Genomic DNA, 115,343 nt, shown 5'->3' with positions numbered 1-115,343 from the left:
ACTTCCAGTACTTCTGGCGGTGTTTTAGTACGCAGTTTTAAAGGCACGGAGTAAATCGTTTTAATATTCGAAGTAATGTCTTCACCAGACAAGCCATCGCCACGGGTCACGCCTCGCACCAAATGGCCATCCTCATAACGCAGGCTAATCGCTAAGCCATCTAATTTCGGTTCACAGCAATAGGTCACATGATCCGTATTAAGTAATTTGCGAATGCGCTGATCGAAATCAGACAAGGACTCATTATCAAAGGCATTGTCTAAAGAGAGCATGGGAACAGTATGGGCAACGTTAGCAAAGCCACTGTCTGGTTTTTCTCCAACGCGCTGGGTTGGGGAATCTGCTTGAATCCAATCTGGGTGTTCGGCTTCTATAGATTGAAGCTGGCGATAATCTCGGTCGTACACTGCATCAGGGACGACTGGCTCGTCTTTTACATGATAAGCATAGCTGTAATCGTTAAGTTGCTGAATCAGGTTCAACATTTGCTGATGCGTCACGTGTGTGTCTTGGCTCATAGATAAATAAACTCGAATGTAGTTCTTATGGCAGCTCTAAAGCAACCAAGGCCCCTTAGGGCCTTGGTTCATATTACTGTTTGTTGCGCATTAACCGGCGGCGCTCAAAATCACGTATTCGCTGACGACAATGGGCAATAGTTTGATCACTCATTGGTGAGCGACGTTCATCTCGAAGTTCTCCACCTAAATTACGCACCAATGCCTGAGCGGTTTCAAGCATAAAATCAAACGCTTTCATGCTGTTTTTTGGACCTGGCAAGCCCATAAAAAAGCTTACTCCTGGACAGTCCGTTTCTCCCATGGTATCTAGATCGAAGGTACCCGGCTCAATGGCATTTGCCATACTAAACTGCACTCGACCACGGTCGAAACCATCTTCATGACGATGAAAAATATCCATTTCACCATAGCGCATACCACAGTTCAAAATAAGCTGGAGCAACTCCATACCAGAAAAGTTTTTTTCTTCAGGAGCAAAAATATTAATAACAATAACTTCTTCAATTTCTGCGACGCTGTTATCTTCAAATTCATCTTCGTCAAGATCATCAACTATTCCGTTAGGCGTAACTTGATCGATATCTATTTCTGAATAATTTCGCTCATAATCTTCATCTGTATGGCTTTCGCTGGCATGACTCTCATAGCCATTCTCCGTGTCTATGCCGAAATCTAAATCAAGCTCATCTTGCTCATAAAAGCCATCGTCAGAATAATTTTGCTCAGATATGGCAGAGTCTCCAAAATCTCGCTCCGGCACTAAAGATGCCAATTCATCAAGGTGCATTTCTTCGCCTCGATCCAACTCTGGGCCAGAATCCACTTTATGTGGAACATCCGTCAAAGGCGCTTTCGCTGTTTTTCTAGCGTTCTCGAAGGCGTTTACAATAGGATCTTGTGATGATTTGACTCGCTCATTTGACGAGTGATTACCATATCCGGAGGCTGAGCCTTGACGGATTGGTACCTCATCACCTAACTCATCTAGATCAGTGAAGTCATTATCTGCTTGGACATATTCCTGCCCTTTTTTATACCGACGAAATCCATCTATGAGGATAACGACAATAATGACGACCCCAATCAAGATTAGCCACTCACGCAAGCTAAATTCCATTACTTATTCCGAATTGCATCAATTAATGTTATCTGTATTATCAAACGAAGCGGCTTAGGATTCAATTACAAGGCCACCTTGATTTCGAAAATCTCTTTACGATTTGTAAGTAAACCATGCTTTATACCGATAATTCGACCTTTTGTAAGATCATTGTCATTAATCTTCGCCAACTTAATGACTAAATCAACTTTATCGGTTTCTGCTAAGGTCACTGTTGGCATTAAAGAATCAAGGTTAGTTAACAAAATAGGCTGCGCCAAGTCATCAGGAAACACCCTTTGAATGGCAATTGGCATTTTTTCCCCCTTCATCAGCGCATAAACCAATAACACATCGTCTTTTTGCCATGTTAGTTCACTAGCATCCCATTCAACCTTAACGGCCAGCTGATCGGTAATAATCGGCGCCACTTGCTGATAATCAATTCCCCCTAATTCTCGGGCTCTACTTATCGCAGACAACAAGGCTAAACGTTCAGTTGAATGTCCACTGTAACGGATGGCTTCCTGCCACGCCAATACAGCACCTAAATAATCTTGCTGTGCAAAGTTTGCTACGCCTTTTAAATCTAGCGCAGTGGCTTGAGTTGGTGCAACTTGCAAAATAGCGTCCACAACGTTTAACATTTTCTCTGAGCTTTGACCGCCATTGGCATAAAAAATTGCCTGCGCGTACTCAACCAACAGGTTTACTCGATTCTCTGCGTTTCGCGGCAATTTTTCTAAGGCCCTTTCAAACGCTAAAACGGCCTCTTTATACTTTTCAGTGCTGACATAGTCTGTCGCTAAATAATACCAATCCTCAACTCTGTCATAACGCGCACTGCGATATTTTAAAAAATCGCTCACTTTCTGCGAAGTAAGCTGCTGCGTTTGCAAATCTTTTGTAAAAGCCACTTCTTTTGAATAGCCAATCTGTTGATAAAGACTCACACTTCCTAAAACAGAAACCATCACTACCGCGAGCATGACCCAGCGAGCAAAATCAATATCGTTATTAAAAAAACGTTTCTGCCGACCATCAATAGACTTCATTTCAAAATCAATATCACATAACAACTGTGAAGATTCACTCGCAGTTAGTCGCCCTGCTTCCTCTTCCAGACTAATTTCCTTTCGTCGCACCATAGCAAACGTCTGCGCATATTCATCATTCAAACCGTGATCAATGCGGTGACTTATGGAACCAAAAAGATACATCAGGCTCAACACTATTATGGTAGCCATTATCAAATACGCGACCATCATGAATCTCGCCCTCGTCGTTTACGGTTCGCCATTATCACAGCAACAAAAGCCAGTCCCCCTATCCCAAGCAAAATAAATGGCCCATACCAAAGTAAAAAAGTAGCGGTTGAATGCTGCGGGCGATACAAGACAAAAGATCCATATCGCGCCACCATATAATCAACAACTTCCTGATCCGTTTTGCCATCCTCTATCATCTGATGAACAAGCTCGCGAAGGTCAACAGCGATACCAGAACCTGAGTCTGCTAGGTTTTGATTCTGACATTTCGGGCAACGTAACTCTTCGACCAGACTTTGATAACGTGTTTTATTCAACTCTGAACTGAAGGCCATTTGCTCTTGAGCTGAAGCCGACGCGTAAAAAAACACCATCAGGGATAACAAAATACTTTTAATAAATATCATTTCATATAGCCCTTTATTTCAGGCCAATTTTCGGCATTAATCACTCCCTGATGTCTATACACAATCATACCAGAACCATCAACAACAAAGGTTTCAGGCGCGCCTGTCACTCCCATATCAACACCGAAGCTGCCCATTTCGTCCATCAATATGACTTGATAAGGGTTGCCTTTTTGCTCTAGCCATTGCTCCGCCAACGCTTTCTCGTCTTTGTAATCGATACCAATAATAGGCACACCTGCATTTGCTAGCTCTATTAAAAAAGGATGTTCAATATGACATGCCGGACACCAAGTTCCCCAAAAATTAATCAAATAGGGCGTATTCGGTAAATCATCGTGCATATAAACGAAGTCATCTTGCAATGACACCAGGGTAAAATCAGGTACTTTTTTTCCCACCAAGGCAGAAGGCATATACTGAGCATCTTTGCCGATCTGTAAATAAAACACTACAGCAAGTATCAAAAAAGCGGCCAACGGCAAAAAAAACAACAACTTCCGCATGGCTACACTCCGGCTCGTTTTCGATAGCGTTTATCTAGCGCTGCCAACAAACCACCCGCCATCATCATCAAACCGCCAAGCCAAATCCAGCGCACAAAAGACTTCACGTAAATTCGTATGCTCCAGGCAGAATCATCCAACCTTTCGCCCATGGAAACGTAAAGGTCACGAGTAAACCCTGCATCTAATGCAGCTTCCGTCATAACTTGCTGACGAGTTGAAAAGAAACGCTTTTCGGGATGAAGAACGGCAACGGCTTTGCCCGCTTTATAAGCCGTGAATTGACCTTTGCTTGATACATAATTTGGCCCTTTCACTTGCTCCATCTGATCAAAACGAAACTCATAGCCTGCGATAGTCACTTTATCCCCTGGCGATAATCGCAACATAGATTCATCACTGTTTACGCTAACCAATACAATCCCCACCAAGGTCACCACCATACCAAGGTGCGCCAATAACATACCATAGTAATTTCTTGGCAATTGTCGTGCGCGGGGGATAATACCTTTTGTGCCAGCAGAAACTTTTTCAAACCAATCAGAAAAGGATAAGAAAACCACCCAAAATGCCACCGCCAAACTCAGTCCAGCAATAAAGCCAAACTCATAAAAATAAGCCACCAAGCCTGCCAACAGAGTAGCGCCAAGCGCTGCAACAGAACATACCTTAAAAAGCACACTGAATTTCGTATGATGCCATTTGGATAAAGGGCCAACCGCCATAAACACCATCAGCAAAAGAGCAATTGGCGTAAATACGCTATTGAAATACGGCGCACCAACGGAAATTTTTCCCAGCCCTAACGCATCGAATACCAAAGGATATAAAGTGCCTAATAAAACAGTGAACGTTAAAACTGTTAGTAAAATGTTATTTAGCAGCAACCAAGCTTCTCGACCCGTTACGCCAAATGACACAGTAGACCGCACTTCTACCGCTCGAATGGCATACAAAAGCAAACTGCCGCCAACGAGCACTAAAAGCAAAATAAGAATAAAAATACCGCGAGTAGGGTCTGCGGCAAAAGAATGCACTGACGTTAGAACACCAGAGCGAACCAAAAATGCTCCGAGTAAAGAAAGACTAAATGTAAAAATCGCCAGCAAGACGGTCCAGCTTTTAAACACCCCGCGTTTTTCGGTGACGGCAAGGGAATGCAACAAAGCGGTTCCTGCTAGCCAAGGCATGAAGGAGGCATTTTCCACTGGATCCCAAAACCACCAACCTCCCCAACCTAATTCGTAATATGCCCACCAACTTCCCAGCGTGATGCCTAACGTCAGAAACGCCCACGACGCTGCTGTCCAAGGTCTTGCCCAACGCGCCCAAGATGCGTTTAAGTTGCCGGTAATTAACGCAGAAACCGCAAAAGCAAACGCCACAGAGAAGCCGACATAGCCCATATACAATACAGGTGGATGCACAATCAAACCAAAATCCTGCAGCAAAGGATTCAAATCACCGCCATCCAAGGGGACATCTGGTAATAAACGGGCAAAAGGAGAAGAAGTAAAAAGCAAAAAAGATAAAAAGCCGACACTAACCACACCCAATACAGATAAAACAACCGGGCCGACCGCTTCTGGCAAGGTTTTTATTTTTAAGGCTACGGCAGAACACCAACCAGAAAGAATCAACACCCAAAGTAATAAGGACCCTTCATGCCCACCCCACAAGGCGCTAAATTTATACCAAATAGGTAACTGGCTATTAGAATTCTGGGCAACATATAACACAGAAAAATCATCACTTAAAAAAGACAAGCTCAAAATCACAAAGCTGAGCAATACCAGAGCCGACATAATAAAAGTTAACGGACGAGCTGCCTCCAGCAACAATTTGTTGCTTTTCCAATAACCAATCAAAGGCACCAAAGCCAGAGACAAAGCAAAAAACAGCGACAATATTAGTGAGAATTGACCAATTTCAGGAAACATAAATAGCCTAGATTAATAAGTAGATTGTACAGACTCTGCACTCTCGTCGGTCGAATTTTGTGCACTTTTCAATGCTTCTGCGATTTCCGGTGGCATGTATTTTTCATCATGTTTAGCCAACACTTCAGTCGCTTCAAAAACGCCATCATCTTTTAGCTTACCCTGAGCAACAATACCCTGCCCCTCTCGAAACAAATCAGGCAAAATCCCACGGTACTCAATGGTGACTTTGTGCTGAAAATCGGTTACATCAAATGCCACAGCCAAGGTATCAGAATTACGTTTCACGCTGCCTTTTACCACCATGCCACCCGCTCGAATATTAACGTTACGCGGCGCTTCGCCCATAGCAACCTGAGATGGAGAAAAGAATAAATTAATATTTTGTTGTAGGGCATACATAACTAAACCAACCGCAGCACTCAAAATAAGTGCAATGGTTAAGATTACTAGTAGGCGTTTTTTTCTAACCGGGTGCATTAGCGGTTTTGATTCCTCAACAAGCGTTTACGTAATGAATTTCGTGTTTTTCGGCGCGTCGCTAACGTATTCCAAACCAACCAAGCTAAAGCAAAAGCACTAAAACCATAAGCTGACCAAACATAAATGCCGTGTGCCCCCATGATCAAAAACTCTGAAAAATTATTAAAGGCCATGTTCCATTACCTCTTGCTTCACCCAGTTTGATCTATGTTCGCGCTTTAATATCTCGGTTTGCATTCGCCACAACACCAAACCAGCCACGAAACAATACAAACCAATCACAGAAAACAGCAGTGGCAACCACATTTCAGGGGGCATCTCAGGCTTTTTGGTGAGCGTAAATGTTGGTCCTTGATGTAAGGTTTCTAGCAACACCACCGAATACTTAATAATAGGTAAGTTAATCAACCCCAGAACACTAATTACTGCGGCCGCCTTATTAACCAAAACCAAATCATCTAGGGAGTTTTGCAAAGCAATAATGCCCATATAGAGCAAAAACAACACCAACACAGACGTTAGTCTTGCATCCCAAACCCACCAAGTCCCCCAAGTAGGTTTTCCCCAAATAGCACCTGAAACCAAGGCAATTAATGCCATAACAGCACCAACCGGCGCCATTGACTTGATAAAAACAGGGGCCATTTTCATCTGCCAGACAAGAAAGACAAAACCAGCCACGCCCAATGCTAAGTAACAAGACTGCGCCAACATCGCCACTGGCACATGAATATAAATAATGCGAAAGCTGTTCCCTTGTTGGTAGTCAGCAGGGGCAAAAGCCAGCCCCCACACCAAACCAACAAAAAGACACACGCAGCCCACACAAAACAAAGGCAAAGCCCAAGATTTAGACCAAGAGAAAAACCACTTAGGAGAACCTAATTTATGAAACCATGCCCAACTCATCAATTCACACTCGCTTTGACTGCAATCGCCGTCATAAGAGGCGATATCACTAAAGACAATAAAGACATCGCCAGCAGCATCGCCAACAACCCAGAGTAGGGCAAACCAGCTTCTGCAGCCTTGACAGCTAACGTTGAAAAAATAATCACTGGCAAATAAAACGGCAATATCAGCAACATCACCAACACGGCACCTTGTTTTATCGACATCGTTAAAGCTGCACCAACCGCACCAATAAAGAACAAGCTAGGCGACCCCAACAGCAATGTCATAATCAACACCCAAAAGCTTAAACTTGGTAGGTACAGCATTTCACTAAACAATGGCATCATGACAAGCAAAGGAGCCACTACCACCAGCCATTGAACAATAACCTTTAGCAGAATCAACAAAGGCAAAGAGAGCCCACTAACAATCCATTGCTCTAGTGAACCGTCCCAATAATCTTCTTTAAACATGCCTTCTACTGCCATCAAAATGGCTAACATCACCGCACACCAGACAATACCTGCCGCTGCCGGAGCCAAAAACTCAGCAGAAGAATTAATACCTATCGGAAATAAAGCAACCACAATAATAAAAAATAACAACGCATTGAAAATATCTTGTTTACGACGCCACAACACCAAAAATTCAGACCTTATAAACGAAGAGTAGGTCATGGCAGTAACACCACGTCACGAGAAGAAAGAGTCAACAAGTCATGATGCGTAGTTAGTACTACCAAACCTCCTGATAACACATGCTGTTGAATGCGCTGTTCCAACAAGGTTACTCCTCTGACATCTAAAGAGGCAAAGGGTTCGTCTAACAGCCAAAGTGTTTTATTACTCAACCATAAACGCGCCAACGCGACTCGACGAGCTTGGCCTGCCGATAAATTCTTTACGAGTACATCAACGTGATTGGTGATTTCCAACAGCTCTAACACCTCATGCAAAACACCTAAAGAAACATCAGGACAATACCAACGCAGATTTTCAACTACAGTGAGGAGGCTTTTAACACCAACAGAGTGGCCAAGGTATATGGCATCTTTTTGTAAAAGGCTTCTATCAAAAGTAACGTCTTCGCCCACATACGATATTTTCCCCTCTAAAGGCGAAAATACACCTGCGATGGTCTTTAACAAAGAGCTCTTACCTGCCCCGTTATCTCCTAAAATACGTACAATTTCGCCAGACTGAACACTAAAAGACAGCCCCTGACATAGGTCTCTCTCCCCACGCTCGATCCAAAGATTTGAAATTGTTAAAGAAGCAGTAGATTGCAAAAGATTTATCCAATTCGGCCGATATAAAAGCTAAGGTTAACATTGTTTGGCTACACTATTTTTTAACAATACAACTTAACCACACAAAAGAGCGCAAACATTATATGAGAAGCGCTTCTAAAAGCACAAAACAATCAGCCATTTAATCAACGGGCAGGCTTCATGATCTCTGACATCCAATCTATGCTTAATGCATCATCAGGCAAGCAGAGCAATGCGACTAATAGCAGCAATAATATATTAAGCAACACCGGAACGATTGCGAAATTAAGCAGTGAAATCAAACTCATAGAAAACCTCAGTTTGATTAAATTTCAGGGTAGTGAATCACTTAATTTTCAAGGGAAGCCAGTACAACTATTACATGCAACCAGCGCGCAACAGCCTTTTACTCTTATAAATACTGGCGCCTCCATTAACATTAGTGATATCCAAAATGCCCAATTAAATAAAACCAACTCTCTACAAGCATCCCTAACGACTCCAGTAGAGAATCTATCCAGCAAAACGAGCATTAATCAAAATACACCTCAAGTTAAGCAAGCGGATAGTCTTATGATGGCATCTCGTGTCGTAAACTTAACGGTTACTTCAGTAACACCTGCGACAAACAATACTGGAAATGCTCCACTCTCTACAACAGCCAACGCTCAACCAACAACAGCCTCCCAAAGCTCTAGCGTTCAAACTCCCAGAGCGCAAATCTCTAGTGCTCAAACAGTAACTCCTCAACTTACCACAACAAACGCTCAAACTCAGGCAACCAATCAAACGTTGACAGTAAATACATCTCAGCCGACTACGAGCATTCAAATCGCCGCAGCAACAATCACTCCATCAAACCCTCAACTAGCAAGGGTTTCTGATGGTAAAACAGAGTTCCCTATACTTAGTCAGACACCATTGAAAAAAGGCGATATCATTCGCGTCATGGTCGACGCCAATAACAATATGCAAGTGCTGCCTGCAAAAAACCACACTCCCTCCCCTTCAGTTCAAGTAGAGGCGCTTAAACAAAGCTTACCAAAGCAGTTATCCCTTGGAGATATGTCCCAACTCGTCAAACAACTACACACCCTAAGTGAGACATCATCTGTGAGCTTGCCGCCACAAACACAACAAGCACTTAAACAGCTGATACAACATCTACCCACATTAGGAGCTTTAACAACCTCACCAGAAGCTATGAAACAGGCGATTCAAAGCAGTGGGCTATTTTCAGAATCCTTACTGGCTAATGACAGCAAGACTCAAATCCCTGCCGACTTAAAGCTAAACCTCACACGGCTAAAAGAGGTTCAAGAAAATACAGGGCCTTTACGTATTGGCAGTATTCCAACAGAACAGATTGCCAATGCAATCGAGCGTCTTACCACTAGCCAACTACGCCATTTTTCAGATCCAAACCAGATCAACACTCCTACTTACCCCTTACATATAGAGCTACCAATAAAACACGGTCAGAGCCCAAGTATTGTTCAAATAGAAATAGATAAAGATGCAAGCACAGAAGAGCAACAAAAACAGGACAGGCGCTGGCTTGTAAAGTTGAAATTTGATTTCGAAGAAACGGGAAGGTTTGATGCGAGAGCCAGTATTCAAGCGAATAAGGTTGGAATACTCTTTGCTGCAGAAGACTCGGAAACAGTGCAAAAACTACAAAAAAACCTGTCTACCTTGAAACAACAATTAAAAGACAAAGATATTGAAGTCGAAAGATTGGACGCGTTTCAGGCAAAACTCGATAAAGAAAAAGCCAATATAATTAAAACTCAATCCTTAATAGATGTGAGGACCTAATGCAAAAAGCAATGCCAAAAGCAGTCGCTTTAAAATATGACTTTAATGCAGCGCCAACAGTGGTCGCCAAAGGAAGCGGTTTACTTGCAGATAAAATTCTGGCGGTTGCCAAGGAGAATGATGTTCTACTTCACCAAAGCCCTGAACTTGTTGAAATGCTCAGCACTTTGGAATTAGGAGAAGAAATACCGGAATCCTTGTATCTGGCCGTTGCAGAGGTTATCGCCTTTGCACATAAGATCAAAGATCATCAGTGGTAATCAGAATTTCTACGTGACTCTTGCTTCAATAAGCTAATCAATTCGGCTTCAGCTCGTATAAGGCCGCATTTAGAAACGAGATCATCAATGGTTGCCCCCATCTCTAAAAGCTCCATAGCACGGTTATATGAGACTCCACCCTCTTTCGACAAAATCTCAGACTGCTTTTCCACTGCAAGGTTTAATTTTTTCTCAATAGCTACTAAACGACGCCCCATCCCTATTGATCCTGAGGCCAGCACTTGAACCTGCTTTTTTTGATTCAATTCTGCTTCTGTATAATATTGCTTCATTTGCTTCAAGCGTTTTGACAACCGAAAGGCCCAGACAACAACAGCAATAAGAATCACAAATTGAAGCATCAAAAGAAGGTTAAATAACCATTGAGATTCCATTTAGTACAACTACCTTAATTACTTACTTCAGACCATTCATCTTCTGATAATAATTTATCAAGGTCTACAAGAATCAATAAAATATCATTTTTGTGACAAACACCTTGGATAAACTTAGATGACTCATCATTACCAACATTTGGCGATGGTTCAATTTCAGATTGGCGAAGGTAGACCACTTCAGACACAGCATCTACAAGAATACCAATAACATGACCTTCCACTTCCAAAATCATGATACGCGTAGAGTCCGTCAGCTCGCCTGACGGTAAACCAAATCTCTGACATGTATCAATAACGGTAACCACTGTACCACGTAAGTGAATAATACCCAGAACATAGCTAGGTGCTCCAGGGACTGGGGCGATTTCAGAGTAACGCAGAACTTCCTTTACCTGCATAACATTTACACCATAGATTTCGTTTTCTAAGCGAAATGTTACCCATTGCAACATTGGATCATCGGACTGGCTTGCACTTTTCAACGCAACACTACTACCCATATTCTTCTCCTAAAACCACTATATGATTCTAACCATTATTTGAGCGAGCTTTTGAATCCATTTTGTGGATCATCTAATAATTCGACAAAACCCTGTACATCTAGTATGGCACACATATGCTCAATTACCGTACCAGCTAACCAAGGCCGCTTACTTCTATCACTGCGCCATTTCACCTGAGATGGCTCTAAAGTAATTGCTTCGGCGACACGCTCACAAGCGACACACCAATCAGTTCGATCAAGCTGGATTACGAATTTAAAATTATCTTTCATTTCACCTTCGTAATGATTAGGCATAATCCAACGAGCTGTGTCCACTGTACGAAGGTTAATTTCACCGACATTTGCAACCCCCATAAACCAATCAGGCTGACCAAAGATAGAGGTTAATTTATCAGCTCCACTTTGATAGATACCACCCAATTCAACTAGAGGTACCGCCAGCTTCAATCCTCCAACATAAAACAGTAAGCACTCAAACCTACCCGTTGCCCATGGTAAAGGGTCTGTTTTCGCAGTTTTTTTAATTAGCTCTGGCTCTGGCTCTGGCTCTGGCTCTGGCTCTGGCTCTGGCTCTGGCTCTGGCTCTGGCTCTGGCTCTGGCTCTGGCTCTGGCTCTGGCTCTGGCTGAATAATATTGTGTTCTTCAGAATCTGCTGACAAGCCATCAACTTGAGCAGAAATTGCTTCTTCAAAATCGTGAAATGAAGCATCTAATGACGAAAGCTCTTCTTCAGTAAGTCCATCGTCTAAATCAGCAGTTTCAGGTTCAGTAAAATCAGATCCTTCATCAACAACAGGCTCAGTTTCATCAACCTCGTTTACAGACGGTTCAGAAGTCGCTTCTTGTAATAAGTCATCAAGATAACGTTGAACAGCTATCTGCGGCCCTATTAACGTCTGCTCTTTACTCTTTGTATCTTTCATAAACTATTACTATCCCGCTGGGTTCAGCAAAGAATCCATCAGACTTGCGTAAGCCTTAATTCCTCGAGCATTCGGATCCAACGCTGAAGGAGCAATACCTGCAGTACTCGCATCCCTTAACTTTGTATCAACAGGAATTACTGAATGCCACACCAACTCTTCGTAAGTATCCTTTAAACTGCGTAAGCTCTTATTAGAGGCCTGAGTACGGCGATCAAAAAGGGTTGGTACTATTAAAAATGGTACAGGACGTTTTCTTGCCCTGTTTATCATAGTCAATGTACGAACCATTCTTTCTAACCCTTTTATCGCTAGAAACTCAGTTTGTACAGGTATAACAAGTTGCTGACAGGCGGCCAACGCATTAATCATCAGTACACCAAGCACAGGAGGACTGTCAATCAATACATAATCGTAATCGTCCCACAAAATTGCTAGCGTTTTAGAAATAACCAATCCCATACCACCCTGTGCTTGAGCATGACGCTCCAAGGTAGCTAACGCTGTTGACGCAGGCATTAAGGACAAATTAGGGTGCCCTGTTTCTAAGATTAGTGAAGCAGGCAAATCCTCTGGTATTTTCCCTGTCGTTTGAAAAAGGCTATAGGCACTTTTTTCTATAGAATCTGGGTCAAAGCGAAAGTAACTGGTCAGTGAACCATGCGGATCAAGATCAATCATTAATACTCGATGACCCGCATCGGCTAACAACCCTGCTAAAGAAACTACTGTGGTCGTTTTACCAACGCCGCCTTTTTGATTCGCCACTGCCCAAATGTGCACTCTGACTCCCCTGATACCCTATGCTGTTATTTTGCTTACGAATTCCTTGCAATCATATACAGTAACACGCTATTGAAACAAGTAATCATAGAGATTATCGGCCTTACGCTTACTAATTCGTAAAATTACACGACGATTTTGCTGGCGAGCATAGTCATTGGTGTTTCTTACTTTAGGATGTTCGCTGGAAAAGCCAATTGGCGCGATCATTTTTGGATCAACACCTCTATAAACCAATTCGTCCACGACAGAAGAAGAACGTAAACTGGACAAATGCCAGTTCGAAATCAAGCGTTGTGAATTAACAGGCAAGTCATCCGTATTACCCTCAACCAATATAACGGAAGGATGCTCTTTGAGAATATTCGCAACTAAAATTAATAACGCGACCGCCTCATTTGTTAAATCGTACTCGCCTTGACCAAATAATAAACCGGACTTTAACTCTAAACTCACCCAGTCTGCTGACTCAGTAACAGATATTTGCCCTGAAGCATGCAGGCCTGAAAATTGATTTTCCACAACTTGACTTAATAACGCATAGACAGCAGAGGAATTACTTTCCTCTATGGTCGGAGGTGCTGCCGGAATGGGTTTTGCCTCAACAACCTCAACATCCTTTGGCTCACCAACAATAGGCTCTCCAATATTGATCGGCTTAATAGACTTCTGGACTGCACTAAAAACCCCATGTAGCGTCTCTTTTAAACGCTGCTCGTCTCCTGAGTTTTTTAGTGAAAGGGAATACAGCGCGACAAAAAAGGCAAATAACAGAGTAATAAAGTCAGCATAAGAAAGAATCCAACGGTCTCGTCCTTGCGCATTAGTTTTTGGCGACCTAGTCGCCGTTCGACGACGCTTTGAAACCCTAGGAGGCGTGTCACTCATAGGTATTAAGCTCTAACTCTAGTCGATACGGATGCTTTCCTATGGCTATACCACAAATACCATCAATCAATAACTGATGATAAAGAAGCTCTTTATCGACATAGCCCGTTAATTTTCTAACGATAGGGAACACAACAAGATTAGCAAAACCTTGACCATACAGAGTAGAAACGAAAGCAACAGCAATACCATGTCCTAATGCTTCAGGGCTATCTAAGTTAGCCATCGCCTGAATTAAGCCAAGTACAGATCCCATAATACCTAAAGTCGGTGCATACCCCCCAATAGACTCTATAAATGAAACACTTTTCATGCGTTTATCATAAATACGAACAGCGTCATCATGAAGTCGATCAGCTAATAAATCAGGATCAGTTCCGTCAATAGCCATTTGCAATGCTCGGCTCGAAAAGCGGTTACCTAATGCTTCGATATCAGACTCCAATGCAAGCAATGAAAGTCGTCTAGCTTTATGAGCAAGATTATTGATTAAAATACGAGCAGAGTTGAAATCGTAAACTGGAGGAAAAAGACTCCACTTAATCAATACAAGAGCGCGGGCTGCTTCTTGAATGCTACTTTGAATAAGTGTTGCGCCAATACTACCAACAATAACAATGATAGCTGATGGTAAATTTAGGAGGAGAACAATCTCTCCTCCCCCTAACCAATTAGCGAAAAATACTGAACTGAAAGCAATTAGAAGGCCGGCTAACGTAACAAAATCCACTAGCTTGCCTCACGTGCAATTCGCTCACCGATATGGTCTAAATCAATAATTTCATCGGCTAAGTTCGCTTTTTCCACAGCCATTGGCATACCGTAGATTACGCACGATTCTTCACTTTGGATCCAAACTCTTGAGCCAGAATTCTTTAACATACGAGCACCTTCACGACCATCAACCCCCATTCCTGTCATCACAACAGACAGAACTTTTCCGGGATAGCATTTTGATGCCGAACCGAACGTAACATCCACAGAAGGTTTGTAATTTAGCCGCTCATCACCATCAAGAATACGGACACAACCACCATTTCTAGGGTCAATCATCATTTGCTTTCCGCCAGGAGCCAACAATGCAATACCAGCTTCTAGACGATCGCCATCTTTGGCTTCTTTTACCGTAATTTGGCAAATATTATTTAATCGCTCAGCGAAAGCTCCTGTAAATGCTGCCGGCATATGCTGAACCAACACAAGAGGTGCTGCAAAATTTTTAGGCAGTTTACTTAATACTGCCTGCAAAGCCATAGGCCCGCCTGTAGACGTCCCAATAGCAACAAGACTCACGCGTTTTCTCATACGCGGAATAATAACACCACGATCTGTTACTATTGGCTTGGGAGCCTCACGTGGAGCAAGTGCTGCAACAGGCTTTCTATCACCTGAAAATCTGGTTCTAGCAACTGCTAATACACGATCAACTAATGCACGTTTAACGACAGCCGAATCTCGAGAAATATCCTCAAAATTCTTAGGCATGAAATCAACAGCGCCTGCCTCTAATGCATCTAAAGTAACTTTTGCACCTTCATGAGTTAATGAAGAAAACATCAGTACAGGCGTTGGCTTAAGCTTCATAATGTTTACTACAGCAGCGATACCATCTAAAACAGGCATCTCGTAATCCATAGTAACCACATCAGGAGACAAGGATTGAACCTTATCTATTGCCTCTCTTCCATTATTTGCAGTACCTACAACGGTCAGTCTAGGATCGGCTTCAAAAATTTCGACTAAACGACGACGAAAGAAACCAGAGTCATCAACAACCAGCACCTTAACAGGCATATCACATCCCCTAAATGAAAAATATATTACCTAGATGCGTAACACTTAAGCATACTAGGCACATCCAGAATCAATGCAATACGACCATCGCCTGTAATTGTTGCTCCTGCCATACCAGCAGTACCTTGCAACATTTTACCTAATGGTTTTATAACCACTTCTTCTTGACCGACAAGCTGATCAACGACAAAACCAACTTCACTCATTCCAACCTGAACAACGACAACATGTGCCTCTTCAGGTAAGTTATCTCGGCTATTTCCTTTGATCAACCAGCTTTTCAGATGAAATATTGGTAACGTCTTACCTCGAATAACAACCACTTGTTGACCATCAACTATATTGGTCTTTTTCAAATTCAAGTGGAAAATTTCGTTAACACTTACCAATGGAAAAGCGAAGGCCTGATCAGATAGCGTCACCATCAAGGTGGGCATAATTGCAAGCGTTAAGGGCACTTTGATAATAAATCGAGAGCCTTGACCAAGGACGGATTTAATTTGCAAGGTACCATTTAACTGTGAAATTTTCGTTTTAACAACGTCCATTCCAACACCACGACCTGATACATCAGTAATCTCAACTTTAGTTGAAAAGCCTGGAGCAAAAATCAGGTTGAAAGCTTCTTCGTCAGATAAACGCTCTGCAGCATCTGCATCCATCAAGCCTTTTTCAACCGCTTTTTTACGCAGCACATCAGAATCCATACCTGCACCATCATCATCGATGGAAAGCAAAATATGATCACCTTCTTGCTCAGCCGACAGAACGACATGACCAACTCTTGGCTTACCTTTCGCTTCTCGAACATCTGGCGCTTCAACGCCATGATCAACTGAGTTTCGTACCAAGTGGACTAGTGGATCAGCAAGCGCCTCTACTAGATTTTTATCTAAATCAGTATCCTCGCCACGAAGCTCCAAGTTCACTTCTTTTTTCAGGTTACGAGCCAAATCTCGGACCACTCGAGGGAATTTGCCAAACACTTTTTTGATTGGCTGCATTCGAGTCTTCATCACGGCATTTTGAAGATCTCCCGTGACAACATCTAGATTTGAAACCGCTTTTCCCATCGACTCATCATCACTTTGGAGACCTAACCGAACAAGGCGATTTCGAACTAATACAAGCTCACCAACCATGTTCATTATATCATCCAAGCGCTTTGTATCGACTCGCACTGTTGCTTCTTGAGTAACAGGAGCGTGGCTTGCTTTTTCTTTTACTTCAGGTTCTGGCGCCTTAGGTGTTGGCTTGGGAGCTGGTTTCGGTGCCGCTTTTGGCTTAGCCGAAGCTGCTTTAGGCTCAACTTTAGGCTCAGCCTTCGCGGCAGAAACCTCAGGTTTATCTGTACCACCTTTAGCTTGTAAACTATCTAGTAGAGATTCAAATTCATCTTCAGTAATTAGATCTGATTCAGCACCAGCACTAGGCTCTGCCGTTTTGTCATTCTCTTTAGCTGTGTCTTCTTTTTTAGCTGTATCTTCTTTCTTATTCGCGGCCGAGGTTTCACCATGAAGTTTATCTAGAAGTTCTTCAAATTCATCCTCAGTAATTTCATCTGAAGAGGCATCATTTGAGCTAACACTCTCAGCTGAATCGACATTAACTCCAGGCGCCCCACTACCGTGAAGTTGATTTAGTAACGCGTCAAATTCATCTTCTGTAATTTCGTCGTCTGTTTTTGGCGCTTCTGAACTACTTACTCCAGCGTCACTGTCACTTGAAGTATCACCCAAGGCATCTAATAAAGATTCAAATTCATCATCAGAAATATCAACTGATTCATCTGCTACAGAAACAACTTCTTCAGTTTCTTCAACATCAGAGTCAGCTTGCTCTTCGGCAATTTCTTCAACTTCATCCAACTCTTCATCATCTGCACCAGCAAGCTCTTCTGCAGTTGGTGGTTTTGCATATACTGCAAGCGCTGCGATCAGCTCTGGTGAAGCAGGCTCAGGCTCACCACCAGCACGAACAACCTCGAACATTTCGTTTACAGCATCAAGTGCCTGTAAAACAATGTCCATCAAATCCGAATCTATTTTACGCTGACCGTTCCTTAAAATATCAAAAACGTTCTCAGCATAATGACAACAACCAACCAAGGCATTTAATTGTAAAAATCCTGCACCACCTTTTACCGTATGGAAGCCACGGAAAATAGCGTTTAGCAGCTGCTTATCATCTGGATTTTGCTCTAAATCTACTAATTGTTCGGAAAGCTGCTCAAGAATTTCACCAGCTTCTACCAAAAAATCTTGTAAAATCTCTTCATCGACCTCGAAACTCATCCTCAGCTCCTTCTAGAAACCAAGACTTGATAGCAAGTCGTCTACTTCGTCTTGACTACTCAGTACTTCAGGGTTGTTTTGTTTATCAATAGCTGGGCCATGTCCACGAGTGTCATCGTGTTCAGACTCTTTCTCTTGGTGTTCAATCCCCGAGATACTATCAACGCGTCCAGCAACAGCAACGAGATGCACAAGTTTTTCTTCTACATCTCGAATTAAATCATTCACTCTAGCGATCACTTGACCCGTTAGGTCTTGATAACCTTGCTCTAGAAGAATTGTGTTGAGGTTTGAATGCAAGGTTGTGGCACTGTCATCAGCATAAGATAAGAAAATATCAATACGCTTATACAAGTCTCGGAATTCTTGAGGTGTTAAATCTCGCTGAATTAGCCGACTCCAGTCTTTTCGCAGTTCCCTTGCTTGACTCTGTAACTCACTGGCCACAGGAACACTGCTGTCCACCATGTCCATCGTTTTATTGGCAGCCGCACTAGTCGTTTCAATAACATAGTTCAGTCGATCAGAAGCGTCAGTAATTTTTGTAGCGGCGTCTTTTCCACCCTCACCAACGACTAAATCCATTGAATCGACTTGAAAATCACGAATAGCATCATGCAGACTTCGAGTTAAAAAACCCACTTCGTTATAAAAACTTTTATGACGAGCTTCGCTTAACTCTTGGATTACTTTAATAGCCCCACTGAAATCGCCGACTTCAATGTGGTTTAAAAGATCCACAGCACCATCTTTTACTAGGTTTTCAAAATCCACTAGTCCAGATCCCAATACATTTGACATCTAAATTCCCTATTTGGCAGCGTCTATTCGTTCGAATATTTTCTCAATTTTTTCCTTGAGAGCCACTGCGGTAAAAGGCTTAACTACATAACCGTTCACCCCAGCCTGAGCTGCAGCAATAATTTGGTCACGTTTAGCTTCAGCCGTCACCATAAGAACAGGAATACTTTTTAATTTATCATCCGCACGAACAGCGCGAAGCAATTCGATACCTGTCATTCCAGGCATATTCCAATCGGTCACAAGAAAATCAATTGTTCCAGCTTGAAGTATAGGTAATGCAGTTGTTCCATCATCAGCTTCAACTGTATTGGTAAACCCTAAATCCCGTAATAAGTTTTTAATGATACGTCTCATTGTCGAGAAATCATCAACAATCAGGATCTTCATGTTTTTATCCAATGCAACCTCCACACCCCAACGGTATTATTCCATAACTCATAATTAATCTCGCCAATCACTTAATCGAGCTCGCAATCGCATAGCCGCTTGACTATGAATTTGACTGACTCTAGATTCACTAACGCCTAACACAGCACCAATTTCTTTCAAGTTAAGCTCTTCATTATAATAAAGAGACAAAACCAGCTTTTCTCTTTCCGGTAATCCATCAATTTCTTTCGCTAATTGATTTTGAAAACCACTATCTTCTACTAAAGAGTACGGTGAGCTTTCTACCTCAGATGCGACACTATCTAAATTATTTGTATCAGAGTCTAGCATTTCTTCATAGCTAAACAACTGTGTCGACATGGATGAATGAATCATGTCATGATATTCATCCATACTTATGTTCATATGAGCAGCCACTTCCATATCAGACGCTTCGCGCCCGAACTTAGCTTCTAACTCTTTTATCGCATTAGCTACCGCCCGCCCATTACGTCGAACTGAGCGAGGTGCCCAATCTGTTTTACGCACCTCATCCATAATGGAGCCGCGGATACGAATACCAGCGTAAGTTTCAAAGCTAGCACCTTTGGTCGACTCGAAGCGTTTGTATGCCTCAATAAGCCCCATCATGCCTGCTTGAATTAAATCATCTACATCTACACTATCAGGCAAACGCGCCAATAGGTGGTAAGCAATTTTTTTTACTAAATACCCATATTGTTCAACAATCGCATCAATCGAAAGCGTTGCTTTTTTAGAGTATGTGTTATATCCATTTTTGGTCTGCATAAAATAGTCTAAGCAACCTTTACCATTTAAGTTAGTTGCGCCAACTAACTGTACTACATAGTTTCGCGCAACGCTTTCAGTAATAACAAAATTTTACTAACTACCATACTTTAGTGACCCATAAAGCTGACTGTAATGCTCTGCGGTATACACAGCCCTACTAATCAAATTATGCGCACGAGCAGGTTCTATATCGTCCGGAATTCGTTGGCCATCTGCTATATACACAACAGGTAAACCTTCTTCAATAACTACACTAATCGCTTCACCAAGAGAAGCAGATTCATCAAGCTTGCTTAAAACACAGCCGTCTAATTGAACTTGTGAATAAACATCAACTACTGTTTTTAATACTTGCCTTTGACTTGTGCAAGGTAATACTAATAATTTTTTAAGACTTGCTCTCGCACGCTTCATCATTAATAGCTGCCGCTCAAGATTTGAATCCCTTGGATTCATGCCCGCAGTATCAACAAGTACTAAAGAATAATTAGCATACTTAGCCAATACTTCGTTTAAATCCGAGTATTCATTAACCACTTCAACGGGAACATTTAATATACGTCCAAAAGTTCGTAGTTGCTCATGTGCGGCAATACGATAAGTATCAGTAGTAATTAATACCACACCTTCAGAACCGTGTTTTAAAACATGTTGGGCAGCAATTTTACCAATGGTCGTTGTCTTCCCAACACCAGTAGGCCCCATAAAGGCAATACAACCTTTCAATTCTGACGAACTAGAACGAACAGGAATATAATCAGCCAGATGAGCAAGCAAACGATTCCAGTCGTCTTCACGCCCCTTTAAATCAATATCATCAATCAATCTAGACACAACAAAGCCGGACAACCCCAAACCTTTTAGCTTCTCACGCGCCCGCAATTCCACCGTATTTTCTTTAGTTTCCGTTCGACCTTCAGCGTGCTGGCGCTGCTCAAGCATTGCTCGAACACTTTTCAGCTCAAGTTCCATGTCTCGCAACTGCTTAGCACTTTCGCTATTGCGGATAGATAACGCCTCTTCAACCACAGGGTCCTCTTTATCATCTGATAAAGGAGGCATTTCGAACTGAGTTTCAGGGGCTTTTTCAGAGTAAGGTTGAGGTTGTGGCGGAGTCTGTTGCTTGGCTCTCTCTATACGCTCCAAATAATCCACACTTGGATCTGCATATTGCTCAGAACGAGGTGTAGAAGACCGCTTTGAAGTCATACTGGAAGGCAAGGATCCATCGTAATCTAGAGCAGCAACTATCTCTATCTCACCAGTAGGCAGACGCTGATTTGACAAAATGACCGCATCAGGGCCTACAGCATCACGAACCTTCCGTATCGCTTGCCGCATGTCAGGTGCTCGAAACCGCCTAATTTGCATGTATAACTTAATCCTTCCAGTTTATTTTTCTTACAAATCCATAGCTTACCCGAAAGATTACAATAAATATAGACACAATCTATCACGTTAATAAGTTGACCTTACTGCCCAATAACACCGACTACAGTAATACGCTTATGATCAGGCACCTCTTGGTATGAAAGCACCGACATATTCACCATACCATAACGCATAAAACGCGCCAACATTGGACGTATTGGTGCAGACACAATCAATATAGGGGTATTCCCCATTGCTTCCTGCTGCTCTGCCGACTGTCGTAAAGATGACTGCAATTGCTCTGCCATTTGCGGCTCTAAGATCAACGCTTCTTCATTTTTAATTCCAGATTGCTGACTCTGCTGCACTGTCTGCATAAGCATTTTTTCTAATTGAGGCTCTAGCGTTAACACAGGAATTTCTTCAATTCCATCGGCCAGTGTTTGGATAATCAAACGTGATAAGGATGTTCGCACCGCTGCCGTTAATATCATCGGATCTTGAGTCTTTGGTTGCACTCCCATAATAGATTCTGCAATCGTTCGCATATCTCTTAAGGGCACACCCTCTATCAATAAATTTTGTAAGACTTTCAACAAAACGCTCAGAGGCACCGTATTGGGTACTAATTCTTCTGCCAACTTAGGATTATATTGCTTCAAAAGGCTCAACAACTGCTGAACCTCATCATGCCCGATTAACTCATAGGCATGCTTATGCATTACCTGGTTAATATGCGTCGCAACCACTGTACTTACATCAACCACAGTATAACCATAGGTTTGCGCCTGATCTCTTTTCTTAGGATCAATCCACACAGCATCTAGACCAAACGATGGATCTTTACCCGCAATACCATCAATTGAGCCAAACACCTGACCAGGATCAATCGCCAAATCTTTATCTGGATGAACTTCTGCTTCCGCCAAACTCACCCCCATCAAAGTAACCCGGTAGGCATTCGGCATCAAATCCAAATTATCTCGTATATGCACACTCGGCACCAAAAAGCCTAAATCCTGAGATAACTTCCGACGCACACCTTTAATACGAGCCAACAGCTCACCACCTTGCGTTTTATCAACCAAGGGTATCAAACGGTAACCAACTTCCAAACCAAGCATATCAACAGGAGCAACGTCATCCCAGCTAAGGTCTTTCACCTCAGCAGGAGCGGGATTATCTGCTGACGCTTTTGAAGAATTTTTCGGTCCTGGCTTAGGCTTTTGTTTCTTACGATACTCTAGGAAATAAGCAAGCCCACCCAAGCATGCCGCCAATGATAAGAAAGAAAAATGTGGCATACCTGGAACGACACCCATAATCGTCATCACACCAGCAGCAACATATAGAGCTTTGGACGAGCCAAACATTTGACGAACTATCTGCCCACCCATATCACCCGTCTCATTAACACGAGTCACCATGATTGCGGCCGCTGTAGAAAGCATCAACGAAGGAAGCTGAGCAACTAAGCCATCACCAATTGTCAATAATGAATAACGCTCTATGGCCTCTGAAAAGGAAAGGTCGTGCTGTGCCATACCAATGGAAAGACCACCAATGATATTAATCCCTAGAATAAGCAACCCCGCAATGGCGTCCCCTTTAACAAACTTCGAAGCACCATCCATAGAACCGTAAAACTCAGCTTCTGAAGCGATCTCGGTACGACGCTGCTTAGCCTGATCTGCATCAATCATCCCAGCATTTAGATCTGCATCAATCGCCATCTGCTTACCAGGCATAGCATCCAAAGTGAAGCGAGCACTTACTTCTGAAATACGACCAGCACCTTTGGTAACAACAGCAAAGTTGATAATCATCAAAATAGCAAAGACAACAAAACCTACAACGTAGTTACCACCAATCACTACCTCACCAAAGGCCTGAATGACTTTACCAGCTGCATCACCACCTTCGTGACCATTCAATAAAACAACACGAGTTGACGCTACGTTAAGCGCCAAGCGCATCAAAGTTGACACTAGAAGAACAGTAGGAAATACAGCGAAATCTAAAGGTCGCATGGAATAAATCGCAACCAAAAGCACCACAATAGCTAAGGCAATATTAAAGGTAAAAAGAACATCCAATAAAAAAGCAGGTATAGGCAAAATCATCATCGCCAACAGCGACAACAACAAAATAGGAATACCTAAATTCCCACTTAAAATCCCTTGAACCTGCCCAGTAATTCGACCGCGGTCAAAATTCACACGACATCCTTATTGGAAGAAAAGCTATAAAACATGATTAACTACCGTCCCATCGAAACTCATCAGGCACATCTAAGTTTGGCATCGCATCTGGAGGAGGGGCCCCCATGCGAGCATTGCGCAATTGATACACATAAGCCAATAGTTGAGCCACTACTTTAAATAATCCCTGCGGTATCTCATCTCCAATTTCTGTATGGTGATATATCGCCCTTGCTAATGCAGGCGATTGTATCACAGGGATATCATAGTGATTGCCGACTTCTCGAATTTTCAATGCAATAAAATCCCCCCCTTTGGCGAGCATAACCGGTGCCGCACCACCAGATTGATCGTATTTTAGGGCCACTGAGAAATGGGTAGGGTTAGTAATAATAACATCAGCATTTGGCACATCAGACATCATACGATTCATCGCTGCTTGTCGTTGCAACTGACGAATACGTCCCCGCACCATAGGGTCACCCTCTTGCTGTTTAAATTCGTCCTTCACTTCCTGCTTGGTCATTTTCAATTTTTCTTTATGAGACCAAACCTGAAAAGGCACATCGATTGCTGCAATCAACGCCAAAGCCAGGGTAACAAAAACGAAGGACCAAATAACAATATCAATACCATGAGAAATCGCCAGCTGAATAGTTTGAAAAGTTAACCCTAACGTCTCAGGTAAAAAATAATTCAACACCAATACAGCAACAAAACCAACCAAGGTGACTTTAGCAATAGACTTCACAAGCTCTACCAGAGATTGCACCGAAAACATGCGTTTCAGACCTGCAATTGGACTCATTTTACTAAGCTTTGGTGTCAAAGGCTCCCAAGAAAAATTCAACCCACCAAGCGCAATACTGCCAATAATACCTGCTGCTGCCAACACAGACATAAGTAAAACCATTGAATCCATCATGGCTACAACAGACTCGTAAAGATGAAAAATCATGCGACTCAGATCAAACAAATCAGATCGATCAACAAGAAAATTAAAATCGAATAACACGGCAAGATCGCGAACAAGCAAAGTGCCTGTTCCATATATAGTCGCGGCGGCCACAATTAATAAAAGAGCAGAACTCAGATCTTTTGAGCGAGGAAGGTTACCTTTATTTCGAGCATCCTGAAGCTTCTTACTACTGGCACTTTCCGTCTTTTCACTACCATCTTCATTCTCAGCCATTTAAATGAATCCCCCACATTGTCTTCATCCAGTCAATCATTTCCCCGAAAAACAACAAGTAGATATTTAAGAAATCATCTAACATAATCCAGAAAAAGAACAAAGAGAATAGCATTATGACAGGAAAACCTAACGCAAAAACGTTCAATTGTGGCGACGCCTTAGCCACAACACCAAAGGACAAGTTAATAACTAGCACAGCAACAGCTAAAGGCAACACAATGAGCAACGCCTTTTCAAACATCCAACCACCAAGTAATACAAGCTGCCAATAGCGCTGACTATCAAAGCCACTACCAATTGGCCAGTAAGTAAAGCTGTCAACCAAATACTCTATCATTACCAAATGTCCATTGGTCCCCAAAAAGGCCAACGCCACCATAGATAAATAATACTGACCAAGCGTTGCAACAGAAATACCATTAGCAGGGTCATTAGACATAGCAAAACCCAAGCCCGCCTTCATAGCGGCCAACTGCCCTGCAAGTGAAAACAACTGAAATAAGATAGTGACCACAAAACCAAGTACAAAACCAACCACCAATTGCTCAGCGATTAAGACAATATAAGCTGGAGAGATGGGATCATAGCTAGGAACATCAATAACAGGTGTGACAATGACAGCAACAAGAAAGGAAAACGCAACACGTACTCGTAGGCTAACCAAACGACTACCAAATAAAGGCAGCGCCATGAAAAAAGCCCCAATGCGAAAAAAAGGCAGCAGAAAACTAATCGTCAAGCCAAGCAGCTGGTCAGGATGAAGCTCTAACATCAGCCTATTATCATAGGAATATTAATAAATAAATTAGTCGTAAAATCCATTAGCTTCATCAATATCCACGGCCCTAATTGCATAATGACCAAAATAGTCACAATTAATCTAGGCAAAAAAGACAATGTTTGCTCGTTAATTTGGGTTGCGGCCTGGAAAACACTCACAATTAATCCCACAATCAAGCTAGGCACCATCACCACACCAACGATCAAAACGATTAAATAAAAGCCTTGCCCATATAAATCTAGCACCACTTGAGGATTCATAATTAAATCCCAAAACTCGCTGCCAAGGTACCCATAATCATAGACCAACCATCAACCATAACAAAAAGCATGATTTTGAAAGGTAGCGAAATAATGATTGGGGATAACATCATCATCCCCATTGCCATTAAAACACTGGCCACCACCATATCAACAATCAGAAAGGGAATAAAAATCATAAAACCAATCTGAAAAGCCGTTTTAAGCTCACTTGTTACAAAAGCTGGCATCAAGATGGTAAACGGCAACGTATCCATTGAATGAATAGTACCCTCTTTACCTGCTAACTTAACAAAAAGAGCAATATCATCCTCTCGAGTTTGAGCCAACATAAAGTCCCGCACGGGAACAGACGCAGCCTCAACAGCCTGAACCGATGTCATTTCCTCTTTTAAATAGGGCTGCAGCGCCACTTCATTTACTTTATCAAGTGTTGGCGTCATGATGAATAACGTTAAAAACAGAGCCATACCAATCATAATTTGATTAGAAGGGGTCTGTTGCAAGCCAATAGCTTGTCGCAAAATAGCCAACACAACAATGATTCGAGTAAAAGCCGTCATCATCATTAGAGCCGCAGGCAAAAGCGTTAAAGCCGTCATGATAAATAAGATTTGCAACGAAACACTGTAGTCTTGACTACCATCGGCATTCGTAACAACTTTTACGGCTGGCAACCCGACTTCAGCCCATGACAAAGCAGGGAGCATCAACAAAAGCAGCAAACCAAAACGAATCACTGGACGCCCTCTTTGCCATTTTTATCATCCGCTGAATTCTCTCTATCAACTTCGTCCATCAAAGAAGCAAATGATTTACTCTTGGATGGAAAGCTTCGCAAGTGATTTATAGAATGCGCCGTAACTCCAATCAATAGGCGCTCCCCTTCAACCTCAACAAGCATCAATTTTTCTTTCGTCCCCAAAGACTGAACAGTCACAATTTTAATATCAGACTGGCCCAGTTTCATTTGAGCAAACTGAAAGCGTTTCATTAACCAAAGACAAGCCGGTATAAAAGCAATCACAAAAACGAGTGAAACAACGACTTTCCAAATAGAGGAAGTAACAGATACATCCTGCACACCAGACGCTTGCAAATAAGGGATGGTCATGCAAAGCATGACCATAAAAAAATAACGATTAAGAGAGGAAAAATTCAATTGGCACTACTTCAGTCGTCGAATACGCTCACTAGGGCTTACAACATCCGTCAAACGGATACCGTACTTATCATTAACCACAACCACTTCGCCATGTGCGATCAAGGTGCCATTAACAAGCACATCAAGCGGCTCACCCGCAAAACGATCAAGCTCAACAACAGAGCCTTGTGTTAACTGCATTAAGTTTCGAATGGCTATCTCGGTATTCCCTAACTCCATAGAAAGGACAACAGGGATATCCATGATTAAATCGAGGTCAGAACCAACACCGCCACTAGGCACAGAAGGATTTGTCAATGTTTCTAACTTAACAGGCTCAACTTTTTGCTCTGACATTGCTGCAGCCCATTCATCTTCTATTCCCTCTTCACCCTCAGTTTCACCCGCTTCAGACATTGCAGCAGCCCATTCATCGGCCAAATCTTCGTCCATACCTGCTGCATCTGGATTTTGCTCTTCTGCCATGCTACTTAGTCACCTTCGTCTTAAAACTTTCTTCCATTTGTACTGAATAACGCTCGTCACTGACACCCAACTTACCTTTAAAAGTTGGTACACCATTCGCTCGAACCGTGACGAACTCCGGCATTTCTATCGGTATAATATCACCCACTTTGAACTTTAATACCTCGCCCAAAGAAATTTTTCGATTCGCCACATTAACCGACAAATTTACACTAATATCTTTGACATCCTGCTCTAGAGATTTACCCCAGCGATCATCTTTTTCATCGACATCACTTTGTACACCGGCATCAAGGAGCTCACGAACAGGCTCAATCATAGAATAAGGTAGAGTAATATGAAGCTCACCGCCACCACCATCCAATTCGATATGGAAAGTAGAAACCACCACCACTTCACTGGGACTAACAATATTAGCCATCGCAGGATTTACTTCTGAACTAATGTATTCCAACTCCAGTTTTAATACAGGCGCCCAAGCTTCCGTCAAATCTTTAAACACTTGCTCAAGCATCAACTGCACAATACGAATTTCAGTTGGCGTGAACTCTCGACCTTCAATTTTAGCATGACGCCCATCACCGCCAAAAAAATTGTCTACTAGCTTAAACACTAACTTCGCATCAAGTATAAAAAGCGCAGTACTTCTTAGCGGTCTGAATTTCACCAAATTCAAACTGGTAGGCACATAAAGCGTATGAACATATTCACCAAACTTCATCACTTGTAAACCACCTGATGAGACATCAGCGGTACGACGAAGCATATTAAACAAACTAATACGTGTATAACGAGCAAAACGCTCGTTGATCATTTCCAAAGTGGGCATACGCCCACGGACAATACGCTCTTGACTAGTAATGTCATAAGACGCCACACCATTGGCATCTCGATTATCTTCTTCGGCAGGCTTTTCATCTGCACCATGTAAAAGCGCATCAATTTCGTCTTGGGATAATAGATCTTGAGCAGCCATAATTTATTGCATCACAAAGTTAGTGAATAACACGGCATCAATCCCTCCTTGACCAGTCTCCTGCTCAAGAATGCCATTAATCGCGTCAAGAGAAGCTTTTTTCAAAGCCTCTTTCCCATCTGCCGATTGCAAATCATCAAATGATTGACTAGAAAAAAGTAAGACCAGGCTGTTACGAATAAGCGGCATATGCAGCGTTACCGCATCCACTTGAGCTGTATTTTTTGACTTGACAGCCATATTTAACTGAACATAACGCTGACGGCCATCCACCATAAAATCAATCACAAACGCAGGATCCAAAGCCAAATATATGGAAGGCTCATTCGCTAACGCAGCCTCTGCAGCCTCAGCGGATTCACCACCCTCATCAGATCCACTAAAAAATAGGAAGTAAGCGGCTGCGCCACCACCTACCAAAACAAGAACAAGAAGAACAATGATAATAAGTTTTTTCTTACCACCAGACTTTCCCTCTTCTGCACCTATATCCAAACCATCTTCTTCAGCCATATTCACAAACCTTAGGTGTATCAAATTCTTTATACAGAACGTTTAGCACGCCCTTATGTATTAACAGCCTTCTATTCTACAAAGAATCAAACATAGCACCATCAATTTCTCAAAAGTTTAAGCATAGTAATCAACACCAGATGCTGAAACATACGATAAATTGCCTGGAATCAACTCTTCATCAAGGTCATCATTACCAGTAAGACTTCCTTGAGGTGATCCTCCATTAGGATTATTTTCCCTATATTGCGCACCGGAAGTGTCCTGCTGTGACACATCAACATCAGCTCTACTTAAGTCCATTCCTTGCTGAGCGAGCATTTCTCTAAGCCGCCCCATTTGCCCTTCCAATAAATCTCTTGCTTGTGGCGTCGCAGCCACAAAGCTTATTTGTGTATTCGAGTCACTATCGACCGATACTTTAACAGTCAAACTGCCTAATTCTGGTGGGTCTAAACGAATATGAGCGGTATGACCACCCTCACGAGCAACCCAGGCAACCTTCTGACTCATTTCATTAGCCCACCCTGGATGACCTGGAGGCAAGCTCATTGCCAAATTATTGGCTTGAGGGTTAGCTGTTGGAGCATTTAAAGCTGCAGCGGCAACAGCAGGGCGATTGACGTTATTATGCAATGAGCTATTTAAACCACCCGACGAGCCATCGTCCCCTAGACCACCATCAATTTGCGCTGCCATTCGACTAAGCATGGCTTCATGTTCTTTTTTACGCAACTCGATTGGCTCATTAATCAAAGCACCATCTTCGCTCAAAATAGACTCAGCAGAATCCAAATCCATCTCACTAGACAATGACACATCAGCACCAGCCAACAAAGAAGACGGCAAAGCCTCCGAGCGATTTTGCTTATCAACTGTCGCTGCCATAACACCCGCTGAGACCATCGTCTTCGCAGTATCAAGAGCGGCATTGCCTACAGATTCGGTTGTTACAGCCTTCGCCCCTGATGGTCCCATCTGAGACAAAACCCAAGACAGCTCATTTTCAGCAGCGTCATCAATGCTATTAGAAAAAGGATCAACCCCATCCACTAAAGCCTTGTCAGATAACTCAACTAAAGTCGATGATGCTGTATTATTACCATCCTTAGAATCACCACGCTTAATAGCACTCAGGCTAACAACTCCAGCTTGGGCATCATCGGAAGCCTCGGGAATTAAAGTCCCCTTAGCATTCACAACATCTACCGATAGCTCGACCACATTGTTTTTTTCATTTCCTATAGTATGCAAGGCAGGAGAATTACCCGCACTGTCTTGAGAACCCACAAGATTCAGCTGAACCGGAGGCTTGGCTCCACCCTCCAAGTCTTTAGGTAAAACATTTGAAAGAAGTTGATCTTCACTATCTGAAACAGCATCAGGTGAATCATCAACTGGTAAACTTTCGCCTTCTTGCTGCAAAGCCTTGCCGCTTTCTTTAACCGCGACATTGCTCTCTAAAGTCTTAGTTTTACCGTCTGCAACATCTACTTTTGCCCCCCCATCGTTATCACTCACCGAAGCAATATTTTCATCTGCTTTTGTTTCACTTGTGGTCGATGACGTTGTCGAAGCAACAGAAGAGGAGGAAGTTGACGCGCCTTCAGTCTTTGATGACTCTTTAGAGCTAATTGCGGCTTTTGCCTTATTAAAGTCATTTGCGAAAGTAGCCCCATCATTAGAAGACTTCGTGACGGTAGGCTTTTTAGGTGGAACACCTGAAGGTAAAGACAATATTGTATTTGAATCTGTGCGCATAATTTCCTCCAACGATAGAGAGGTCTATGCAATAGAGAGGCCAACTGCTAAAACTAACGCTCCAAGCCTACTTGCCAATGATAATGTGCTGTCACTGCACTTCCACCTTTAGAGAATTCTAGCTTTGAGCAAAGTTGATCCAAAAGCGCCAAGCCTCGATTGTAGAGTAACTCCGTATTGGATATATCATAATTAACACTTTGAAAATCGAACCCCGAACCACTATCTTCCACATAAAGTATCAGCGCTCTGTTATTATTCTCAGACGTTACTTTAACTGAAATTTTGACGTAGCCTTCTTGTAAGTTAGCAAGATTATATTCGCGTTCTTCATAATAACGAGAGAAGCCGTCGCTAGAATTTTTTTTGTCTGAACTCAGCTTCAAAACACCATGTTCAAGGGCATTTGAATATAGCTCAGAAAGAATCATAAATATCTGACTAGAGAAACTACTTAACCCCGGGACGGTCGTTAGTATCTGTAAAACATAGGGCAAAGGATCTGTATTGCGCAATGAATCCGCATTCAATACATATTCAAAGGAAAAGTCAGCAGGCGTCTCATCGTGCCCTTTTGACACTTTGTATTCAGGCGAATCAATGCCAATACTGGTATCCAAGCGAACACTAAGACAAGAAATATCGTCATGTGGGTTTTCTAAAACCCCCTCTTGCTCTAACTGTTGCGTAAGCCAATCAATCGATTGAGCGGCATCAACCTCACCGTCATAAAGAGGCTTCAATACCGACTGACAAAACATCTTCCCAGATAAATCCAACGCCTCATACACACCATCTGAAAATGCCATCAACCTATCACCAGAAGCAAAAGACATAGGCTCAATTTGGCATTCAAATTCATCAGGAGATAAGACACCTAAAGGCAAATTTTTGGAAGTAAAACGCACTGGTTTGCTGACATTTTGAGGGAAAAGCAATAAATCCGGCAGCCCTCCATTCCAGACCTCAATACTTTTATTGTTCACTTTAATATCGATAAACGCGGCACTACAAAACATATTCGACGGTAAAACGCCTTTCAGGCGTGCGTTTATCTCAGGGATAATTTGACGCATCAAAAAGCCTTTTTTCGTCCAATCAAAAAAAATGTCTGCAAGCGGTAGCGCCCCAATTGCGGCAGAAAGCCCATGACCAGTAAAGTCTCCCAACAGTAAATGCATACCGCCGTTCGGCTTATAAGCCGCCAAAATAACATCGCCATTAAAAGTGTGCGTACCATAATGAATTGTCGAAAGTGCGGAGTCCTTTAAACAATTAGAGTTAGTTATATTTTCATAAACCACTTTCGCCACTTCTTGATCATTAAGTAGCTTTTCATTGTATAAACTCATTGCATCACGCTGCTCTTCAAGCGTTTTCTGCATAACTAACAGCCTGACTATGGCATTTAATTTCGCAGTAATAAGAGCCGGACTATAAGGCTTTGAAATAAAATCAATACCACCGATGCGCAGGCAGTTGGATAAAGCAATAGGATCAGTCACACCAGAAAGGAAAATAATAGGGACAAAAACTTCACCCGCAGCACGTTGAATGTCGAGTGCCGCCTCCCAACCATCTTTACGGGGCATTTTTATGTCTAAACACACTAGCTGAATTGTATGAGGATCAAATTTTTCAACCGCGTCTTGCCCATCAACAGCTGAAATCACGTTATGACCAAATTGACTAAGAATCGCTTTTAGCAAGATTCGATCAGAAGGGTTGTCATCCGCAATCAATATGGTTAAGACTTGTTCCATACAACACTACTCAGCAATATCAAAAAGTCGATGAAAGTTAGCCATTTTAAGGATATCAATAACAGCACTATTCACATTCACCAAACGAATCTCTTCATTCTCTGCGCCTACGTGATCTCTAAGCAACAGCAACATACCAAGAGCAGAGCTATCAAGGTAGGTAACGCCCGCTAGATCAACCCTACATTCTTTTACTTTAGTAACACCAGTAAAAGCTTCTTTAAATATTTTATGGCAGCTGTAATCAAAACGCCCCTTTACTAAAATCGTTAGGCACCCTGTTACTTCATCAAAAAAGCTTTCAACCACAGCCCTCTCCTCATAAATGAGCGAAAGGATTTATGATTCATTCCGCTCATCGTTAGATATTTTTATAGATACATCATCGCCTGCATTATCTACAATGTTCAATGTCGTTTTAGACATTAAACTATGAACCCGCTCAAGCATCTCACTTATAGACTCTCTCGCTCTATCTAAACGAGCAACACCAACACTACGATCAGATTCAAGTAGTGACAGTGTCGAGGCCGCCATAGATTTCATGCCTTCAATCTGCTCTTGAACTTTACTAATATCGTACTCAACATCTACAGCAAAACGATGTCGAACTTTTTCGCTTTCTTCTTCTGTTGCCGCTAGGCTTGCTAATACCCCAGCCCTCACTTCATTAAGACAACGATCAACATCACCTAACAAAAAGATATCTGACGATAAATCTTTCTCGACTAAAGCTAACCGCTGCAAAACCAGCTCATAGCCCAATATCAACGAATCTCGAACCTGCTCAGAAAGCAAAGCCACATCATTTAAATCAGCCCCAAACTCTTCGAAAGGAAATTCATTCGCAACAGCAAGGTCATTCACCGACCGCTCATTGTGATCTGTTTTTTCGTCAATTAGGGATGCTATTTGTTGTAGTTTCGTAATTTTTTCAAGGGAATGTGTTTGTATAGAGGACGAATTCAACCGTTCAAAAAGCATTACTACCCTTCTACGCATCGACTCTAATGACTTAGCAAAATCAGCATAAGGAGAGTCTTGCCTTAATAGACGGATAGGCGAATTCCATACATCTTGCTCTAGCAATTTCAAACTGTTGTGCAGAATATTAAATTCAGCCATTTCAGCCTTTGTTTGAATTGAAATTAAACGCTGAAGAGTTTCAGACTCTTCATCCGACTCAGAAACAAAGCAATGAACACTTAACCAATAAACCCCATCAGACAAATCCAATTGCAAATCTTGCTCTGAAAATAAAATAGAGTCAGCAACACGTTCATCAATAGGATCGTCTAGGCCTGAATCAATACCAAACAAAGACTCAAAAAAGGGCGTATTTCTAAACCACAGCTGCTCAGCTCCAGCACTCAACCATGCGATATCACCCTGGCCATTTGTCACAAAGAAAGGCTCCGTTACTTGAGCCAACGCCTTCTCAATCAAATCAAGGTTTTCACGCTGTTGATCAAGATCATGATCTCGAGATGTCAATTCATTATCAACCAAGTGCCCCAAGTCGGTGAACTCATCTATAACATTGCGAGACTGAAACGCAGACACATGACCACGTTTGCTATGATCAAGAATACCGTGCAAACTTGAAAAACCAGATCGCAATTGACGACTAAATCGAACCGTCAAAATGACTATGATCGTGGCCAATATGAAAAAAATACAAACAGGAACCCAAATCAATCTCTCAACAAAAAGTTTACGCTCATAATCTAAACCCACTCTTATTTGCAAAAGCTCATCATCTAGTGATTCTAAATGCTCAAAAGATGAGTAAGCAGCTCTTCTTTCCTCATCAGTTAAAGAAAAAGAGCCTTGTTCTTTTTGCAACAGGGAATCCAAAAAAACCAATGAGTCAGAAACATCCACACTGGATGTCAGTTTGAAGTCTTTTAAATGTCCATCTATCAACTGATATTCACTTACTAGCACCTGATAAAAATTACTAGAAGAAGCTTCCTCACCGCCTTCATTGTCAAAAACCCTACGATCATCCGCTAATAACCACTGCAACCAATGCTCTTCAGCACTATGAACCAAACCTATAAGTCCACTCAGCTTTTCTTGATGAGCATTTTGTTTTTCTAAATTAGTACTCATCAACATATACATGCCAGTGAAAGCCAATAGCAATAAAAATAGCAGAGCAACAACGCCTTTTTGTACACTATTAATCAGCTCTTTTCTTGGAACTCCAAACGGCGAATGTGGTGTATTCATAGTCAATAATCACTTTCAAGCTAAAGATGAGGGCGGCCAAAAGGCAGCAACAAAGGATAAATAATTTTTCTTGTCAACAACAAAATCGCCCTCTTGCATAGCAGCAAGTTGGCTTTTTATACCCTCACCACTCATTAATTCATCAGAAGGCGAAGAAAACTCTCGAACACAATGGCTAGCACCTAAAGTAATAGACCACTCACAAGAAGCAAAAGGCAAGACAACAGACTCCGACATCCATTCAAGAATGACTGAAAAAGCTACCTTATCAACTGAAGTATTGGAGTCTTCAGAAAGGCTCTCCCTTGTCATAACCTTATCAAAACTTCGTCCATGATGAGTAAACAAAGGCATTAAACGAAGCTCATCGCCTTCAAAATGAACCACTAAAGACGATTCTTTATAGGGCAACAAGGCTAATAGTAAATCCGCTTCTATCCAAAACATCCTGCCATATACCCTCCCAAAATAATAACCATTCTTAGAAGGATATGTTGATTTATTTTTCTCCGGACATCGAGATAAGTGGGGCAACATATTCCCGCTCAGTAACCATGGTTCTAATAAAGGAACATCGGTCTGACTTAACCAAATATTTTTTACCCAAGACCGCGGGACCGTCATCATAGAGCAAGCAGCCTCTACCTCACGAAAAAAAGTGTAAGGTAAGGCAAAATAAAACATCCCTTGCTTTACAACAAATACCTGAGAGATGGCCTCCAGCAGAGGACAAAAAGCCGCATACTGTGGAGCAACCAAAGGCATACTTAATAAAATTTTGGCTCGAACACCTTGCTCAGGCTCAAACCAGAAAGCCTCTTCTTCCAAAAAGACATCGCTCAACTCGACATTATATCGGCCTAAACATTCTTTCTGATCAAAAACAAACCGACCAAAAGACGTTTCAATCTCATACAAAAAATAGGATAAGTAGTCACACCCTAAATATTTTATATAAGAAGTTTCCGCTCCCCCGCCTAGCGCTTGAGCACCAATATAAACATAACCCCCATGGCAAACAGGAAAATACACCAAGCCTGTGTCCTGTTCAAAAGTCGTTATATTGTCCATACTGGGAACAAGACGGTCAGTCTGATGCACATGACTAAGGCTTGATGAAAAAAAGGAACCAAAGGGCTGATAGAATAAGGCTTTAAATCTATCTTCAAATAGATCTAAAAGACGATAGCGAGACTCTCGTGGCATAGTAATATTTTGAAAAAGAGGCAAAAAGCTCAATTCACACAAGTCACGTAATGGTTCTTTATCATTAACTGAAAGCACTTGCCATTGAAGCAAAGGAAACCGTCGTTTCAGCCAAGATAATGACTGCACACTGATTAATAAAAAGCGTCCATTTACACAAGAAGATTGTATCGAGTCTAACTGAAAAGATACTCGCCCTACACTTGCAAATACCTCTAAGTAATCATCCACACTCATCGCATTAGATTGAACAGAGTCCAGTCGCGCTTCATAATTCCGATACTCTAACGGACTGCCTTTTTCATTCGCAATAGAAGTCACTAGAGCCCAACAAGAGCGCTCTCCAGAAAGAAGGCCATCTAACTGCCGCGAACGATCAACTGAAAATTGCCCCGCCATAGCCACTTGTAAAAGCGCATCAGCGGCAGACAAAAGTGCGGAATGATAGTGAGTAAAATAAGGAGAACCGGATAGCAAAAGTTCATCAACTGCGGCTGTAAAAGAGTTCAGACGTTGATGATAGAGACCGTGAGTGATACTTGATTGTGAGATTTTTTGCAAAGACAAAATAGTTGATTGAAGTTGTTCCAACCCACGACATGGATGATAGGCATAATCATGCAAAGCCATTTCTATATTAGAAATAGGCAAAGACAAATCAATGAGCCCGCTATCCGATCTCGCCATATTTGATCCCAACACTAAGCCAATTTGGCTGTACAAAGTAGTCCTTAAAATACTATCGCATATTGTCTAAAAAACGGCGCATGGCAAACTCATCACTTTGACGTTGCTCTTGTTTTGCTTCTACGACCAATTCCGCTTTGTGATTTTTTTCTTTCAACCAATCCATGCTTTTAGTTTTCGAACGGGCTTGCAACCATCGACGCATACTCATATCTGCTTGTTGCTCAGAACGCCCTACTGCCGCCTCTTGCTGAACAATAGCTTGTTGAACTCGACTCACAAAATGCTGATAGTTAGTTGTTAAATAAGCACTTAAACCAAGCAAGTTACGCTCAGATTCATATTGCCCAGCGTACTCACGCAGCTCGTTCAACTTTTCTTCATCGTACTGCACTTTTGCTTTGTCGCGAGCCAATTGCTGTGCTGCCGCATCTTCTTTACGTTTAGCGAGATCGACTAATATCTGCATTCGATGTGATTTTTTCATGCGGCGCCCTCCTGAAACTCACTAAATAGTAGACTTTTTCGACAAGGATCGTCTACTGCCCCTTCGTCATTGCCGTCACAAGGGCTTGTAAACTCTGATCAATTGTAAAGCTTTCGGTTAGAGACTGCTGTAGAAAACTGCGAATTTCTGGCATTTGAACGATGGCTTGATCTAAATCTGGGTCACTGCCTCTTGCATAAGCACCAACCGAAATAAGATCCTGATTCTGTTGAAATTTAGAGTACAACTGCTTCACTCGCATCGCACCATATAGATGATCTTCACTGACTATATGCGGCATAGCTCGGGAGATGGAAGCTTCAATATCAATAGCAGGATAATGACCTTCCTCAGCCAAACGACGAGATAAAACTATATGCCCGTCAAGAATCGCTCGAGATGCATCTGCAATAGGATCTTGTTGATCATCTCCTTCCGTCAAAACAGTATAAAAAGCGGTAACTGAGCCACTGCCTTCACAACCATTACCAGCACGTTCAACCAATTGAGGAAGCTTAGAAAACACTGAAGGCGGATAACCCTTGGTGGCTGGAGGCTCGCCAACAGATAATGCAATTTCCCGCTGAGCTTGTGCATAGCGCGTCAATGAATCCATCAGCAGTAATACATTTTTCCCTTGATCCCGATAATACTCAGCAATACGTGTTGCCAACATGGCCGCACGCAACCGCATCAACGCAGAATCATCAGCAGGCGATGCAACAACAACCGAACGAGAAAGTCCTTCTTCACCCAATATTTGATCAATAAACTCTTTAACCTCTCGACCACGTTCACCGATCAAGCCAACTACCGTAATATCCGCTTCGGTATATTTTGTCATCATACCGAGCAACATACTCTTACCCACACCGCTACCTGCAAAAAGCCCCAAACGCTGACCTTTACCAACCGTCAGTAAACTATTTATTGCCTTTATACCAACATCTAAAGGCTCACAAATGGGCTTTCGTTGCAGAGGGTTGATCACATTTCCATGTAAAGTCACCGAGTCATTGGTTTTAACCGGCCCCTTACCATCTAAAGGTTTACCTAACCCATTGACTACGCGACCAAGTAATTCATCGCCAACTGGCATTTTACTATCACCGAGTAATGGACGAACTCTCGCCCCAGGTGAAATACCCTCGATAGCTTCCGTAGGCATGAGATAGGTTAAATCCCCCGTGAACCCTACCACTTCGGATTCTACCCAGCGATTCTTCCCCACTTGCACAGAGCAACGGTCACCAAGAGCCACAACACAACCAACCGCCTCCATGGTCAAACCGACCATACGAGTCACCTTGCCTTCAATTTGAGGCGGCAACGAGACTGAGGAAACATGACTTAACTTATTTAAACGTTCTACAAGAGTGGACACGAGCATTATTCCTGCTCAGGAAGGATAAGGTGGCGGAGCTCATTACACACCGTTTCTAGTCGCTGCTCAACTCGCCCATCTATATGAAAAGATTTTGAGTCAACAACAAATCCGCCGCCAATAAGGGAATCATCTTCCTCGAGCTGTATGGTCAAACGGTCTTTTACTCCAAGTTCGTCTAAAACAATAACATCAGCAGGGTTAAGACGTAGTTTAACTCGCCCTTCATATTCGCCTATTTCATCAAATACTCGAGCGAGCTGCTCTCGTAAAACTTGATGGCCATCTTCAGACATTTTCGAGAGGCAGACGTTCTCAATGATTCTCGTCATCGACTGATACAGGATATTTTCTGCCGCGACACGACTATCTTCTAATGGTGATACAATTTCGGCTACAACACTGGTCAATAAGGCTTCAAGAGTCTCTAGTTTGGCCTGAGCTTCTACTCTTGCCTGACTCATTCCTTCTTCAACGCCAGTTGCTAAACCTTCTTCATGACCTTTAGCAAAGCCATCCACTTCACCTTTAGCAAAGCCATCAGAATGACCTTTTTTATGGCCTTCCTCTTCACCTTGGATAAAACCTTCATCATAGGCTGCAGAGCGAATTTCTTCTAATTGAGAAGCCGTTAAAGGCTCATAAATTAAAGAGCTTTCATCCACCTCTTCTGTTGTTGCGGTGTCGCTCTTCTGAATAAGAATCGCAGGGCCCGTATGAGCTTTCGACTTGTTACTCTCTAGATGAGGAAGCTCCCAGCGTTCATAAGCAGTAAGCTTACGCTCTTCTTTTTCCTGTTTTTGATCAGACATATTCTAGTTAAACCATCTGCTCACCGCCGCCACCGAGAACAATCTCCCCGTTATCAGCAAGGCGTCTGGCAACGGCCAGAATTTCTTTTTGAGCGACTTCTACTTCACTAACACGAACTGGGCCTTTCGCTTCCAAATCATCTTTCAACATGTCTGCCGCACGAGATGACATGTTCTTAAAGACTTTTTCTTGCATATCTGGGTCCGCTCCCTTCAGCGCAAGAATTAAGGTTTCCGACTCCACTTCACGCAAAATAACCTGAATACCACGGTCATCCACCTCCATCAAGTTGTCAAAGACAAACATCAGGTCTTGAATTGTATTTGCTAAATCTTCGTCCACATCACGAATAGACTCCATCAATTCAGACTCAACTGTACTATCAATGAAGTTCATGATGTTGGCTGCAGTACGAATCCCCCCGATAGTCGTTGACTGTGTCGAATTATTACCGGAGAACTGACGCTCAAGAATGCTGTTTAGCTCTTGCAAAGCGGCTGGCTGCACAGTTTCCAGCGCCGCAACACGTAATACAATATCTAAACGCACGCGCTCATCAAAGTTGGCAAGAATATCAGCCGCCTGATCAGGGTCTAAATAAGAAATAACAATCGCTTGAATTTGAGGGTGTTCGTATCGAATTACATCAGCAACAGCACGAGACTCCATCCACTTAAGCGTATCAAGTCCTGTTGTATTTCCGCCCAGAAGAATTCGGTCGATTAAACTTCCTGCTTTTTCTTCTCCAAGAGCCTCCCTTAACATATTTCGAATGTAGCCGTCTGCACCAAGACCTAAACCGGTTTGGTCACCAACCAATACGAGGAAATCATCTAACACTTTTTCCACTTGATGACGCTGAACATTAGACAATTGCGCCATCGTTTGACCGATACGCTGAACCTCTTTCGGGCCCATGTGCTTCAATATTTGTGCAGCATCAGACTCACCAAGCGACATGAGAAGCACAGCGGCTTTTTGAACGGAACTTAAATCTGCACCTTGGCTTGCATCACTCATTTGCTTTCCATTACCCATTGTTTAACGACTTGAGCAACACGCTCTGGCTCTTCAGCGATTAACCCTCGAATGGCATTCAATTGACGGTCAATTTTCTCAGGAGAGCCTGGCACCAATATATCTTCAGCACTAACAAGAGAGACTTGATCATCTGAAATTTCATCCGTTTCATCAGAGAAGATGGCAGCCTCAGTATCTTCAGTAACTGCAATTTTATTCTGATCACTAAGGGTTTTCAAAATTGGGCGAACCACTACTAGCAATAGAATAAGAACAAATAAACCAACTAACGTAGGCTGTATTAAATTTAAGAACCATACCTGCTGATAAAATGGCAACTCAACAACAGGCTCCTCAGGTTCAGGCAAGGCAAAAGGCGAGTTAATAACACTCACACTATCGCCTCGTGTCGGATCATATCCAACGGCATCACGGACCAATAAGGTTAAACGCCCCAATTCATCATCACTCCAAGGCGTGCGAACAATCGCCGAGGTATCCGGGTTAAGGCTGACTAAATCATCGACAACAACAGCAACAGATAAACGCCTAACCATACCTTGCTGGCGCTTGGTGTAACTGATACTTCGATCTAGCTCAAAATTACGTGTTGTTTCTTCCCGGGATTGTCCATTATTAGTAGAGGAATTCCCACCTATTGGAGCACCGTTTTCATCCACTGCTTCTGGAATGGTCACCGCGCCCGGAGGCTGATTTGTCAATGCCCCAGGAATACCGTTTGTATTAGCACCCGCTCCCCTGTTCTCTTTTAAAGTTTGCTCGCTGCGCAAAGCCAGCAAATCGGGATTGTATTGTTCATTGGTTTTTTCAACAGCGGTAAAATCGACATCAGCAGACACTTCCGCCTTAAAACGACCTTGGCCAATCACTGGTCCAAGAATATTATTTACTCGCTGTAATAATACGTCCTCGACTTTACGGGCATAATCAAACTGTTTACCGGCGACAGACAACTCTGAATCCGAGTCTTTTTCTGTCAACAAAGTACCACGCTGATCAACAACAGTGACGTCTTTGTCGCTCAACTGAGAAATACTAGAAGCCACCAAATTTACGATAGCCTCTACTTGACTCTTATCAAGACGTCTTCCGGGATAAAGCTCTAAAAACACAGAAGCAGAAGGCTTTCGTGTATCACGCACAAAAACAGACTCTTTGGGTATTGCCAAGTGAACCCTTGCACTTTTAATACTTTGCAAACTAGTAATAGTCCGGCTCAACTCGCCCTCTAAACCTCGCCGATAACGGGTCGTTTCAACAAATTGAGATGTCCCCAGACCTTGTTCTTGATCCATTATTTCCATACCAACAATATTGTCGGAAACAATGCCTGAGCCAGCTAATTTAAGACGCGCTTGATGATAGAAATCAGATTCAACAAGTAAAGCACCTGTATTTTCATCTAATTTAAAGGGAATGTTATTAACACTGAGGATTTCGACTATTTGATCTGCGTTATAATCCGTAATACTACTTAATACGGGTTTGTAATCGGGGCCATTACTCCATAACACAGCCGACAAACCAATTGCGATGGATGCCGCCAAACCGACCATTAGTGCAAGCTGACGTATTACCGTCAGCTTATTAAAGCCGGTAACCAACTCTAGATAGAGCTTTTGCTCCGATTGTTCTGCAGGGACATTATCCATTAAAAAGCGCCAAGCGGTTTATTATGCCTAAATTGGCATATTCATGATTTTTTCATACGCGTCTACAAGTTTATTACGAACCTGAGTCATTGCTTCGAATGACACACTCGATTTTTGTAGACCAATCATAACTTGAGGTAAATCAACCTCTTCGTCACCGCGTTCATAGGATTGGGCTAACTGCGTAGATTCCTTCTGTAAATCATTTACATTATTAACTGCATTTTTCAACATTTCTGCGAAATCTGCACGCTCTACAGCCTGACTTCCTTCATTTTCGCCACCTACCTTAGTGACATTGGACACAGGAGAGCTGGGCGCCTGAACCTGCGACCGCATATCCCTCATTTGGGACAACACCTGATTAATGTCTGGTCGACCAGAAATCATGTTATTCACCTAAAAAATCACATTTATACGATTCAACATATCGTTAATATACAGCTTAGCATAAAGCTAATTAAAACAAGATACAAAAATCAATCAACGTCTATACCACTTTCTCGCATTTTAGCGATTTTATAGCGTAACGTTCTCGGGCTAATCCCCAATTTATCAGCAACAACCTTACGTTTTCCATTTGCATCAATCAATGCTTGCGCAATAATGCGAAATTCATGCTGCTGAACTCCCTTGCCTAATATTGAGGCAGCGCTGTCTTCATCTACAAGGGTTTCTGCCACAACAGGCGACAAACTCATCATATCAAACGCAATATGATCTTCGTTGATCTGTGCATTTGGACTTAAAATCAAAGCTCGTTGAATCACATTATCAAGTTCACGCACATTGCCAGGCCAAGGGTGCGCTTCTAATTTACTTTGCGCTGATGGCTTTAACAATGCCCCTGTAATTCGCATCTTAGCAGCATGTTTTGCAAGTAAATACTGTGCCACTGGCAAAATATCTCCTTTTCTCTCACGAATAGGCAACCAACGCAGTGGAAAAACATTTAACCGATAATACAAATCTTCTCTAAAACCGCCATCGCGAACATAATCAGCAAGGTCACGGTTAGTCGTCGCTATAATTCGAACATCCAAAGGTATGGATTTCTTGCCGCCAAGACGTTCAACCTCCTGCTCCTGCAGAACTCGCAGCAACTTAGCCTGTAAACCAACGTCCATCTCGGTGATTTCATCGAGCAACAAAGTCCCTCCATTAGCTTGCTCAAACTTGCCAGCTTGCGAAGATACAGCGCCAGTATAAGCACCTTTTTCGTAGCCAAAAAGTATGGCTTCGAGCATATTCTCAGGGATGGCCGCACAGTTAATAGCAACAAAAGGTGCGTGCGGCCTGCTAGAATTCTGATGGATATAGTGAGCAAGCACCTCCTTACCAGTACCACTTTCACCACAAATCAATACCGTCGAGTCCGTAACCGCAACACGTTTTGCCAACTCTAATAGAGCAATACTTGTAGGGTCTTTTGCAATAGGCTGAGGATTAGCTGATGGAGCTTCTTTTATCGTGTATTTTGCAATGGCATTTAGCAGCTCTTCTTCTTGAAAAGGCTTCAGCAAATAATCAACCGCGCCGTCACGCATTGCCTCTACCGCATGCGCTATATCGCCATAAGCTGTCATCAGCATCATAGGCAGTTCAGGGTATGTATCAATCACATGATGCAGTAAACCATAGCCATTCATACCTGGCAGATTTACATCTGATACCACCATATCAAATAAACTATGTTTTAATGCAACCACAGCTTCTTCAGCGCTATATACTATTTTGCACTGGTAACCCGCCAACATCAGCGTATCTTCTAACGCCTCAGCAAGCCCTTTGTCGTCTTCTATAATTAATAACTTAACTTCAGACATGTCATACCCTTACAAGAGGAAGTGTTAGGCTGGCGGTCGTACCAGCACCCTCTATACTGTCTATTTCAAATTGGCCATGATGGGCTCTTGCAATGGCCTTCACAACCATCAAGCCCAACCCAGTTCCATGTTGTTTTGTTGTCACAAAGCCTTCTTGGACATGCTCCAAATGTGCTTTAGACATACCCACGCCACGATCTCGAACTGTCAGTGTCACATAACCGTCATTATTACGCCAAGTAAGCTGAACGGTATCTCCTTCTGACTGTGCATCCACGGCATTATTCAAAAGGTTTAATAAAGCTCCTAACAACGCCTCTTTGTTACATTGGATACAATCCATCGCTAAAAAAGAGGGTCCCAGTGCATCAAACTGCATATTTTTTTGATCGCAAATTTCTTGGCTATGAGCAATTAACTCTTCAAGAAAAGCAGAAACACTCACTGTTTCATCTAGTTTTATTTCGCTCCGGGAAAAAATCAACATATCTCGTATTTGTTTTTCAATATTAGCCAATCGATCTACCAACTTATTGGCAAACGTCTGGCGCATAACTGGAGCTAAATCTGGCTTCTGTAAATGCCCCGCATAGAGTGTAGCAGAAGACAAAGGTGTTCTAATTTGATGAGCTAACGCAGCAACCATTTTCCCCATATTTGATAATCGCTCGTGATGATTCAATTTTTTCTGCAATAAATAGGCTTCTGTTAAGTCTACAAGAATCACTAATTGCCCAGGCACATTACCTAAGGAGGCCGTTTCCACTCGCACACGACGGCCACTAACCATACTGACATCATGACCGTCATCCTCCTGCGGACGAAAGCTCAATGGGACAATAGCCCCCCATGATTGACCAACTAATGGCAAATTAAATAAACGGTCAGCAACAGGGTTAGCCATAACCACCACCCCTTCTTCATTCAGCAACAAAACACCAACAGGCATAGACTCAAAAAGCTGCTGAAACTGCAATACCAAGACACGATTTTTATCTTGCTCTTGACGCTTATCCTGTTCAGCTTTTTCCAGCTTTTCGTATAATCGAACCACTTCTTGCTGAAGATCAAGGTAGGACTTTGCCAACACATCAGAAGACTCAGAAAACGCTTTAAACGCGGTTTTGAGTTCCGCTATTTCTTCATCTTTTGTCACTAAAACTCCGATTTATCAATATTATAGCGACGCATTTTTTCAATTAGCGTGGTGCGTTGTATTTGTAGGTTTTGTGCTGCTTTAGACACCACACCTTGGGTGGACACTAATGCCTGACGAATAAGAAGCGATTCTAGGTGGCGAACATGTAAATTCAAATTCACGCCAGAAGCCTGTGGTAAGGTGTGTAACTGCTTAATTTCTTTAAGTACAGAAGAAAGTGTTTGTGAACGCCAAGGCAGAGGACAAAACCAAACATTGTAATCACCGACGACATCCATCGATTCACAAAGTGATATAACAGGAATCATTTCATCTAGCTCAAAAGATTGAACAGAACGACCTAATACAACAAAATCTGGCAGATGAAACGCCGTTAGTGAAGTACTAGGCTCAATCCCAATAAAAGTCAAGATACTGGAAACACTCGAAACTTCTTCGTCATCAAGACCGCATAACCAAGCCTTCACATTAGTACCTCAACCTTAAAAACAAGCAACTCTAACTGTTACTCTATTATAATGCGTTGTTGCTACTTACTTTCAAGCATTTACACTGCTTTTCATAGCACAACATGATGGAGACCTTTAAAAAAGGCATTGCTAAGCGTAACGGTTGTGCAAAACTCCCTTATAACGCTAGCAATAACTCATCAAACATCTGCTGTGAATCAAACTCACCTTCACACCAAGGCAAAACCCCTAGCAATGGCGCAGACAGCATACTCTTAAGGCTGACAAGATTCTCTTCATAACACGGCATTTCTTCTGCACCAGTATTGGCAACCCAACCAGCAAGAGCCAAACCATCACGAGCAATAGCCTCAGCGGTTAATAGCGCATGATTCAAACAGCCTAGTTTCATATTAACAACCATAATGACAGGAAAATCTAAGGATTGCGCCACCTCAGATAGAAACTCCCTATCATTCAATGGCACTCGCCAACCACCAGCGCCTTCTACCAAAGCAAAATCATGAGGGGTAAGCAATGTGCCTTTTATAAATCCCTCTAATCGAGATACTGTTACCAAACGTCCTTCTTTCATTGCCGCAATATGAGGCGCAATTGCTTCTTCTAGGACAACCGGATTAACTTGCTCATAGGCCAATCTAACACTGCTTGCTTGTTGAATAAGCACAGCGTCATCATTGCGTAAGCCACCATCAACTCGGTCTGCTCCCGCTGCAATCGGCTTAAGCCCAATTGACTTTAAACCCGCTCTTTTAGCCGCCTTAAGCAAGCCAACAGTGACAAAAGTTTTACCTGCATCGGTGTCAATGCCTGTTACAAAAAAACGTTTCTTCACCTATTACTCCTGAATACTAATGGGCCGTTGAGCCACAACAAACGAAACTTGATAACTCAGCGGAATACCATTTTCATCCCGCTGCTTTTCGTACTCATGCAAAAATGCCTTCCACTTACTGGGTGATATAGACTGATTACCATCTGCAGCTATTAGACTTGCACCAACTTTTTTCAATGAGTAAATTGCGTTCTCTGGCGAATCAAACCACATAGGCACATCAGATAACCGAGAAGATAAAAGGTTCAAACCAGATACCTTCACACAATCTAAAAGCGCATCTAATGCCATATACTGATGAACATGCTCTTTATCATCCAAACCACGCCAAGCTTTACTAATTTCGGGCATAGAGCCCTGTGATAGAGTTGAGAAAACAACATAACCACTAGGCCTAGTAGCACGATAAAGTTCTTTAAATAAACCCAAAGGACTAAGGCACCATTGAATTGCCATACTCGAAAAAACCAAGTCACAAGATTCATCTCGAATCGGCAAACGTTCCGCATCAGCACAAAGATAATAGGTATTTGGCAAAGTAGAATATCGCTCACTCGCTACAGCTAACATTTGTGGTGCTAAATCGAGTGCAATATTACAGCTAGGGGATAATTGTGCAGATAAAGTTTCTAGCGCCTGACCCGTTCCCGTACCAAGGTCCAAAACCACATCAGCTTGACATAGAGGCAACATCGCCAAAAGACGATCAAGAACGATTTTTTGAAAATCCGCATAAGTATCATAAGAGCGAGAAGCTCGGTCAAAACGCTTAGCAAGTTGTCGTTTATAACTAAGCGTCGATGTATCAGGGGTTATTAACATTGATAAAATTTTCTATATGACGCACACAAGCCTGTTGATCTTCAAAAAAAGGCTGATGAGCACAATTTGACAGTACAACACATTGCTGCAAAGGATTTACATCAGTTTGTTGCTCTAATGATTTACTAGAAACCAACGCATCCTTGCCACCTAATATGTGTAAATTAGGACGATCTAAAAGCAACCACTCACGACGAACATCTAACGACTTTAATAGCCTAAGCCCGCCTATCAGAGCGGAACGATTCAATGTTTTCACGGGCAGAAAGCTTTGTAGCTGTTTAACTAAAGTCCGCTCATTACTCGCACCTTTAGCTTGTAACATAACAAAGCGTTTTAGACTCTCTTCTGGCTTTTGCTCAACTAGGGTCGCAAAAGCATCGAAATCTTCAACGGTCATAGCCTCTTCCCAGTTTTCTCGCTTAATAAAGCTCGGAGAAGACGATAAAGTAATGACACCAAGCACACAACTAGAGCGGCGTGCAGCAACATAAACAGAAACCATACCGCCTAGGGACCAACCAATCCACCAAGCCTCTTTAGGAGCAACAGCAATCAATTGCTCCGACAAAGCCGCAATATCGTAATTAGGTCCAATATGTGATCGAGAAATCCATTGTTCATCAAGCGAAATGCCGGGTAAATTCGCCACCACAACATAAAAACGCTGGCTTAAACGCAAAGCAAAAGAACGCATCACTTCTTTTGGCATTGCCCAGCCAGAAACCATAAAAATAGCTTGATTAGACGAGTTTCCAAAAGCTTCTGTTTCAATACGTGCTCGCATGCTGCCCCTCTGTTACTTTGGATTTTAGCGTTTTTCGTTTAAAAAATTCGCCGTTAAAACGCGTTCGAGTGAGTCGCATAATAACACTAAATCTTCGTCAGAGTGGGCAGCACTTAAGGTAATTCTTAAACGAGCACTTCCTACCGGTACAGTCGGAGGACGAATAGCAGTACACCAGATGCCAAGATCTTTTAGTCGCTCACTTATTTTAATTGCCGCCTTGCTATCACCAACAACAATCGGCTGAATAGCCGTATTTGAAGGCATTAATGTCACTGGAAGGGTTTGAACCCTTTTACGAAAATAAGCAATATGTCGAGCTAATCGTTCACGCCTTTCCTGACCTTCAACAGACTGAACAAGCTGCAAAGAAGCTAACGTGGCTCCCGCGATTGCTGGTGACATAGCCGTGGTATAAACATAAGGGCGAGCAAATTGCGTAAGATACTCTGCATAATCATGGGAAGTCGCTACGAAAGCCCCCGCCGTACCAAACGACTTACCAAAAGTGCCAACCAAAATAGGCAAACTTGCTGCGTCCAACCCAGCTAGCGACAAGCAGCCTCTGCCGTTTTCACCAAGACATCCCAGCCCGTGCGCATCATCCACCATAAACATCCAATCATGCTGGTTAGCCAATTGCGATAAATCCGCTAAAGGCGCAATATCCCCATCCATGCTAAAAACACCATCAGTGATCAACAATCCCGCTGTCGAATACTTAGAAAGTAGCTTCTGTGCACTTGTCACATTACCATGCAAATAGCGACGCAAAGGTGCTTGCGCCAACAAAGCACCATCAATTAAAGAGGCGTGATTCAACTTGTCTTGCACTACAGGACGATTTTTATCGGCGAGCGCAGAAATCACACCAAGGTTCGCCATGTAACCAGTACTAAACAGCATAACTCGCTCATAACCAAGCCAGTCTGCCAAAGCCTCTTCAAGCGCTTGATGCGGGGCTAAATGCCCACAGACTAAATGAGATGAGCCACCACCAACACCATAGGCTTGCGCTGTGTCATTCATCGCTTTAATCAGCTTAGGGTGGTTGGCTAAACCTAGATAATCGTTCGAGCAAAATGCCGTATAATTTTGAGAGTGTATTTGAGGATGCGGAACTTGCGGGCTGTCTAACGTAATGGTGCTACGCATTAAATCCTGTTGGCGACGCTCTTGAAGCGCAGCCAACACCCAATCCGGCGTATTAAGCGCCGGCTTCATAAAACAACTTAGATTCTTCTTGTTGAACGACCTGGGCTGCAATAGCTTCGGCAACTGCAGCGTCGGAATGCTCCTCACGCTTTTCTGGATTAATCCCTAAATTAGCAAACAACGCCATATCTCTATCAGCTTCTGGATTACCAGTTGTTAGCAACTTCTCACCATAGAAAATAGAGTTTGCACCCGCCATAAAGCACAAAGCTTGAGTTTGTTCATTCATGCCTTGACGACCAGCAGATAACCGAACATGAGACTTAGGCATCAAAATACGTGCGATTGCGATAGTTCGAATAAATTCAAACGTATCCAAATCATCCACATTTTCTAGCGGCGTTCCCTCAACTTTAACCAACATATTAATAGGCACACTCTCTGGGTGTGGTGTCATTTGCGACAGCTGACGCAACAAACCAACACGGTCTTTTTGCTCCTCACCCATTCCCATAATACCGCCACAACAAAGCTTAATACCCGAATCACGGACACGAGAAAGCGTATCCAAACGATCTTGATAGCTGCGAGTCGTGATAATGCTATCGTAGAACTCAGCAGACGTATCTAAGTTATGGTTATAATAATCTAAACCGACATCAGACAAGCGTTTCGCTTGCTCATCATTCAGCGTCCCTAGTGTCACACAAGATTCTAAGCCCAAAGATTTAACACCCTTGATCATTTCTAGCACATAGGGAAAATCCTTCTCAGAAGGATGCTTCCAGGCCGCCCCCATACAAAAACGACTGGCTCCTTTTTCTTTTGCCAAAGCCGCTTCTTCTAGCACCTTTTGCACTTCCATTAACTTTTCTTTTTCAAGCTCTGTATTGTAATGACCACTTTGCGGACAGTACTTACAATCTTCTGGACAAGCGCCAGTTTTAATCGATAGAAGCGTACTAACCTGCACTTCGTTTGGTGCAAAATTTTCTCTATGGACTGTCTGAGCACGAAACATTAAGTCCATGAAGGGTAAATCAAATAACGCTTTGATTTCCGCATGAGTCCAATCAAAACGCGGTGCACTCTCATTATTTGCAGAAAGAGCACTTGCGGACATATTCGCTTCAGGCGTATTTGTAGACGTACTTAAAGACATAGTATCCTCGATCCAGAAAAATTAATGGAGCAATACTAATGGACTGGAAGAAACTGTCAACCACAAAAATCAACAAGGTTTACATAAGGTTACTTTTCAACCTATGTTATATTTGCAACACAAAAAACCAAAACACACTCTGCGAATCCTGCCGAAAAGGCCTCCCAATCAACTTAAATCATTGCTCGCACTGCAAGCGCCCGACCCACAATCGCGCAAGTATGCTATGCGGAAACTGCCAAACCAGACGACCAGCTTATCAAATATGCCTTGCTCCCTATCGGTTTGAAGGTATTATCAAAGTACTAATCCACAGCATCAAATTCAACCAAGGAACGCATTACATACGACCACTTACTTACCTCTTAAGCGAACACCTCATTGAGTCTTATTCGCCTGAAAGCTGGCCAGAACAAATTATCTATGTGCCAAGCCACCCAAGTCGAATCAAAGAACGTGGGTTTTGCCAAACAAAAGCCATGACCACCCAACTAACGAAAAACCTCCAAAAGCTTCTAGGAAAAAAGTGCCCTATCCTCCCCAAAAGCAACCCATTGAAAAAAATCAAAAACACGCAGGCTCAACATTCATTAAGCCGAAAAGATCGGTTAAAAAGCTCCCAAAGCAGTTATCAGCTTGATGGGCCTATCGCTAAGCATGTCGCCTTATTTGACGATGTCATGACAACAGGAAATACGATAGAAAATTGCGTCAGCTTGTTGCTAAAAGCTGGCGCTGAACGAGTCGACATCTGGGTAATTGCCAGAACACCAGACAAAGAACCTTGGCTCTAAACAAAAACATCAGCCTAGCCACAGAAGACACCTTTGTTTACTATGCCCACAACAAAGCGATGGTGACATTATGAAAACAAATCAAGAATACCTAGATTTAGACAAGCAGCTTTTGTGGCATCCATACACATCTATGAGCAAGCCCAGCCCTCACTTTCTTGTCGAGAAAGCCTCAGGATGTGAAATAACGCTAAGCAATGGACACACACTAATTGATGGTATGTCTTCTTGGTGGAGCGTTATTCACGGCTATAACCACCCAGCCATGAATAACGCTATTCAAGCTCAATTATCACAATTTTCTCATGTTATGTTTGGCGGCTTAACTCACAAACCCGCCATTGAACTTGCAGAAAAACTCATCACCATTACACCCACTGACTTACAACGTGTTTTCTTTTCTGACTCAGGTTCTGTCTCTGTTGAAGTAGCCCTAAAAATGGCCATCCAATATTGGAATACTCAAGGCCAGCCTAACAAGCAATTTTTCGTCACACCAAAAAGCGGTTATCATGGTGACACATTCGCTGCCATGTCTGTGTGTGACCCTGAAAATGGTATGCATAATTTATTCACTGGCGCACTGACAAAACAACTTTTCATCTCCCCACCACCAACAGGCCTAAACGAGCCAGTAAAAGAAGAATATCTAAACGAGATTCGTACAACATTTAAAGAAAACCACCAGCGCATAGCAGGCTTTATTATCGAACCTCTCGTACAAAATGCTGGCGGCATGCGCTTCTACAATCCAGAGTATTTAAACCAAATTAGAACACTGTGCGATGAGTTCGACATTTTGTTAATTTTCGACGAAATTGCGACAGGTTTTGGACGTACAGGCAAGCTTTTTGCCACAAATCACACCCATATCTGCCCAGATATAATGTGTGTTGGCAAAGCCTTAACAGGCGGCTATATGACACTGGCAGCCACGTTAACAAACGACAAAGTAGCGCTTGGCATTAGCGACAACGACGGCGTATTCATGCACGGACCAACCTTCATGGGAAACCCTCTAGCCTGCTCTGCTGCCAACGCCAGCTTATCTCTCCTAAGTGAATATAACATTCCCGAAAAAATCACTCAGCTAGAAACCTGGATGCGAGAAGCGCTTGAAACATGCGAGCAACTCGAACAGGTAAAAGAGGTCCGCTGCCTTGGTGGCATTGGTGTTGTCGAATTAAAAAATGCACTGAACTTACATGAAATCCAACCAAAATTCGTTGAATTAGGTGTTTGGATACGCCCCTTTGGTAAACTTATTTACTTAATGCCACCTTACGTCATCAGCAAGAAGCAAATCCAAATACTAGGCAAAGCCATTTATCAAGTCGCGAGCGAACTCCCCCACTAACATAAATAAAACAGCTTATAGCAATAAAAAAAGCCTTTGGCAAACCACGACCAAAGGCTCTTTTAAAAAATCATTTCAGATCATACCCTTTACTGCTTCATACGTTCAGCCAGATTACCTTGCTCATAAGCTTCTTCTTCAATATGACCAATATTGATAACGATATTCTCTGCTCGCTCAATACTATTAATACTTAACGCATCAACATCATGCATCTTATCATTAAGGTCTCTTGCCACACCCGCCTGCTCTTCCGAGGAGACATTAATCTGAGCAGTCATTTCTACAACACGTTTTACAGCCGACTCTATGTCACTCATTTTTTGAGCCACTTTATTCACACTATCAACGCCCTCTTGGGCGACGGCGGTACTTTTATCTATGGTAGAGGTGACATCAAGGGTATTTTTCTTCAACTCTTCTGTCATGCTATTGATGTTCTGCGTTGCATTCTGAGTACGTATTGCCAATGCTCGAACTTCATCTGCAACCACGGCAAAACCTCGTCCTGCTTCACCTGCTCGAGCGGATTCAATTGCCGCGTTTAAAGCAAGCAAATTCGTTTGCTCAGCAATACCACTAATTGAATTAACCACTTCATTAATACTATCACTGCGCTCTGCCAATACAGCGACAACTTTTTTAGCGTCAGAAATATCCTGATAAACCTGACGCATAGTGTCACCGGTTTGCTGCGCCAACAGGCGACTTTCATGAGACAAACCACCAACAGATTCAGTTGCCTCAACAGCCACATGAACATGCTCTGCAACATGAGTCACGCTAGCCAACAGTTGAGAACTCGCGGCAACCACCTCTTGGAACGTGCTGCGCTGCTTATTAAAATTAGCAAGGTTTGTTGTTACGCTTGCCTTCGCATCAGATGCCCTTTGACGGAGCTGCTGAGCCCCCTCTTTTAGACGGTATCGGAAAGTGTTACCTGCGGCTTCCTGATGAATTTTAGCAAACCTAATCGCCGCCTTAACTCCAACAGTTTTACAGTACAAATACTGCCCTATTGGATTATGGGCTTCAGACGATAAACCAGAGACAACAGACTTAAGAGACTGAGACTGGTAATAAGTTAACCATGCCCCTAATATAGAAAAGACAGGCCCAGCAACCTGAAAGGTCAATTTGCCAGACAACAAACTAATAACAGCTAACAGTACAAAACAAGATATAAGAGGCCAAACCGCATTACTTAAATGTGCTGTTACCTTTGTTACAAACGGAAGCAACCCTTTACCAGCATTAATACGATCATAAATGGATTGAGCGTGCTGTATTTCGCTTCGAGTAGCCTTACGACGCACCGATTCATAGCCAATTACTTTACTACCATCCAATAACGGACTCACATGGGCGCTAACCCAGTAGTGATCCCCATTTTCACAACGATTTTTCACCAACCCCATCCAGCTTTTGCCTTGCTTCAGGTTAGCCCACATATCGGCAAAGACGGCAGGAGGTACGTCAGGGTGACGAATAATATTATGAGGCGCACCAATTAAAACTTCACGTTCATAACCGGCTATTTCACAGAAAACATCATTAACAAACGTAATGCGTCCCTTCACATCAGTACTGGAAACCAAAACATAGCCTTCAGGAAAATCATTTTCTTTATTTGTTACTGGCATCTTTCGCATAAACAACTCTCGATTTTTATATTAGTTATTTTTATCACGCTTACTAGGTTGTTACTATTTGTCATAAATCACAAAAACACATTGGTCGATACTACTCGTCATCAAAATCTCTATAAGCGTCCGGCGCTAAATCTTCAAAGCGAGTATATTTGCCCACAAATGCCAACCGGCATGTACCAATCGGACCATTACGCTGCTTACCAATAATAATTTCAGCAATACCTTTATGCGGTGTATCTTCGTGATATACCTCATCCCGGTAAACAAATGAGATCACGTCAGCATCCTGCTCGATCGCACCAGATTCACGTAAATCCGAGTTAACTGGGCGCTTATTTGGTCGGTTCTCCAAACTACGGTTAAGCTGAGAAAGCGCCACCATAGGACACTCCATCTCTTTAGCTATGGCCTTAAGAGAACGAGAGATTTCAGAGATTTCATTAGTACGACCTTCCGTAAAACCTGGAATCTGCATCAACTGCAGATAATCGACCATGATCATAGCAACACCACCATGTTCACGTGCAATACGTCGGACACGTGAACGCATCTCTGTTGGACTAATACCACCCGTATCATCAATAAAAAGCTTACGATCTTTTAACATCTTAACCGCAGACATTAACTTATCCCAATCCTCTTGAACCAATTGCCCAGAGCGCATTCGAGTCTGGTCGATTCGACCAAGGGAAGATAACATACGCATCATAAGCGATTCAGCTGGCATCTCTAAACTAAATACTATGACAGGCTTATCACTGATCATAGCGGCATTTTCTACCAAGTTCATGGCAAACGTCGTTTTACCCATGGAAGGACGGCCTGCAACGATAATCAAGTCAGAAGGCTGCAGACCAGCCGTCATAGCATCCAAATCTGTAAAGCCGGTACTGAGTCCGGTAATCGCACCATCTTGATGGTACAACTCATCAATTTTATCGACTGTCGCACTCAGAATGTCAGCTGCAATTCGCGGTCCGCCTTTTTTCTCACCACCCTCAGCGATCTGAAATATTTTTCGCTCTGCTTCATCCAGCACTTCTGCTGCCGTCATACCTTCCGGGTGAAAAGCTCGCGCAGAAATATCATTTGTTGTAGAAATAAGGCGACGCAACACAGAGCGTTCGCGAACAATATCAGCATAAGAAGCTATGTTAGAGGCACTTGGTGTTGCTTCAGCAACCTCAATTAAATACGCCATACCACCAATAGATTCTAAGTCGCCACGCTTATCTAATCGTTCACCAATAGTAACTACATCAATCGGCTCTGACTCATCCGCTAAACGAGCAATAACCGTAAAAATTGCCTTATGCTCTGGACGATAGAAATCATCAGCAATAACAAGCTCAGAGACCTTCTCCCAAGCTTGTGGATCTAACATCAACCCGCCAACAACTGAACGTTCAGCTTCAATGGAATACGGTGGTAATTTAATAGAAGCGACTTCAGAATCATTTAGTTGCACGCAAAACACCCATACAAGAACAGAAAAAAATAGATAGATTAGCTTATCACGCCAACAAAAAAAGGGCATCTTGCAAAGCAAGATACCCTCTTTTTATTTAAGAAAGATTCACATCTTTCTTAAGCAATCTGCCGTAGCAAATTACTCAGCGATTACTTCTAAAGTAACCGTTGCAATAACTTCAGAATGAAGTTGAACGTCTACTTCGAAAGAACCTGTGTGACGAATCGCGCCTTCTGGAAGACGGATTTCAGCTTTTTCTACAGCTACTTGCGCAGAAATAGCGTCAGCAATGTCACGAGTACCGATTGAACCAAAAAGCTTACCTTCATCACCAGCGTTTGCTGTAATAGTGAAAGTTTTGCCTTCTAGTGTTAAAGCACGAGCCTCAGCAGCCGCTTTACGCTCTGCAGCTTGCGCTTCAAGTTCAACACGACGCTCTTCAAAGCTAGCCAAGTTAGCTTTTGTAGCCATTACAGCTTTTTTGTTCGGAATCAAAAAGTTACGAGCATAGCCTGGTTTAACAACTGCAACGTCACCAATACCGCCTAGCTTGTTTACTTTGTCGAGTAGAATAACTTCCATCTCGATCACCTCTAATTAATCATTAGCTATCACTTGAGTTGGACGCCTTACCTTGCACTCTAGAACGAATATCTACAAAACTATCAATCACACAAAGTGCAACGAGGATATTTGCAAAATATACGTTCAGAACAAAAAAACCTACAAGATAAAATGCGATCAGTCCAACAACCCCAATTTCTTTTTTTGCTAAAATACCATGTACAAGAGCGAGCCCCGGTAACACCAAAGCAGGTATAGCCGCTTGAGCTAAAATACTGAATGAACCACCCAGGCTTTCGCCAATTAGAATCATTCCACCCAATATCAAACTAAACACTATTGGTAATCTTAACTGATGAAACTCAGTACGTAATCCACCTGGATTATAGAGCCCTGCTTGCCATTTCCTTGCCAAAAACAAAGAAATAATAGCAATGACCACTTGGAAGATGGATATAGCCATCACCGCCTGGTTAAAAATTAAATTTCTATCAGGAACCTCAACACCTTCTTTTGTCAAAACACTTTGAACTAAGGTTACTGCCAAGTTCAAAATATCTGCCATTAGAAGAGGTTGAAGCAGCGTACTAATAACCGCCAAAAAGCTGCCGACTAGTAGAACCCAACTCCATGACATTGTTGACCTAAGCAAATAGCCCAACAACATCACATCAACCAACACCATGAGTGCCGTTGCATCGCCTTGGTATACCCACAGCACAAGTGCTGGTAGACATCCCCAAGCTAATACAGGTATTCCTTCTTTTACACCTTTACGAAGCACCACCAACCCTAAGATTGCAGCAGCCAACCAAAACATCATAGGAATTAGACCAAACACCATCACACCAATAATGGCATTCAAGCGTTTCTTCATCACCCATTTAGCTAAACCACTCATAAAAGCGCTTCTTTCAGCCTATTAATTAAAGTGGCTATCAGTGTAAGGAAGAATAGCAATATAGCGAGCACGTTTGATTGCAGTCGCTAGCTGACGCTGGTAACGAGCCTTAGTGCCAGTAATACGGCTAGGTACGATTTTACCAGTTTCAGTGATATAACCTTTCAGTGTGTCTAGATCTTTGTAATCGATCTCTTTAACGCCTTCTGCAGTAAAACGGCAGAACTTACGACGACGGAAAAAACGAGCCATGAGTGTCTCCTAATAAAAATAGATTAATCTTCAGATTCTTCAGATGCTTCTTCAGAATTGTCTTGGTTACGCTCTTCACGCTGAGGAGCAGAACGACGATCTTCACGACCTTCAGAAGCTTTAATAGGAGATACGTCAGTTACCGCGTCTTTACGACGAATCACCAAGTTACGGATGATGGCATCGTTGTAGCGGAAAGTGTCGTTTAATTCAGACAAAACACTGTCAGAACACTCAATGTTCATAAGAACATAGTGTGCTTTGTGAATTTTGTTAATTGGGTAAGCTAGTTGACGACGACCCCAATCTTCTAGACGGTGAACTTGACCACCATCTTCAGTGATTAGGTTAGTGTAACGCTCGACCATTGCTGGTACTTGTTCGCTTTGATCTGGGTGAACCAGAAAGACGATTTCATAATGACGCATTTAAGCTCTCCTTATGGGTTCTTAGTCTCCACGCTTCCCCTGTTAAAAAGCTGTGAGACAAGGAGTATTGATTTACAGGGACGCGCATTATATAGCACTAGTGGACAATAAGTAAACGAAATACGCAAAGCAATGAAAAAACCACCAATCTAAGTTGCTTGAAAAGGGAAAACGCAAACAAAAGCCACCTATTTGATAAACCATTTTACAGCTTTCTTGGAAGTACATAGAATCAATGATCAACTAGCTAGCTCTGGCAAAATTTATTAAACACAAAGATACGGACATCATGAAAACACTATTGCTGACATTTTTTCTTTTTATTCCACTGACTACTCAAGCCGAAGCTCGCTTAGGTGTCATTGGCGCTATTTCAGAGTCTATTTATAAAGATACGGATTCAAACTCCGCTTTACTCCCAAATATTGCTTATGCAGGCGAACATGCCTATCTACGTTTTCCAGAAATTGGCTACCGTTTCTTTCCAAAACACTCTCTGCAAAACATTGCCGTTGGCTTATCTTATGAAAGTATCAAATTTGATCCAGACGACTCTGACGACACGAGCATTCGTCTACTAAACGATAGAGATGACAGTATTATGGCATTTGCAAATTACAGGTTAGGCCCTGTATCGGCAAAATTAGCACAGGACATCAGCGGAAAACACGACGGATACTACATCAAAGTCTCTGCTGGCTACCCCATTCCTGCCGGTGCCTGGAAAGTAATTCCATCTATCTCCTATCAATATATGAACAGCAAAATGAGCAACCACTTATTTGGCGTAAGCAAAGCAGAATCAGCAAAGACAGGTGGATCCATTTCCGCCTACGAGACTGGCCCCATTTACAAAATGCAGTATGGTATTAGGGGAATTTACCCTCTGTCTCGCAACATTACTTTTGTTATTGGAGTTAGCTACACAAAATATGATGATCAAATTTTAAAAAGTCCAATTGTAACGGATAACACAATCACCTCCTTATTAACTGGCATTAACTATTCTTTTTAATTAAACCGATCACAAGCAAAACAGCGTACTTAGCGCCTTCGGAATCAATTCATGAGTAAACTATCAAACAATACTCAAGCTATGCTATTCGGGCTCGGGGCCGTCATACTTTGGTCAACGGTTGCTACCGCATTTTCCATATCGCTCAGGCATCTCTCACCAACACAGCTACTACTGGTTGCGAATATTGTCTCCTTGATATTCTTAACGACAGTAATTATCGCAAAGGGAGAAGCAAAACAACTCATAAGCATTGCCAAGCAATCATGGAAGTCATCTTTGTTTTTCGGCGCAATAAACCCATTTATTTATTACCTAATATTACTGCAAGCTTACGATATGCTTCCAGCACAAGAGGCCCAAGCCATCAACTACACTTGGGCTATTATGCTTAGCTTCATGGCGGTACCAATGCTAAAACAACGCCTAAAAACGGCAGACTATATCGCCGCTACTGCGTGTTATTTCGGTGTACTTTATATTTCAACTCGCGGCCAAATAGCATCGCTAGAGTTTTCAAACCTCACAGGCGTTGCTTTTGCTCTTTTAAGCACTATCATTTGGGCGTTTTATTGGCTACTAAATACAAAAGACAAGCGTCCAGGGCTGATTGGCATCACATTAAACTTCGCCTTTGCACTACCTTTAATCACGATATTTGCAGGCATAACAGGCGAATTAAGCAACTGGGACAATAAAGGACTATGGGGCGCAATTTACATTGGCTTATTTGAAATGGGCCTGAGCTTTGTTCTGTGGAATAAAGCATTAAAACTAACAACTAACGCCAGCCAAGTCGCGAACTTAATATTTTTATCCCCTTTGCTATCCATTATTTGGCTTTCACAATTTGCGGGAGAACCTATTTTACGCTCAACCCTCATCGGTTTAGCCTGTATTCTCGCTGGATTATTTATTCAAAACGCATCAAAAAGAAACAAACACCCCAAATAAAAACAGGACACAAAAATGCCAGCTTTTATCTATCTATTACTGCCTATTCTCTTCTGGTCAGGCAACTACATTCTAGGACGAATATTGGTTTCTGATGGGATAGACCCTTTCTCAGTCTCTTTTTTACGCTGGTGTCTTGCTTGCCTAATAATCTTACCTTTTGCTTATAAGAAACTTTGGCGCGAACGAAAAATCATCGTAAAAAACTGGCCTTTGCTAGTTCTCTTTGGCTGGCTTGGCATTTGCAATTATAACCTTTTCCTTTACATAGGGCTGAACACAACGACCGTTACCAACGCTGTATTACTGAATTCTATTATGCCTGTCATGATACTCATTACCGCTCGCCTCTTACTGGGCAACAAAACATCTTGGTTACAAAATACTGGTATACTAGTTTCCACCCTAGGCGCCATTACGATTGTTAGTCGCGGCAGCTTAGACACTTTTTTACACCTCAGTTTTTCACAGGGTGACTTATGGATAATTACCGCCGCTATTAGCTGGGCCATTTATTCAGTACTTATTGTAAAACGGCCTAAAGAAATGTCTTTGATTGGTTTCTTTGCCTGCACAGCCATTATCGGCACCTTGTTTCAAACGCCCCTATTCTTACTATTTGGACACAACCAGATAACTCACTTTACAGCAAGCAATTGGGGAGCCATTGTCTATATGGGGCTATTTGCTTCAATTGGCGCATTTTTATGCTGGAATACTGGTGTACAAAAACTTGGTGCAGCAACAGCAGGACACTTCATACACCTTTTACCAGTATTCAGCATTGGCTTATCCGTGATATTTCTAGGCGAGCATTTACTTAACTTCCACTATGCAGGTATTACACTGATTTTTTCAGGAATATTTATCGCTACGGTATTAAACAAAAAACGTCCATCAACAACCTAACCTCTATGTCGCGCCATTCGGGTACTAATAAGAATGCTTGAAAATATAAACAGCATTCCAAGGATGGCGAAAATATCCGGCACATGACCCCAAACCACCCACCCCCAAAAACCACTAAACACCACTCCAATATAACTAACGGGGGAAACAATACTTGCTGGTGCGTAGGTATAAGCTAAATTATAAAGGTACATACCAACATATAGAGTGATAGTAACAACCGCTACTGGCAGCCATACAGCAACAGGTAAAAGGAAGGAGTCTCCCTGAACCAACATCAAAGGTACGGACAAAATTGTCGACACTAAAAAATACACAAACAAGGTTTCTTGCCCAGACACTTGATGAGATAGCATCCGTGTTGTCACCATAGACAAAGCCAAGCCTATCGCAGAAATAAACCCAATAATATGCCAAGGATTTAAGTGCTCCGGCGTAGGCTGAATAACAAATGCCACACCAACAAAACCGATTATAAGCGGTAACCAACGGGCCTTTGGAATTCTAATTTTATGCAGTATTAACACCACAAACGGAACACACAAGGGAGCACAAGTACGAAGCAAAGAAGCCTCGACAAGGGGGATATGATTCAGCGACCAGTAATAAAAAAGAAAACCAATAAAGCCACCAAAGCTACGTAAAAAATGAATCTTCCAGACAGATAAAGGCCGCTTTTTCCAACGACCACGCATTTGTGGTAAGAGCACTAAAGCACAAAATACACTCTGCCAAAAAACTAGAGTTGATACGGCTATCATGGTTTGAGCCTGTTTAGCCGCCAACGCCGTAAGTGACATAACAAACGCATAAGCGATTGTCATTACAATACCTTTCTTTAATAACTCGTTATCATCTAACACTTAGTCGCTCTTTTATATGAATACAAACAGAAAGAAGATTTAACTCAATAAAGTGGGATTGTCGAGCAACTCCCCCTCCTCAAACACTAGACAAGCCAAGATAACGAGAAAAAAGCGGGTGCACCTTACTTTGAGATAACACAGATACTGGCTCATGAGCAGTTATGCAACCTTGCTCAATCAAGATTACACGCCCACCAACCAAGCTCGCCTCTTGCGGTAAATGTGATACCAACAAAGTGGTTAACCCCAACTCTAGCGTTACTTCATTCACCAGGTAGAGCATTTCTTCTCGTAATGAAGGGTCCAAGGCACTAAAAGGTTCATCAAGTAATAGGATAGGCTTTTTCCGCACCATCGCCCGGGCGATGGCGACACGTTGAGCTTGACCACCAGACAAAGCTTGCGGAAAGCGTTCAGCCTTATCAGCCAATTGCGTCTTTTCAAGCGCCCATTGTATTCTTGCTCTTTGTTCGTTATTTAATGATAAAGAGGGAGACAAACCAATAGCGATATTTTGCCAAACAGTTAATTGCGGGAATAAGTTATCACTTTGAAACAAGGTTGATATTGGTCTTTCGTAAGCCGGTAAAGAAAGCAATGATTCCTCATTAAAGAAAAGCTCTCCTCGCCCGTCTAAAAATCCCCCTAACAAATGCAACAGCGTACTTTTCCCTTCACCACTACCGCCAAGTAAAGTAGTAACGCCAGGAAAAATATCCACACAATAATCGGCATGAAAACCTTCCCAATCATATTGAAGGTTAATGTTTAACACGTGCGGTTACTCCACCAATAAAGCGAGACGAACAATAAAACAAAATCAAACACAGAGAAATTAATACCACAGCAACACAAGCACCTTCTTCAAGTTGATAAGAACCGATCAATTGAAATAAATACAAGGGCAAAGACACCAAACCCTGACTACCAAATAACGCAATCACCCCCATGTCACCCAAAGAGAGTAAAAGTGCATAACCCAACGCTTGGGCTACACTGGTTCGAATCATCGACCACTCCAGACACCATCGAGACCAAGACTGAATTCCCAAACTCAGATATACATGTCGAAAACGCTGCTCCTGTTGATACATTACCGGCATCAAAGCTCGCAGTACAAAAGGCAGAGCCATTACCGCATTAACCCACACCACAATCCAATAGCTTGACTGCAGTCCCCAGCCTAGGTCACGTAAAGAAAGAAACAAACCGGTAGCGATGACTAAACCCGGCACCATTAAAATCATATTCCCCAGGTGCTCTATTTTATTTGGTAAAAGCGCCAAATACGGACGCGCCATACAAAAGCGCGCCAACACACCAAAACTAACACCAAGCAACAAACTCACTAACGCTGCCGGAAGCGCGATTTGCAGTGAAATCAGCACGGCATTCCATAGAGCAGCAGACTGTAATGTCTTTAAAAAAACAGGCGAAAAGATCGGATCAAAAATGGCTAAAAAAGGCGGAATGACCAATACAAACGCACAGAACAAGGCTAAACAATCTGCCGACTTAGCCCAAAAAGAATCCCTGATAACATAACTATTTACCGCCAACAGACTAACATCTTGTCGATTGGCAGGTGCTACGCGGTACACAATAACAGCAAATAAAGTACATATCGATACCTGAAGCAGGGCCAAAAAACTGGCCTTATCGAGGTCAAAATCGAATCTAAGCGCTTGGTAAATAGCAACCTCTAAGGTGCTAAACTTTGGCCCGCCACCTAAACTCAATACCACAGCAAAGCTTGAAAAACACAACATAAAAATCAGCACAAAGGCTCCAGGCAGAACCTTTTTCATATAATGCCATTCAATCCAGCGGAAAGCCGTCCAACGAGAGAATCCAAGCTGCGAAGCCTGACGCCACTGCCCCGAAGGAATTAAATCATACCCTTGCAACAAAAGACGTACCGCCAATGGCATATTAAAAAACACGTGGGCTAATAAAATCCCCACCAAGCCATACAAGGGGATTTGCACCCCAAACAACTGGTTCAACCATCCAGTTCGGCCATAAACAACCACCAAACCTAAAATCGCCACAATGGTTGGCACCACCATGGAGACGGAAAACAGTTGCAGCAAAGCCGCGCGCCCATAAAATTGACGATGTATAAGGCAAGACGCAACAGGGATAGCAATAAGCAAACTAATACCACTACTTAGTAACGCTTGCCATAGGGAGAAGCGCACAACCCGCCAAAGGTAAGGTTGCTGCATGTAGCCAAGCCAAGAATGTAATTCACTATAACGCAAAAGAGCCGCCAAGCTGGCAGCTCCCATTATCAAGAAAAAGCCAACGCCCAATAGCGCTGGCCACAATCCTTTTACAGCTCGAAGAGAAAGCAACTTAACGTCTATTATCGAGTTGTAGCATTTAACCACTCATCAATCCAAGCTTTACGGTGTTTTGCTACGTCTTTTGCTGGTAAGACGAGATTCTTTGTTGGCTTCAAAGCACTATCAAACGCTGCGGGTAATTTTTCATCTAGCTTAACGACTGGCAACATCCAATTGCCCGTTGCAACCGTTGACTGAAAACCTGGCTGCAAAATGAACTGCATAAACTGCTTAGCCAAAGCTGGATGAGGAGCCCCTTTCATCATGGCCGCCACTTCAATTTGTGGGTAAAGCCCTTCACTAGCGTTTGCTGCCACATACTTATTTTCACCTTCTGCAACAATGTGATAAGCAGGAGAAGTCGTGTAACTCAATACGACATCCGCCTCACCTTTCAAAAATAAACCGTAGGCATCAGACCAACCTTTAGTAACTGTTACCGTATGAGAAGCTAGGCGTTCCCATGCATCAGCCACATTGTCCCCATAAACAGATTTCATCCATAACAACAAACCAAGCCCAGGCGTACTAGTACGAGGGTCCTGATAAATCACTCGTAGGTTTTGATTATCTACGACGTCTTTCAAGCTAGTTGGCGGATTTTTCAGTGTCTCAGAGTTATAAATAAAGGCGAAGTGACCTTGGTCAAATGGTACAAAGACTTTATCAGTCCAGCCACCAGAAATCGTCACGGCAGACGTATCAACAGCATGATCCACTAATAAGCCCGTTTGCTTTGCTGCTTCCATTAAGTTTAAGTCTAGCCCTAGAAGCACATCGGCTTGTGACGATTTCCCCTCTAATTGCGCACGAGACAAAATGCCCACAGAAGAATCCAACGCGACGAAATTTACTTCACAGCCACACTCTTTTTCAAAATTGGCTTTAATCTTAGGGCCTGGGCCCCAGTCAGAGGCAAATGCATCATAGGTGTAAACATTCAGCGTATCTACAGCCATCGCTACCGGAGAAATAGCAACGCCAATACTAAGGGCAGCTGCAGAAAAAAGAGAGGTTAAGGAAAATGATTTCAAAGTGTCGCTCCTAAAATAAGTGAGCGGCGTACAGGGGGAAATGGCAAGGATAATATTTGAGCTACTACAAATGTTGGCAGTTCAACTTGCTATCTCGATTCCTACGCCAGCATAATCTGGATCAGGTTCGGTGGGTTAGCGATAAATCCGCTTCTCAGTTCTAACATTTACGAAATGCTAAAACACCCCATGAGATAATGAGCGCTTATTGTAAAGAGTCGATCAACGGAAGTCTATTTCGGCAAGCACTCTAGTCACAGCCCCTTGGTTTTTTTCTGCAAAGCGCAGTGCGGTTTGGCCAAGACGAAAGCGCTGAGATGATTGCCCAGCAAGGTCAATAACAACTTTTTCCAATTGCGACTCATCTTGGCAACGAATCGCGCCGTTCACTTGTAAAAGCTGCTCGGTAATATCTAAAAAGTTAAAAGTATAAGGTCCAACCAGAATAGCTTTACCAAGTAAAGCTGGTTCAATTGGATTATGCCCTCCACGTTTAATTAAGCTACCCCCAACAAATGCTAAATCAGATGCCTGATAATAATGCATCAATTCCCCCATAGAATCGCCAATCAGCACTTCAAAGTTAGTCCATTGGTCGAGAGATGTTTGGGTGCGAAGTGCAACTCGATCAAAAGACTGCATAGCTAGATTTTGCACGGTTTCAAAACGTTCAGGATGACGGGGAACCAGTACCAATAACGCATCAGGATATTTTTGCAGTAACTGTTTATGGATACGCAAAAGTATTTCATCTTCACCTTGATGGGTACTGCCTCCCGCCCAGATAAACCGTGAACCTAGCTGCCCACGCCAATTAGCTTGAAATACTTCAGGAGGTACAACGAGATCAAATTTAATACTTCCTGTCACCAATACTTTTTGGGCACCTAGCTCTTCAAAGCGTGTCGCATCCGCTTGCGCATGAGCTAAGAAGCAATCAGGCAAGGCAAATAAAGGACGAGAAATAACTGAAAACTTCTGATAACGCTGAAAAGAGCGATCACTCAGGCGAGCATTCACTACTTCAACCCGCAACCCTTCGCGCTTAGTCAGTTGCAATAAATTGGGCCAAAGCTCGGTTTCAACAATCAACAAGCGCTTGCAGGTCAATTTCTTTAACGCTCTTTTTACACTTAAACGCCAATCCATCGGCAAATATCTATGCTCAGCAAAAGGAAAAGTTTTTACCACTTGTTCGGCACCCGTTGGCGTCATAGTCGTAATTAGCAATTTTTGTGTCGGATATTTTTCACGCCACTGAAGCACCAAAGGACGAACGGCAAGCACCTCCCCTACTGAAGCACAATGAATCCATAAATCCGCCTCAACAGAAGGCCAAAAACCAAAAGCTTCTTTTGCACGATAGTGTTTATAGCTTTTCTTAAAACGTCGTATTTTCGATAAAATAACTGGCGTCAATAAAACCAATAAGGAACGGTATAACCACATAATTAAGCAGGTATCTCACTGAATTGCTGATTATGAAGTTGCGCATAAGCACCATCTAGGGCCAACAACTCACTATGAGAGCCTTGCTCGATAATTTCTCCATGATCTACAACGGCAATAATATCCGCATTTTCAATGGTCGATAATCTGTGAGCAATAGCAATCGTCGTTCGGTTTTCCATTAAATTATCGAGAGCGGATTGAATGGCTCGCTCAGACTCGGTATCTAACGCGGAAGTCGCCTCATCTAAGATTAAGATAGGTGCATTTTTCAAAATAGCACGCGCTATAGCAATACGTTGGCGCTGACCACCAGATAATAAGACACCATTTTCACCGACCATGGTATCTAAACCTTCATCAAGCTCTTGGATAAACCCCCAAGCGTTTGCAGCCTTTGCTGCGGCAATAACATCTTCTTCACTGGCATCACGCAAATAACCATAAGCGATATTGTCCCTAATAGTGCCATTAAACAGCACCACCTGTTGATTTACCAAAGCAATATTAGAGCGTAATTCCGTCAGCTTATAATCATCAATAAGAATACCGTCGATAGTCAAAGAGCCATCTTCAATATCATAAAAACGCGGAATCAGATTCGCCATGGTGGATTTGCCACTACCAGAGCGACCAACCAAAGCCAACGTTTTGCCAGCAGGAAGCGATAGATTTATATTTTTTAACGCTCTCTTTTCAGCGTTCGGATATTTGAATGACATAGATTTCCATTCAATACTTCCCTTCAAACGATCAATAGAAACAGTGCCGTTATCCGCCTCTTCTTCCATATCAAGGAAATCAAAAATGCTATGAGAAGCAGCAATACCTTTTTGTAAAATACTATTTACATCAGTTAACTGCCGAATAGGCTTACCCAACATCCCTGCCGCTGTTATAAAAGCAATAAAATCCCCCGGCGTCATATTTGAGCTGATAGAGGGACTTAGAGCAAACCAAATTAAAATCGCCATCGCAGATGCAAGAATGAACTGCACAATAGGAACATTAAGCGATTTTGTCTTTTCCATTTTTAACTGAGAACGCCTATTTTCATAGGCCGCTTTATAAAAGCGCTCTGTTTCATAGCGACTACCACCAAATATTTTGACAACCTCATGGCCTTTAATCGCTTCTGAAGCAACATCAGTGACGCCCCCCATGGCATTTTGAATTCGAGTACTGAGCCTACGAAAGCGTTTAGAGGCATAAGAAACAACTAAACCGATTAAAGGCACGACCAGCAAGAACAATAGAGACAAGCGCCAGTTCATATAAATCATATAACTCAACAAACCAACAACCGTTAAGCCCTCACGTAAAATAACTCGTATAGCCTGAGTAATAGAGCCAATAACCTGTTCAGTATCATAAGTTAATTTTGCCAGTAATCGTCCGGTAGGAATGGAGTGATAATAACTCGACGGTAAAAGCACAAGCTTATTAAACATACTGGTGCGCAAGTCAAAAACAACCTTATTAGCCACTTGAGCCATAAAATAGCCCCCCAGAAAAGTTCCTATCCCACGCACAACAAAAATGGCCAATATGGCTAATGGTATTAACAAACGGCTTTCTGTGATTTTTCCTTCCGATACCACGTCGACAATATGCTTAAGCAATGCAGCCAGAGCTGGTTCCATCGCGGAATACATTACATAGCCAAGAATACTCAGCAATAAATATAACCAAGAAGATTTCACATAACCAAGTAATCGAAAATATATTTTTGCACCTGATTGAGGTGCTGGTTTACTTGCTTGCTGAGGAGAGGACGGAGTCACTTTATCTTGCATTTACAAATTCGCTTTTTCAATAATAGATGTGGTGGAATAACCGTCAACAAAGGTTAACACTTTCACTTCACCGCCATGTTTAAGTACGTGAGAAGCACCAACAATAGTTTCAACTGTATAATCCCCGCCTTTAACAAGAACATCTGGCGATAGCATCTCAATAAGCTCTTTAGGAGTATCTTCATCGAACCAGGTCACCCAATCAATAGCACCAATCCCTTCCAGTACCGCCATACGATGAGCGAGATTATTAATAGGGCGCTTTTCACCTTTAAGGCGTTTTACTGATGCATCCGTATTAACAGCGACAATTAATCTGTCACCCAAACCTTTTGCTTGCTTCATATAAGCAATATGGCCTGGGTGGAGAATGTCAAAGCAGCCATTTGTAAAAACCACTTTTTCGCCGCTTACTTGAGCAAGCTTAATTTGCTCCAATAAATCTACAGGAGACAAGACACCAAAGTTTGTTGAGTGCGAACGCTGATACATAATACCAGCCAACTGATCCGCAGTAATGGACGCTGTACCTAATTTCCCGACCACAAACCCCGCCGCTTGATTAGCGTACTCAACGGCATCATTAAAACGTTTACTCGTAACATATATAGCGGTCAATACAGCAATAACAGTGTCACCAGCACCAGTAACATCGTAAACTTCTTTAGCGGTTGTCGCCAAGGATAGCGGTGCGCAACCCTCTTCAAAAAGTACTAAACCATCTTCCCCGCGAGTGACAAGCAAAGCCCCCCAGCCAAACTGCTTTCGCAGAAGTTCACCTTTATGTTGAATAAAAGAATCTGTGGCACATTCCCCAACAATAGTTTCAAATTCAACAAAATTCGGTTTTACCAATGTCGCTCCTTGGTAAATCGAAAAATCATCCCCTTTAGGATCAACAAAGCTAGGAACATTGGCATCATTTGAAAGTTTGATCAAAGACTGAACATCAGAAAGACAGCCTTTTGCATAATCAGAAAAAATAACAGCATCGGATTGAGGTAAACACTCCGCAACCACTTTCGCCAATGCCTCATTCTGCGAGAGGCTATCTTCACGCTCTTCAAAATCTAAACGTATAAGCTGCTGATGGCGGCTCATTACTCGCAATTTAGTAATAGTCGGCAATGTTTCTGACTTAACAAAACGACAATTTACACCTGCTTTTTCTAAGCAACGAGCTAATATATCAGCATTTTCGTCATTACCAACGACGCCAATAAGGGTTACTGGAACACCGAGTTTTGCTAGCCCAAGCGCAACGTTTGCGGCACCACCTGGTCTATCTTCAATATTAGATACTTTTACCACTTGAACTGGTGCTTCAGGAGAAATGCGGGACGTGCCACCATGCCAATAGCGATCTAACATTACATCGCCAACCACAAGGACATGCTTATCGTTAAAGTTCAAATAGGATGAATTCATAGTCACATAATAATCGATTTTTGAAGGCTACCATCTTATCATACTCCCCTATCAAGTTGGACATACTCAATATCACATGAAATAAGGCTATTTACCTCATGTTGAACACCACTCTTGCTACCTGCCAGTCATTTGTCTTTGACCAGTTATTACGTAACTGGTCAACCTATGGCATCAACAAAGAGCTTGGCTTCAGTTATGAAAGTATGACCCATAATTGGGAAAATAACCCTGTAGGTCGGATTCGACTTTTAACACAGTGCCGACAGCTCTATACCTTTAGCCATGCTTGCCAGTTTAAAAACACACCTGAATGGCAAGCTTTGCTAACACCTCTTTTTGACTTCATCACCACACATTATTTCATTGAAGAACGGTGGATATTTTCATTAGATGACGATTTATCAGTCAAAGATAGGCAATCAGACGCATACGCTCTTGCTTTCATACTGCTGGCTTTCAGTCACTATTTCAAAACGACAAATGATGAGCGCGCACCCCAGTACATAAAAAAGACACATCAGTTTTTACTCGATTATATGCAAGCGGAGTCTGGTGGTTTTTATGAATCTTATCCAATTGATGACAAACAAATTCGTCGTCAAAACCCACACATGCATTTGTTAGAAGGCTATGTTGCAGCCTTCGAAGCCACTCAAGATGAGGGTTACAAAAAGGCGATCCAGTCCCTCCTTTCAACTGCACTCAAACACTTTTATCACAAAGAAAGCAAAACTCTGCGTGAATTCTTTAATACTGACTGGAGTCTAGACCCTCAAACAGGCCATCAAGTCGAGCCTGGTCACCACCTCGAGTGGGTATGGTTACTTTATCAAGCAAATAAAATCACCCCTAACATCGAGTATACTGACTTAGCACAACAACTCTGGTTAACAGCAACCAGACATGGACTTGCTGATAATGGTGGAATCTACAATCAAATAGATGGCGATACATACCGACCAATCGATAAAGAAAAACGTATTTGGCCGATAACAGAATACTTGAAGGCCATTACTGTAATCCCTCTTGGCAAAGAAGAGAAAATCCACCGTCTTGAAACCGCATTAGAATTTGTCCAACAATACTACTTTCTACCAAATGGACGCTGGAATGAGTACCTTAATGCAGACAATAGCCCCAAAACATACCCACTTCCCGGTACAAGCAGTTACCATATTTTTCTAGGGGTTGCTGAGGTGTTAAGATGGTCTAAAAAGCTCCCTGACATGAGTCATTAGTCGCTATTGAAATGTCGTTTGAAATCTAAACTATGATTAAAGTTATATACAATCAAAATACAGAATTAGGCCCCCAATGAAAACTAGCATCATCTTTACAACTTATAACTCACCAGCTTGGTTAGAAAAAGTCCTTTGGGGATTTTTCGAGCAAACAGCGAAAGATTTCGAAATAGTCATTGCTGATGATGGATCAAGAGAAGATACGCGTGAACTGATCGAAAGAATGAAAGGTGAAACTGCAATTCCTATCAAGCATGTTTGGCAAGAAGATGACGGTTTTCAGAAATGCCGAATTTTAAATAAAGCTATTCTTGCATCTGAAGGAGAGTACCTTATTTTTACCGACGGCGACTGTATCCCAAGAAAAGATTTTATTGAGCAACACTTGAAACTTTCTGAACCAAACACTTACTTATCTGGCGGCTATTTCAAATTGCCCATGGATATTAGTAAAGCAATCTCGAAAGAAGACATCAGCAGCCAAAAAGTATTTGACGTGGACTGGTTGGTTAGCATGGGATTAAAGAAAACACATAAAACAATGAAACTAACAGCGTCTGGTGCTTGGGCTGCATTTTTAAACAAAATAAGTCCTGCTCGCCCGACTTGGAATGGACATAGTGCATCTTGCTACAAAAAGCATATTTTAGCAGTGAATGGCTTTGAAGAGACCATGCAATATGGCGGGCAAGATTGTGAATTCGGTGATCGTCTTGTTAATAATGGCTTAAAAGCCAAACGAATCAGATACTCTGCGGTATGCGTACACTTAGACCACAAACGCGGATACATTACCCCAGAAATGCTAGCAAACAGTAAAGCGATAAGACAAGACACAAAGAAAAACAAAGTTATAAAAGCAAGAGTGGGATTAGATAGTCACAAATGAAATACACATGGCTAATTTGAACAATTAAGAGAGCTCATATTTTGAGCCCTCTTTCATTTAAGATTCTAAATCAGTGTACTTTCTAGGCATATTAAAAAAATATACAAAAACCTCAGCGAGCTCAGATTTTATCTAAAATCTCTCTCAGTTTTGTGCTTGAAGTATGAGAAGTGTATGAAAAGTAGTGTATTTCAACATTTAGCCTCTTAAAGTCTTCTTCTAATTTATTCCACTTATCACTTCCCTTCCAATCATCACCAACGAACATCTTATCAAATTTTAGATTATTCCAAGCCTCTTCCTTGTCATAGTTAACTTGCGGCACTACCTCATCAACAAACTTAATAGCCTCAACAATTTCCATGCGCTCTTGAAATGGAATAATGGGCTTCTTATTCTTTGCCTCCATACATAATTCATCTGTGGAGACCCCTACGATTAAATAATCACACTCTAATTTCGCTCTTTTCAGAACGTTTAAATGCCCGATATGAAATAAATCAAAAACACCTGTGGTATAACCTATCTTCTTCATATAAAACCTAAAAAATTATCATATTTTTTGCGTTAAGTACTCAACAATTCTTTTGCTTGAGTAACCATCTAGTTTTCCAGCTAATTTCTCAGACAACTCCAATCTAATTGACTCTAGCGCTTTAGGACTTTCCAACTGCTCTTCTACTAAACGCTTAAGATCTTGGTATTTTTTAGCATGAACGGCAATTGCTGCATAATCCCCATAATCTTGGTCCATACGCCGCTTAAATTTGTATGAAAAAATACCTCGATAATTCCACCTCAACTTCAGAAAATCGCACCAAATCACAGGTTTATTTAGTATTGCAAATTCAAAAAGGGCTGAAGAAGCATCGCTAACAAGTACATCCGCTACCTCTAAAAAGGGTAACAGTGAATAATCCTCAGTTTTAGCTAAATAGACATTTTCAAATTCTGACCATCGGTTTAAAAGACTTAACTGCTTACTATACTGCTTCTTACTAATTGAAAAATAGTGAGGTTTAATAATAACATTATAATCCTGAAAATCGGCTGGCCAGTCTTTTGGAAACTTTTCAATACTGCTAGGGTAAAAGGTTGGTGCATACAAAATAGTTAAACGTTGCTTGTTAAGTCCATATCGTTTGAGCAAGTCGTCTTTAGATAGCTCACCATTTAAAATAGGATCCATTTTACAAAAACCAACGTCCACAAACTCATCATCAGGAAACATTTTTTCTAATCGCTTCTTCCGGTAATCTCCTTCAACAAACCTTACACTCATGGAACGACTAGACTTAGTATAATAGCTAGCCTTAGGACCAATCCCATGGCCTAATTGTGCGGATCTAGAAACCTGATGGAGCCTATCAAGATAAGGGAAAGAATTGGCAAAAAACACCCAATCAGCCTGTTCTTTTTCATAAAAATCAATCGCTTCTTCTTCATTCTTAACCCATATAGAAGAAAGATCACTATCTAAAGCCAACTGCTTAATAATGGGATCATGAATACCTTCGTAAAAAACAAAGATCGTAGAAACATCAATCCCATTTAATTCCTTATTAACAGGTAGGTATTGTGGCAAATAATATAAGCTTTTAGTATCAAATATTACTTTCATAAATTATTTTCCGGCCTCTCAATCAAAAGCTTATTTCTTTTTAAATCGACTTAAGTGTTCCAAAACATCTTTTAGATAAAGAAAATTTGGCTCTTCACTTTTTCTTATTCGATTAGACAAATCTAAATACTGATATTGGCCACTAGCCCCAACTTCCAGAATACTGTCCTTGGTAATCATTGCATAATTAGAGTAACTTGAGCTTATTAGCCAGTCTCGCTCTTCTGTTTTTTCATTAAGTAAATCTATTCCTGTTGAATAATTATTCTGATCAATACCCTCCCCTCCTAGATAGTGCTTCATCAAGGTTGGAACTACATCTTCATGTGTTGATAGTTTATTCATTACTAATGAGTCATCGACAGAGAATTTAGGTCCAATGATAGCAAAAGGAACGTGAGTCTGAGCAGGCGTAAAGTTACTATTATGCCCCCAGTAATTTAGTTTATTATCATTGAACTCCTGACCATGATCCCCAGTAATAACAAAAAGTGTATTATCTAAATCGCCTGATTTTTCTATAGCCTCTAGAACTTTCTTTGACAGGCTATCAACAAAATGAACACTTGTTTTATAACGGTTCAAGAAAGGTATTGGATCCATATCATTATCCAGTGCTAAATAATTTACATCTTTAAGCATTGGCTCGTAACGTTTCTGGTAGTCTCTTGGAAAGTCATAACCATGAGGAGCATCGTAAAAAAGAAACGAAAAAGTGGGTCTGGAAGTATCTCGTTCCTGATACCATTTCAACCAATCTTCTGTCAGGCTCTCATCTCTTTTTGAAGGAGAGTCACCTGTAGACCTTAGACGCAAATTTTGAACATTGGAAAAAACAGTTCGATTGAACTCAGGATCCATTAAAGAGGCCGAAGCAAAAACGCCAATTTGATAATTTAACTCCTGCAACCTATCCATCAGAATAGGTGAACGCCCATTCGTCAGCATATTCTGCCAATACGTACCAGGCATACCATAAAACAATCCAAAGATACCTGTTCTAGTCGAATTCCCTGTAGAAAAATGATGGTCGTAAACAACACCATTCTGTGCAAACGACCACAAACTCGGTGTGTTGTCTGCATTAAACGAGTCGTACCGCCATGAATCTATAACTAAAAATACAATGTTAACCGGCTTATCAACGACGGAATAATTAAGCTCTGACAAAGGATAATGCAGATCACTACTTACTTTAATTGACATCGCTCTCTGTTTAGCCAGAGCTTCCTCATCTATCCATCCATATTTCTGCATTAAGCCATTAGACGTAGCCGGTTGGAAAAGAGGCAAGTAATTTTTCACAATCTGTACCGGCTGGTAAGCGTTCGCTGCTGCCCAAATATGAATAAAATTAAAGGTTAAAAAAGATACTATAAAAATCGTAACCAACCACTTCTTCCGTACCTTTTTCTTCTGTGTCATCCGCCTTTTCAAATAAAGAAGAAGCATAAACTCGATTAACAGCAACAATACAAAAGATAAGGCGGCAATTAACCAGGTAAAAAACGAAAAATCTACAACATCTCCAGATAATACGAGCTTTAAAACTACCTCATTGATATGGAATCGGTACTGTGAAAAAACAAAGGTATCGATCACTAAAATCGATAACATAAGAGAAGCTAAAAAGCTTAAAAAAAGAAAGAAAAGCCGTTGCGGAAGTAGCGTTGTCACCCACCCCAAAAGACCAATTAGACAGCCTAAAAGAGCCATTTGACCAATCAGACTAGAAGCAATAAAAATTGGCCCTAGCACACCACTTGGAAGCTCAGGCATAAAGAAAAAATATCGGATAGCAACAACGATAGACAGCAAAATATTTATAACTAAAAAATCTGCATAAATAGACATTTTATTTTTATACTTCATGCAATAACCCTAAAAAATTAAAAATCATAAAATTAACTATCAACACCAAACAAATCACGGGTGTAAATTTTTTCTTTCACATCTAACATATCGTCAGTCATTCGGTTCGCCACAATTACATCAGAAATATCTTTGAATTCTTCTAAATTTTTTATTACTTTCGAATTGAAGAAACTACTTTCATGAAGTGCAGGCTCATAAACAACCACTTCTACACCCTTAGCTTTTATACGCTTCATGACACCTTGAATAGCAGATGCTCTGAAGTTATCTGACCCCACCTTCATGACTAAACGATAAATACCGACAACCTTAGGATTGTCTTTTAAGATAGAGTCAGCCACAAAATCTTTACGCGTAGCATTAGCATCAACAATTGCTCGCACCAAGTTGTTTGGTACCTTGTCATAATTAGCTAATAATTGCTTAGTATCTTTCGGTAAGCAATATCCACCATAACCAAATGACGGATTGTTATAGTGATTACCAATACGCGGGTCAAGTCCGACGCCTTGAATAATTTGACGACTGTCTAAATGATGAGATTCTGCGTAGCTGTCTAATTCATTAAAAAACGCAACGCGCATAGCCAAATAGGTATTAGCAAATAATTTAATTGCCTCAGCTTCCGTGGCCCCTGTTAACAACACATCTATATCGGCTTTTTCTGCACCCTGAACAAGTAAATCGGCAAACACTTGCGCTCGTTCAGAAACTTCACCAACAATAATACGCGACGGGTATAAGTTATCATGTAACGCTTTGCCTTCACGTAAAAACTCGGGTGAAAATAAAAGATTATCGCTAGAAAAACGTTCACTCGCAGATTTAGTAAAGCCAACAGGAACTGTAGATTTTACCACCATAACTGCGTCAGGATTGATGCGAGTAACGTCCTGGATGACAGATTCAACATGGCCCGTATTAAAATAATTCGTTTCAGGGTCATAATCTGTAGGCGTTGCTATAATGACATAGTCGGCACCAAGGTAAGCCTCCTCTTTGTCTAACGTTGCAACAAAATTTAGTTGTTCTTCAGCTAGATAGCGCTCTATATCATGATCTTCAATCGGTGACTGCTTATTATTTAGCATATCAACTTTGGCAGCCACAATGTCCAATGCAACAACATGATTATACTTCGCTAATAGCAGCGCATTAGAAATGCCAACGTATCCCGTTCCTACCACTGCTATTTTCATTCGCTTGATCCTTTACTTTAAAGATAGAGTTTGTATTGAAAAGAGGTTATTTTACAGTTTGTACCGTAATTAAAAATGCCAAAGCATGTCTTTTTTGTGAATTACATCAAGAAATGCAGTAATTCGAGAACACCACAGCGAATATTAATAAATAACAAGGAGTTCTATATGAAGTTTGAACTGGTCGATCGTCAAGGCTATATACCTGATCTTAACTACGGCGTCTCAGGACAGGAGCTTTCCTGCTTTATTCCGAGTGACTACCCCTTCCAACAAGTGAACTACAACAATGGCGAAGGTGAAGCCATCATTGACAAGCACACTTGGCACTTCTTCTTCACTCAAGAAGGCATTGGTATCAAATTAATGGATGGAATCGTAACGCTAAAAGAAGCTGAGCATTTCTTACTTGACGTTAAATCACACATATGGGGTGAGACACATACACAAGTACAAATCTTTATGGCCGGAGCCACACCAAAATAACCTATTTTCTAAACCGCTTATCCTCCACTTGGGGTTAAGCGGTCTCATACCTAAAAAATAATAGCACGACAAAGCAATCGCACTACAAAGCAATCGCTCGCAACATCCTTTTCGACCATTGACTCCACGACCCGACATAAACTTGTCTCGCCTCTATTCCGGCATAATTTAGCGCTAAAACATTATGGCAAGCCGTCACACCAGACCCACAATAATAGACATACCCATCGCAACGACCAGACAACCAGTCTTGCCACTCCACATGCAATTGTTCAGCAGGCTTAAAGCAAGCATCTGAGTCTAAATTATCTGAATACGGACGATTGATTGCACCAGGAATATGACCAGCAACAGGATCCATCGTTTCATTCTCACCATTAAAACGATCTGCCGCTCTAGCATCCACTAACTGAAATTGATTGGTCTCAAAATTCTCCACTATCGCTTGCTCACTAATCGCCCAAGGGAACGACACCGCAATTTTATTAGACGCAGCCGTAGACATAACAGACGTCATTGAAACCTCTTTACCTTGCTTTAACCATTCAGGAAAACCACCATTTAAAACACAAACATCAATATTTTGCTGGCTAAGCATCCACCAAGCTCGAGCTGCAATCGCTCCTCCCATATCGTCATACACAACAACTTGCGAGTTTGAATCGATTCCCCAGCTCTGCAACTGCTCAGAAAAAACAGTTTCATCTGGCAATGGATGTCGACCTGTCAACTCTGTTTCAGGCGCCGCCAACTGATGATGAACGTCTACAAAAACAGCACCAGGAATGTGGCTTTTATCGTACTCCAATTTACCTTTAGCATGGTTAGTTAAATAGAATCGGCAATCTAAAACAACCACATTTGGCTGCCCAAGTAATAAGGCCAATTCATTTGCATTAATCAGTGTTTTTAATAGCACAGGCTTTCCCCAGACAATCGACAGTGGTCATAACAAGACTCTTTCTGTTTCTTTTAAATCTACTTTGATTATTCATTTTTTGCTAATATTCGCGACAATTATCTTACTATCGAGTTTTCTATGTTACGTATCGATCTAATCCTTTCAGAGCAAGGATTTGCTAAATCTCGCTCGCAAGCACAAACCTTTATCAGTGAAGGACGAGTCTCATACAAACAAAACCAAACATGGGTAACAGTCACCAAACCTAGCTTGAAACTCCCCCACGACATTGAGCTAAATGTTCTTTCCAGTGAAACTGACAAATACGTTTCCCGTGGTGCTTTAAAGCTTGAAGGGGCTTTACGACATACAAAACTGAATATCGAAGGCTTCCTTGTATTAGATATCGGCCAATCTACTGGCGGCTTTAGTGACTGCGCAATTCAGCATGGCGCTGCGCATGTGGTTGGTGTTGAAGTTGGACACGGGCAACTGGACCCTAGTTTGCACAACCATCAGAAAATCACCTGCCTTGAAGGTATTAACGCTCGCCACTTGAGCGTAGAAGATCTACAGGAGCACTATCCAGAAAATGGTTTTGACCTTGTTGTTATGGATATTTCATTTATATCGCAGACTAAGGTTTTACCTCAGCTCCCCAACTTACTCAATAAAACAGGCCACCTAATTACATTAGTAAAACCGCAATTTGAAGTAGGTAAAGAGTTCATAAAAAAAGGCGGAATAGTAAAAGACGGCCAGCGTATAAAACAGCTAGAAAAGGACATTAAACTTTTTGTCCAAGAGCTCGACTTTGAAGTGAAATGCTATATAGAAAGCCCAATAAAAGGCGGCGATGGTAATCAAGAGTTTCTACTTTGGGCTATTAGGAGAGAAGCTTAAGAAAGTTTTTTACATAATTTCATCATAACTATGGTTATTTGCAGGCAAAATATCACGAGCTTCTTTTTCTTCAAGCTCAGTAATGTAGTTTCTCGCCATATAAAACCCCAAACAACCAAAAATAACGGACCCAACCGCTTGCCCAAACAAAATCCCTTCGGCTCCCATAAAAAGAGAAAAAACGGTAATCAAAGGCCATGTACCTAAGGTCGCACGACCAAAGTTTAGCAAAGTACTATTTAATGGCCTGCCAAGGTTATTGAAAACCGCAATCGCAATAAACAACAAACTTTGGAAGAAAAAGCTAAAAGAAACAAAAGTAGCAAAAAAGCGAATCAGATCGGCACTACCTTGCGTGGCATGAAACACAGATACCAACCAATCTTGCATTTGATAAAGACAAAAGCACAGCACTAAACAATATCCGAAAGCATAAACAACGGCACTGCTGATCGCATTGTGCATTCTATCAAAACGTCCGGCGCCATAGTTCTGTCCTAATATAGGACCAACTGCACCAGACAAAGCGAATACACCACCAAAAATAACAGGGATAATTCTGCCAATTACAGCCACAGCAGCAACCGCATCATCACCAAACGACGCAGTGTGCGCCATGACAATAGCATTCGCTAACGGAGAAGACATATTCGTTAGCATAGCCGGAATGGCGATTACGGAAATCAATTTTGCATCCTTAAAGAAATCCATCAGGTCAAATTCGCCCAACATTTTATGAATATGAACCACACCATAATACGACACAGCAACCATAGAAAAACGCGCAATTAAAGAAGCGACAGCCGCACCTTGCACACCTAATCCGAAAGCAAAAATAAAAATAGGATCCAATAGTGCATTAACTAATCCACCGATCATAGTGGCGTACATAGCTCGACGGGCATCACCTAATGCTCGCATAATGCCAGAACCAATCATGCCAATCATGACGGCAGGCATGCCTATCACTAAAATCTGTAAATACCCAGTTGCCAGATCAAGCGTTCGTCCTGTGGCACCAATATACAAAAGAATGTGAGGAATATTGGGCCATAAAAACCAGACAACGCCAGTGGAAAAGAAAATGCCATATGCCAAGACATTAACAGCGCGGCGTTTAGCCAGAGCAATTTGCCCTTCACCTACCGCTCTTGATACCAAAGCCGTTGCAGCAATAGACACGGCAATACTTAAAGAAATGGTAAAGAACATAATAGTACTGGCGAAACCGACTGCAGCCACAGCTTCTTTTTCGCCCAGCATAGAAAGGAAGAGCATGTCGACAAGATCAACTAAAAACATGCACATCAAGCCAAAAGCACCAGTGGCTGACATGCTAACAACATGTTTAAAAGTTGAACCTTCTGTAAGCTTTGCCGGAGCAGGCATTTATTTCCCCTAAAATGACGCAAGCACGACTATGCGACAAAAAACGCGACCCAAAAGTTCGCCATTAAATAAAAAACCGGACAAGCAAGCACTTGTCCGGTTTGGTATTTTCTCATGTATGGCGACTTGAGAAAATGCTTACATTGTGGATAACCTAGTGAAGATTGTTATTCAATCGATTAAAAACGATTTTTTCAACATCGGCAAAGCGCTCTGCGAAGTGAACGGTCATCCCTTCTTTCACTGACTCTGGTAATTCTTCAAAGTCACGACGATTTGGTTCAGGTAAAATTACTTCACTAATTTTACTACGTTTAGCAGCGATAATTTTCTCACGAATACCGCCAACCGCTAAAACCTGACCAGTAAGCGTCAACTCACCAGTCATTGCCAGTCCACGCCGAACCGGCTCACCTTTCGCTAATGACAACAAGGCTGTCGCCATGGAAATGCCTGCGCTTGGGCCATCTTTCGGTGTAGCACCTTCTGGAACATGCAAATGCACTAAACTTTTATCAAAAAACTCTGGGGCTTTTTGATAGCTTTTAGTGTGTGAGAAGACATAAGAATACGCAATTTCGGCTGATTCTTTCATCACATCACCCAGCTTACCAGTGAGCTTCAAGCCACGTGTTAGTTCATGTACTTTATTGGCTTCAATCGGTAAGGTCGCCCCGCCCATAGAAGTCCAAGCCAAGCCAGTAACCACACCTACCCCTTGCAATGTTTTCTCCGGTCGGAAATACGGCATACCCAATAGCGTTTCGACGTCTTTCACACCGATGTTAATGCGCTCTTTTTCACCCGTCATTAACTCGACAACACTCTTGCGCAAAACTTTTTGCAGCAATTTATCTAGACCACGAACACCCGCTTCACGGGCATAATGCTCAATAATATGACGCAACGCGGCATCCGTAATGTTCAACTGTTTTTTCAGGAGCTTGTTTTTCTTAAGTAGTTTCGGCCATAAATGCTGCTTAGCAATCGCAAGTTTTTCATCACCAATGTAACCAGACAATCGGATCACATCCATACGATCTAATAATGGTGCAGGAATAGTATCTAGCTGATTTGCAGTACAAATAAACAACGCCTTTGACAAATCGATACGCATGTCTAAATAGTGGTCGAGAAATTCAACATTTTGCTCAGGGTCAAGCGCCTCTAATAAAGAAGACGCTGGGTCGCCTTGAAAGGAAGAACCAATTTTGTCGATTTCATCCAACATGATAACGGGGTTCTCAACTTCAACATCTTTCAATGCTTGAACAAACTTGCCCGGTAAAGCGCCTACATAAGTTCGTCGATGACCTTTAATTTCCGCTTCATCACGCATACCGCCAAGACTAAAGCGATAAAACTTGCGATTCAAAGACTCAGCAATTGATTTACCAATCGATGTTTTACCAACTCCTGGAGGACCAACAAGAAGCAGAATACTTCCACCCATTTCCCCACGATGCGCACCAAGAGCCAAAAACTCAACAATACGATCTTTTATATCACCAAGGCCTGCATGATGAGATTCAAGAACCTCACGGGCTAATTTGATATCCAAATTATCCTTAGAATGAACTCCCCACGGTAAAGACGTCGCCCAATCTAAATAATTACGCGTGACGCCGTACTCAGGAGAGCCTGTTTCAAGAATACTCAATTTATGTAGCTCTTCTTGTATTTTATCATTCACCGCTACAGGTAACGTTTTTCCTTCTAATCGAGCTTCGAATGTTTCGACATCAGAAGTACGATCATCTTTTGAAATCCCCAACTCTTTCTGGATAATCTTTAATTGCTCTTTAAGGAAAAAATCACGTTGATGTTTGCTAATTTTATCGTTTACTTCAGCGCTAATTTCATTCTGCAAGCGTGCAATTTCAAGCTCTTTTCTTAGTAAGGTTAGCGCTAAATGCATACGGGCATTGACTGGGATCGTCGCCAGCACATCGTATAAATCTTCCGCATCAGCGGAGGTAATAGAAGCCGCAAAATCAGCCAACAAACCAGATTCATTAAATGAGAACCGACCTAGATACTGCCTTAGGTCTTCGCTAAACAAAGGATTGAGACGAATCAGCTGCTTAATCGCATCTAAAATCGCAATGGAATAAGCTTTCGATTCGTCATCATTAGATTTCACATCATTAAGATAACGAACACGAGCCAAATAAGGCGCTTCTTCACTTAACCATTCGATGACTTCAAAGCGCTTTACGCCTTGAGCTAAAAAGGTCAATTTATCATTTTGCTTCTCGGCTTTGTGCACTCTTGCAACACAGCCAATAGAACGAAATTCCTCGACTGAGGGCGCATCTTTCGTTTTCTTATCTGCATACACTAAACCGACAACGGCTTGAGGGTGCTCTGCAATTCTCTCTAAGGTGTCTTCCCATTGTTCGGCATCCACCATAACGGGCTGAACCTGAGCAGGAAAAAATGGCCGGCTTGATATAGGTAAAATAAATAGGGTCTCAGGCAAAACATCATCAGGGAGAGCTAAGCCTTTTGGATCACTTATTACAACCTCCTCTTCCGTCACTTCAACTTGGTCTTCTTGTGTATCTAAGTATTGTTCGTCATTACTCATCATCAATTTCTCAATATATCTATATTTATGTAAAAAATGACGCCTGAAGTAGCAGCGCTATTTTTATAAACTTTCACTAGGGATAAACCTTATGTAATGACGATATTGTCGAAAACAACACCATAGACCATTTTCCCAAATGCTTGCGCACTTCTAGAAATAAACTAACTCATTGGACAGGATTAGTTATTTGGCCTATTCCGACTTAGTGTTATTATAAGACCCATGATAAAGATATAATTTGCTCAATTTCACACTCTTGACTCAGAGTTACAAAAAAGGAAAGGCTAATGACCCGCGATGAACTCCTTAAGGCTTACAACGATATATTTGTGATTAAACACCCATTCGTTAAACACAAATTAACCAGTCTTCGCGATAAAAATACCAGTACCCGTGAATTTCGTATGCTAGTAGAAGAGCTAGGCACACTAATTGGCTACGAAGCGACACGTGATCTAGAAACAATCGATGTTGAAGTTGAAACACCTTTAGAAAAGGCGATGTGCCCAGTTCTAAAAGGTAAGAAGCTTTGCATTGTTACCATCATGAGAGCGGGTAATGGGCTTGCTGAAGGCGTACTAAAATTATCACCTAGTGCACGAGTTGGACATGTTGGCTTGTATCGTGATCCAGAAACAAAGCAGCCAGTTGAATACTATTTGAAAATGCCACACTCAGTAAATGAGCGAACCATTATTGTAGTTGATCCAATGCTGGCAACGGGTAACTCTGCAATTATGGCCATCGACAAAATGAAAGAAATGGGCGCAGCAGACATTCGCTTTATTTGTCTATTTGCCGCACCAGAAGGTATTCAAGCGTTTAAAGAAGCACACCCAGATGTTGCCATGTATATTGGTTCAATTGATCAAGGCCTTGATGAGCATGCCTACATTCGCCCAGGCGTTGGTGATGCTGGCGACCGTATCTACGGCACACGTTAACCGTTAAAAAGTAAATAAAAAGCCGCCTTTATGAGTAGGCCTCATAAAGGCGGCTTTTTATAGCCTAAACCAGCCACTCAATTTTAAGCACTAATTTTTAAAAGCTAATTCTTAAAAGCCAAGAACGCTCCTGCACTTGCCATGATTCCACCAGCCGTTTTATTCAAGATTCTCATCGAACGCTCTGACTTCATAAAACGTCGCGCCTGAGATGCCCCAACAGATACCATCATCAAGCCCATTAATAAGGCAATAAAAGTAAGAAATGACGCCAATACAATATCCGATGCACTCAAAACGGTTAAATCCATAAAGGTTGGCAAAAAAGCGACATAGAAAAGTATTACTTTAGGATTAGAAGCAGAAATCATAAAGCCCTGAATAAAGCTTGCGACTTCATTATTCGCTTCCTGTAAATTATCACCAGAAGACATAGGAGAAACTGGAGATATCCACATCCTCCACCCCAAATAAATTAGATAAGCAGCGCCAGCATAGCGTATGGCAAGAAATACCTCCTCCCAAGCGGATGCGATGGCTGCTAAGCCGTAACACGCCATCACTAAATAGACTATATCGCTCATCACCATACCAAGGCTGAGTGAAAAACTCGCTCTAGCACCTTTAGAAATACTTCTTGCCAAAATAGCAAAAATCCCAGGACCTGGCGTAATACTAAAAATAAAAATAGCGACAAAAAACGTGATTCCGCTTTCTAATGTCATCTTCAATCCTCTATATAATTGACAACTATTACTCTGTAACACCACAGCCAGCTAACACCATGCGGGTAATGAATAGCTTAGCGTCTTCGTAGTCGATTTCTTCTAAGTTATCTTTCTGCAACATGATTTTAACTTGTGCATCAAAATCTGCATAAGTCTGAGTCATTGCCCAAATACTAATAAAGAGATGTTCGGTTGAAACAGGCTGCATTAGCCCTTGATCCACCCAGATTTGAATTGTTGCTTTTTCGCGACTCAACTCAGTCACGAACAAGCTTCTAAGATAATCTAAGACAAAAGACTCTTCACCAATTAACGCCATCGCAAAAATCTTTGAGGCATTCTTATTAGTGCGAGATTGGTCTATTTTTTCACTGATGTAGCGCGTTAGATTATGCCTAGGACCTTCTTCTACATTAAATTCGCTGACGGAATCTAACCAAAGACGAAGGATACGCTCCAACACAGCCTCCAAAAGGTCTTTTTTAGAACGATAATAGTAATGAACATTAGCCTTTGGTAGACCGGCTTCATCGGCAATCATCTGTGTCGTGGTTTTAGCTAAACCTTGCCGAGCAAACACTCGCTCCGATGTTTCTAAAATAAGAGTTTGGTTCTGAGCACGGATATGCGCTTTCAATTGATCTTTTGGTCGTTTAACTTCGCTCAAGAAATAGCCTCGCTGATCACAATATGACTAAAGGGGAGTATTTGTTATATCGACTTACCATCCTGCGCGATATTCTTGAAGAATAACATTCTTTAGAATCGGCACGAAGAAATAAGAAAAAATCGCATAAAAAAAGGGAGCCGAAGCTCCCCATTTCCCCTCGTAGCAGAGACGTTAATGACTATAGGCATTCGTCATTAGGCTAACTGCTACACCACGTTGGCGCTGTGATCGAGACGTAATTCTAGTAATTACGGAACTCAATGTTCTTGTACGGCGGCGATAACTTAATACGCACCACAATGTTTACTAAATCAATAAACAGAAAAGACCCTACCGCTTTTTAACAAGCGAATACAATCATTGATGTAATCTAGAAACAGATTATAGACAGGTGAATCAGCAGTGCAATAGATGAGAGCAAAAAAACTGATCGATCGGTCAGTTTTTTTTATAATTTAAATATTTTTAGGGGATGGAGACTTAGAAACGCGGTTTCTTCCTTTCTTCTTAGACTGATATAAGGCCTCATCAGCCCTTTTTAAGACAGAATCCGGAGACTCACCGCTAGCAGCAAAAGCCACACCAACACTAGCCGTTACATTCACCGCTATTTCTTGCTTCTTTTTCGGATCAAACACCTCAACCAAAGCGGATTCAATGCTCTCACGAATGACCTCTAAAACATCTTCAACATCCTCAAGACGCTTCCGTCGAAATACTATGGTGAATTCCTCACCGCCAAAACGAAACGCTTTTCCGGGACTGGAGAATTGCTTCAGCTGAAAAGCAACACTCTTAAGTACTTTATCACCCATATCATGACCATAAGTGTCATTAAATTTTTTGAAGTGATCAACATCAACCATGGCTATTGCATAATGTTTTGACAGCCCAACAAGCTGCTCATTCAAGGCCCGCCGGCCTGGCAATTTGGTCATATCATCTAAATACGCCATTCGATGACTTTCCATTAATAAAAACCAAATCCACAACAAAAATTGCGCTGATAACAAAGCATCAAACTGTATGTCAGAGGAAACAAAATGACTGACAATCAACAAACTAACAATACTAATCAGACCACTTGATCGGAACGTATCACCGCTTAACCACCAAGCTAGGCCAATTGCCAACGTGCTGATAAATAAAACACACCACAATAAAACCGTAGACCAACTCACACTGGTAGCGAAAAAAGCATAATCTAAGAATGCAAAAGACACCCAATTTCTTTCAATGGCATAACACCAGCTAACCAACATTAGAACAAATAAAATACGATTCACCGCAAAGCGATTAAAAAAGCCTCGCTCAGGTACAAATCCCAATAAAGCAATACAAAAACAAGAAACCACCAAATATGCTGTCAATGATGCCGCTTGATCAGAGTCGCCATAAAGCTTTGGGACCAGCAACAACAAAACAAGAATCAGCACTCGGCCTTTGTTAAAATGCCACGCCAGTAAAAGAGCGACACCGGCAAAGATAAAGGGAAGCAATGGCAGCAAGCTGAACCACAAGGGTGGCAATAGGCCAACATACAAACTAGCATAAACACTCACTAGCAAAATGAAGCAAGGAACTAACAATGAACTTAAACGTTCAGACATAAAAATATCAAACCCATCGAATCATTCGATTAAATACGACCAATATATTGCCCCGAAAACGATTCAATTTCATTAATAATAATGTAGAACTTACATTAGAGGAAAAAACCATGGGATTACTTGTAAAGGGTCAGTGGGTCGATAAGTGGTATGACACCAAAGCAAGCAAAGGAGAATTTGTTCGCAGCGAGTCAAAATTCAGGAACTGGATCTACCCAGACAGTGAATACCAATCAAATAACTCAAGTCATTTCCCCGCCCAAGCTGGTCGTTATCATCTGTATGTTTCACTTGCCTGTCCATGGGCCCACAGGGCGCTGGTTTTTATTAAGTTAAAACAACTAGAAGAGATTATAAGCATTAGCTGCGTACATCCAGACATGCTAGAGAATGGCTGGGAATTCAAGCAAGATGACAACTTTAATGATTCGAATATTGACATTGGCGATCCATTACATCAGTTCAATTTTGCCTATCAGTTGTACACAAAAGCCAAGCCAAATTACAGCGGTAGAGTGACTGTACCTATTTTATGGGACAAAAAGCGCCAAACCATTGTATCTAACGAATCATCAGAAATAATCCGTATTTTCAATCGCGCATTTGATGATATGACAGGAAATACGTTAGATTTCTACCCAGAGAGCAAAGCCAATGAGATTGACCTACTAAATGAACGTATCTATAACACGCTAAACAATGGTGTCTATAAATGCGGTTTTGCAACAACCCAAAGAGCTTATGAGGAGGCGCTCACGCCGCTTTTTGATACATTGAATTTTTTAGAAGAAAGGTTAACAACTCGTACTTATTTATTGGGAAAAGAACAAACAGAAGCAGACTGGCGACTTTTCACAACCCTTATTCGTTTTGACGCCGTCTACTTTGGGCATTTTAAGTGTAACCTAAAACGCATTTTAGACTACCCAAACCTTAACGCTTATTTGAAGCGACTCTTCGACACCCCGAATATTGCTAGCACAGTCAATTTACAGCATATCAAGCGACATTATTACTACAGTCACAAAACAATTAACCCAACTCAAATTGTTCCCTTAGGCCCAACTAAACTATTCCCTTAAACATCAATTAACTAAAAAAAGGAATTAAGGCAAATTCAAGAAGCCTGAGCTAAAGTCTATTAAAGTGAGTCGATTTTAAGGATAATGGGGCCACTTTTTTGTCTATACTCCCTTAGTTAGCGATCACTTTGAACCCAGTGCCGACTAAAAATATAAATACTTGAGACTTGTGGTTTTTATGGAAAAGAAAATACTTTGGATTATCTCTTTTACACTAATATTTATTCTATGGATAAAAGTTGGTCCATTTCACAATGATCTGAATGATACTCAGGATGAAATATCGGAAAACAACACTCCTCAGGAAGAGTCAGGCGAAGCCACACCGGATGAAAAGAGCTACTTTAAATCGCATCCTATTCAAAAAGAGCGCCCTGATTTTGCAGCAATAACCGATGTAAAAGAGCGTAAAAAATCCTTCTTCAATTACCTTACTCCTTTTATCAATGAAAAAAACAGCCTCATTTTAAAAGATCGTGAACGTTTGAATGCTTTACTTACTAGCAATAAAAAACTTTCAATAAAAAATAAAAAATGGATTTCAACGCTTCGACAAAACCACAAGCTTAAAACACTTGAAAGCTACTCAAAAAACGACATAAAAACACTTCTTAATCGTTTAGACATCATTCCTGCATCGCTTGTCTTGGCACAAGCAGCGAATGAATCGGCATGGGGAACATCTCGATTCGCCACCCAAGGTAATAACTATTTTGGTCAGTGGTGTTTTAGAAAGGGCTGTGGCCTCGTTCCAGAATCCAGAAACGAAGATGCAGATCATGAAGTACGAAAATTCAATGATGCCCGAGAGTCTGTTTTCGCCTACATTGACAATTTAAATACCAATGCCGCATACAAGAAACTAAGAGCCTCTCGCGCTCAATTGCGTCGAAATAAAGAAATCATTACCGGTATAGCACTTGCTCATGGTTTAGAACACTATTCCGAACGTGGTCAAGCTTACATAGAAGAAATTGAAAGCTTAATCAATTACAACAAACTATGGCGGTTCAACCGATCTCAAGCTGCGCCCTAGGCATAATATGCAAGAGCCATTTTCCAAACTCAAACCAAGATAAATGTAATAAAATGCAATTTATTGTTACGAAATTACTTTATGTGGGGTGGCTAAGCGTCCACCCCTTCATTACAATACCGTAATATTTCACCCACTCATCAAACGAGGAAATTCAATTGGCCCGTTTACCTGTTATTGTTGGCTTTGGCGGAATCAATTCGGCTGGTCGTACTTCTTCACATCAAGCATATCGCCGTATTGTCTTTGATCTTCTTCCAAACGCAATCCAGCAGGATGTTTTACTCGATCTTGCCACTATTACAAATATGGCTGAACATAAAAACGGCCTCTGGTACACAGATAGTGGGGAAGCTTTAGATGCCGCAGCACTGGTCGACAGTATTGGAGAGTCCCTTCTTGCTCGCACCTTGATTCGCCGTATCCATCCGAGTTTATTTGACGTTGATCATGTTGTTTTACATAAATCGACAACATTGCAGTCAAACGAAAACGAAGAAAAGCTCAGCTTCACAATAAAAACACGCTCTCTTCCAAAAGATCGACCAACAAACTGGCAAGTAAGCGAGCTTTCAGACACCCTAAGTAACGTAGTGGTGGATGGTAATTTAGAAACCTTCATAAAAGACACTCGCCCACTATCCGTCAAAGCAGCAGGACAACTACCTACCGGCTTCGACCCATCCAAGCTATACCAAAGTCGAAACCACCCTCGTGGCTTGCAAATGACAGTTTATGGCGCCTCTGATGCTATTAAAAGTAGCGGCATTGATTGGGAAAAAATTCGCAGTAAAGTCGCGCCCGATCAAATGGCTGTTTATGCAGCCAACTCAATTGGTCAAATGGATGACTTAGGCTTTGGCGGTATGCTCAAATCCGCTCTAATGGGGAAACGTACGACATCAAAGCACTTACCTCTTGGCTATGCACAAATGCCAGCAGACTTTGTAAATGCTTACATTTTAGGCAGCGTTGGTAATGTCGGCACCTCGATTGGTGCCTGTGCGACGTACTTTTTCAATCTAGAAAAAGCCATTGATGGCATCAAAACAGGAAAATTTCGAGTGGCAATGGTTGGCGGCAGTGACGCTCCAATCACCCCTGAAATCATTGAAGGTTTTAGAACAATGGGGGCATTGGCTGAAGATAGCGCCTTACTCGCCCTTGACCAAATCAAAAACCAAGAAGAGCCAGACCACACTCGTAGTTGCCGGCCATTTGCCCAAAACTGTGGTTTTACCATTGGTGAATCTAGCCAATGGACTCTTCTGATGGATGATGAACTTGCGATTGAACTAGGAGCCGAAATATTCGGTGCCATTCCTGCCGTGTTCTCTCATGCAGACGGACATAAAAAATCCATCTCGGCTCCAGGAATAGGTAACTATTTAACCATGAGTAAGGCCATGGCTTACCTACAAAATATTATAGGTAATGATGGCTTAACACAGCGCACTTTTATTCAAGCCCATGGTACTAGTACCCCTCAAAACCGTATTACCGAATCCCATGTTTTAAGCAAAGCTGCGACAAGCTTTGGCGCAAAAGAGATACCGGTAGTAGCCATGAAAGCTTTCCTTGGGCACTCTCAAGGCACAGCAGGCGGTGACCAGCTTCACTTATCCTTGGGAGTTTGGAAAGATGGTATTCTTCCTGGAATCACAACGTCACACGCTGTTGCCGATGACGTTTATCAAGAAGGTCTAAAGTTCCAGCTCAAACACGAAGCCTACGGAAAAGACTATTTTTCTGCGGCACTGCTAAACTCAAAAGGTTTTGGTGGGAACAATGCAACGGCGGTTTTACTATCACCACACCAAACTATGAAGATGCTGAACAAGCGTTATAGTGCAGAGCAAATGAGTCATTATCAAACGAAAAACGCTGATGTTGTTGCCGCTGCTGAAGAATACAACCAATCTGCAATTCGCGGCGCTGCTCTCCCTATTTATAAATTTGGCTTTAACGTATTAGGTGGCGAAGAACTTGATATCAGCGATCAAGAAATCCGTTTACCTGGTTACGACTTACCCGTTAACCTTACCGTAGACAATGAATTTAGCGACTTAAAATAAAGACAGAAAAGACTGGCTAATACACACGTTAAAACTGTGTATTAGCTAATTTCTCTTGTAAAAAATCTAGTAATAACCGAGTTTTCCTAGGCATCAATTTTCTTTGTGGGTAAATAGCATAAAAGCCTATTTCATAACCCTTATATTTAGATAACAACTGAATTAACTCACCCGACTTAATGTATTTAGCGACCAAGAAGTCAGGCTGATAAATTACACCCACTCCTGCCAAAGCAAATCGAGTAAGTGCTCCGCCATTGTTTGCGGTAAAAGCACCAGAAATAGACACAGTTCGGACAACATTCTCTTCATCCGTCAATGACCAACGATTTGGCGTTAAAGCATTACTGTATAAAAGACATGAGTGATTTTCTAAGTCCTCGACACTGTCTGGCTCACCGTATTTAGAAATGTACTCCGCAGAGGCACAAACAAACCCTCTGGAATAACACAAAGGTCGTGCTACAAATTGATCCCCACCTAAATCACCACCTCGAATGGCTATATCCACACCAGATTCAGTCATATCAACACGCTTATCACTAAAGTCAACATCCAGTTCAATTTGAGGGTATAAGCGACTGAAACTGTCCAATAAAGGAACAATATGAGATAAGCCAAAGTCCATTGGCACGCTTATTTTCAACAGTCCTTTTGGTTTTTGTGTTAAATCACCTATTTCGCCTTCAGCTTCCTCAATCGCATCAAGTATCGCTACACAATGCTGATAATACTTACGACCAGCATGACTAATACTAATATTGCGAGTATTTCGCTGTAAGAGTTTAGTACCCAACTCTTCCTCGATGAAATTTATATAACGCGTCACCATAGGACGAGAGATCCCCAAAGAGTCACTGGCTAATTTAAAGCTCTCTGCCTCATAAACACGGCAAAATACTTTCATGGCTTGCAATTTATCCATCCACTCACCTAAAAAATAAAAAGTTCCCTTATTATCATTTCTTTTTAGTGAATATTGAATTGTTTTTTAGGCTGATTATTTATTAAAAGAAACAATTTAAACTACACGCATCTTGAGTCTAAATAGAGGAATGCAAAATGAAAGCAGTTACTATCAGCGCATTAGTACTTACATCAAGCCTAACGATGGCAGCAGATTACAAAATTGATCCAGCCCATTCAGGGGTTGTATTTAAAGTCGGTCATCTAGGAGTTAGTACAACCGTTGGCCGTTTCAATGAATTCGAAGGCAGCTTTGAATACCCAGAGGATGGAAAATCAGGTAGCGCATCCTTAACAATAAAAGCAGACAGTATCGACACTAATCACGAAGCTCGAGACAAACATCTTCGCAGCCCTGATTTTTTAGATGTTAAACAATTCCCAACATTGACCTTCAACAGCACCAAGTTTGATGGCAACACGTTAACAGGTGAGCTAACAATACATGGCACAACAAAGCCAGTTAGCTTCGACGTTAAGAAAATTGGGGAAAGTAAAGACCCTTGGGGCGGATACCGCGCAGGCTTTGAAGCAAAAACCGTCATTCAGCGTAGCGATTTTGGTGTGTCTTATTTTATCCCTGGCGTAACAAATAAAACAGAAATTGAAGTTTACGTAGAAGGCATTCGCCAGTAATCAATTTAGAAAAAAGCACCAAGGAAAGCGATCATGTACGAAGAAGCCAGTAACTCTACTATTTTAATGCTATTACATACGGCAGTTTACCCCTTTCTCGCCGCACTAATAGTCAGCATTGTTGCTGGCAAATTGTTACGTGCATCACCTTATCTTGGTTACCTTGGCGGCTTTATTGTCGGGCTCAGCCTGATTCACTCAGGCTTGAGCTTCCCACCAAAGCAAGCAATTGATTATTACACCGTAACAGTACTAATAGGCATAGCTTCACTATATTGTCTAACCCTAATTAAATCACCAACACTTCGTTTAAGCGTATGCTTTGCTCTCTTTGGTTTATCATTTTATTTTTTACTAAACCCTGTATTAAAACACTCAGGTTTTATCATTAGTCTGAGCTGGGCAGCTGGGTGCGCATTTGTCACGCTGATATACCTGCTTATTAACCATCTAAAAACACAAGACATAGTTGAATTAGATACAGACAACGAGAACATTATTTCACCGCAGCTTCTGCCAGTAGGGTTAATGATTTCGGCAGGTGCAGCAGCACCGGTTATCTCAATTGGAGGAAGCTTACTGATAGGACAATTATTAGGCGCATTGGGAGCAGCACTATTTGGTTACGTGATTATCAGCTACCTAATAAAAACTAAAAAAAACCACTCAAGTATCCCGGCATTTTTGATCTTTAGTGGACTTATTAGCCAAAGTCACATTCTCGCTGACATACCATTAAACGTTACGCTAATGCTTACGGCAAGCTGCTTTATAACGCCTTTAGCTACAGCACTAGGAAACAAACTGAACAATAAACAAAGTATTTATATTATTATCGTCCAAATTATAACCTGCGCTCTAATAAGCGGATTGAGCTTATGGCTAGTTTGGCCAGAAAGTAGTTTATATTAAGATGGAATCTCTAATCCTTAAAGATTGACCTAGGTGAGCGCCATAGCGGTAATATAATCGCAGCTATGGTGCTACTCGCAGCACCGTATGACAGTAGATATAAAATGTCTGTTTCGCTCAAGTGAAGGTTAATAAAAACAAAAACCTGGTTAGGCACAACAATAAATAGCCATATTCCTATAACTAAAAAGAACCGTCCAAAGCCAGATAAGCCCTTAATCCTAACAAAAAGCCAAGCCGTAAAATATAAATACACAAAAGACGATAATGCAAACAATAAAACCACACCGGCAGTAGGCTGCTTAACCATATCCTCTAAAGCAGAGCGCCCTAAAAATGACAAGGGTGTAGAAGCATACCAAGCCACTCCAGCAATAATTTGAAAAACAAAAGCCAACACGACGGCTTTATGATTTATCTTGTACACATCACCCCCTATTCATTCTCAACCAAACATTGGTCACTAATTGGCTTGATATAACTCTTTCACCAAACCTCTTAATTTTGAACGCCATGGACGCTGCTTTATCCCAAAATGATTAAATATCTTCCGACAAGATAATGACTGCCGCTGCATAGCAGAGGTCTCCTGAACTTCTGGAAACGAGTCGCCAATCGCTTCAACCTCAACTTGGGCTTTAGGGTCAAACTGACTAGAAGTTGCGACTATTGCCTCCACCAAGCGAATCCAGCTAATCTCTTCCGCACAACAATAATGATAAACACCTTTATTTTGCGCGCCGTAATGCCCTTGATTCACCATAGACAAAATCACTCGCACCAAATCAGATACCGGGGTCGGGCTGCCAATCAAATCATCCTTGTAAGCAAGATTTACGCCATCTTGAATCAAACCAAGCGTCCTACAAACGAAGTCATCCCCTTTGCCACTGAATAACCAACCAGTGCGCAAGACAATGTTATTAGGATTATTCAATACGATTGACTCTGCCTCAATCAAAGACTTCGCATAAGGTTCAGAGCTATCTGGGACATCCGTTTCAGCATAAGCAGCACCTTTGCTCCCAGAAAACACTCTGGCGCTACTGATCATAACTAATGGCGCGCTAGCTTGTTCGCTCAAATACCGCAAAGCCGACTGAAACTTCCCATAATCACTTTGTAACGCATAACGTAAACTTAACGCATCAATAACAACGTCGAACTGCATGGCATCTAATTCTGCTCTCCTTCCGACATCTAACAGCAACGACTCATCTGGACATAACCATTCAAATTCAGTTTTCTCTTTAGAAAGAAGCAATAAAGACGACCCTACTTCAGTTCCACTTCCCAAAAGAAGAACACGAATAGGGGCATTAATATCTTGTGTATTATTCAAATCAAGTCCTCGTTCCACTTAGGAAAAACCCCTAGTAGATTATCATATGTCTGTACTGCTACGCGCTCTACGCTTTCTCCCCTTATAGCGGCAATAGCATGCGCAATAAGAGGGATGGAAAGTGGCGTATTATTTTGCCCTTGAAAACCATAAAGAGGCATATCAGGTGAATCTGTTTCAAGAACAAACACGGTATCACTGAGCGACGCCAATACCCTATGAGCTTTTTTCGCCCTCGGGTACGTCACGGTACCACCTATCCCCAACACAAACCCCAAATCTATAAATCGTTTAGCTTGCTCAATACTGCCATTAAATGCATGAACAACGCCGCCCCCATTAAAGCCAGCTTCACGTAGGCACTTAAACACCAAATCATAACTTTTTCTAGCGTGCAGAATAACAGGTAACTTCAATGAATTAGCAACCTTAAGCTGACGAGAAAAAAAATCCAACTGAATCTTCATATCAACAGCATCAGGCCAATAATCCAACCCTATTTCCCCCACAGCGACCACCCGTTGGGCATCACACTGCTCACCAAGAGAATCGATTTGATCAAAAGAGGCTTCAGCCAAAAAATAAGGGTGTAAACCATAAGCGGCACGCCATTCAGGATAACGTTTAAGCAGTTTCGCTAATTTTGGCCAACTAGCAAAGGTCGTCGCTGGCACTAAAAAGCCACCCACCTTATTCTCTAAACAACGCAACATTAACGAGTCACGCTGCTCGTCAAACACATCAAAATCCAAATGACAATGGCTATCAATAAACATATACAAAAGATTACAGGATTTAAAGACCAAGTGTTAGCGCATAAATCATTAAAAACAAAAAAGCCGCGCAAAATGCACGGCTTTTTAGAAGACACTCTAAATGATTAGTTTATAGAGATGGACCAGCTTTCACAATAGTGTCAGACACTGTGTCGAATTTCTTAAAGTTCTCAACAAATTGAGAGATTAAGTTTTTTGCCTGTGCCACATAAGCGTCCTGATCAGACCAAGTTTTACGAGGGTTCAATAAAACACTATCAACGCCAGGAACTTGAGTTGGAACATCCAAGTTCACATCGTCCAAATGCTCCGTCTCTGCATTCGCCAACACGCCAGATTGAATCGCTGAAATTACCGCACGAGTCGTTGGAATGCTAAAGCGCTTACCACCTTGGCCATGAGCACCGCCAGTCCAACCAGTATTCACTAAATAGACTTTACTACCAAACTCTTCGATACGTTTAATCAATAAATCTGCATACACATCAGCAGAGCGTGGGAAGAAAGGCGCACCAAAACAAGTAGAGAAAGTTGATTTGATACCAGTACCAGCTCCCATTTCAGTTGAACCAACTAGCGCGGTATAGCCACTCAAAAAGTGATAAGCAGCGGCTTCTTTCGTCAAGATAGAAACTGGAGGAAGAACACCTGTCAAATCACATGTTAAAAAGATAATGGCATTAGGTTCACCGGCACGATTACCAGCCGCACGTTTTTCGATATGCTCACGAGGGTAACCAGCTCGACCATTCTGAGTTAAAGACGTATCGGCATAATCTGCAACACGTGTTTCAGGATCTAAAACAACGTTTTCAACGATAGTGCCGAATTTGATAGCATCCCAAATAATCGGCTCATTCTTTTGAGAAAGGTCAATCGTTTTTGCATAACAGCCGCCTTCAATATTGAAAACTGTGTCTTTACCCCAACCATGCTCATCATCACCGATCAAAAAACGCTCAGGGTCAGCTGACAAGGTCGTTTTACCAGTACCAGACAAACCAAAGAACAAAGTGACATCTTCTTCAGTACCAACATTAGCAGCGCAGTGCATTGGCAATACATCATGAGCAGGCAACAAATAGTTTTGCACTGAGAACATAGCCTTCTTCATTTCACCAGCGTAACGCATACCCGCGATCAGCACCTTACGCTCTGCAAAATTTAGAATCACACAACCATCAGAATTGGTGCCATCACGCTCTGGCTCACAAACAAAATCCGGTGCGTTCAAAATTTGCCACTCACCTTTACCTGACGGATTGTAAGTATCAGGACGAATAAACAGGTTACGACCAAACAACTGATGCCAAGCTGTTTCAGTGCGCATAATCACTGGTAAATAATATTCATCTCCCGCACCGACATGAATGTTAGATACAAACGATTCTTTACCATCAAGATACGCCGCTACTCGATCCCAAAGCGGAGCAAATTTTGCTTCAGGAAACGCACGGTTTACAGGACCCCAATGGATATTATCTTTGCTGGACGCTTCTTCCACGATGAAGCGATCCATAGGTGAACGACCGGTACGAGCGCCAGTCTCAACAACAAGCGCGCCATTATCGGCAAGAACCCCTTCGCCATTCTGCAAGGCTTTTTCAACCAACTGTGGCGTAGTTAAATTTGTATGAATAGTAGTTACGTCTGATGCGGAGTTCATGTTGCTAAATCCTCTGAACTATAAAGATTGTCTGGTCATTTTTATTATTATGCGAAGTTTTTTTCTGTGAAAAGGATAGTAACAAAACAATCTAAGAAAAAATATTGTTATAACAATATGTTATTTTATTACATTTTTGAAACTTTACAATATTAACTAAAGCCATGATTAATAAGCTTTTTATTCAATAAATCGCCTCGTGAAATTCAGTTTTAACGATAGATCACTCTGATCAACACCATTTTTATGTAGTTTTCTTTCTTTTTTGTAGACTTTCTACTAAATGGAAATCTTATGACCGATTATCAATACATTAAAAAAGACTCACTATCATGCTGCAACTTTCTTATAAAAAGCCACTTAAAATGTAAGGTTTCTATTAAAAACCATCCAAAAAACACAATTATTTGAAATTTTCTTGCTTCTAGTATGTCCTGAATCATAGCGCTTCATGGTAAGATTCTTTCTTCAATTTCCCCAATTGTTCAAAAGGTTGATCGATATTTATGTTAAAAACGAATCAGAACTGCAATATTGGATTTGTCGGCCTGGGTGTCATGGGTAAGAACTTGGCCTTAAATTTAGCCGACCATGGCTACCGAGTTGCAGGTTTTGATCTTGACGCACATAAAATACAAGACGTTTTAGATACAGAAGCAACAGAACGCCCAGATCCATCAACAGAAGCACGAATCATTGGCTGCTCCAGCATGGAAGACATGCTTGCAAACTTAGTAAAACCCCGCGTCATTGTGGTGTTGGTTCCTGCAGGAAGCCCTGTAGATGCGGTATGTAACAGCTTAATTGAAGCTGGCTTGGAAGCTGACGACATCGTAGTTGACTGCGGAAACAGTCAGTGGACAGATACCATTCGCCGAGAAGCAGAATACAAAGAAAAGTTCAAATTCTTTGGTACCGCTGTTTCTGGTGGCGAAGTGGGCGCTCGTTTTGGCCCATCTCTTATGCCTGGCGGTGATGCCGACTCTTGGAAATATCTACAACCTATGTGGGAAGCCGTTTCCGCTAAAGTAGACGAGAACGGCAAACCGATTGTTAGTAACACACCCGGTAAGCCTGTTATTGAAGGCGAACCTTGTACCGCGTATCTTGGGCCAAATGGCGCAGGTCATTACGTAAAAATGGTTCATAATGGTATTGAATATGCTGACATGCAGCTTATTTGTGAAGCTTACCACCTATTACGCTCTTTGCTCGGTTACGAACCCGAAGAAATCGGTAAGTTGTTTGAGAAATGGAATCAAGGCGTTTTAAATAGCTACCTTGTTGAAATCTCAGCAGACATTCTTCAGCAATACGATCATAAAACAGGCGCTCCGCTAGTTGATATAATCCTAGACAGCGCAGGCCAAAAAGGCACTGGTCGTTGGACGTCTATTAGTGCAACACAAATGGGTGTTCCAGCTGGCATCATTAGCGAATCCGTTTATGCTCGTGCTCTAAGCACACTAACAGGCGAACGAGAGTTTGCAGCTAGTAAACTGGTTGCTGATGTAGAAAATGGCGAAGTTGAAGCAGAAGAAGTAGAGAAAGCGATAGAAGACGCGCTTTACTGCGCGAAAATTTGTGCTTACGCCCAAGGCTTCCAGCTAATGCGCGCCGCTGAAAAAGAATATGATTGGAAATTCAACTTCAGTGATATTGCTAAAATCTGGCGTGGTGGCTGTATCATTCGAGCATCTTTCCTACAGAAAATAGCCGATGCATTTGTCGAAAATTCAGCTCTTGAAAATCTATTGTTAAGCGACTACTTCGCTGATGCTATGGCAAGCAAGCAGGCTGGTCTTCGTAAAGCTGTTGTCCTTGCTGCGCAATCAGGTATTCCAACACCATCTTTCTTCTCAGCATTGGCTTACTTCGATGGCTACCGCGCTGAAGTACTTCCAGCTAACTTGCTACAAGCGCAGCGTGATTATTTTGGCGCTCATACCTATGAACGTGTAGACGCAGAACCAGGCCAGAAATTCCATACTCACTGGCAAGAAGAAGGTCGTCCTGAGCGCAAGGCTTAAGACCAACGACTTAGCTCAAAAAAACGCTGACTTAGTAATAAGTCAGCGTTTTTTTGTTTCTACTTACAAGGTGCTAGCCTCTGCCTTTAACAAAGTATTGTCGAGCGCAGTCGTCATGATTTCATCTTCTTTTCCATAGAAGTCAACATCCCTCTCAACATCCCCACTTCCTGCTGATCCAATCGAGAACGCTGAAACAAACGACGAAAACGTGTCATTACTTGCATTGGCATTTCTGGATCAAGAAACTCAGTCTGTACCAAAACGCTCTCTAGGTGCTCAAGCAAATAATCGATCTGCTCAACATTGGCCGCTGGCACATCCCATTTACTCGCAACCACAGGAGCTTCTTTCATCAATAAGCTCTTCATGCGTAACTCATAAGCAATAACCTGAACAGCGGCGCCTAAATTTAATGAGCTAAAGGTTTCAACAGAAGGAATATGCACATGATAATTGCAGCGCTGCAGCTCTTCGTTGGTTAATCCTCTATCTTCTCGACCAAAAACAAACGCCGTCACCAAACCTTCATCAAACACCAAGTCTGCCGCTTCTCTCGGATCAACCAAAGGCCAAGGAATATTGCGCTCACGGGCACTGGTACCAATCACTAGCTGACAATCTGCTAGGGCTTCCTCTAAGGTATCTACAACCACAGCGTTATCCAGAATATCGGTCGCACCAGAAGCTCGACTCACCGCTTCGTCGCTTGGGTATTGCTTAGGCGCAACAAGATACAGATCAGCTAATCCCATATTTTTCATTGCACGAGCCGCCCCCCCGATGTTGCCAGGATGCGACGTATTAACAAGGACAATTCTTACTTTATTTTGCATTTTATGAGATACCAATAGTAGCAGTCGAACAATGACACATATCTTAACAGATATTTATCATAAAGCCGCAAACGATCAGTTTTTAACCAAAACTTCACTAGCAAAAAGCGTACTGTTACGATAGAATTCGCGCTCTTATTTAGGCACTCGGTTTTATCGCACTCTTATTAAGTGAGCAGATAGAACGGAGAAGCCCGCTCTTTAACACTTTATTTAGCAACTTATCGTCTTATCGACGGTATGTGCATTTTAATGACGGAATAATTGACGGTAAATTATGCAACCTAGAATCAATGTCGCACTTAAAGCAGCTCGTGCCGCTGCAGAATATATTATTCACTCGCAAGAGAAACTACTTTTTGATAAAGAACAAGGTCAGTCCGCTGAACAAGTTTATCAAGCTGTTTGCTCTGGAGCAGAACGCAGCATTGTTTACCATCTAGAAAAAGCTTACCCAGCTGACACAATCACAACTCGCCTACAAGGTTCAGTACAAACTGGCGAAGAAGGTGAGTGGGTTATTGATGCCATCCAAGGTCAGCATTTATTCTCTCGAGGCCTAACAGGCAACGTTATTACAATGAGCTACTTAGTTGCTGGTAAAGTGGAGCACGCTCTTGTGCTAAACCCTCACACCAAAGACGAGTTTTACGCAAGTAAGGGTCGTGGTGCTTACCTGAATAATTCTCGAATCCGCAGCAGTACTGCACGTACACTAGAAAACGTTACAGTCGCAGCACAGTTCCCTGCAACGGATCGTCTTGTGCCTTACCTATCAGGTCAATTCGCCGTTTTAACGGAAATTGCAGAACAAGGCGCACGTGCTGTTATGCAAGACTCTCCAGCTCTAATGCTAGCTAACGTAGCCGCTGGCCGCCTTGATGCTGCTTGGGGTATTAAACTTCAAGAATGGGAAATGCAAGCACCGCTTTTCATCGCAAAAGAAGCTGGCTGCCTATTCGCTGGTTTTGATGGCTCTCCAAGCTTAGAAAAAGGCGATGTTATATGCGCAGCACCACGTTTATTTAAAGTATTGTTGCCAACGCTAAACAAACACCTGAACTAAGACTTCATCTTGGTTTAAGAAAAGAAAATAGATACAAAAAAAGGGCTTTTTCAGCGATGAAAAGAGCCCTTTTTATTTATCACATTTTTTTCAGAAATTAATGTTTGTGATGACTATGTTCATGATGATGGTGATGTAAATCTTCTTCATCATGGTGATGGTGGTGATTGTCACTAGAACCTTCTTCACCTGGATAGAACAAACCTATGTCCTGACGAATCTCATCTAGCGTTGCAATCAACTCCAAACTATTTTGCCAACTATGATTAGGGCTTTGAATCAGACCTTCTTCAAGACAGCGATTCACTTCGTCTACTTCAAACTGGTAGCCATTGCCCGGAAAATCAAACTCCACCGCCCGTTCTTTATTATCAATACTAACAACACGGCAAGATTTTGCTTTAAACCATTCAGAATCGATTTCAATATAACCCTTAGTGCCAGATAGCACAGCCCGGTTCGGATTACACGAAATCAAAGATGCATCTAAAGAAGCAAGCTGTCCACTCTCCCAGCCTAATAGAATTTGTTCGAACAGATCGACGTCTGTATCGCCAATCACCGCTTGGTTCTGCACAAAGTCGGGCTTACCGAAAAACAACTGTGCCAAGAACACAGGGTAAATACCAATATCCAATAAAGCACCACCGCCAAGCTCAAGGTTCATCAGGCGATGATTAGGATCTGTCGGTCCAACACAGTTAAAACTTGCTTGAATACTATTTAAGTCACCAATCTCACCCTCTTCAACCCACTCTACAACTTGCTCTATAACAGGGTTAAAGCGTGTCCACATGGCTTCCATAACAAAAACGTTATGTTCTAAAGCTAGATCGTAAAGTTCCTTAGATTGCAGCTCATTAATAGTAAAAGGTTTTTCACACAATACAGCTTTACCCGCTAAAATACAGGCCTTAGTCAGATCATAATGATAGACATGAGGTGTAGCGATATAGATAACATCTACTTCATGACTGTTAATCAGTGAAAAGTAATCAATGAATGACAGCTCAATATCAAACTCAGCCGCAAACGCATCCGCAGACGCCTTATCACGAGAAGCAACCGCACGAAGTTCGCCAGCTTTGACATGACAAAAATCACTGGCAAATAAATGCGCGATTTGACCTGTTCCAATAATACCCCAGCGTACCTTCTTCATAGGATTCTCCCCATAGACTTAATCAAAGCAATAACGCCAACAACATATCAGTGTAAAATATAGCGGCGCTAAAAAACGCAGCAAGTTTGACGCTAAAGAAGATTATAGTCCACTGGCATTTTCAAGCTGTTGAATATATTCATTTAGTTCTTGCACCTGTCCCTCTAGCTCAAGCACCCTCGCTTCCAGCTGCTGCGTATATCCATCATTTTTATTAGAGGTCGCCACACTGCCAGAATCGGTATTTAATGGACGTTCAGATTCCGAACAAAAGCATTCTTGATAGCGCTGCTCTCGCTTACCCGGCTCTCTTGGTAATAGGCAAACATAAGGGCCACCTGTTTTCGCCTGTAGCGACTGCAAGGCCGATTCCACTTCGTCACGAGACTGGAAACTATGCAAACGACCACTGCGTGAGCGAAGCTCTCCTGGCGTTTGAGCACCACGTACAAACATCAAGCAAATAATCGCTGTTTCTGCTGGTGACAATTGCAAATCGGAAAATTCTGTATTACAAAATCGATGCTGATATTTACTAACTCGGCTATGAGAAGCATTAATTTCTGTCACCAAACCACGAGCCACCAAAGCATCTAAGGCATCTTGCACTTCCATTTCAGATAATTGGGTTACAGGTTCACGATTGGACTTTTGATTACAAGCATTAACCAAGGCATTTAAACTAAGAGGATATTGATCTGGGGTGGTAATCTCTTTTTCCATAAGACAACCAATAACACGCATTTCGATAAAATTCACTTCGTGATAACTCATCGTTTTTCCTAACTGCTTTTTCTATTCGTCTTTAACGAAGCCTTCTTAATAACTTAAAAGGCATCACCAATACTTCCTTTAACGATGTTGGTTGATATGTCACCGTATCAGGCATTCCAATTTTTAAATTCCCATCTCCTCCTAATGCATCGTTTCTTTTAGTCTTAAAAAACGCATCCCAAATACTTAGAAAAAAACCGTAGTTACTATTCGCTTCAAGATTCACTCTTGAATGATGTATACGATGCATATCTGGAGTGACAAACACTTTCTTAACCCATGTTTCGATATTAACAGGCAATCTTGCATTCGTGTGGTTAAACATGGCTGATGCATTTAATAAAATATCAAATACCAACACGGCCTCGATAGGAATACCCAACAAACAAACCGTTAAGGCTTTAATACAAAGTGACAATACAATTTCAATAGGGTGAAAACGTACCGCTGAACTTACATCCAGTTCAGGGTCAGAATGATGAACTCGGTGAATACGCCACAAAAAAGCAACACGATGAAATAGCCTATGCTGCCAATAAATAAGACAATCTAGTAACAGAATACTCAGCAGAAAAACCACCCAGAAAGGCAACCCTAATCTTCCAAGCAGACCAAAGTCTTGGCTAAATACAGCGACAATAGACAGTAATAAAGGCTGAATTACTCGAACGCTCATTGCACCAATGGCTAATAAAAAAAGGTTATGACGCCAACGGCGGCGCCATTGTAAGAGCTTCCCTCTTGGCTTATTCCATTGCCAAAAAATTAGCAAGCTAAAGACCAGAACAAAAACACCTATACGGACAGTGAAATCTATCATTTAGCAAATAACCTGAATTAAAAAATCTTTTAAAATCAAAGGGAAGAATTTTTCCCTATGATTAAATCAATTCGAAAGGCTCTCGATGATTCATAAAAAAATGGACTTTAATTTGCCCAAGAAGTTCCATAAAAACGTTCCGATTAATCTCATCCAAGCGATAAAGGATCAGACAATCATCACCAAATTGAGCGTGAGGTAAACGATTCTCGAAAGAGTGCAAAACATGCAAATCTGAAAAATATATACATAAATGATCTTCACGTGCTGCTACACCATAAAGCCAGCTCGCATTTTGCTGAAAATAAGGGATACCTAGATCACTAACCAATTTAGCATCAGGCGCAATTAACGTCATCATTTGAATTACTTCCAGCAAGTCTTCTCGAATGGCAAGAGGGGCTTGCTGGACATAACGATTAACAAAATCATTCGATACTAACGTCAACATAAGAGCTGCTCCTGTATATACACTTTAAGCAGAGCTCGATCTCACTGACTTGGTCGCTTTAAAAACGAAAATCACATAAATTTATGCTTTATTAACGCCTCTTCAATACGAGTCATCGCTTGGTCGAGAATAGACTGGGGACAACCAAAGTTTAGGCGAACATAGTTAGAATTACCAAAATCTTTACCATCGGAAACACCAACACCTGCATCTACAAAAAATTGATATGGATTATCAAGAGATAACGCAGACGCATCAATCCAAGCAAGATATGTAGCTTCTAAGTGCTGCATTTTCAGTGGTGTCGAAGCCAGTCGCTCTACCAATAGATCTCGATTACCTTTCAAATACACCAATAACGCTTCGTGCCACTCTTGGCCGTCTTCATATGCGGCCACAGCTGCAGTTAGACCCAACATATTGGGTGATGGTATTAAACCTGCTCTCTCTTTATTAAATACTTGGCGCAATTCAGCGCTTTCAATCACTGCGAAAGCATAGCCTAAGCCCGCAATATTGAATGTTTTACTTGGCGCCATTAAGGTAATAGTGCGACTAGAAGCGTCTTTATTTAAACTAGCAAAAGGAACATGAGACAAATTGTCCAAGATCAAATCGCAATGAATTTCATCACTCACTACCACCAAATCGTATTTTTTTGCTAAGGCGTGAATGCTTAATAATTCAGCCTTGGTATACACTGTCCCACCTGGATTATGCGGGTTACATAATAGAATCATCTTACTTTTAGGGTTGGCACAAGCCGCTTCAAATTGCGACATATTTGGCACCCAACGACCATCATCAATGACCATATCCACATTTAGCAAGTCGCGTCCAGACAACGCCGGTGCTTTGGTTAAATGGTAATAAACAGGGCCTGGAACAACAATGCCATCACCTTCATTTGAGAAAACACGAACACTTAAATGTAAAGCGCAAACCAGTCCAGGTAAATGCACTAAGTGCGCGCTAGAAACATCCCAATTATAGTGAGTAGACAAATGTGACTGAATCGCTTTAACCAATGATTTTGGAGTATGAGTATAGCCATACACTCCCTTACTAACCCTTTGATTTAAAGATTTTTTTATACAATCAGGTGAATCAAAATCCATATCTGCAACCCACATAGGGATGACATTTTCAGGGTATTTTGACCATTTATCACTACTCATATCTGATCTATCTATCAGGGTATCAAATACCGAAAAAGAGACATCCATTGCAAAACACTCCAACAGTTAGTTTGTCTTATAATTAACATACCCCTTGCTTAGAACTCCAGCCCTAATACTGCTAAAGGAACTGAAAAAGAGCCGAGTTAGGAGTACGATTTAAGTAAGATTCAAGCAAAAAAATCCTCATTTCTTATCTTAAACCGACAGAATAGCCCTTAAAAAAGACCAAAAAAAATTTAAAAGCCTATTATTCCTTTAAAATCATACAGTTAAATTGATTAGAGTACTAAGTTTTTGAATTGTCAAGGGTTGACCTAAATTGCACAATCAGCCTAGTATAGTTTTCATTAAACGGCTGTTTAATAAAAAAGGATCCAGAATGCCAAAAGTTGGAATGCCCGAGATACGTAAACCTCAGCTCATCGAGGCCGCAATAAAAGCCATAGATAAACACGGTTTCGCGGGGGCAACAGTCAGTGTTATTGGTAAAAAAGCAGGTGTTTCTCCAGCCATCATCAACCACTACTTTGGTGGCAAAGAGGGCTTGTACGAAGCAACAATGAGAAGCCTGATACGTGAGTTTTTTGAATGTTTATCACAAGAAGTCACAAAAGCGAAAAATAAATCAGTTAAACATGAAGTCATGGCCATCGTAAAAGCCAGCTTTAGTCAATCTCAAACACACCCCCAAGTCGTCAAAGCTTGGATGGGATTTTGGGCATCAGCCATGCACACGCCCTCTTTGTATCGATTACAGAACATCTACTCTAATCGCTTACAAACATCCTTGGTGTGTGTACTGAAAGAAGAATTTGAAATAACAAAAGCCCGTCGTATTGCGCTTACCGTAGCAGCACTTATTGACGGCATGTGGTTACGCGGTTCATTAGCAGGCGGCATCAACAAGCAAGAGGCTGCTGGACAGATACAAGATTATCTGGATCTCGTGTTTCAGGATCACACCTAAACACGCCATCGCATAGATTTTTCATCATACATATTGTTTTAGGCGGCCAACAGAACATGCTGCCAACGTTTTAGGAGTTCACGGTCAGTGCCAGCACTCGGCGCTGTATTCGCTCATTGATTTTGAGTTCAATAGAAAGAGGATAAGGGTATGTTAAATAAGGCAAAAAAGACCGCAATAGCCATTAGTATGGCAAGTATTTCAGGCATCACCATGGCCGCAGATTGTTCTACCGTTCGCTTTTCAGATGTAGGCTGGACGGATATCACTGCCACCACAGCAGTAACCAGTGAAATCGTCGAAGGTTTAGGCTACAAGACCAAAACACAATTGTTATCTGTTCCAGTTACTTACACTTCGCTAGCAAATGGCGATATCGATGTCTTTTTAGGTAACTGGATGCCTACCATGCAGGCTGATATCGAACCTTACCTAAAAGCAGGCACGGTTGAAGATCTTGGTCCAAATCTAGTTGGTGCAAAATACACGCTAGCGGTTAGCAAAGACGCATTTGACGCTGGTGTCACAGACTTTTCAGATATCGCAAAACACCGTAAAGAATTTGCTGGTCGAATTTACGGCATCGAACCTGGCAACGATGGTAACCGCATAATCCAAGATATGATTGATACTAACGCCTTTGACCTTGGCAACTTCCAGTTAGTCGAATCCAGTGAAGCTGGTATGCTGTCTCAAGTGAGCCGCAATACCCGCCGTAACAAATGGATTGCTTTCCTAGGTTGGGCACCACACCCAATGAATGCTAACTTTGAAATGGAATACCTCTCTGGCGGAGACGATTACTTCGGCCCTAACTACGGTGGTGCCGATGTAAACACCAACGTCCGTAAAGGCTATATCGAAGCATGCCCTAACGTAGGTAAACTCATTACCAACTTAAAGTTCTCCTTGCCAATGGAAAACCAAATCATGGGCGCCATTCTTGACGAAGGTAAAAAGCCTAATATTGCAGCAAAAGAGTGGCTAAAAGCGAACCCTGAAGTTCTAGATGCTTGGCTTAAAGGTGTAACCTCTAAATCTGGTGGTAACGGCCTTAGCGCTGTGAAATCACACCTAGGTCTGTAAAACATCACTTGCACATTATTGCTTCCTTAACGACACCTCGTTAAGGAAGCATCATCGAACTCTCGGGAGAACACATATATGAATTGGCTGACGGATAATAAAATCCCTCTTGGCGCTTGGATGGAAAACTTTGTCGATTGGCTGGTTACTGCGGCTTCCGGTTTTTTTGACCTGATTTCCATTACCTTAGAAACCATGATAGTGACAATGGTCGATGCCATTGATTCCATTCATCCGCTTGCTGTTATTGCTATTGTTTTAATTGGCGTGTGGTTTCTTCATCGTAGCATTGGTTTGCTTATCTTTATTACCTTGTCTCTATTACTAATCATCAACATGGGTTACTGGGTAGAAACGATTCAAACTCTTGTACTTGTCGTCTCTGCTACAGCAATAAGTGTTTTAATTGGTGTTCCTATTGGCATTGCTGCCGCTCATCGACCTTGGCTATACACCATGCTGCGTCCTGTTTTGGATTTGATGCAGACTATTCCAACCTTCGTTTACCTTATTCCAACCCTTATTCTATTTGGCCTAGGTTACGTTCCAGGCTTGATCTCGACCATCATCTTTGCTATTGCAGCGCCAATTCGCTTGACCTACTTAGGCGTCAGCAAAGTACCCAATGAACTTATCGAAGCAGGCTTAGCCTTCGGCTGTACAAAATCAAAACTGCTCTATAAAGTAGAGTTACCTGCTGCTATGCCAAACATCATGGCAGGTGTCACACAGTGTATTATGCTGTCTTTATCCATGGTAGTGGTCGCAGCCTTGGTAGGTGCGGATGGCTTAGGAAAACCGGTTATAAGAGCACTAAACACGGTAAACATTTCCCAAGGATTTGAAGCGGGTGTCGCTATTGTATTAGTAGCCATCATGTTAGACCGTATTTGTAAGTCGCCATCATCTAAGAACGCGGGGTAATTTATGTCTGTTGTAACAATTGAAAACGTTGACATTGTCTTCGGTGACAATAAAGCAAAAACACTCCCTCTTATGGACAAAGGCCATACTCGTGATCAAATTATTGGCATGACTGGCGATGTAGTTGGCGTACAAAATGCCAACATTGAAGTAAACGAAGGTGAAATTTGCGTACTGATGGGACTATCCGGATCAGGCAAATCTACCTTACTACGCGCAGTCAATGGCTTAAATAAAATCGCTCGCGGCCGCTGCCTGGTAAGAGACGGCGACGACATGGTCGACATGGCAAAATGCGACGACACAACACTACGTCACATGCGTACTCGTCGCGTCTCGATGGTTTTCCAAAGCTTTGCCTTAATGCCCTGGTTGACCGTCCTTGAAAATGTGGCCTTTGGTTTAGAAATGCAAGGTATGCCAAAAGCTGAACGCCTTAAAAAAGCCCATGAGCAACTCAAGATGGTCAGTCTAGACAAATGGGCGGATAAAAAACCTGACGAACTATCAGGCGGTATGCGCCAACGCGTAGGCTTAGCAAGAGCCTTTGCCATGGACACTGATGTGTTATTAATGGATGAACCTTTCTCTGCACTAGATCCATTAATTCGTTCACAACTGCAAGATGAGTTAATAGAACTACAGCAGCGTCTCAATAAAACCATCATTTTCGTTAGTCACGATTTAGATGAAGCGCTCAAGATTGGCTCAAAGATTGCTATCATGGAGTCCGCTAGAATCATTCAGGAAGACACTCCTGAGCAAATCGTCCTAAACCCAGCGACAGAGTACGTAGAAAAATTCGTTGCTCATACCAATCCTCTGAACGTACTGTGTGGCAGCTCGCTTATGACTCCGGTAGCTGAATTGGCAGTACAGGACGACCTGCTTGTTATCAATGACGACATAAAAATGAAACTAGAAAACGGTAAACTAGTTTCTGTTCAAGGACCAAGAGGAGACATTCCAACAGCTCGCTGGACACCAGAAACCATCCTTGCCAACGTACCTGATAACACTGTCTTTATTGTGCCTGCTAATCTAGCAATGCGTGATGCAGTGGAGATCCGCTACCACTCCAACCATTTCATGGTATTGGAAGAAGCAGACCAATGTATCGGGATCCTCAACGACCATAACTTTTATCATGCTCTACTTGGTAAACACTTTGGACGCGAAGAAGAAGCCGCATAATTAAACTAGATAGAACTAGATCAAAATACAGATAAACAAGAAAGGCCAGGTGGAAGTATCTGGCCTTTCTTGTTTTAACTCTGGACTCAGATCTAATCCATCATACTACGTTCAATAATAAATGCTTTCGATCCAAGAACTTCCCCCTCAGTTAACTGCTTCAAATTAGTACATTTATCGCCACAGGCTGTAACGATAAAACATACATGTCTTTACGCATATCACAGCAAAAAATTTCCCCATAGAAGATTACTGGGTTAGCCGGTGTTAGTGGCGAAAAGGTTATATTTCTCTATACTCGGGTCGATTACTCTCAAAAAATATAAAAGCCGTTGCACAAAGAGCTTTTTCTAAGACGCTTGTTTTAAGAACGATCCAATCCATGACATCATTTGATTAGAGTGAACATCGCAGTTTTCAAGGGAATATAAAGCCGCCTTAGCCTGCTCTTGGGTCAGTTGCTTACCATCGTATAAATCGATCAGGGCTTTTTCATACACTTTGGAAAATTCTGGATGACCTTGAAAAGTCAAAATATGATCGTCATAAAGCAACCCCGCATTTTCACAGAACTCTGAATGTAAAATAACTCGCGCACGAGCAGGCTTTTCAACCACCTGGTCCTGATGGAAAGCACACAGGGACAGTACTTTAGCTTCCGGCAACACAGGTAAAATCTCGCACACATTATATTGATGAATACCTATCCCCCAGCCGCCTTGGAACTTTTCAACACGCCCACCTAAGGCGCGAGCAATAACTTGGTGACCGAAACAAATACCAACTAAAGGACGTGTAGTTTGATCGATCTCTTTGATCAAATCACACAAACGTAAAATCCAAGGCTCATCAGAGTACGCATCATCTTTCGATCCGGTAATCAACCAAGCATCACACTCTTCAACATCATTTGGGAACACATCTAAACGCACGTCAAACGTAACAAAGGAAAAATCCTTTTGCATTTTTCCAAGCTGCTCGCCAAACATATTAGCGTAGGTTGGAAACTCCGCTAATAAAGGGTCGGGGGTAATACCCGCAGCCAGAATACCGATCTTCATTCATTTATCCTTAAAATATTTTTCATATATTGATGCCTAAGACCTTGTACAAAATCATAAGTTATCATGTCAAAACATTCACTTCTGTTATCACACCTAAACGGATTTGCGAGAAAATATCTAACGACACGGTGCTCTTCCCTTGAACAGAAGAAAACCGCAATCACCAAACAGTCCAACAATAAGGCAAAAAATAACAACCAACCAGAAATAATTACAGGAGCAATGCAGGACAAAGTCATCAAAAAGAACGAGTTAGTAGCTAAACCTATGAGATGTCCCTAACATTTTATCCAAGAAAACCAATTAAAATGGCTTGCTGGCATCCCATAGGCCAAATAAAACCTCATATGCATACCCACAATAGTGGTTATACAACAAGCCTAGCAATCTGTTTTCCTAAGCGCCTAACCACAACAAAGACAAACTAACGATAGCTTCTGCGGCCACCTAGCCCGTTAACATGAGTTGATGAAGGCATGTACTTTGATACACCTTTTTCCTCTAATCTTTTAACCTTACGCTTACCCTTTTTGGTAGATTTGCATTTTATACGCTGTCGTAAAGACTTATATTTTTCTCTATTTGGTTTAAACCAACGAAGCCTGATAACAAAATATTCTCCCCTTAAAAAGCATGGAGTTTTCGCCTAATAATGCCATGCCACAATCCGTACCGTCGCAATTTATAAGCAATGATATGTTCTAGAATTAAAAATACGAATTCATCGTCTGTTTGTCATTGCAATCAGGAATGCAATCCGTATAGTCAGCCGAAATAATGATCAATTTGATCATGGCAAATTTTATGTATGATAAATAGAAAATCTGGAAGGACACTAAATGTTAAAGCAAACCCTGTTTCCCATCTGGAGTCTGCTCATAGGTATTGCTGTTCTCACCATGGCAAGCGCCTTGCAAAGCTCTCTGATCGGTATTCGAGCCTCTATAGAGGAATTCAATACGACAGCGACAGGTTTAATTATGTCCGCCTATTACCTTGGCTTTATTCTAGGTTCCGTACTGGTACCAAACTGGGTGAAGAATGTAGGTCACATTCGGGTTTTTGCCGCAGTGGCGTCTTTGGCATCTATTACCATTTTAATGCAATCCGCAGTGGTCAACCCATGGTTCTGGATGCTAATGCGGATGGGGACTGGCTTATGTTACGCGGGTCTATTTATTGTTACTGAAAGCTGGCTCAACGACATCGCGACCAACAAAACTCGTGGCCGTTTATTTTCGATTTATATTATCGAAATCTGGGCCAGCCAAACAATCAGTCAGTTCTTATTGAACCTATCGTCCCCTAGCGGTTACGGCTTGTTCATTTTGACTTCAGTACTAATTTCTCTGGCCGTTGTACCGCTATTGTTAGTTCGTACACCATCACCCACTATCAATATACCTGAAAAGCTTAATATTCTCGGCTTGATTAAAACCGCACCATTAGGTGTTACCGGTGTCACTATAGCTGGCGCTACCTCAGGTGCGTTATTAGGGCTCGGGGCACTCTATGCTAAAAGTATTGGAATGAACATTGCCGAAATTTCGTTTTTCATTGGCGCAAGCTATGTTGGAGGGATGTTTCTGCAATGGCCAATAGGCAAGCTATCAGACCGTCAGGATCGTCGCGTCACTATTTTATGGGTTGGTGTTGTCGGCTCATTAGCGGCTTTCATTGTGCCTCTCGGTGGGAGTGTTAATAATCAAATATTGATGATGACTGGTATGTTTGCCGTGGGTGCGTTTACCTTCCCTATGTATTCGCTAGCCTCCTCACATATGAATGACCAATTACGCCCAGAGCAAATTCTCTCTGCCAGTAGTGGCATGATCTTACTCAATGGTATTGGCGGTATGCTAGGGCCACTCATTGCAGCAGCTTTAATGGACACATTACGAATAGACGCTTTATTCTGGTTTGTCGCAGGGCTTAACCTTACCGTTGCCTTGTTTGCTCTTTATAGAATAAATCAGCAGCCCGCTATGGTTATCGAAGAGCAAGGCGATCAAATCCCAGTTGCGCTTACTGTATCCTCTGTAGCAACAGCAGAAATGCTTGTCGAAGCCGACTCATCGACACCGGTTGAAGAGAAAAGCCACGAAGTGGAAATAAAACTTTAACCGTCCATAAACAGCCACACAGCGCTTGTTCATTTATAACAAGGGTTGTGTGGCGATTTTCAGTGCAATACTCCAAATCAAAATCGCATTAATACGATTAAACCAACGCCAAAACGCGGCCTTTCCTAACCATTTTGCACAGAGCTTTCCCACCAGCGCCAAAGATAAAAACCACAACACAGAAGCACAAACGCCACCAAAGACAAACTCCCATTTTGCCCCTTGCCATTGATTTGCCAAGCTACCCATTAAAATCATGGTGTCTAAATAAAAATGTGGGTTAAGCCAAGTCACCGCAAAACCCATCACCACCAGCGGCCATAACGCGAGACGCTTACCATATTGTTCCAGTATCAAGTGCTCTTCTTGAAAAGACGCTCGCCATTTACCCAAGGCAAACCACACTAAAAAAGCTACGCCAGCCCAACGAGATAGCGACAGTAGCCAATCATGATTTTGCACAATCAACCCCAAACCAAATGCCCCAAGCGCGATGGAAATGGCATCACTCAAAATAAACAATACAGCAATTGGAAACGCATAATGTCGCTTCAGAGCTTGCTCTAGTAAAAAACTATTCTGTGCGCCAACAGCAACAATTAAACCGCCTCCCGTAATCGCTCCACTCACAAATGCCAGCACTTCTGTCTCCAATAAATCTATCTTCTAAAAAGTGGCTTGATATTACGTGATACAAACATTAAATTTAAATCAATTAAACTAAAGTTATATTAGATTAAGTTATGTTGGATTATAAAGCGCTATCCTCTCTACATGCTGTTTTGAAATTCCAAAGCTTTGATAAAGCTGCTGAATACCTACACCTGACGCAATCCGCAGTGTCACAAAACATTAAACGCTTAGAACAAGAATGCGGCCGCCCCTTGCTTATTCGAGCAAGACCGGTAATTGCCACACCACTTGGCGAACAACTACTAGCGCATTTCAACAAAGTCACCATGCTTGAAGAAGGCCTGCAAGAAACAATTCAAGGCGGTCAGGCGACGCAACCAATAAATATTGCGGTAAACAACGATGTACTTGCGACTTGGTTCACCGAGGTTGTTGATCAGTTTTCCGCTGCCAACTCCACCAAATTACATATAAAAGCAGCTGACCAAGCCAAAACTCGCGCTTTACTACAAACAGGCGAAGTCGTCGCATGCGTTAGCCAAATTGGCACACCTGTATCTGGCGGTGAATCAATATTTCTCGGCAATATGCATTATGAGCTTGTCGCTACCCCAAGCTTTATTAAAGAACATTTAAAAGGTGACCTTAGTGCAGCAGCCGTACTAAAATCTCCCTCTTTAATTTATGACGAGCATGATGAACTCTGGGGGCGATATCAGAATGAGTGTTTGAAAGTAAAAACGGATATTAGCCACAGCCATTGGTACCCATCTTCACATGGTTTTGTTGAGCTAGTAATGGGTGGCACAGTCTGTGCTTTAATTCCTAGTATTCAAATTAAACAGAAAATAAAAAGCAAGAAACTGGTATCCTTGCTGCCAAACAAGCGGCTAGACTTGCCTCTTTATTGGCATTGGTACAAACTTAATTCACCTGTATTGGATCGGTTAACTAAGGTGATAAAGAATGTCACACGAGATGCATTATAATGGATGCATCACCGAAACAGGCTGGCTATGTTGTATTTCTTAGACAGCCACTTAACAAAGTACAAAGCCATTTTTAAGGAAAAATTATGATTCGCAAATGTCTATTCCCTGTTGCCGGTTATGGCACACGTTTTTTACCAGCCACTAAGTCCATGCCAAAAGAAATGCTCCCTATTGTAAACAAACCTTTGGTTCAATACGGCGTAGAAGAAGCGGTTAAAGCGGGTTTGGACAATGTGACTTTCGTAACGGGTCGTGGTAAACGTGCCATTGCCGATCATTTTGATATCAGCTATGAACTTGAGCATCAAATCGCAGGCTCTAACAAAGAAAAATACCTAGATGGCATTCGCTACTTAATTGACAATGTAAACTTCTCTTTTACTCGTCAAAACAACATGTTAGGCCTAGGACATGCCATCCTAACAGGTGAGCCACTCATTGGCGATGAAGCCTTTGGTGTAGTACTCGCCGATGACCTTTGCTTTGGGGAAGAGGATGGCGTAATGGCGCAAATGGTTAAACTTTATAACCAGTTTCGTTGCACCATTGTTGCGATTGAAGAAGTCCCAGAAGACGAAGTGCATAAGTACGGTGTTATCCAAGGTGAATCCATGATGGAAGGACTCTACCGTGTGACCGACATGGTGGAAAAGCCCTCCAAAGAAGAAGCCCCATCGAATCTTGCTATCATTGGTCGATACATACTAACACCAGATATTTTTGACAAAATCCGCAATACACCAGCAGGTCGTAACGGCGAAGTTCAAATTACCGACGCTATCTTGCAACAAGCAAAAGAAGGCTGTGTATTAGCTTTTAAATTCAAAGGTAAACGTTTTGACTGTGGTAGTGTTGACGGCTTCGTAGAAGCAACCAACTACTGCTACAAAAACATTTACCAAGATCCTACAGAAGCGTAGTTTTATCTAGGGTAAAAACGCACCGAAATAGAGCAAAAAAAACCAGTGTCATTCTGAAGTGACCCCCAATAGTTGGACTATCCAATTACTGGGGGTCTTTTTATGTCTAAATACCACAGAGCGTTTAAGCTAAAATTAGCCAAACTTGC

At 41.9% G+C, this 115,343-nt stretch carries 113 protein-coding genes and 1 riboswitch (1 of these 114 running past the window's edge); of the genes, 26 read left to right on the top strand and 87 right to left on the bottom strand.

What is annotated here, in order from left to right; translation table 11 throughout:
- The 11 genes from ligA to ccmA form a co-directional block, all read right to left on the bottom strand.
- On the bottom strand, positions 1-518 hold the start of the coding sequence (ligA, locus tag DFP80_RS12895) for an NAD-dependent DNA ligase LigA (RefSeq protein WP_113917209.1). It extends 1,519 nt beyond the left edge of the window; only the first 518 of its 2,037 coding nucleotides appear in the window; its start codon is at positions 516-518; its stop codon lies beyond the left edge, outside the window.
- A gap of 73 nt (positions 519-591) precedes the next feature.
- The gene (gene zipA, locus DFP80_RS12890) at positions 592-1,638 is read right to left on the bottom strand and encodes a cell division protein ZipA (protein ID WP_113917208.1); all 1,047 of its coding nucleotides are present in this window, start codon (positions 1,636-1,638) and stop codon (positions 592-594) included.
- 65 nt (positions 1,639-1,703) lie between these two features.
- Entirely contained in the window at positions 1,704-2,888 is a 1,185-nt protein-coding gene (locus DFP80_RS12885; RefSeq protein ID WP_241560252.1) for a tetratricopeptide repeat protein, read from the bottom strand.
- On the bottom strand, positions 2,885-3,295 hold the full coding sequence (locus DFP80_RS12880; protein WP_113917207.1) for a cytochrome c-type biogenesis protein: 411 nt from the start codon (positions 3,293-3,295) through the stop codon (positions 2,885-2,887). Before DFP80_RS12880 ends, DFP80_RS12885 begins: the two co-directional genes overlap by 4 nt.
- Complete coding sequence (locus tag DFP80_RS12875; RefSeq protein WP_113917206.1) at positions 3,292-3,801, bottom strand: DsbE family thiol:disulfide interchange protein; 510 nt, start codon at positions 3,799-3,801, stop codon at positions 3,292-3,294. Before DFP80_RS12875 ends, DFP80_RS12880 begins: the two co-directional genes overlap by 4 nt.
- A gap of 2 nt (positions 3,802-3,803) precedes the next feature.
- A complete protein-coding gene (locus DFP80_RS12870; protein WP_113917205.1) occupies positions 3,804-5,741 on the bottom strand; it encodes a heme lyase CcmF/NrfE family subunit in 1,938 nt (645 codons plus the stop codon).
- Positions 5,742-5,753: 12 nt separating this feature from the next.
- On the bottom strand, positions 5,754-6,221 hold the full coding sequence (gene ccmE, locus DFP80_RS12865) for a cytochrome c maturation protein CcmE (RefSeq protein WP_113917204.1): 468 nt from the start codon (positions 6,219-6,221) through the stop codon (positions 5,754-5,756).
- Positions 6,221-6,397: a heme exporter protein CcmD gene (gene ccmD / locus DFP80_RS12860; RefSeq protein ID WP_113917203.1), complete on the bottom strand. Its 177-nt coding sequence runs from the start codon at positions 6,395-6,397 to the stop codon at positions 6,221-6,223. Before ccmD ends, ccmE begins: the two co-directional genes overlap by 1 nt.
- A complete protein-coding gene (locus DFP80_RS12855; RefSeq protein ID WP_113917202.1) occupies positions 6,387-7,133 on the bottom strand; it encodes a heme ABC transporter permease in 747 nt (248 codons plus the stop codon). Before DFP80_RS12855 ends, ccmD begins: the two co-directional genes overlap by 11 nt.
- A complete protein-coding gene (ccmB, locus tag DFP80_RS12850; RefSeq protein WP_113917201.1) occupies positions 7,133-7,795 on the bottom strand; it encodes a heme exporter protein CcmB in 663 nt (220 codons plus the stop codon). Before ccmB ends, DFP80_RS12855 begins: the two co-directional genes overlap by 1 nt.
- Complete coding sequence (ccmA, locus tag DFP80_RS12845) at positions 7,792-8,406, bottom strand: cytochrome c biogenesis heme-transporting ATPase CcmA (RefSeq protein WP_113917200.1); 615 nt, start codon at positions 8,404-8,406, stop codon at positions 7,792-7,794. Before ccmA ends, ccmB begins: the two co-directional genes overlap by 4 nt.
- Positions 8,407-8,568: 162 nt before the next feature.
- Between ccmA and DFP80_RS12840 the strand changes: the two genes are divergently transcribed.
- Positions 8,569-10,206, top strand: coding sequence for a flagellar hook-length control protein FliK (locus tag DFP80_RS12840; RefSeq protein ID WP_113917199.1), 1,638 nt, complete (start codon positions 8,569-8,571; stop codon positions 10,204-10,206).
- A complete protein-coding gene (locus DFP80_RS12835) occupies positions 10,206-10,466 on the top strand; it encodes an EscU/YscU/HrcU family type III secretion system export apparatus switch protein (RefSeq protein WP_373962366.1) in 261 nt (86 codons plus the stop codon). Before DFP80_RS12840 ends, DFP80_RS12835 begins: the two co-directional genes overlap by 1 nt.
- Here the strand turns inward: DFP80_RS12835 and DFP80_RS12830 are convergent.
- The 40 genes from DFP80_RS12830 to bioB all read right to left on the bottom strand — a co-directional run bounded on the left by DFP80_RS12830 (position 10,457) and on the right by bioB (position 50,171).
- On the bottom strand, positions 10,457-10,861 hold the full coding sequence (locus tag DFP80_RS12830; protein WP_113917198.1) for a DUF2802 domain-containing protein: 405 nt from the start codon (positions 10,859-10,861) through the stop codon (positions 10,457-10,459). The genes DFP80_RS12835 and DFP80_RS12830 overlap by 10 nt on opposite strands.
- A 14-nt stretch (positions 10,862-10,875) precedes the next feature.
- On the bottom strand, positions 10,876-11,364 hold the full coding sequence (locus DFP80_RS12825) for a chemotaxis protein CheW (protein WP_113917197.1): 489 nt from the start codon (positions 11,362-11,364) through the stop codon (positions 10,876-10,878).
- Positions 11,365-11,399: 35 nt separating this feature from the next.
- Entirely contained in the window at positions 11,400-12,293 is an 894-nt protein-coding gene (locus tag DFP80_RS12820; protein WP_113917196.1) for a chemotaxis protein CheW, read from the bottom strand.
- Between the two features lie 9 nt (positions 12,294-12,302).
- Positions 12,303-13,076: a ParA family protein gene (locus DFP80_RS12815; RefSeq protein WP_113917195.1), complete on the bottom strand. Its 774-nt coding sequence runs from the start codon at positions 13,074-13,076 to the stop codon at positions 12,303-12,305.
- Between the two features lie 69 nt (positions 13,077-13,145).
- Positions 13,146-13,964, bottom strand: coding sequence for an OmpA family protein (locus DFP80_RS12810; protein WP_113917194.1), 819 nt, complete (start codon positions 13,962-13,964; stop codon positions 13,146-13,148).
- Positions 13,957-14,694, bottom strand: a complete 738-nt coding sequence (locus DFP80_RS12805; protein ID WP_113917193.1) for a flagellar motor protein — start codon at positions 14,692-14,694, stop codon at positions 13,957-13,959. Before DFP80_RS12805 ends, DFP80_RS12810 begins: the two co-directional genes overlap by 8 nt.
- Positions 14,694-15,758, bottom strand: coding sequence for a protein-glutamate methylesterase/protein-glutamine glutaminase (locus tag DFP80_RS12800; protein ID WP_113917192.1), 1,065 nt, complete (start codon positions 15,756-15,758; stop codon positions 14,694-14,696). Before DFP80_RS12800 ends, DFP80_RS12805 begins: the two co-directional genes overlap by 1 nt.
- A gap of 26 nt (positions 15,759-15,784) precedes the next feature.
- Positions 15,785-18,052: a chemotaxis protein CheA gene (locus DFP80_RS12795; RefSeq protein ID WP_113917191.1), complete on the bottom strand. Its 2,268-nt coding sequence runs from the start codon at positions 18,050-18,052 to the stop codon at positions 15,785-15,787.
- Positions 18,053-18,064: 12 nt separating this feature from the next.
- On the bottom strand, positions 18,065-18,853 hold the full coding sequence (locus tag DFP80_RS12790) for a protein phosphatase CheZ (RefSeq protein ID WP_113917190.1): 789 nt from the start codon (positions 18,851-18,853) through the stop codon (positions 18,065-18,067).
- A gap of 9 nt (positions 18,854-18,862) precedes the next feature.
- Positions 18,863-19,243, bottom strand: coding sequence for a chemotaxis response regulator CheY (locus tag DFP80_RS12785; RefSeq protein WP_206610596.1), 381 nt, complete (start codon positions 19,241-19,243; stop codon positions 18,863-18,865).
- A gap of 54 nt (positions 19,244-19,297) precedes the next feature.
- Positions 19,298-20,035, bottom strand: a complete 738-nt coding sequence (locus tag DFP80_RS12780) for an RNA polymerase sigma factor FliA (RefSeq protein WP_113917189.1) — start codon at positions 20,033-20,035, stop codon at positions 19,298-19,300.
- A 96-nt stretch (positions 20,036-20,131) separates the two neighbouring features.
- The gene (flhF, locus tag DFP80_RS12775) at positions 20,132-21,379 is read right to left on the bottom strand and encodes a flagellar biosynthesis GTPase FlhF (protein WP_241560251.1); all 1,248 of its coding nucleotides are present in this window, start codon (positions 21,377-21,379) and stop codon (positions 20,132-20,134) included.
- Positions 21,380-21,510: 131 nt separating this feature from the next.
- The gene (gene flhA / locus DFP80_RS12770; protein ID WP_113917187.1) at positions 21,511-23,628 is read right to left on the bottom strand and encodes a flagellar biosynthesis protein FlhA; all 2,118 of its coding nucleotides are present in this window, start codon (positions 23,626-23,628) and stop codon (positions 21,511-21,513) included.
- A gap of 37 nt (positions 23,629-23,665) precedes the next feature.
- Entirely contained in the window at positions 23,666-24,802 is a 1,137-nt protein-coding gene (gene flhB, locus DFP80_RS12765; protein ID WP_113917186.1) for a flagellar biosynthesis protein FlhB, read from the bottom strand.
- A complete protein-coding gene (gene fliR, locus DFP80_RS12760) occupies positions 24,795-25,577 on the bottom strand; it encodes a flagellar biosynthetic protein FliR (protein ID WP_113917185.1) in 783 nt (260 codons plus the stop codon). The genes flhB and fliR overlap by 8 nt, the downstream gene beginning before the upstream one ends.
- A complete protein-coding gene (gene fliQ, locus DFP80_RS12755) occupies positions 25,577-25,846 on the bottom strand; it encodes a flagellar biosynthesis protein FliQ (protein WP_012071103.1) in 270 nt (89 codons plus the stop codon). The genes fliR and fliQ overlap by 1 nt, the downstream gene beginning before the upstream one ends.
- Positions 25,847-25,848: 2 nt before the next feature.
- Positions 25,849-26,586, bottom strand: coding sequence for a flagellar type III secretion system pore protein FliP (gene fliP, locus DFP80_RS12750; protein ID WP_113917184.1), 738 nt, complete (start codon positions 26,584-26,586; stop codon positions 25,849-25,851).
- The gene (gene fliO, locus DFP80_RS12745; protein ID WP_258546984.1) at positions 26,583-26,960 is read right to left on the bottom strand and encodes a flagellar biosynthetic protein FliO; all 378 of its coding nucleotides are present in this window, start codon (positions 26,958-26,960) and stop codon (positions 26,583-26,585) included. Before fliO ends, fliP begins: the two co-directional genes overlap by 4 nt.
- Before the next feature lie 54 nt (positions 26,961-27,014).
- Positions 27,015-27,476: a flagellar motor switch protein FliN gene (fliN, locus tag DFP80_RS12740; RefSeq protein ID WP_113917183.1), complete on the bottom strand. Its 462-nt coding sequence runs from the start codon at positions 27,474-27,476 to the stop codon at positions 27,015-27,017.
- Position 27,477: 1 nt separating this feature from the next.
- Complete coding sequence (gene fliM / locus DFP80_RS12735; protein WP_113917182.1) at positions 27,478-28,452, bottom strand: flagellar motor switch protein FliM; 975 nt, start codon at positions 28,450-28,452, stop codon at positions 27,478-27,480.
- A 3-nt stretch (positions 28,453-28,455) separates the two neighbouring features.
- The gene (locus tag DFP80_RS12730) at positions 28,456-28,965 is read right to left on the bottom strand and encodes a flagellar basal body-associated FliL family protein (RefSeq protein ID WP_113917181.1); all 510 of its coding nucleotides are present in this window, start codon (positions 28,963-28,965) and stop codon (positions 28,456-28,458) included.
- Positions 28,966-29,082: 117 nt separating this feature from the next.
- Positions 29,083-30,726, bottom strand: a complete 1,644-nt coding sequence (locus DFP80_RS12725) for a flagellar hook-length control protein FliK (RefSeq protein WP_113917180.1) — start codon at positions 30,724-30,726, stop codon at positions 29,083-29,085.
- Positions 30,727-30,779: 53 nt separating this feature from the next.
- Entirely contained in the window at positions 30,780-32,489 is a 1,710-nt protein-coding gene (locus tag DFP80_RS12720; RefSeq protein WP_113917179.1) for a SpoIIE family protein phosphatase, read from the bottom strand.
- Positions 32,490-32,495: 6 nt separating this feature from the next.
- On the bottom strand, positions 32,496-32,798 hold the full coding sequence (locus DFP80_RS12715; protein WP_113917178.1) for an STAS domain-containing protein: 303 nt from the start codon (positions 32,796-32,798) through the stop codon (positions 32,496-32,498).
- A 30-nt stretch (positions 32,799-32,828) separates the two neighbouring features.
- Positions 32,829-34,724, bottom strand: a complete 1,896-nt coding sequence (locus DFP80_RS12710) for a hypothetical protein (RefSeq protein WP_113917177.1) — start codon at positions 34,722-34,724, stop codon at positions 32,829-32,831.
- Between the two features lie 15 nt (positions 34,725-34,739).
- Positions 34,740-36,617 carry a hypothetical protein gene (locus tag DFP80_RS12705; protein WP_113917176.1) on the bottom strand — a complete coding sequence of 626 codons (1,878 nt, stop codon included), beginning with the start codon at positions 36,615-36,617 and terminating at the stop codon, positions 34,740-34,742.
- A gap of 52 nt (positions 36,618-36,669) precedes the next feature.
- Complete coding sequence (gene fliJ, locus DFP80_RS12700) at positions 36,670-37,104, bottom strand: flagellar export protein FliJ (RefSeq protein WP_113917175.1); 435 nt, start codon at positions 37,102-37,104, stop codon at positions 36,670-36,672.
- Between the two features lie 52 nt (positions 37,105-37,156).
- On the bottom strand, positions 37,157-38,488 hold the full coding sequence (gene fliI, locus DFP80_RS12695) for a flagellar protein export ATPase FliI (RefSeq protein ID WP_113917338.1): 1,332 nt from the start codon (positions 38,486-38,488) through the stop codon (positions 37,157-37,159).
- A gap of 5 nt (positions 38,489-38,493) precedes the next feature.
- Positions 38,494-39,300: a FliH/SctL family protein gene (locus tag DFP80_RS12690; RefSeq protein WP_113917174.1), complete on the bottom strand. Its 807-nt coding sequence runs from the start codon at positions 39,298-39,300 to the stop codon at positions 38,494-38,496.
- A 7-nt stretch (positions 39,301-39,307) separates the two neighbouring features.
- Positions 39,308-40,321, bottom strand: coding sequence for a flagellar motor switch protein FliG (gene fliG / locus DFP80_RS12685; protein WP_113917173.1), 1,014 nt, complete (start codon positions 40,319-40,321; stop codon positions 39,308-39,310).
- On the bottom strand, positions 40,318-41,994 hold the full coding sequence (gene fliF / locus DFP80_RS12680) for a flagellar basal-body MS-ring/collar protein FliF (RefSeq protein WP_113917172.1): 1,677 nt from the start codon (positions 41,992-41,994) through the stop codon (positions 40,318-40,320). The genes fliG and fliF overlap by 4 nt, the downstream gene beginning before the upstream one ends.
- Before the next feature lie 27 nt (positions 41,995-42,021).
- Positions 42,022-42,384: a flagellar hook-basal body complex protein FliE gene (gene fliE / locus DFP80_RS12675; RefSeq protein WP_113917171.1), complete on the bottom strand. Its 363-nt coding sequence runs from the start codon at positions 42,382-42,384 to the stop codon at positions 42,022-42,024.
- Positions 42,385-42,473: 89 nt separating this feature from the next.
- Positions 42,474-43,820, bottom strand: a complete 1,347-nt coding sequence (locus DFP80_RS12670; protein ID WP_113917170.1) for a sigma-54-dependent transcriptional regulator — start codon at positions 43,818-43,820, stop codon at positions 42,474-42,476.
- Between the two features lies 1 nt (position 43,821).
- A complete protein-coding gene (locus DFP80_RS12665; RefSeq protein ID WP_113917169.1) occupies positions 43,822-44,976 on the bottom strand; it encodes a sensor histidine kinase in 1,155 nt (384 codons plus the stop codon).
- Complete coding sequence (locus tag DFP80_RS12660) at positions 44,976-45,446, bottom strand: helix-turn-helix domain-containing protein (RefSeq protein WP_113917168.1); 471 nt, start codon at positions 45,444-45,446, stop codon at positions 44,976-44,978. Before DFP80_RS12660 ends, DFP80_RS12665 begins: the two co-directional genes overlap by 1 nt.
- Positions 45,447-45,606: 160 nt before the next feature.
- Positions 45,607-46,284, bottom strand: coding sequence for a dethiobiotin synthase (gene bioD, locus DFP80_RS12655; RefSeq protein WP_113917167.1), 678 nt, complete (start codon positions 46,282-46,284; stop codon positions 45,607-45,609).
- Between the two features lie 3 nt (positions 46,285-46,287).
- Positions 46,288-47,106, bottom strand: coding sequence for a malonyl-ACP O-methyltransferase BioC (gene bioC, locus DFP80_RS12650; RefSeq protein WP_113917166.1), 819 nt, complete (start codon positions 47,104-47,106; stop codon positions 46,288-46,290).
- Positions 47,090-47,893 (bottom strand): alpha/beta fold hydrolase, encoded by an 804-nt coding sequence (locus DFP80_RS12645; RefSeq protein WP_113917165.1) that lies wholly within the window; start codon positions 47,891-47,893, stop codon positions 47,090-47,092. Before DFP80_RS12645 ends, bioC begins: the two co-directional genes overlap by 17 nt.
- A gap of 24 nt (positions 47,894-47,917) precedes the next feature.
- Complete coding sequence (bioF, locus tag DFP80_RS12640; RefSeq protein ID WP_113917164.1) at positions 47,918-49,117, bottom strand: 8-amino-7-oxononanoate synthase; 1,200 nt, start codon at positions 49,115-49,117, stop codon at positions 47,918-47,920.
- Positions 49,101-50,171: a biotin synthase BioB gene (bioB, locus tag DFP80_RS12635; RefSeq protein ID WP_113917337.1), complete on the bottom strand. Its 1,071-nt coding sequence runs from the start codon at positions 50,169-50,171 to the stop codon at positions 49,101-49,103. Before bioB ends, bioF begins: the two co-directional genes overlap by 17 nt.
- A gap of 77 nt (positions 50,172-50,248) precedes the next feature.
- Between bioB and DFP80_RS12630 the strand changes: the two genes are divergently transcribed.
- On the top strand, positions 50,249-51,004 hold the full coding sequence (locus tag DFP80_RS12630) for a ComF family protein (protein WP_113917163.1): 756 nt from the start codon (positions 50,249-50,251) through the stop codon (positions 51,002-51,004).
- 70 nt (positions 51,005-51,074) lie between these two features.
- The gene (gene bioA / locus DFP80_RS12625; protein ID WP_113917162.1) at positions 51,075-52,361 is read left to right on the top strand and encodes an adenosylmethionine--8-amino-7-oxononanoate transaminase; all 1,287 of its coding nucleotides are present in this window, start codon (positions 51,075-51,077) and stop codon (positions 52,359-52,361) included.
- A gap of 89 nt (positions 52,362-52,450) precedes the next feature.
- Here bioA and DFP80_RS12620 read toward each other — a convergent pair whose 3' ends face one another.
- The 6 genes from DFP80_RS12620 to rpsF all read right to left on the bottom strand — a co-directional run bounded on the left by DFP80_RS12620 (position 52,451) and on the right by rpsF (position 57,629).
- Complete coding sequence (locus DFP80_RS12620; RefSeq protein ID WP_113917161.1) at positions 52,451-54,013, bottom strand: methyl-accepting chemotaxis protein; 1,563 nt, start codon at positions 54,011-54,013, stop codon at positions 52,451-52,453.
- 91 nt (positions 54,014-54,104) lie between these two features.
- On the bottom strand, positions 54,105-55,481 hold the full coding sequence (dnaB, locus tag DFP80_RS12615; RefSeq protein ID WP_113917336.1) for a replicative DNA helicase: 1,377 nt from the start codon (positions 55,479-55,481) through the stop codon (positions 54,105-54,107).
- A gap of 141 nt (positions 55,482-55,622) precedes the next feature.
- Positions 55,623-56,066, bottom strand: coding sequence for a 50S ribosomal protein L9 (gene rplI, locus DFP80_RS12610; RefSeq protein WP_113917160.1), 444 nt, complete (start codon positions 56,064-56,066; stop codon positions 55,623-55,625).
- A 22-nt stretch (positions 56,067-56,088) separates the two neighbouring features.
- Positions 56,089-56,949 (bottom strand): hypothetical protein, encoded by an 861-nt coding sequence (locus DFP80_RS12605; protein ID WP_113917159.1) that lies wholly within the window; start codon positions 56,947-56,949, stop codon positions 56,089-56,091.
- A 21-nt stretch (positions 56,950-56,970) separates the two neighbouring features.
- Positions 56,971-57,201, bottom strand: a complete 231-nt coding sequence (gene rpsR / locus DFP80_RS12600) for a 30S ribosomal protein S18 (RefSeq protein WP_012071134.1) — start codon at positions 57,199-57,201, stop codon at positions 56,971-56,973.
- A gap of 23 nt (positions 57,202-57,224) precedes the next feature.
- Positions 57,225-57,629: a 30S ribosomal protein S6 gene (gene rpsF / locus DFP80_RS12595; protein WP_113917158.1), complete on the bottom strand. Its 405-nt coding sequence runs from the start codon at positions 57,627-57,629 to the stop codon at positions 57,225-57,227.
- 289 nt (positions 57,630-57,918) lie between these two features.
- Here rpsF and DFP80_RS12590 point away from each other — a divergent pair, with 289 nt between their 5' ends.
- Genes DFP80_RS12590 through DFP80_RS12580 form a run of 3 tightly spaced genes read left to right on the top strand, consistent with a single transcriptional unit; the run spans position 57,919 to position 60,507 of the window.
- Positions 57,919-58,644, top strand: coding sequence for a MipA/OmpV family protein (locus DFP80_RS12590; RefSeq protein ID WP_113917157.1), 726 nt, complete (start codon positions 57,919-57,921; stop codon positions 58,642-58,644).
- A gap of 51 nt (positions 58,645-58,695) precedes the next feature.
- The gene (locus tag DFP80_RS12585) at positions 58,696-59,598 is read left to right on the top strand and encodes a DMT family transporter (RefSeq protein ID WP_113917156.1); all 903 of its coding nucleotides are present in this window, start codon (positions 58,696-58,698) and stop codon (positions 59,596-59,598) included.
- Positions 59,599-59,613: 15 nt separating this feature from the next.
- Entirely contained in the window at positions 59,614-60,507 is an 894-nt protein-coding gene (locus DFP80_RS12580; protein WP_113917155.1) for a DMT family transporter, read from the top strand.
- Here DFP80_RS12580 and DFP80_RS12575 read toward each other — a convergent pair.
- From DFP80_RS12575 to hldE, 7 genes are all read right to left on the bottom strand, one after another.
- The gene (locus DFP80_RS12575) at positions 60,504-61,370 is read right to left on the bottom strand and encodes a DMT family transporter (protein ID WP_113917154.1); all 867 of its coding nucleotides are present in this window, start codon (positions 61,368-61,370) and stop codon (positions 60,504-60,506) included. The genes DFP80_RS12580 and DFP80_RS12575 overlap by 4 nt on opposite strands.
- Positions 61,371-61,449: 79 nt before the next feature.
- Positions 61,450-62,148, bottom strand: coding sequence for a thiamine ABC transporter ATP-binding protein (locus DFP80_RS12570; protein ID WP_113917335.1), 699 nt, complete (start codon positions 62,146-62,148; stop codon positions 61,450-61,452).
- The gene (gene thiP / locus DFP80_RS12565; protein ID WP_241560247.1) at positions 62,135-63,766 is read right to left on the bottom strand and encodes a thiamine/thiamine pyrophosphate ABC transporter permease; all 1,632 of its coding nucleotides are present in this window, start codon (positions 63,764-63,766) and stop codon (positions 62,135-62,137) included. Before thiP ends, DFP80_RS12570 begins: the two co-directional genes overlap by 14 nt.
- Positions 63,742-64,755, bottom strand: a complete 1,014-nt coding sequence (gene thiB, locus DFP80_RS12560) for a thiamine ABC transporter substrate binding subunit (RefSeq protein ID WP_113917153.1) — start codon at positions 64,753-64,755, stop codon at positions 63,742-63,744. Before thiB ends, thiP begins: the two co-directional genes overlap by 25 nt.
- Positions 64,756-64,835: 80 nt before the next feature.
- Positions 64,836-64,955: riboswitch (TPP riboswitch) on the bottom strand.
- A gap of 22 nt (positions 64,956-64,977) precedes the next feature.
- The gene (locus DFP80_RS12555) at positions 64,978-66,204 is read right to left on the bottom strand and encodes a 3-deoxy-D-manno-octulosonic acid transferase (protein WP_113917152.1); all 1,227 of its coding nucleotides are present in this window, start codon (positions 66,202-66,204) and stop codon (positions 64,978-64,980) included.
- Between the two features lie 2 nt (positions 66,205-66,206).
- The gene (msbA, locus tag DFP80_RS12550; RefSeq protein WP_113917151.1) at positions 66,207-68,000 is read right to left on the bottom strand and encodes a lipid A export permease/ATP-binding protein MsbA; all 1,794 of its coding nucleotides are present in this window, start codon (positions 67,998-68,000) and stop codon (positions 66,207-66,209) included.
- On the bottom strand, positions 68,001-69,428 hold the full coding sequence (gene hldE, locus DFP80_RS12545) for a bifunctional D-glycero-beta-D-manno-heptose-7-phosphate kinase/D-glycero-beta-D-manno-heptose 1-phosphate adenylyltransferase HldE (protein WP_113917150.1): 1,428 nt from the start codon (positions 69,426-69,428) through the stop codon (positions 68,001-68,003). It lies immediately after the preceding gene.
- 98 nt (positions 69,429-69,526) lie between these two features.
- Between hldE and DFP80_RS12540 the strand changes: the two genes are divergently transcribed.
- Together DFP80_RS12540 and DFP80_RS12535 are read left to right on the top strand one after the other, a co-directional pair.
- On the top strand, positions 69,527-70,669 hold the full coding sequence (locus DFP80_RS12540) for an AGE family epimerase/isomerase (protein ID WP_113917149.1): 1,143 nt from the start codon (positions 69,527-69,529) through the stop codon (positions 70,667-70,669).
- A 76-nt stretch (positions 70,670-70,745) separates the two neighbouring features.
- The gene (locus tag DFP80_RS12535) at positions 70,746-71,561 is read left to right on the top strand and encodes a glycosyltransferase family 2 protein (protein WP_113917148.1); all 816 of its coding nucleotides are present in this window, start codon (positions 70,746-70,748) and stop codon (positions 71,559-71,561) included.
- A gap of 121 nt (positions 71,562-71,682) precedes the next feature.
- Here the strand turns inward: DFP80_RS12535 and DFP80_RS12530 are convergent, their stop codons facing one another.
- The 4 genes from DFP80_RS12530 to DFP80_RS12515 are packed head-to-tail and all read right to left on the bottom strand — an operon-like array spanning position 71,683 to position 76,256.
- Positions 71,683-72,096 (bottom strand): FAD synthase family protein, encoded by a 414-nt coding sequence (locus DFP80_RS12530; RefSeq protein ID WP_113917147.1) that lies wholly within the window; start codon positions 72,094-72,096, stop codon positions 71,683-71,685.
- Between the two features lie 18 nt (positions 72,097-72,114).
- The gene (locus DFP80_RS12525; protein ID WP_113917146.1) at positions 72,115-73,182 is read right to left on the bottom strand and encodes a CDP-glycerol glycerophosphotransferase family protein; all 1,068 of its coding nucleotides are present in this window, start codon (positions 73,180-73,182) and stop codon (positions 72,115-72,117) included.
- A gap of 30 nt (positions 73,183-73,212) precedes the next feature.
- The gene (locus tag DFP80_RS12520) at positions 73,213-75,054 is read right to left on the bottom strand and encodes a DUF3413 domain-containing protein (RefSeq protein ID WP_113917145.1); all 1,842 of its coding nucleotides are present in this window, start codon (positions 75,052-75,054) and stop codon (positions 73,213-73,215) included.
- A 32-nt stretch (positions 75,055-75,086) separates the two neighbouring features.
- Complete coding sequence (locus DFP80_RS12515) at positions 75,087-76,256, bottom strand: nucleotide sugar dehydrogenase (protein WP_113917144.1); 1,170 nt, start codon at positions 76,254-76,256, stop codon at positions 75,087-75,089.
- Positions 76,257-76,424: 168 nt separating this feature from the next.
- Between DFP80_RS12515 and DFP80_RS12510 the strand changes: the two genes are divergently transcribed.
- Positions 76,425-76,742, top strand: coding sequence for a hypothetical protein (locus DFP80_RS12510; RefSeq protein ID WP_113917143.1), 318 nt, complete (start codon positions 76,425-76,427; stop codon positions 76,740-76,742).
- 82 nt (positions 76,743-76,824) lie between these two features.
- On the opposite strand, the gene DFP80_RS12505 is transcribed toward DFP80_RS12510, so the two are convergent.
- Positions 76,825-77,661, bottom strand: coding sequence for a sulfurtransferase (locus tag DFP80_RS12505; protein ID WP_113917142.1), 837 nt, complete (start codon positions 77,659-77,661; stop codon positions 76,825-76,827).
- A 120-nt stretch (positions 77,662-77,781) separates the two neighbouring features.
- On the opposite strand from DFP80_RS12505, the gene DFP80_RS12500 reads away from it, so the two are divergent.
- Positions 77,782-78,546 (top strand): TlyA family RNA methyltransferase, encoded by a 765-nt coding sequence (locus DFP80_RS12500; RefSeq protein WP_113917141.1) that lies wholly within the window; start codon positions 77,782-77,784, stop codon positions 78,544-78,546.
- Positions 78,547-78,555: 9 nt separating this feature from the next.
- On the opposite strand, the gene DFP80_RS12495 is transcribed toward DFP80_RS12500, so the two are convergent.
- Together DFP80_RS12495 and lon are read right to left on the bottom strand one after the other, a co-directional pair.
- Complete coding sequence (locus tag DFP80_RS12495) at positions 78,556-79,935, bottom strand: MATE family efflux transporter (RefSeq protein WP_113917140.1); 1,380 nt, start codon at positions 79,933-79,935, stop codon at positions 78,556-78,558.
- 154 nt (positions 79,936-80,089) lie between these two features.
- Positions 80,090-82,525, bottom strand: coding sequence for an endopeptidase La (lon, locus tag DFP80_RS12490; RefSeq protein ID WP_113917333.1), 2,436 nt, complete (start codon positions 82,523-82,525; stop codon positions 80,090-80,092).
- A 290-nt stretch (positions 82,526-82,815) separates the two neighbouring features.
- On the opposite strand from lon, the gene upp reads away from it, so the two are divergent.
- Positions 82,816-83,472, top strand: a complete 657-nt coding sequence (gene upp, locus DFP80_RS12485) for a uracil phosphoribosyltransferase (protein WP_113917139.1) — start codon at positions 82,816-82,818, stop codon at positions 83,470-83,472.
- A gap of 104 nt (positions 83,473-83,576) precedes the next feature.
- Here upp and DFP80_RS12480 read toward each other — a convergent pair whose 3' ends face one another.
- The 3 genes from DFP80_RS12480 to DFP80_RS12470 form a co-directional block, all read right to left on the bottom strand.
- Entirely contained in the window at positions 83,577-84,197 is a 621-nt protein-coding gene (locus DFP80_RS12480) for a LysE family translocator (protein WP_113917138.1), read from the bottom strand.
- Between the two features lie 28 nt (positions 84,198-84,225).
- Positions 84,226-84,867, bottom strand: a complete 642-nt coding sequence (locus tag DFP80_RS12475) for a TetR/AcrR family transcriptional regulator (RefSeq protein ID WP_113917137.1) — start codon at positions 84,865-84,867, stop codon at positions 84,226-84,228.
- A gap of 458 nt (positions 84,868-85,325) precedes the next feature.
- Positions 85,326-86,480, bottom strand: a complete 1,155-nt coding sequence (locus DFP80_RS12470; RefSeq protein ID WP_113917136.1) for a GGDEF domain-containing protein — start codon at positions 86,478-86,480, stop codon at positions 85,326-85,328.
- A 110-nt stretch (positions 86,481-86,590) separates the two neighbouring features.
- Here DFP80_RS12470 and DFP80_RS12465 point away from each other — a divergent pair, with 110 nt between their 5' ends.
- From DFP80_RS12465 to DFP80_RS12455, 3 genes are all read left to right on the top strand, one after another.
- A complete protein-coding gene (locus DFP80_RS12465; RefSeq protein ID WP_113917135.1) occupies positions 86,591-87,562 on the top strand; it encodes a glutathione S-transferase family protein in 972 nt (323 codons plus the stop codon).
- A gap of 178 nt (positions 87,563-87,740) precedes the next feature.
- Entirely contained in the window at positions 87,741-88,598 is an 858-nt protein-coding gene (locus tag DFP80_RS12460) for a glucosaminidase domain-containing protein (RefSeq protein WP_113917134.1), read from the top strand.
- 158 nt (positions 88,599-88,756) lie between these two features.
- On the top strand, positions 88,757-90,673 hold the full coding sequence (locus DFP80_RS12455; protein WP_113917133.1) for a beta-ketoacyl synthase: 1,917 nt from the start codon (positions 88,757-88,759) through the stop codon (positions 90,671-90,673).
- Positions 90,674-90,701: 28 nt separating this feature from the next.
- On the opposite strand, the gene DFP80_RS12450 is transcribed toward DFP80_RS12455, so the two are convergent.
- Positions 90,702-91,598 carry a LysR family transcriptional regulator gene (locus tag DFP80_RS12450; protein WP_113917132.1) on the bottom strand — a complete coding sequence of 299 codons (897 nt, stop codon included), beginning with the start codon at positions 91,596-91,598 and terminating at the stop codon, positions 90,702-90,704.
- A gap of 137 nt (positions 91,599-91,735) precedes the next feature.
- Here DFP80_RS12450 and DFP80_RS12445 point away from each other — a divergent pair, with 137 nt between their 5' ends.
- The gene (locus DFP80_RS12445) at positions 91,736-92,275 is read left to right on the top strand and encodes a YceI family protein (protein ID WP_113917131.1); all 540 of its coding nucleotides are present in this window, start codon (positions 91,736-91,738) and stop codon (positions 92,273-92,275) included.
- A 33-nt stretch (positions 92,276-92,308) separates the two neighbouring features.
- Positions 92,309-93,187 carry a hypothetical protein gene (locus DFP80_RS12440; protein ID WP_113917130.1) on the top strand — a complete coding sequence of 293 codons (879 nt, stop codon included), beginning with the start codon at positions 92,309-92,311 and terminating at the stop codon, positions 93,185-93,187.
- 10 nt (positions 93,188-93,197) lie between these two features.
- On the opposite strand, the gene DFP80_RS12435 is transcribed toward DFP80_RS12440, so the two are convergent.
- The 4 genes from DFP80_RS12435 to DFP80_RS12420 all read right to left on the bottom strand — a co-directional run bounded on the left by DFP80_RS12435 (position 93,198) and on the right by DFP80_RS12420 (position 96,971).
- The gene (locus DFP80_RS12435) at positions 93,198-93,614 is read right to left on the bottom strand and encodes a hypothetical protein (RefSeq protein ID WP_113917129.1); all 417 of its coding nucleotides are present in this window, start codon (positions 93,612-93,614) and stop codon (positions 93,198-93,200) included.
- A 36-nt stretch (positions 93,615-93,650) separates the two neighbouring features.
- Entirely contained in the window at positions 93,651-94,529 is an 879-nt protein-coding gene (locus tag DFP80_RS12430) for an SDR family oxidoreductase (protein ID WP_113917332.1), read from the bottom strand.
- On the bottom strand, positions 94,526-95,305 hold the full coding sequence (locus DFP80_RS12425; protein WP_113917128.1) for a TatD family hydrolase: 780 nt from the start codon (positions 95,303-95,305) through the stop codon (positions 94,526-94,528). Before DFP80_RS12425 ends, DFP80_RS12430 begins: the two co-directional genes overlap by 4 nt.
- A gap of 109 nt (positions 95,306-95,414) precedes the next feature.
- Positions 95,415-96,971 (bottom strand): phosphoenolpyruvate carboxykinase, encoded by a 1,557-nt coding sequence (locus DFP80_RS12420; protein WP_113917127.1) that lies wholly within the window; start codon positions 96,969-96,971, stop codon positions 95,415-95,417.
- Between the two features lie 506 nt (positions 96,972-97,477).
- Between DFP80_RS12420 and gnd the strand changes: the two genes are divergently transcribed.
- Positions 97,478-99,001: an NADP-dependent phosphogluconate dehydrogenase gene (gene gnd, locus DFP80_RS12415; protein WP_113917126.1), complete on the top strand. Its 1,524-nt coding sequence runs from the start codon at positions 97,478-97,480 to the stop codon at positions 98,999-99,001.
- Between the two features lie 113 nt (positions 99,002-99,114).
- Here gnd and DFP80_RS12410 read toward each other — a convergent pair whose 3' ends face one another.
- The gene (locus tag DFP80_RS12410; RefSeq protein WP_113917125.1) at positions 99,115-99,837 is read right to left on the bottom strand and encodes an RNA methyltransferase; all 723 of its coding nucleotides are present in this window, start codon (positions 99,835-99,837) and stop codon (positions 99,115-99,117) included.
- A 277-nt stretch (positions 99,838-100,114) separates the two neighbouring features.
- Between DFP80_RS12410 and DFP80_RS12405 the strand changes: the two genes are divergently transcribed.
- A complete protein-coding gene (locus DFP80_RS12405; RefSeq protein ID WP_113917124.1) occupies positions 100,115-100,903 on the top strand; it encodes an inositol monophosphatase family protein in 789 nt (262 codons plus the stop codon).
- A gap of 97 nt (positions 100,904-101,000) precedes the next feature.
- Here the strand turns inward: DFP80_RS12405 and DFP80_RS12400 are convergent, their stop codons facing one another.
- From DFP80_RS12400 to DFP80_RS12380, 5 genes are all read right to left on the bottom strand, one after another.
- Positions 101,001-102,065: a Gfo/Idh/MocA family protein gene (locus DFP80_RS12400; RefSeq protein WP_113917123.1), complete on the bottom strand. Its 1,065-nt coding sequence runs from the start codon at positions 102,063-102,065 to the stop codon at positions 101,001-101,003.
- A gap of 102 nt (positions 102,066-102,167) precedes the next feature.
- Positions 102,168-102,839, bottom strand: a complete 672-nt coding sequence (locus DFP80_RS12395) for a YceH family protein (RefSeq protein ID WP_113917122.1) — start codon at positions 102,837-102,839, stop codon at positions 102,168-102,170.
- Positions 102,840-102,870: 31 nt separating this feature from the next.
- Positions 102,871-103,659, bottom strand: coding sequence for a sterol desaturase family protein (locus tag DFP80_RS12390; RefSeq protein ID WP_113917121.1), 789 nt, complete (start codon positions 103,657-103,659; stop codon positions 102,871-102,873).
- Positions 103,660-103,720: 61 nt separating this feature from the next.
- Complete coding sequence (locus tag DFP80_RS12385; RefSeq protein ID WP_113917120.1) at positions 103,721-104,110, bottom strand: DUF1801 domain-containing protein; 390 nt, start codon at positions 104,108-104,110, stop codon at positions 103,721-103,723.
- 71 nt (positions 104,111-104,181) lie between these two features.
- Positions 104,182-105,336: a MalY/PatB family protein gene (locus tag DFP80_RS12380; protein ID WP_113917119.1), complete on the bottom strand. Its 1,155-nt coding sequence runs from the start codon at positions 105,334-105,336 to the stop codon at positions 104,182-104,184.
- A gap of 334 nt (positions 105,337-105,670) precedes the next feature.
- On the opposite strand from DFP80_RS12380, the gene betI reads away from it, so the two are divergent.
- The 4 genes from betI (at position 105,671) to choV (ending at position 109,462) form a co-directional block, all read left to right on the top strand.
- A complete protein-coding gene (betI, locus tag DFP80_RS12375) occupies positions 105,671-106,258 on the top strand; it encodes a transcriptional regulator BetI (protein WP_113917118.1) in 588 nt (195 codons plus the stop codon).
- A 150-nt stretch (positions 106,259-106,408) separates the two neighbouring features.
- Positions 106,409-107,344, top strand: a complete 936-nt coding sequence (locus DFP80_RS12370; RefSeq protein WP_113917117.1) for a choline ABC transporter substrate-binding protein — start codon at positions 106,409-106,411, stop codon at positions 107,342-107,344.
- Positions 107,345-107,422: 78 nt separating this feature from the next.
- Complete coding sequence (gene choW, locus DFP80_RS12365; RefSeq protein WP_113917116.1) at positions 107,423-108,268, top strand: choline ABC transporter permease subunit; 846 nt, start codon at positions 107,423-107,425, stop codon at positions 108,266-108,268.
- A 3-nt stretch (positions 108,269-108,271) separates the two neighbouring features.
- Positions 108,272-109,462, top strand: coding sequence for a choline ABC transporter ATP-binding protein (gene choV, locus DFP80_RS12360; protein WP_113917115.1), 1,191 nt, complete (start codon positions 108,272-108,274; stop codon positions 109,460-109,462).
- A gap of 350 nt (positions 109,463-109,812) precedes the next feature.
- Here the strand turns inward: choV and DFP80_RS12355 are convergent, their stop codons facing one another.
- Entirely contained in the window at positions 109,813-110,523 is a 711-nt protein-coding gene (locus tag DFP80_RS12355) for a glutamine amidotransferase-related protein (protein WP_113917114.1), read from the bottom strand.
- A gap of 842 nt (positions 110,524-111,365) precedes the next feature.
- On the opposite strand from DFP80_RS12355, the gene DFP80_RS12350 reads away from it, so the two are divergent.
- A complete protein-coding gene (locus DFP80_RS12350; protein ID WP_113917113.1) occupies positions 111,366-112,649 on the top strand; it encodes an MFS transporter in 1,284 nt (427 codons plus the stop codon).
- Positions 112,650-112,682: 33 nt separating this feature from the next.
- On the opposite strand, the gene DFP80_RS12345 is transcribed toward DFP80_RS12350, so the two are convergent.
- Positions 112,683-113,291 carry a LysE/ArgO family amino acid transporter gene (locus DFP80_RS12345; protein ID WP_113917112.1) on the bottom strand — a complete coding sequence of 203 codons (609 nt, stop codon included), beginning with the start codon at positions 113,289-113,291 and terminating at the stop codon, positions 112,683-112,685.
- A gap of 101 nt (positions 113,292-113,392) precedes the next feature.
- Between DFP80_RS12345 and DFP80_RS12340 the strand changes: the two genes are divergently transcribed.
- Both DFP80_RS12340 and galU read left to right on the top strand, forming a co-directional pair.
- Positions 113,393-114,271: an ArgP/LysG family DNA-binding transcriptional regulator gene (locus DFP80_RS12340; RefSeq protein ID WP_113917111.1), complete on the top strand. Its 879-nt coding sequence runs from the start codon at positions 113,393-113,395 to the stop codon at positions 114,269-114,271.
- Positions 114,272-114,357: 86 nt separating this feature from the next.
- On the top strand, positions 114,358-115,194 hold the full coding sequence (gene galU, locus DFP80_RS12335; RefSeq protein ID WP_113917110.1) for a UTP--glucose-1-phosphate uridylyltransferase GalU: 837 nt from the start codon (positions 114,358-114,360) through the stop codon (positions 115,192-115,194).
- The last annotated feature ends 149 nt before the right edge of the window (positions 115,195-115,343 follow it).

Origin of the sequence: Marinomonas rhizomae, assembly GCF_003315485.1 — a bacterium.
Taxonomy (GTDB): Bacteria; Pseudomonadota; Gammaproteobacteria; order Pseudomonadales; family Marinomonadaceae; genus Marinomonas; species Marinomonas rhizomae.
This window is presented reverse-complemented; position numbering and strand designations above follow the sequence as displayed.

Coding starts and splice junctions, on each gene's coding strand:
- DFP80_RS12825 (WP_113917197.1), bottom strand. CDS start 11,364: ATGGGTAGTAGTGTTGCGTTGAAAAGTGCAAGCCAGTCCGATGATCCA.
- bioA (WP_113917162.1), top strand. CDS start 51,075: ATGAAAACAAATCAAGAATACCTAGATTTAGACAAGCAGCTTTTGTGG.
- DFP80_RS12380 (WP_113917119.1), bottom strand. CDS start 105,336: ATGGATGTCTCTTTTTCGGTATTTGATACCCTGATAGATAGATCAGAT.
- bioB (WP_113917337.1), bottom strand. CDS start 50,171: ATGTCCGCAAGTGCTCTTTCTGCAAATAATGAGAGTGCACCGCGTTTT.
- fliQ (WP_012071103.1), bottom strand. CDS start 25,846: ATGAATCCTCAAGTGGTGCTAGATTTATATGGGCAAGGCTTTTATTTA.
- DFP80_RS12515 (WP_113917144.1), bottom strand. CDS start 76,256: ATGAAAATAGCAGTGGTAGGAACGGGATACGTTGGCATTTCTAATGCG.
- DFP80_RS12460 (WP_113917134.1), top strand. CDS start 87,741: ATGGAAAAGAAAATACTTTGGATTATCTCTTTTACACTAATATTTATT.
- DFP80_RS12405 (WP_113917124.1), top strand. CDS start 100,115: ATGCAACCTAGAATCAATGTCGCACTTAAAGCAGCTCGTGCCGCTGCA.
- rplI (WP_113917160.1), bottom strand. CDS start 56,066: ATGGAAGTTATTCTACTCGACAAAGTAAACAAGCTAGGCGGTATTGGT.
- DFP80_RS12410 (WP_113917125.1), bottom strand. CDS start 99,837: ATGCAAAATAAAGTAAGAATTGTCCTTGTTAATACGTCGCATCCTGGC.
- DFP80_RS12500 (WP_113917141.1), top strand. CDS start 77,782: ATGTTACGTATCGATCTAATCCTTTCAGAGCAAGGATTTGCTAAATCT.
- DFP80_RS12495 (WP_113917140.1), bottom strand. CDS start 79,935: ATGCCTGCTCCGGCAAAGCTTACAGAAGGTTCAACTTTTAAACATGTT.
- DFP80_RS12340 (WP_113917111.1), top strand. CDS start 113,393: ATGTTGGATTATAAAGCGCTATCCTCTCTACATGCTGTTTTGAAATTC.
- DFP80_RS12885 (WP_241560252.1), bottom strand. CDS start 2,888: ATGATGGTCGCGTATTTGATAATGGCTACCATAATAGTGTTGAGCCTG.
- DFP80_RS12725 (WP_113917180.1), bottom strand. CDS start 30,726: ATGCGCACAGATTCAAATACAATATTGTCTTTACCTTCAGGTGTTCCA.
- ccmE (WP_113917204.1), bottom strand. CDS start 6,221: ATGCACCCGGTTAGAAAAAAACGCCTACTAGTAATCTTAACCATTGCA.
- fliJ (WP_113917175.1), bottom strand. CDS start 37,104: ATGAAAAAATCACATCGAATGCAGATATTAGTCGATCTCGCTAAACGT.
- DFP80_RS12590 (WP_113917157.1), top strand. CDS start 57,919: ATGAAAACACTATTGCTGACATTTTTTCTTTTTATTCCACTGACTACT.
- DFP80_RS12420 (WP_113917127.1), bottom strand. CDS start 96,971: ATGAACTCCGCATCAGACGTAACTACTATTCATACAAATTTAACTACG.
- fliR (WP_113917185.1), bottom strand. CDS start 25,577: ATGTTAGAGCTTCATCCTGACCAGCTGCTTGGCTTGACGATTAGTTTT.
- DFP80_RS12535 (WP_113917148.1), top strand. CDS start 70,746: ATGAAAACTAGCATCATCTTTACAACTTATAACTCACCAGCTTGGTTA.
- flhB (WP_113917186.1), bottom strand. CDS start 24,802: ATGGCTGAGAATGAAGATGGTAGTGAAAAGACGGAAAGTGCCAGTAGT.
- DFP80_RS12525 (WP_113917146.1), bottom strand. CDS start 73,182: ATGAAAGTAATATTTGATACTAAAAGCTTATATTATTTGCCACAATAC.
- DFP80_RS12385 (WP_113917120.1), bottom strand. CDS start 104,110: ATGTTGACGTTAGTATCGAATGATTTTGTTAATCGTTATGTCCAGCAA.
- betI (WP_113917118.1), top strand. CDS start 105,671: ATGCCAAAAGTTGGAATGCCCGAGATACGTAAACCTCAGCTCATCGAG.
- DFP80_RS12440 (WP_113917130.1), top strand. CDS start 92,309: ATGTACGAAGAAGCCAGTAACTCTACTATTTTAATGCTATTACATACG.
- fliE (WP_113917171.1), bottom strand. CDS start 42,384: ATGATTTCTGGTCGACCAGACATTAATCAGGTGTTGTCCCAAATGAGG.
- DFP80_RS12585 (WP_113917156.1), top strand. CDS start 58,696: ATGAGTAAACTATCAAACAATACTCAAGCTATGCTATTCGGGCTCGGG.
- DFP80_RS12705 (WP_113917176.1), bottom strand. CDS start 36,617: ATGGCGAGATCGGATAGCGGGCTCATTGATTTGTCTTTGCCTATTTCT.
- DFP80_RS12670 (WP_113917170.1), bottom strand. CDS start 43,820: ATGTCTGAAGTTAAGTTATTAATTATAGAAGACGACAAAGGGCTTGCT.
- DFP80_RS12855 (WP_113917202.1), bottom strand. CDS start 7,133: ATGAGTTGGGCATGGTTTCATAAATTAGGTTCTCCTAAGTGGTTTTTC.
- lon (WP_113917333.1), bottom strand. CDS start 82,525: ATGAGTAATGACGAACAATACTTAGATACACAAGAAGACCAAGTTGAA.
- DFP80_RS12820 (WP_113917196.1), bottom strand. CDS start 12,293: ATGAAAGATACAAAGAGTAAAGAGCAGACGTTAATAGGGCCGCAGATA.
- ccmD (WP_113917203.1), bottom strand. CDS start 6,397: ATGGCCTTTAATAATTTTTCAGAGTTTTTGATCATGGGGGCACACGGC.
- ccmB (WP_113917201.1), bottom strand. CDS start 7,795: ATGACCTACTCTTCGTTTATAAGGTCTGAATTTTTGGTGTTGTGGCGT.
- DFP80_RS12425 (WP_113917128.1), bottom strand. CDS start 95,305: ATGTTTATTGATAGCCATTGTCATTTGGATTTTGATGTGTTTGACGAG.
- DFP80_RS12470 (WP_113917136.1), bottom strand. CDS start 86,480: ATGTCTGAACGTTTAAGTTCATTGTTAGTTCCTTGCTTCATTTTGCTA.
- DFP80_RS12835 (WP_373962366.1), top strand. CDS start 10,206: ATGCAAAAAGCAATGCCAAAAGCAGTCGCTTTAAAATATGACTTTAAT.
- DFP80_RS12800 (WP_113917192.1), bottom strand. CDS start 15,758: ATGCCTGTTAAGGTGCTGGTTGTTGATGACTCTGGTTTCTTTCGTCGT.
- DFP80_RS12630 (WP_113917163.1), top strand. CDS start 50,249: ATGGACTGGAAGAAACTGTCAACCACAAAAATCAACAAGGTTTACATA.
- fliN (WP_113917183.1), bottom strand. CDS start 27,476: ATGGCAGAAGAGCAAAATCCAGATGCAGCAGGTATGGACGAAGATTTG.
- fliF (WP_113917172.1), bottom strand. CDS start 41,994: ATGGATAATGTCCCTGCAGAACAATCGGAGCAAAAGCTCTATCTAGAG.
- DFP80_RS12720 (WP_113917179.1), bottom strand. CDS start 32,489: ATGGAACAAGTCTTAACCATATTGATTGCGGATGACAACCCTTCTGAT.
- DFP80_RS12555 (WP_113917152.1), bottom strand. CDS start 66,204: ATGTGGTTATACCGTTCCTTATTGGTTTTATTGACGCCAGTTATTTTA.
- rpsF (WP_113917158.1), bottom strand. CDS start 57,629: ATGCGTCATTATGAAATCGTCTTTCTGGTTCACCCAGATCAAAGCGAA.
- DFP80_RS12730 (WP_113917181.1), bottom strand. CDS start 28,965: ATGGCTGAAGAAGATGGTTTGGATATAGGTGCAGAAGAGGGAAAGTCT.
- fliG (WP_113917173.1), bottom strand. CDS start 40,321: ATGAGTGATGCAAGCCAAGGTGCAGATTTAAGTTCCGTTCAAAAAGCC.
- zipA (WP_113917208.1), bottom strand. CDS start 1,638: ATGGAATTTAGCTTGCGTGAGTGGCTAATCTTGATTGGGGTCGTCATT.
- DFP80_RS12710 (WP_113917177.1), bottom strand. CDS start 34,724: ATGAATACACCACATTCGCCGTTTGGAGTTCCAAGAAAAGAGCTGATT.
- DFP80_RS12445 (WP_113917131.1), top strand. CDS start 91,736: ATGAAAGCAGTTACTATCAGCGCATTAGTACTTACATCAAGCCTAACG.
- DFP80_RS12520 (WP_113917145.1), bottom strand. CDS start 75,054: ATGAAGTATAAAAATAAAATGTCTATTTATGCAGATTTTTTAGTTATA.
- DFP80_RS12830 (WP_113917198.1), bottom strand. CDS start 10,861: ATGGAATCTCAATGGTTATTTAACCTTCTTTTGATGCTTCAATTTGTG.
- fliM (WP_113917182.1), bottom strand. CDS start 28,452: ATGGCTGCTCAAGATCTATTATCCCAAGACGAAATTGATGCGCTTTTA.
- hldE (WP_113917150.1), bottom strand. CDS start 69,428: ATGAATTCATCCTATTTGAACTTTAACGATAAGCATGTCCTTGTGGTT.
- DFP80_RS12370 (WP_113917117.1), top strand. CDS start 106,409: ATGTTAAATAAGGCAAAAAAGACCGCAATAGCCATTAGTATGGCAAGT.
- flhF (WP_241560251.1), bottom strand. CDS start 21,379: ATGCGGCAAGCGATACGGAAGGTTCGTGATGCTGTAGGCCCTGATGCG.
- DFP80_RS12810 (WP_113917194.1), bottom strand. CDS start 13,964: ATGAGTGACACGCCTCCTAGGGTTTCAAAGCGTCGTCGAACGGCGACT.
- DFP80_RS12355 (WP_113917114.1), bottom strand. CDS start 110,523: ATGAAGATCGGTATTCTGGCTGCGGGTATTACCCCCGACCCTTTATTA.
- DFP80_RS12395 (WP_113917122.1), bottom strand. CDS start 102,839: ATGAGTTATCACGAAGTGAATTTTATCGAAATGCGTGTTATTGGTTGT.
- DFP80_RS12645 (WP_113917165.1), bottom strand. CDS start 47,893: ATGCGAGCACGTATTGAAACAGAAGCTTTTGGAAACTCGTCTAATCAA.
- DFP80_RS12880 (WP_113917207.1), bottom strand. CDS start 3,295: ATGATATTTATTAAAAGTATTTTGTTATCCCTGATGGTGTTTTTTTAC.
- DFP80_RS12870 (WP_113917205.1), bottom strand. CDS start 5,741: ATGTTTCCTGAAATTGGTCAATTCTCACTAATATTGTCGCTGTTTTTT.
- DFP80_RS12605 (WP_113917159.1), bottom strand. CDS start 56,949: ATGAGTGGTTTAGCTAAATGGGTGATGAAGAAACGCTTGAATGCCATT.
- DFP80_RS12875 (WP_113917206.1), bottom strand. CDS start 3,801: ATGCGGAAGTTGTTGTTTTTTTTGCCGTTGGCCGCTTTTTTGATACTT.
- DFP80_RS12690 (WP_113917174.1), bottom strand. CDS start 39,300: ATGTCTGATCAAAAACAGGAAAAAGAAGAGCGTAAGCTTACTGCTTAT.
- DFP80_RS12465 (WP_113917135.1), top strand. CDS start 86,591: ATGGGATTACTTGTAAAGGGTCAGTGGGTCGATAAGTGGTATGACACC.
- DFP80_RS12450 (WP_113917132.1), bottom strand. CDS start 91,598: ATGGATAAATTGCAAGCCATGAAAGTATTTTGCCGTGTTTATGAGGCA.
- rpsR (WP_012071134.1), bottom strand. CDS start 57,201: ATGGCTCGTTTTTTCCGTCGTCGTAAGTTCTGCCGTTTTACTGCAGAA.
- DFP80_RS12390 (WP_113917121.1), bottom strand. CDS start 103,659: ATGATAGATTTCACTGTCCGTATAGGTGTTTTTGTTCTGGTCTTTAGC.
- DFP80_RS12580 (WP_113917155.1), top strand. CDS start 59,614: ATGCCAGCTTTTATCTATCTATTACTGCCTATTCTCTTCTGGTCAGGC.
- DFP80_RS12350 (WP_113917113.1), top strand. CDS start 111,366: ATGTTAAAGCAAACCCTGTTTCCCATCTGGAGTCTGCTCATAGGTATT.
- DFP80_RS12780 (WP_113917189.1), bottom strand. CDS start 20,035: ATGCAGACCAAAAATGGATATAACACATACTCTAAAAAAGCAACGCTT.
- DFP80_RS12795 (WP_113917191.1), bottom strand. CDS start 18,052: ATGAGTTTCGAGGTCGATGAAGAGATTTTACAAGATTTTTTGGTAGAA.
- msbA (WP_113917151.1), bottom strand. CDS start 68,000: ATGCAAGATAAAGTGACTCCGTCCTCTCCTCAGCAAGCAAGTAAACCA.
- DFP80_RS12480 (WP_113917138.1), bottom strand. CDS start 84,197: ATGACATTAGAAAGCGGAATCACGTTTTTTGTCGCTATTTTTATTTTT.
- choV (WP_113917115.1), top strand. CDS start 108,272: ATGTCTGTTGTAACAATTGAAAACGTTGACATTGTCTTCGGTGACAAT.
- gnd (WP_113917126.1), top strand. CDS start 97,478: ATGTTAAAAACGAATCAGAACTGCAATATTGGATTTGTCGGCCTGGGT.
- DFP80_RS12530 (WP_113917147.1), bottom strand. CDS start 72,096: ATGAAGAAGATAGGTTATACCACAGGTGTTTTTGATTTATTTCATATC.
- bioF (WP_113917164.1), bottom strand. CDS start 49,117: ATGAAGCCGGCGCTTAATACGCCGGATTGGGTGTTGGCTGCGCTTCAA.
- upp (WP_113917139.1), top strand. CDS start 82,816: ATGACCCGCGATGAACTCCTTAAGGCTTACAACGATATATTTGTGATT.
- DFP80_RS12540 (WP_113917149.1), top strand. CDS start 69,527: ATGTTGAACACCACTCTTGCTACCTGCCAGTCATTTGTCTTTGACCAG.
- bioC (WP_113917166.1), bottom strand. CDS start 47,106: ATGTTAATAACCCCTGATACATCGACGCTTAGTTATAAACGACAACTT.
- galU (WP_113917110.1), top strand. CDS start 114,358: ATGATTCGCAAATGTCTATTCCCTGTTGCCGGTTATGGCACACGTTTT.
- fliO (WP_258546984.1), bottom strand. CDS start 26,960: ATGACCATCCCTTATTTGCAAGCGTCTGGTGTGCAGGATGTATCTGTT.
- choW (WP_113917116.1), top strand. CDS start 107,423: ATGAATTGGCTGACGGATAATAAAATCCCTCTTGGCGCTTGGATGGAA.
- DFP80_RS12790 (WP_113917190.1), bottom strand. CDS start 18,853: ATGTCAAATGTATTGGGATCTGGACTAGTGGATTTTGAAAACCTAGTA.
- DFP80_RS12785 (WP_206610596.1), bottom strand. CDS start 19,243: ATGAAGATCCTGATTGTTGATGATTTCTCGACAATGAGACGTATCATT.
- DFP80_RS12620 (WP_113917161.1), bottom strand. CDS start 54,013: ATGCGAAAGATGCCAGTAACAAATAAAGAAAATGATTTTCCTGAAGGC.
- DFP80_RS12510 (WP_113917143.1), top strand. CDS start 76,425: ATGAAGTTTGAACTGGTCGATCGTCAAGGCTATATACCTGATCTTAAC.
- DFP80_RS12400 (WP_113917123.1), bottom strand. CDS start 102,065: ATGAAGAAGGTACGCTGGGGTATTATTGGAACAGGTCAAATCGCGCAT.
- DFP80_RS12840 (WP_113917199.1), top strand. CDS start 8,569: ATGATCTCTGACATCCAATCTATGCTTAATGCATCATCAGGCAAGCAG.